This window comes from Amycolatopsis sp. NPDC104587 (genome assembly GCF_055583645.1).
Map to the genome: position 1 here is coordinate 583,309 of NZ_JBVJNO010000003.1, position 113,192 is coordinate 696,500.

Consider the following 113,192-nt stretch of genomic DNA (forward strand, 5'->3'; position numbering starts at 1 on the left):
CATCGCCCGGCCGAAGTGCGACTTCGGGCTGGCCAGGATCCACGGGTGCTCGGCGAGCTCGTCCAGCGACGCCGACCCCGACGGCACCGCGCCCCGCGGCACCGCCGCGTGCAGCCGCTCGACGGCCACGACCGCGCGTTCCAGCCCGGCGTCCCACGCCGTGGGGGCGTCCGAATAGTCGATCACGAACGAGAGGTCGAGGGTGCCGTCCCGGACCGCTTCGGCGGTGTCCTCGGGCGCCAGTTCGCGGGTCCGCACCTCGATGCCGGGGTGTTCACCGGCGAGCGCCGTGAGGGCGGTCGGCAGCAGTCCCGAGGCCACCGACGCCCACACCCCGGCCGTCAACCGGACCGTTCGGGCGTCCTGCGCTTCCTCCAAAGCGAGGGTCGCCCGTTCCACCGAACCGAGGATCTCCTCGGCGTGCTCGGTCAGCAGGGTGCCGAGCTCGGTCAGCTGGACGCGCCGCCCGAGCCGTTCGAACAGCTTGGCGCCCACGTCCCGTTCGAGCTGTGCGAGCTGCTGTGATACCGCCGAGGCGGTGTAGTGCAACGCCGCGGCGGCCGCCGTGACGGTGCCCCGGCGGTGCAGCTCGCGCAGCATCCGCAAGCGGTGCAGCGAAAGCTCCATACACCAAACCTAAACGAGATCGTGCAGCAGCGTTAAATGGACGCGAGGACCACCCGGGGCGCACTCTCGGGGAGGCGGTCGGCGAGACCGCCCCCGACTTCCCTGGAGGTGAGTGGCCCTGATGACCCCGCGCAACGCCGAGCCGCTGATGCGGCTCACGTGGACCGATCCCGTCACCGGCGCGCACGGCTACCTGGTCGTGCACAGCCTGGTCTCCGGCGTCGCCACCGGGGGCACCCGGATGCGGGCGGGCTGCACGATGAGCGAGGTCGAGGACCTCGCCCGGGGCATGGCCAACAAGACCGCCACGTTCAACCTGCCTGTCGGCGGGGCCAAGGGCGGCATCGACTTCGACCCGAAGGACCCGCGCGCCTTCGACGTCCTGAAGCGGTTCTGCGCGTTCCTGCGGCCGTGGCTCGACGCCCACTGGGTGACCGCCGAGGACCTCGGCGTGCCCCAGCACCTGATCGACGAGGTGTTCGCGGAGCTCGGTCTAGAGCAGTCGTACCACGCGGCGATCCGCCGTTCGGCCGATCCCGCGCGCACGCTGCGCCGGGTCCAGGCCGGCCTCAACGCGCCGGTCCCCGGCGGGCTGCTGCTCGGTGACGTCGTCGGCGGCTACGGCGTGGCGCAGGCGTGCCTCGGCGTCGCGGCGGCGTGGGACTGGGACGTGCGGGAGACGACCGTCGCGATCCAGGGCATCGGCACCATGGGCGGCGGCGCGGCCTGGTACCTGCACGAAGCCGGGATGAAGGTGGTCGCGGTCGCCGACGCGGCGGGCACGCTCTACGACCCGGTGGGGCTCGACGTCCCGGCGCTGCTCGAGCTGCGCGACCGCTTCGGCGAGGTCGACCGCTCCCGGCTGCCGGCCGGGGTCCGGGCGCTGCCGCGCGAGACCATCGTCGGGATCGACGCGGACGTCTTCGTGCCGGCGGCGATCTCCTACGCGCTGCGGCCGGACAACGAGAACCTGGTCAAGGCCAAGGTCGTCGTCGAAGCGGCCAACGCGGCGACCACCCCGGAAGCCGAAGCGGCGCTCTCCGCGCGTGGGGTCGCGGTGGTCCCCGACTTCGTCGCCAACGCCGGCGCGGCCGCCTGGGCGTGGTGGCTGTTGCTGGGCGAGGTCGGCGCCGACCCGGCCGACTCGTTCCTGCGGCTGCGCACCGAGATGCAGGCCAAGGTGGCGCTGCTGCTGACCGAGTGGAACATGGACCGGCTGCCGCTGCGCGTCACCGGGCTGCGGCTGGCCGAGACCACCCGGGCCCAGCGCGCCGAAGCGGCGCTGACGCCGGAGGGTGAGCCCGCACTGCTGATTCCCTGACCCGGCTCGGAAGCCCCGCCCGGGGCTTCCGACCCGTCAGCGGGCGAAGCGGTCGGTCGCGCCGACCAGGACGTCCTGCATCGACACGTCCTGCGTGCTGTGGCCGACGTCGCCGAGCAGGACCAGCTCGCTGGCCGGCCAGCCGTGGTGCAGCAGCCAGGGCGTGCCGACGATGTTGCTCGTGTCGAGCACGCCCTGCGCCAGCACCGCCGGGATGTCGGCGAGCTTGCCGAGCTCGCGCAGGATTTCGCCGTCGGGCAGGAAGGCCCGGTTGCTGAAGTAGTGCGTGACCAGCCGGGCGAAGCAGAGCCGGAAGGCCGGGTCCTCGAAGGACTTGTACGGGGGCACGCCCGGGAGCATCGCGTCTTCCCAGGCGGTCCAGTCGTCGGCTGCCTTGTGGTGGACCGCCGGGTCGGGATCCATCAGCAGCCGGTGGTAGGCGGCGGACAGGTCGCCGTCGCGCTCGTTCTCCGGCACTCCTCGGCGGAACTTCTCGAAGGCCTCCGGGAAGTACGCGCCGAGGCCGCGGATGAGCATCTCGACTTCGAGGAAGCGGTCGGTCGCCAGACCCATCAGGACCATTTCGGTGACCCGGCCGGGGTGCCGCAGGGCGTAGGTCAGGCTCAGCACGCACCCCCAGGAACCGCCGAACAGCAGCCACTTTTCGATGCCGAGCCGGGTGCGCAGCAGCTCGAAGTCCGCGACGAGGTGGTCGGTCGTGTTGGCGGAGAGGTCGGCGACCGGGGCGCCGGCGTGCGGGAGGCTGCGGCCGCAGCCGCGCTGGTCGACGAGCACCACCCGGTACTTCGCCGGGTCGAAGTACCGGCGGAGGTTCGTCGAGCAGCCCGAGCCCGGACCGCCGTGCACGACCAGGGCCGGCTTGCCGTCCGGGTTCCCGCAGGTCTCCCAGTACATCTCGTGCCCGTCACCGACGTCGAGCAGGCCGTGGTCGTACGGCTCGATCTCGGGGTACAGCATTAGCGCGTCCTTCCTGCCCGCGGAATACAACAGCACTGTCACATTAGCGGGTCAGACGAGGGCGCCGGCCAGCTCCATGAGCGTGTCGGCCAGTTCACGCGGGCCCGCCGGCCCGATGTGGATGACCGCGTCCTCGCCCGTGCCGGAGGTGTAGCTGAGGTAGCGGCCCCAGTCCGTGTCGGCGTAGTGCAGGGGCTGCTGCAGGCAGGTGTGCCGCCCGACGTCGTCACGACGGCCGACGTAGAGTTCCCCGCTGCCCTGCACCGGCCGCTGGACGAGGCTGATGACGTCGGCGATCGCCGGGGCCAGCGGGTAGGCGTCCTGCCCGAGGCGGGCGGCCTCGGTCAGGTCCGCCACGCGGACCGAGCGCGGGTGACCGCCACCCGGGCCGACCGGCGGCAGCTGCTCGACGAGGGACTCGGCGAGCCTGTTCCGGTCGATCTCCTGCACGCCGACGTGCGTGCCGTCGGAGACCGCCAGGATCGCCTGCAGCCCTTTCGCCGCCGCCAGCACGCCGTAGGTCTGCCCGTCCGCGCCGACCCAGCCGTAGCACTCCCGCGCCGGGTTCACCAGCAGCGGCAGCCAGTCGAGGAAGTCGACGGTGGCGCGGCCGCGCGCGTCGACCAGGCCCGCCTCCGCCAACGCGGCCTCGACCCGCTTGTCCGCTTCGTCGCGCTCCGCGTCCGAAAGCCACAACGGCTCCGGACGCAGGGTGATGTGCAGCTGCCCGACCTGTTCGCGCTCGGCCAGTGCGGCCAGCGCCTCGACCGGAACGTCCACCCGGCCTGTGACCACGTCCACCCGCTTACTCGCTCTACTCGCTCTACTCGCCGATGACCGGCGGGCTGGTCCGCTGGTCGGTGCCGAAGATCGCGTCCGGGTCCGCCTCGATCAGGAAGTCCGGCCGCTGGTGCTCATCATCTTCCTCACCCTCGCCCCGGCGGCCGCCGGCACCCATGGGTCCCATCTGCCCGGAGCGCCCACCGGCCGACCGCGCGGCGGCGGCCTCCGCGGCGGCGGCGTTGCCGAGGCTGCCCATGCCGGACCCGCGCCCGCTGCCCAGCCCGCGCTCCCCCGCGGCGCCGGCGCCGCTGCCGGTCCCGCCGCTGCCGCCGCCCCCGATCGGGCGACCGTTGGAGTCGAGGAGCCGTCCGCCCGCCGAGCCACTGCTCGGCCCGCGGCCGCCGGTGCTCGAGTACGGGTCGTTGCCGAAGGTGTTCGAGTAGTTGTTGCCGCCGCCCCCACCGCCGGTGTTGGTCGGGTAGAAGTCGATCCCGTCGGTGCCGACGGGCGTCTTCCCCGGCCGGTCGGTGCTCGGCGGAAACGGCCGCGTCGTGGTCGGCCGGGTGGTGCTGGTCGGGCGCGTCTCGTCCTCGGACCGCGGCACGACGACCGGCCGGGTCGGGTCGGTGGGCCGGTTCGGATCCGTGGGCCGGGTCGGGTCCGTGGGCCGGTCGGTGCTGCCGGGCTTGTCGGGGTTCCCGGTGTGGGTGGTGTCGACGCTCGTGGTCGACGTGTGGTCGTCGTCGCCCCCGGGCGGGTTCGGCTTGAGCTCGTGTTCGTTGATGATGAGCGGCCGGATCGGCGGCGGCTTGATCGGCGGCGGTCCACCACCCTGGTTGACGGCGATTTCGGCGCTGTCGGCCTCCAGCACGCCGTAGTTGGCGGGAAGCGTCGCGCTCGTGCCGTTGGTGACGACGTTGTACTGGTCCATCACCCGGACGTTCGTCTCGTTCGCCGCGTTGTACTTCGCGATCCCGGTCTGGTAGTCGTCGATGTCGTCCTTGGCCATGAACGGCCCGGCGATCGGGATCGCGGCCTTGAGCCCGGTTGTCCACGGGTTGGGCTTCTCGGGCTTGGGCGGCACCTGGACGACGGTGTTGCTGGAGTGGTCGAAGACCTCGGTCTGGGTGTCGACGGAAGCCTTGGTCTCGTCGAGTGGCAGCGCGGTCTCGGCGAAGGCCAGCTCGAGCGGAGCCGCGCCGGCGTCGGCCGCGTTGGCGGCGGGCCCCGTCCAGGCCTGCATCATCCGGCTCTGGAGCGCCTTGATGCCCTCCGCACGAGCCTGGTAAGCCTGCGAAAGCTTGTTCACCGACTCGGACATCCGCCGGAGCCCGTCGGTGTCCCCCTGTTTGAAGTTGTCGTAAATCTGCTTGCCGTCCACTCGTCAAGCCCCCTTGAGTGTTTTGACCAGCGCGGCCGCGGCCCCTTGCGCGGCGTCGCAGGAATCCTGTTGCCCCTCATAGCCTTCCGAAAACACCGACACCGCCAAGTCGTCGGCGAGCCCGACAGCCAGGCTGCAGTTCCCGGCCGGGCGACGGTCGCTGATGTCGAAGTACACCGCGGGATATCCCTCGATGTCGGGCGCGCGCTCGAGAAACTTGAAGAGGCCGTTCGGACGTTCATAGGCGGCCTGGACACCGGCCAGCCCGCCCGCACCGGCGTCGCGGTTGCCGGTGCCGAGGATGACCAGCAGGCTAATCCCCTCGCCATGGATCTTCCAGCCGCAGCTGGGGCCCGACTGGCCCTCAGGCGTGCTGTCCCGCGGGCGCGGCTCGCCAGGATCGGTGAACTTCAGCCTGGTCAGCTCGTCGTTGGGGACGAGCCCGCATGTGTCGCTTTCGTACTTCGCCACGTCCAGCGGAGCGGTTACTTTCGGAACGTCTCCGGCCGGCCCCGCCGACGACGATGTTCCCGACGAGGACTCGGAATTCACCGGCGTGGCCGTGCCACCGGTCTGCGAGGTGCAGCCGGCCACGAACGCGCAGGCCACGACAACGGCCCCGCTGAGAGCACTCGCGCGGGTGCTTTTGCCCAGACTCACGTCGCCTGCCTGAAGGTTTCGGACATGTTCTGATCGGTAACGACGGTCTTCGCCTGCGCTTCCTTGAGCTTCTTGATGTAGCCCTGCACGTACTTGCGCATCGAGTCGTTTTGCGCCTGCAAAGAGGCGATCGAAGTGTTCGCCGCCGACGCGTAGTTCCCGCTGGCCGAGTCCTGCCCGGGCGCCAACGCGGCGTTCGCGAGCGTTCGGATCGTGTCGCCGTCGTCGACGATCTTGTCCAGCTCGTCTTCCCAAAGTCCGATCACCGAGGCGAGCTCTTCAGGGTCCATCGCGAACTTGCCGCCGCCCCCGCCACCGCCGCCGTAGACGTGCCCGCTGTGGCCCAGGATGTCGCCACCCCAGACGGCTTGGACCGCCTGCCCGGCTTCGCCGATGATCACGTCCCGCACCTGCCCCTCAGTTCACCCACCGTGATGATGCAAAGACTAGCCAACTGTCTCAAGCCGTGTCAGCGAATCGCCGCAACGTTCCGACGATGGGGGCGGGGGTCCGGTTCCCGGCACTCCGGGTCACAGTACGTACGTACGGATTGCGAGAAGGCGGTCCGCGGTGCCAGGATTTCAGGATGCCACGCGTAAGCCAGGATCACCTCGACGCACGACGGCGCCAGATCCTCGACGGCTCGCGCGTGTGCTTCGCCCGCTACGGCTACGAAGGTGCCACAGTCCGGCGCCTGGAGGAAGCCACCGGTCTGTCCCGCGGGGCCATCTTCCACCACTTCCGCGACAAGGAGTCGCTCTTCCTCGCCCTCGCGGAGGACGACGCCGTCCGGATGGCCGACGTCGTCGCCGAGCAGGGCCTCGTGCAGGTGATGCGGGACCTGCTGGCCGGCGGCGACCACCCAGCCGACTGGCTGGGCACCCGCCTCGAGGTCTCCCGGCGGCTGCGCACCGACCCCGAGTTCCGCGGCCGCTGGGCCGAGCGGTCCGAGCAGCTGACCACGGCGACCCGGCTGCGCCTGCTGCGGCAGCGGGAGGCCGGGAAGCTGCGCGACGACGTCGACGTCGACGTGCTCACCGCCTTCCTCGAGCTCGTCCTCGAAGGACTCGTCTCACACCTGGCCATGGGGTTGCCCGCCGCCGGGCTCGGGCCGGTGCTCGACCTCGTCGAGGAAACCGTGCGGCGGCACCGGCCCGGCACGGCCTGATCCGGCGTGGTCCAATGGCCGCGTGGATCTTCTCGAGGCGCACGGCCAGGCGTTGCGCGCCTTCGGCGACGCCGTGCACAGCGCCGCGGCCACCGACTGGGACCGCCGGACGCCGTGTACCGAGTGGACCGTCCGCGCCTTGGTGAACCACGTCGTCGCCGAGCAGCTGTGGGCGCCTTCGGTGCTCGCCGGCGCCACCCTCGACGACGTCGGTGACCGCTTCGACGGTGACGTCCTCGGCGAAGACCCGGTCGCCGCCTGGGACGCGGCCGCCGAGGCCGCCCGGGAGGCCTTCCTCGACGACGGGGTGCTCGAACGCGCCGTGCACCTCTCGCACGGGCTGGTCCCGGCCCGCGAGTACGGCTGGCAGATGACGGTCGACGCCGCGGTGCACGCCTGGGACCTCACCACCGCGCTCGGCCGGCCCGGACCGGTCGCCGAGCCGCTGGCCGAACGGCTGCTCGACGTCGTCCGGCCGTGGGTGGACGACTGGCAGGGCCTCGGCCTGTTCGACCCGCCGGTCGCGGTGCGCCGCGGGGCGGGGGCGGCCGCCCGGCTCGTCGCCCTGCTCGGACGCGAACCGCGCTGAGCCACCGGGTCAGGTGAGCGCGCCGACACACCGGAACTGCCGCGACAAGCGCCAAGAACACGTTAAGATTGCGACATCTTCGCAGTACACGCCCATTCACTACTAGGAGTGAACGTTTCGTGCGCGCAGCGCCGTCACCTGGTGACAGTACCGAGCCGGGTGACCGACCCGGCTGTCCGATAGGTTCATCCCCCGCCGCCAGGGCGGGTGCGGAATGACCCAGATCCTCTTCGCCGTGCTCGGCGTCCTCCTCTTCGTGCTGCTGACGGTCGGCACCGGGCTCGCCGTCGCGGCCGAGTTCTCCCTGACCGCGCTCGAGCGCAGCACGGTGGACGCCAACGTCCGCCAGGTCGGCGACCGTCGGGCGCTGACCGTCCAGAAGGCCCACCGGACGCTCTCGTTCCAGCTCTCCGGCGCCCAGGTCGCGATCACGCTGACGACGTTGATCACCGGTTACCTGGCCGAGCCGCTGATCGGCGAGCTCGTCCGGCCGCTGCTGACCGGGGTCGGCCTGCCGACCGGGTTCGCCGAGGGCGCTTCGATCGTGCTCGCCCTGGTCATCGCCACCTCGCTGTCGATGATCCTCGGCGAGATGGTGCCGAAGAACCTCGCGATCGCCCGGCCGCTGCCGACCGCGCGCGCGGTCGCCGGCTACCACTCGCGGTTCTCCGCGCTGTTCCGCTGGCTCATCACGATCATGAACAACAGCGCGAACTTCCTCGTCCGCAAGTTCGGCGTCGAACCGCAGGAAGAACTGCGGTCCGCGCGCTCGCCGCAGGAGCTGGGCTCGATCGTGCGCTCCAGCGCCGAGAGCGGCACGCTCGACACGTCCACCGCGGAGCTGCTCGACCGCTCGCTGCGGTTCGGCGAGCGCACCGCGGAGGAGCTGATGACCCCGCGGGTGCAGCTCGAGTCGCTCGCCGTGGGCGACACGATCGAGGACCTCATCGACATCTCGCGCCGCACCGGGTTCTCGCGGTTCCCGGTGCACGCCGAGGACCTCGACGACGTCCGGGGCGCCGTGCACGTCAAGCAGGCCTTCGCCGTGCCCGCCGCCGACCGCGCCGCCGTGCCGATCGGCTCGGTGATGCGGCCGGTGCCGACCGTGCCCGAGTCGCTGCCCGGCGACGACCTGCTCGACCGCCTGCGCGACTCGCGCTTCCAGCTCGCGATCGTCGTCGACGAGTACGGCGGCACGGCCGGGCTCGTGACGCTGGAGGACGTCGTCGAGGAGATCATCGGCGACGTCCGCGACGAGCACGACGACCGCGAAGCGCCCGCTTCGCAGCAGGTCGGCACCGACAGCTGGCTGGTCTCCGGCCAGCTGCGCGCCGACGAGATCACCGACGTCACCGGGTTCCGGATGCCCGACGGCGACTACGAGACCATCGCCGGGCTGATCCTCGAGCGGCTGGGCAAGATCCCCGCCGAAGGGGACGCCACCGAGGTCGACGGCTGGCGGCTCACGGTGACCACGATGGACAAACACAGGATCGCCGAGGTCGAGGTGGCCCCGGTCCGGGCGCCGGTGGAAGCCGAGGTGGCCTCGTGAGCGACTGGCTGAACATCGCCCTCGTCGTGGTCCTGCTGCTCGCCAACGCCTTCTTCGTCGGCGCGGAGTTCACCCTGATCTCCTCGCGGCGGGACAGGCTCGAAGCGTTGCTGGAGCAGGGCAAGACCCGAGCGAAGATCGTGATCAACGCGAGCAAGCACGTGTCGCTGATGCTGGCCGGCGCGCAGCTGGGCATCACCATCTGCTCGCTGCTGCTCGGCCGCCTCGGCGAGCCCGCGATCGCGCACCGGCTGTCGGCGTTCTTCGACCTGCTGGGCCTGCCCGAGACGCTGCTGCACGCGGTCTCGTTCGCCATCGCGCTGGCGTTCATCACCGTGCTGCACGTCCTGATCGGCGAGATGGTGCCGAAGAACCTCGCCATCGCCGAGCCGGAGAAGCTCGCGCTGTGGCTGGTGCCGGTGCACGTCGGCTGGGTCAAGCTCGCCAACCCGTTCATCTGGCTGCTCAACTTCGTCGCCAACTCACTGCTGCGCGCGGTGAAGGTCGAGCCGAAGGACGAGCTGGAGACGGCCTACACCTCCGACGAGCTGGCCGAGCTGCTCAGCGAGTCGCGCCGGGAGGGCCTGATCGACCAGTCCGAGCACCGGCGGCTCACGCAGACGCTGTCGTCGGTGCAGAAGACGGTGGCCGACGTGCTGGTGCCGACGGCCGAGCTGACCACGTTGCCGTGCGGACCGACCGTCGGCGACGTCGAGCGGGCGGTGTCGTCCACCGGCTTCTCGCGCTTCCCGGTGTGCACCGACGACGGCCGGCTGACCGGCTACATCCACGTGAAGGACGTCCTCGACCTGGCCGGCCACGACCCCGCGACGATCGTGCCCGCGGCGAAGACCCGCGCGCTCACCGAGCTGCGGGCCGACGCGCGGCTCGACGTCGCGCTTTCGGCCATGCGCAAGGAAGGCAGCCACCTGGCGCGGGCGCTCGACACGGGCGGGAACGCCGTCGGGGTCGTCGCCCTCGAGGACCTCGTCGAGGAGTACGTGGGCACGGTGCGCGACGGAACCCACGTCGGCGCATGACCGCCGTCGAAGTGCTCGCCGAACCGGACTGGCTGGCCCGGGAGGCGGCGCACGCCGAGCGGATGCGGAAGTGGACGGTCCCGCACCAGGAGCGCCGGTCGCGCGGCGAGAAGCACCCGGTGCTGGACTTCCTGTTCACCTACTACTCGTACCGGCCGTCGCACCTGCAGCGGTGGCAGCCCGGGCCCGGCGTCGCGCTCGCCGGGCCCGCGGCGCGGCGCTTCCTGGACCGCAAGGGCTACGTGTCGACGCCCGACGGCGTCCGGCTGGATCCGTCGGGAGTTCCGGACGGCAAGAAGCGGACGGCGGAGTTCGTCCTCGGCCTGCTGACGGCGACGGCGTCACGCTCCCCGCGGCTGAACTGCTTCGGCCTGCACGAGTGGGCCATGGTCTACCGCGAGCCGGCGGATTCGGTGCGCCACGACCAGGTCCCGCTCCGGCTCGGCTCGGCGGGCACCGACGCGGTGGTGGAGTCGCTCGACATCCGGTGCGGGCACTTCGACGCGTTCCGCTTCTTCACCGGACCGGCGCGGCCCCGCAACGAGCTGACGCCCACGAGGGAGACGCAGGTCGCACTCGAGCAGCCGGGGTGCCTGCACGCGAACATGGACCTGTTCAAATGGGCGTACAAGCTCGACCCGTTCGTGCCCGCGGAGCTCGTGGCGGACTGTTTCGAGCTGGCGGTCGAGATCCGGACGCTCGACATGCGAGCCGGCCCGTACGACCTGGCCGGGCTCGGATATCCGCCGGTGCGGATCGAAACCGCCGCGGGAAGAGCCGAATACGCCCGTGCCCAGGGCGGTTTCGCCCGCCGGGCCGCGCCGGTGCGTCATCGCCTGATTGCGCTTTGCCATCGCCTGGTCAGCGCAGCACCCTGAGCGCGGGCAACTGTGAGTCAGATTATTCTCTCTCCGATACTCACCTGTTAGGGTGATAACGGTTTGATTGCATCGCAGCGCGTGCTTGGCATGCGCTCACCCCCGAAAGGATGACGATGGGGCGACACGCACGGGACGAGGAGCCGGTGCCGCACCCTCAGGACCGCACGCCGCGTGAGGGCCGGCCGGCCGCCCCGGGCCCCGGCGAAGCTTCGGGTTCGTACCCGGCCGCTCGTCGTGGCGAGGCCTCCGGCGCCTCTCGGACTCCCAAGCGCAGCTCCATCTCCGAAGCGTTCGGCATCGCGGGCCGCGCCTCCCGGGCTCCCGGCCGAGGCGAAGCTTCCGGTTCTTATCCCGTCACCCGTTCTGGTGAAGCTTCCGGTTCGTACCCGGTGGCCCGTCCTGGTGAAGCCTCCGGTTCCTACCCTGCGGCAGGTCGCGGTACGGCCGCCGACGCTCAGCCCACCGGCCGCGGCGAAACCTCCGGCAGCCACCCCGCCGCGGGCACCGGATCCCACCCCACCCCCCGCGGGGAAGCCTCTGGCGCGTACCCGGCCGTCCGCCGGGGCGAAAGCTCCGGCTCGTACCCGGTCGCGGGTCGCGGCGAGGCCACCGGCCGGGGCAAGGCCTCCGGGAGCTACCCGGCCGCCCGTCGCGGTGAAAGCTCCGGCTCCTACCCCGTCACGGCTCGCCGCGATGGCGCCTACGCGGCCCGTCGCGGTGAAGGTCCCCGCGGCGCGGTGCAGAAAGAAACCGCGGCCGAGCGGACCGAGGTCATCACCCGGCACGGTGAGGCCTCCGGCAACTACCCGATCACCGCGCGCAGCGACCAGTCCGGCTCCTTCCGCACCGTCACCCGCGGCGAAGACCCGAGCCGCGAAGACACCGCTTCCCGCGGCGAGGGCACCCGGTCCCGCGCCGGCGACGACACCCCCCAGTCCACCGGCCGCCGCGAAAACGCGCGCTCCGCCCGCAGGGCCGCGAACGGCGAAGACGGCACCGCCTCCCGCCGGAGCCGGAGCCGCAGCGAGACCACCGGTCCGCACCGGACCGCCGGCGCGAGCGAGTCGACCGGCTCCCACCGCACTGCCGGCGCCGGCGAATCCACCGGATCCCGGCGCGTCGCCGCCGCGAGCGAGTCCACTGGATCCCACCGCACTGCCGGCGCCGGCGAATCCACCGGCTCCCACCGCACCCTCGGCAAGGGCGAGGCAACCGGCTCACACCGCATCGTCGGCAAGAAGGCCCCGCGCCGCCGGATCGCCGGGTGGCCGATCGCCTGTCTGGTGCTCGCCGCCCTGATCGGGCTCGGCGTGGTCGGGTGGAACTGGGCCGACAGCGAGCTCAACAGCCGCGCCGAGGCGCAGGCCGCCAGCTGCTCCACCGGCACCTCGCACATGCGGATCATCGTCACCCCGAGCGCGCAGAAGCCGCTCACCGCCGCGGCCGACCGGTGGAACGCCGCCGCCACGGTGGTGCACGGCCAGTGCGTGCACGTGATGATCGAAGCCAAGCCCTCGTCGCAGGTGCTCGACGCGCTGGTCGGCCGGTCCAACCTGGACGCCATCGGCGGTCTCCCGGCGGCCTGGCTGCCCGAGTCGTCGTACTGGGTCAGCGAGCTGACCACCAAGAAGCCCGAAATGATCGGCTCGCCCGCCCAGTCGGTGGCGAACGCCCGGTCGGCGGACTACCCGTTCATCGGGCTGTCGGGCACCGGCATCGACGACACCGTGCTGCGCGCCGCCCAGACGTTCCGCGAGTTCCTCGAGCAGCCCGCCCAGCAGGCGGACTTCGCCGCCGCGGGCATCAAGCCGGCCTAGACGCGGGTGCCGTTGTCGAGCTCGGCCACCACGGCGAGGTCGTCGTCGGCCAGCTCGAAGTCGAAGATCCCGAAGTTCTCGCGGATGCGGGTGGTGGTGGCCGACGCCGCCACCGCGACGGTGCCGTCCTGCAGGTGCCAGCGGAGCACGATCTGGGCCGGGGTCTTGCCGTACTTCGCCGCGAGCGCGGTCACCGTCTCGTCCGCCAGCAACGCGCCGTTCGCGGCCGGGCTCGACGCGGCCGTCACGATGCCGCGCTCGGCGTGGAACTCGCGCAGCGGCAGCTGCTGCAGCCACGGGTGCAGCTCGACGACGTTGACCGCGGGGGCAGCGCCGGTGGCGTCGGCCAGCCGGCGCAGCTCGGAGACGCCGAAGCCGGCCACGCCCACCGCGCGGACGCGGCCGTCGGCGCGCAGCCGGCTCAGCGCGCGCCACGTGTCGGTGAACGAGCCCTGCGTGCCGTCCAGCAGGCACAGGTCGGCCTGCTCGACCTGGAGCGCGGCCAGCGCCTCGTCCGCGGCGCGGCGCGCGGTGTCGTAACCCCGGGCGGGCACCTTGACGCTGAGGAAGAGCTCCTCGCGGGGCACGTCGGCCGCAGCGAGCGCCGTGCCCACCGCCGGCGCGGTTTCGGGTGAGGTGTCGATGCCGCGGTAGCCGGTGTCGAGGGCGATGCGGACGGCCCGGCCGGTTTCGGCCGGCATCAGCCCCGCGACGCCGAACAGCAGCTGCGGGATGCGGACTCCGTCGGACAGGGCGAGCGAAGGAACGGCCATCTACCGCTGAACCTCACTTAGGGTGCTGCTGCGCGGGGCTTCCGGAACCCCATCATCCCACCCGGGCGGCTCGCTCGCGCAGATAACCGGCCGTCGCCGGGTCGGCCGGGAAGAACGACTCGATCACCAGTTCCGCGACGGTGATGTCCAACGGAGTGCCGAAGGTGGACACCGTGCTGAAGAACGTCAGGTCGACGCCCTCGTGGCGGAACTTCAGCGGCACGAAGATGTCACCCGGTCCGGGGACCTCCACCTCGGGCACCGGCTGGTCGCACGGGTAGCCGCGCAGCTCCTCCAGGAGGTCGGCGAGCCCGGGGTCGGCGGTCTGGCCCACCTGCCGCCGCAGCCGGCCGAGGAGGTGGGCCCGCCACTCCCCCAGGTTCAGCACGTGCGGGGCCATCCCGTCCGGGTGCAGCGTCGCGCGCAGCACGTTGGTGGTCAGCTCGGGCGGGATCCCGGCGACGAACAGGCCGATGGCGGCGTTCGCGTCGACCAGGTTCCAGTTCCGGTCGACGACGGCGGCCGGGTACGGCTCGTGGCCGGCGAGCAGCAGCCGCACGGCCTGCCGGACGGAGCTCATCTCGGGGTCCCCCAAGGCGTTCTCGGTGTAGGCCGGCGCGTACCCGGCGGCCAGCAGCAGCCGGTTGCGCTCGCGCAGCGGCACGTCGAGGTGCTCGCCGAGCCGCAGCACCATGTCCCGGCTCGGCTGGGAGCGGCCGGTTTCCACGAAGCTGAGGTGGCGGGTGGAGATGTCCGCCGAGATCGAGAGGTCGAGCTGGCTGATCCGCCGCCGGTCGCGCCATTCCCGCAGCAGCTCCCCGACCGGCCGCTGCCGCGCGGCCGCCTGCACCGTAGTCGTCACCCGGGCGACGCTACGGCGATCACCGGGCCGCTGCCATTACTTCCGGGGTAATGCCCGCGGTGGCCGGCCCGCATTACCTCCCGCGTAATCGACGGGCGGCCGCGGCCGCGCCAGAGTCGTGCTCAGCACCGGGACGACAGAAGCCGTTGTCCCCCAACCGAAGGAGCACCCCATGACCGACGTCCGCACCGTCGTGGAGCAGTACATCGCCATCTGGAACGAGGCCGACGACGCCAAGCGCCGGGAGCTCATCGCCGGCGTCTTCACCGAGGGCGCCGGGTACACCGACCCGCTCGGGGCCGTCACCGGGCACGACGGCATCGACCAGTTCGTCGCCGGGGCGCAGCAGCAGTTCGCCGGGCTCACCTTCAGCCTGCCCGCCGACCCCGACGCCCACCACGACCTCGCGCGGTTCCACTGGCACCTCGGCACGCCGGGCGCCGAGCCGGTCGCCATCGGGTTCGACGTCGTCGAGCTCGAAGACGGGAAGATCACGAAGGTGCACGGCTTCCTCGACAAGCTGCCGGGCTGAAAGAACGGCGTGCGGGCTCCCGGGCAGGGGAACCCGCACGCCTCCCCGCGGTGTCAGCTCTTGAGCGCGCCCCGCCAGCGCACGGTCGGGCGCAGCTTGTCCGGGTTCACCCGGTGCTTGTTGGCGCCCACGATGTCGAACATCGACTCGATCAGCGTGTCCGACAGCAGGTGCGGCTCCAGCCCCAGCCCGACCAGCCCGGTGTGCTTCACGTTGTAGTAGTGCTCCGGCGCCTCGGTGCGCGGGTTCTCCAGCTGCTCGATCTGCACCGGGCCGGGGAACCGTTCGGCGACGAGGTCCGCGATCGCGGCCACCGACATGCTCTCGGTCATCTGGTTGAAGACGCGGAACTCCCCGGCCTCGGCCGGGTGCTCCACGGCGAGCCGGATGCACTCCACGGTGTCGCGGATGTCGATCAGGCCGCGGGTCTGGGCGCCCTTGCCGTACACGGTCAGCGGCTGGCCCAGCACCGCCTGGATGACGAAGCGGTTCAGCACCGTGCCGAACACCGCGTCGTAGTCGAAGCGGGTCGCCAGGCGCGGGTCGAGCGCCGTCTGCGGGGTCTGCTGGCCGTACACGACACCCTGGTTGAGGTCCGTCGCCCGCAGCCCCCAGGCGCGGCAGGTGAATTCGATGTTGTGCGAATCGTGGACCTTGGTCAGGTGGTAGAACGACCCGGGCCGCTTCGGGAACAGCACCCGGTCCGCGCGCCCGTTGTGCTCGAGGTCCAGCCAGCCTTCTTCGATGTCGACGTTCGGCGTGCCGTATTCGCCCATCGTGCCCAGCTTGACCAGGTGGATCGCCGGATTGATCTCCGCGATCGCGTACAGCAGGTTCAGGTTCCCGATCACATTGTTGTGCTGGGTGTACACCGCGTGCTCGCGGTCGATCATGGAGTACGGCGCCGACCGCTGCTCCGCGTAGTGGACGACGGTGTCGGGCGCGAAGTCGCGCACCGCGCCGAACAGGAACTCCGCGTCCAGCAGGTCACCCTCGTAGCTGGTGATCTCCCGGCCGGAAACCTCTTGCCAGGCCGCGATCCGGTCGGTCAGGGACTCGATCGGGACGAGGCTTTCGACGCCCAGTTCGACGTCGTACCCACGGCGGGCGAAATTGTCGAGAACGGCTACCTCGTGGCCTTTGTCCGATAAGTGCAGCGCGGTCGGCCAGCCCAGATATCCGTCACCGCCGAGAACCAGCACACGCATTGTGCCGCCTTTCCTGCTCGTTTACGCCCCCCGACGCTATCGATCACCTGCTGATGAAGACCTGGCAATAGGCTGTGAATCTCCTATGCGTAGGGGACCCGGACGGCGGCGCGCCGGGCCCGCGGGGAGGATGGGGGCATGACGACCGTAACCAACGGCGTGCGGCCTCGCACAACGGAGAAGACCCGCCGCCGTGGCTGGGCCCGGCTGGCGCGCGCCGCGGCGACGTCGGTCGCGGCGACGGTCCTCAGCCAGGTCGTGCTGCTCGCGGTCCTCGCCACCGGTGGCGCGGCGGCCCTGGCGAGCACGCTGGCCTGGGCGGCCGGCGCGGTGCTGAACTTCGTGGTCACCCGCCGCTGGGTGTGGGGCCGCACCGGACGCCCGCGCGTCCGCCGCGAACTGCTGCCCTACCTGGTCGTGATCGGGCTCGGCGGCCTGGCGTCCATCGGCCTGACGACGCTGGCGGGCTCGCTGCTGACGCCGCTGAACCTGCCGCACCTCTGGTGGGTCGTGCTCGTCGACGGCGCGTACGTGGCGAGCTACGCGCTGGTGTTCGTCGTCAAGTTCACCCTGCTCGACCGGCTCGTGTTCGGCCGCGGCGCAGCACGTACCCCCGCCACCACGTCCCCGTCATGACCCGGGCGTAGTTCGCGCCGTAGACGAGGCTGCCGCCCTTCTTGCTCTTGCCCGCCTTGCGCAGGCGCATGCTCATCGGCAGCTCGACGACGCGGGAGCCGCGCGCGGTCACCCCGAGCATGAGCTCCGACGACTGGTACTGCGGCTCGTTGAGCGGCACCGAGCAGGCCAGCTCGGCCCGCATCGCGCGGAAGCCGAACGACGTGTCGGTGATCCGCCGTGCCGTCAGCACCGACGCCAGGACCGCGAACACCCGCACGCCGAGCCACCGGACGCGGCTGTCGGCCTCTTCGTGCCCCAGCCTCCGCGACCCGGTGACGAAGTCCGCGGTGCCATCCACGACCGGGCTGACCAGGGCTTCGAGCTCGCTGTTGTCGTACTGGCCGTCGGCGTCGGTCGTCACGACGTACTCGGCGCCGGCCTCGGCCGCGAGGTGGTAGCCGAGCCGCAGTGCCGCGCCCTGGCCGCGGTTGCGGGGCGCGACGCAGACGTGCGCACCGTGTTCCTCCGCGATCCCGGCGGTGGTGTCGGTGCCGCCGTCGACCACCACGAGCACGTCCACGCGCATGCCGAGGCACTGGTCCGGCATCTTCTCCAGGACCTCGCCGATCCCGCCGGCCTCGTTGTAGGCCGCGATGACGACGGTCAGCGGGGCCAGCTTCAGGTCCGGGTGCCGGCCGCGGAAGTCGTCGAGCGCGCCGGTGTCGACGTCGTCGGGGAACGCGGCGAGGCGTTTCCGGCTGGCCGAGGTCAGCGTGGTGAAGCCGAGCGCGCCGGCCAGCGGGAGCAGGACCAGCGCGGGGATCTGGTAGCGCCAGGAGAACTGGAAGACCGCCGAGGCGAAGAGCAGGACCAGCCCGCTCGACGCCGCGAGCAGCGCACCCGCTCGTGCCTTGTCCAGCGGCTTCTTGCGGCGAACCACCGTGAGCAGCCCCAGCAGCGCGCCGATGCCGAGCACCGCGCCCGGGACGTACCCGCCGCCGAGCTGGTAGTCGCGAAGGACTTTGGCCAGCGGCTGGTCGACGCTCGCGGTGACCCCGTCGTTCTGCTGCGTGACGAGGTCGATCAGCGACTGGTCGGCCCACTGCGGGTAGCTCAGCTGGAACTGCCACCGGTCGAGCGGGACGTCGGTCGGGTCCTGCTCGCGCGTCCAGGCGAAGCTCTTGGCGAAGTCGTTCAGGATCGCCGCGGCGACGTCGCCGGGCTGTTCCTTGAGCACGTCGATCGCGAACTCGTGCGCCAGCGCGGCCTTGTCCGCGCCGGGCGGCAGCGGGCCCGGCCAGTTGGGATCGAGGTCGGCGTGGGTGTAGTTGTCCACCAGCCGCGTCTCGCGCGGTTCGGCTGGGCAGAACACCCGCAGCGTCGGGTCGAGGTGGAGGTTCGGGCAGTCGGCGACGGCGGCGGTGCGGCCGTATAGCATGTTCCCCGACGGGCCGGTCAGGCCCCACTTGCCGGTCTCCGAGTGCACGCGCGCCGCGTAGGGCACCAGCACGACCAAGAGCCCGAGCGCACCCACGCCGGCCCGGCGCCAGCCCGCCCAGTGCCGCCACGCTCCCCCGGCGACGACCAGGTAGACCAGCAGCGGCAGGGCCAGTGAGATGCCGATCAGCCGCGTTAGCACGGCGAACCCGACGAGCAGACCCGCGAGCCCGGCTCGCTTCCACCCCGGGGCGCCCTTGCCGAGCAGCAGCCACAGCAGCCCGAGCAGAACCGCCTCGAAGACGACTTCGGACATGATGTTCTGCTCGATCTGCAGCTGGTAGGCGTCCAGCAGCACCGGCGCCGCGGCGAGCGCGCCGACCCAGGGGCGGCCGCCGAGGCGCAGCACCAGCGCGTAGACGCCGATCGCGATCAGCACTCCGCCGGCGTGCTGCACCGCCGCGACCCACGCGAGCCCGCCCACCGCCAGCAGCGGGCGCAGCACGAGGTCGTAGCCGATCGGGTCGAGCTGGTCGGCGCGCAGCGCGTGCAGGTTGTCGATGTAGCGGAACGAGTCGATGAACAGCAGCGCCGGCCGGTAGGCGAGCCAGGTCAGCACCCGGAGCGCGATCGCCGGGACGAGGAGCAGGAGCAGCGGCCAGTGCCGTCGCAGGAACGGCTTCACGGTGTCCCGTGGGGACGGTCGAGGTTCGAGAAGTACTTCCACGCCGTGGCCAGGCCGTCGGCGAGCGAGACCGACGGCTCGTAGCCGATCGTCTCCTCGCTGGCCGAGACGTCCACGACCACGGCGGGCATCTCCCCCGCCGGGGCCTCGACGTGCTCGACCGCCAGCTCGGCGCCGGTCACCTCGCGCACGGCCTCGACCATCTCCAGCACCGACACCGACCGCCCGGCGCCGACGATCGCGCGGCCCGAGTGGCCGCTGTCGAGGGCCAGCAGGATCGCGCGGACGACGTCGTCGACGTGCACGAGGTCGCGGCGCTGGCGGCCGTCACCGTAGATCTTGACCCCGGCGCCGGTCAGCGCGGCCCGCATCATCCGCGGCACGAAACTGTCCTTGTGGGACATTCCCGGGCCGTAGACGTTGGTGAACCGCAACGTACACGTGGTCATCCCGTACGCGCCGGCGTAGCCCGAGAGCAGCATTTCGCACGCCGCCTTGGTCGCGCCGTAGGGCGTCAGCGGCCGCAGCGGCAGGTCCGGCGTGATGGTCGCGGCGCCGACGTTCCCGATCACCGCGTTGGTCGAGGCGAGCAGGAACTTCGGCACCTCCCGGCGCCGGGCGAGCTCCAGCAGCTCCTGGGTGACCAGGACGTTGTCGGCGAAGGTGTCTTCGGGCAGCTCGATCGACTTCAGCACCGACGTCAGCGCGGCGAGGTGCACGATGCCGGCGGTCTCCCGCGTCACGGCTTCCTCGCGGACGGCCGCGTCGCGCAGGTCGCCGGTCACGACGCGGACGCCGTCGAGGTCTTCGGGGAACGGGACCCGGTCGACGACGGTGACCGGGACGCTCCGGTCGCGGAGGGCGCGCACGACGGCCCGGCCGATGAAGCCGCTGCCGCCGGTCACGACCACGGACGTCCGATCAGGACCGTGCGCACTCGACATGGCGTCAACCTACCCGCCGTCCCTGTGCGGAGCCGGGTTGGTGTCCTTGAGCGGTCAGACCGTCCAAGGGGAGGAAACCACACGATGAAACGACTCTTCACCGTTCCGGCGCTGCTGCTCGCATCGCTCGCCGGCGCGCTCACGCTGACCGCCGCGCCGGCCCAGGCGGCCACGACCGACGTCGGGGTCATCCCGGCGGGCCGGTCCTGCCCGGTCGGGACCGAGGCGATCGTCATCCGGATGGACGACGAGGACTCGGGCAACGCCAGCTCGCGCGGCGGGTTCATCGGGGCCGTCAGCAGCACCAGCAACACGGAGATGTTCTTCTGCCGGGTCAACGGCACCGCGTTCCGCGGGGTCACGCAGTCCGGCTCGTTCCGGCCCTACGCGGTGCTGAAGCTGGGCGCGAACTGCCCGAACGGCTCCCAGGAGCTCTCGCGCCGGTTCGACACGCTGCTGCGGTTCTGCCTCTTCGCGCCCGGGGTGACGAGGACGACAGCAACAACAACTCCTCCAGCGCACCGGCCGGGATCAGCAGCATCGCGCAGTCGATGGTGAGCGCCGGCGCGAACACCACCCTGAACGTCCGGATCGCCCGGTAACGTCGGAGTTCGTATCTCCCTCGGCCCGCCCGGGTCTTTCTTCACCGGGCGAGCCGAGGGGGGATCGGGAGTGAGCGGTGAACTGACGGCGCGGCACCTGCACCGCGCCCTCGATGTGGCACGGGAGTTCCGGGCCGAGGGGCCGGCGGCCGGGCTGGCCGGCTCGTCGGCTGCGACTTCGCGTCGTGCGCCAGCGCGGAGCACACGACCCGGCGGTTGACCGGCGCCGTGACCGACCGGCCGGAGCACAACCTGCTGCGCCACGCCGGGTTCCGGGCCCAGGTGCACCAGCACCCGGCGTTCGCGGCCCACCGCGACGGGCGGCTGCCGCTGGGGACGTCGGCCGCGTTGAGCGACCTGGCGGACCTGCGGACGCTGCGCGCGTTGCCGCTGTACACCGACTACTACCGCCCGCGGGGCACGGTCGACCAGCTGCTGTGCATCGTCCAGGTCGACGACCGGCACGGCCGCATCCTGACCTTGAGCCGTTCCCGGCCGGGGTTCTCGGCGCGGGACCGGGCCTGGGTCGACCTCCTGGCGCCGCACCTCGGCCAAGCGCCGGCCCGCGAGGAGCGGCCGCCGGTCCGGCCCCTCGCCGGGCCGGAGCTCACGCTGCCGACCACCCGCGAACGGCAGGTGGCGCGCCTCGTCGCGGACGCCGCGGGTGACCGGGACGTCGCACGCCACCTCGGCATCAGCCCGAGGACGGTGCAGAAGCACCTCCAGCAGATCCACCGCAAGCTGGGGCTGACCAGCCGGACGGAGCTGATGGTGCGCCTGGCGGCTTCGGCGTGACCGCGCTCAGGCGAAGGCTTCCGGGGGCGGGCAGGAGCAGGCCAGGTTCCGGTCCCCCGCCGCGCCGTCGATGCGGCGGACCGGCGGCCAGATCTTCGCCGCCGCGGCGCCTGCTGGGAACACCGCCGTCTCCCGGCTGTACGGCCGTTCCCACTCGCCCGCCACGCAGCGCGCGGTGTGCGGCGCGTGCCGCAGCGGCGAGCCGGCCAGCGGCCACTCCCCCGAGGCGACGCGGTCGATCTCGCCGCGGATGGCGATCATCGCCATGCAGAACCGGTCCAGCTCGGCGAGGTCCTCGCTCTCCGTCGGCTCCACCATCAGCGTGCCGGCGACCGGGAACGACATCGTCGGCGCGTGCAGCCCGTAGTCCGCCAGGCGCTTCGCGACGTCGTCCACCGTCACGCCGGTGGCCTTCGTCAGCGGCCGCAGGTCGAGGATGCATTCGTGCGCGACCAGGCCCGAGTGGCCCGCGTACAGCACCGGGTAGTGCTCGCCGAGGCGCTTCGCGACGTAGTTGGCGTTCGCCACCGCGACCAGCGTCGCCCGGCGCAGGCCTTCCGCGCCCATCATCCGGACGTAGGCCCACGAGATCGGCAGGATCGACGCGCTGCCCCAGGGCGCCGCGCTGACCGGGCCGACCCCGGTCGCCGGGCCGGCGGCCGGCTGCAGCGGGTGGTTCGGCAGGAACGGCGCCAGGTGCGCGCGGACCCCGATCGGGCCGACCCCGGGGCCGCCACCGCCGTGCGGGACGCAGAAAGTCTTGTGCAGGTTGAGGTGCGAGACGTCGGCGCCGAACCGGCCGTACTGGGCGACGCCGATCAGGGCGTTGAGGTTGGCGCCGTCGACGTACACCTGCCCGCCCGCGTCGTGCACCGCCGCGCAGACCTCGCCGACGGTGTCCTCGTAGACCCCGTGCGTCGACGGGTAGGTGAGCATGATCGCGGCCAGGTCGCCGCGGTGGGCGTCCACAGTGGACTTCAGGTGCGCGAGGTCGATGTTGCCCTCGTCGTCGCAGCGGACGACGACCACCCGCATGCCCGCCATCACGGCGCTCGCCGCGTTCGTGCCGTGCGCGCTGGCCGGGATCAGGCAGACGTCGCGTGTGTGCTCGCCGCGGGAGCGGTGGTACGCCCGGATCGCCAGCAGGCCCGCGAACTCGCCCTGGCTGCCGGCGTTGGGCTGCAGGGAAACCGTGTCGTAGCCGGTGATCCGCGCGAGCCAGGCGCCGAGGTCGGCGACGACGGTCAGCAGCCCGGCCGCGTCCTCGGCCGGCGCGAACGGGTGCAGCCCGGCGAACTCGGGCCAGGTGACCGGCTCCATCTCCGCGGTCGCGTTGAGCTTCATGGTGCACGAGCCGAGCGGGATCATGCTCCGGTCGAGCGCGACGTCCTTGTCGGACAGCTCCCGCAGGTAGCGCAGCAGCGCGGTTTCCGAGCGGTGCGCGTGGAACACCGGGTGGGTCAGGAACTTGCCGGTGCGCCGCAGCGGCGCCGGAAGCGCGTCCGCGGTGTCCGCGTCGAGGCCGTCCACATCGGACACCGAAACACCGAAAGCCTTCCACACGCAGGAAAGCCGCTCACGCGTCGTGGTCTCGTCGCATGCTACGCCGACGTGGTCGTCGTCGGCCCGCCGCAGGTTCACCCCGAGGTCACGGGCCGCCGCGACGACCACGTCCGCCCGGCCGGGCACCGCCGCGAGGACCGTGTCGAAGAACTCGCCGTGCACCACTTCGACGCCGCCCTCGCACAGCCCGGCCGCGAGCACGGTGGCCATCCGGTGTGCCCGCAGCGCGATCCCGCGCAGCCCGTCGGGGCCGTGGTGCACCGCGTACATCGACGCCATGACCGCGAGCAGGACCTGCGCGGTGCAGATGTTCGACGTCGCCTTCTCCCGGCGGATGTGCTGCTCGCGCGTCTGGAGGGCGAGCCGGTACGCGGGTGCGCCGTCCGCGTCCTTCGAGACGCCGACCAGCCGTCCGGGCAGCTGCCGCTCGAGGCCTTGGCGCACCGCCAGGTACGCGGCGTGCGGGCCGCCGAAGCCCATCGGGACGCCGAAGCGTTGCGTCGAACCGACCGCGACGTCGGCGCCGAGCTCACCCGGCGGGCGCAGCAGGGTCAGCGCGAGCGGATCCGCGGCGACGACCACCGCGGCGCCGTGCTTCTTCGCGTCGGCGATCGTCAGGTCGAGCTCGCGCACCGCGCCGGACGCACCGGGGTAGGACAGCAGCACCCCGAAGAAGTCGCCGCCGAGCCCCAGGCCGGTGAGCCCCTGCGAGAGGTCTTCGACGACCAGCTCGATGCCCAGCGGCTCCGCGCGCGTCCGGAGCACAGCGAGCGTCTGCGGCAGGGTGTCCTCGTCGACGACGAAGCGGTTCGACGCGGACTTGCCCGCCCGGCGCACGAGCGTCATCGCCTCGGCGGCCGCGGTGGCTTCGTCGAGCAGGGACGCGTTCGCGACCGGCAGGCCGGTCAGGTCGGCGACCATGGTCTGGAAGTTGAGCAGTGCTTCGAGCCGTCCTTGCGAGATTTCCGGCTGGTAGGGCGTGTAGGCGGTGTACCAGGCGGGGTTCTCGAGCACGGTGCGCCGGATGACGGGCGGGGTGACGGTGTCGTGGTAACCGAGGCCGATCATCTGGGCCATCGGCCGGTTCCGCGAGGCCAGCTCCCGGAGCTCGGCGAGCGCCTGGGCTTCGGTGGCCGCCGGCGGAAGAGCGAGCGGCTCGGCGGACTCCCGCAGCGACGACGGCACGGCCCGCTCGGCAAGCTCGTCGAGCGAGGTGACGCCGATGACGTCGAGGATGTGGCGCAGCTCGTCCGGCCCGGGCCCGATGTGCCGGTCGGCGAAGGGAACCCCTTGTTCCAGGGAGGCGAGCGACAAGTCCACGATGGCCTCCTCCGAACGGCAGCGTCCACCCAACTCGACTGTAAACGCGAAGGTGACCACGGCGGGGGTCCGGGGGCGGAGCCCGCCGGGCGGGGTGTGGGGGTTGCACCCCCACAAGACACCGCGGAGGGTTCAAGCGAGCGCCCTCCGCGAGCACGGTTCACCCGAACCCGGAGCGCGGTCCACCCGAACCCGGAGGGAACCCTCCCCACTCTGTCCGTACCCGTGTCGGGCGCCTGAGAGTTTCGCCCGCAGGTTGAGCCGGGCTTGCACCGTCGGCGGGGCCATCAGGCTGTGTCCTGACGACCCGCTTTCCAGAGGCGTCTCGTCCGCGCGGTCCAGGGTGCCTGAGAGGTTCCGGGGAGGACTTGCTCCTTCGGCGCCGAGCTCAAGGTGTGGCTCGGACTCTCCCGCGCGGATTCGTCGACCGCGGGCAGAACCTTACTCGCCTCCCCGCGGCGATGATCACCCGGTCTTGCGTGCGTTGCGGCGCTGGGTGAGCTCGTCCGGTTCGTGCGTCTCGACCACACCGCCGTCGGCGCGCTCGGCCGGGAACTCGTGGATCGTGCCGCTGATCTCCTGCATCGCCCCGCTGACCGCGATGCCGAACACACCCTGGCCGCCCTGGAGCAGATCGACGATCTCCTCCGGCGAGGTGCACTCGTAGACCGTGGTGCCGTCGGAGAACAGCGTCACCTTGGCGAGGTCGCGGACCCCGCGGACCCGCAGGTGGTCGACGGCCACCCGGATGTTCTGCAGGGAGACCCCGGTGTCCAGCAGCCGCTTGACGACCTTGAGGACCAGGATGTCCTTGAACGAGTACAGCCGCTGCGAGCCGGAGCCGTGCGCTGTGCGGATGCTCGGCGCCACCAGCTTCGTGCGCGCCCAGTAGTCCAGCTGGCGGTAGGTGATGCCGGCGATCTGGCACGCCGCCGGACCCCGGTAGCCCACCAGCTCGTCGGGCAGCGAGTCGTCGGGGAACAGCTCACCCTGCTCACCAGTCGCGACCTCGACAGGCTGCTTCTCGGAACCAGCCTCGACCACGCAAGCCTCCCCTCGCCCGACCGGACGGCCGGCGAATGACAGCCGGGGAGTCCCAGGAGCGGGACCCACCGGAGATCAACCGCCACGGTCCGGCCCCAGACCGTGAATCACACCGTGGCGATTTACCTCCTCCGACGGTAAGCGCCAGGAGAACACCGGTCAACGCGACGCGCGGCAAGCCTCAACGACCGGATGAGCCTTTGCGCCGTTCGCCGTACCCCCGGCGCGGTGGTTCAAACCTCTTGCGTCGATTTACTCAGCCGAGTACATTTTTACTCATGCAAGTAAACACCGACCTCATGGCCGAAATGGGCCTCAGCGTGACGGAGGCGGCGCGCCGCGCGCAGATCATCGGCGCGACCATCGGCGTCATCGCCGACCTCGGGTACCGGAAGGCGACGTTCGCCAAGATCAAGGAGCGCGCCGGGCTCAGCAGCACCCGGATGATCTCCTACCACTTCACGAACAAGGCCGGCCTGATGCAGGCCGTGCTGAGCACGGTCGTCGAGACGAAGAACGAGTTCCTCAAGGAGCGCACCGGCGGCGGGGTCGACCCGGCCGACCGGCCCGGCTACCTGCGGGCGCACATCGAGACGTCGATCGCGTTCCTGCGCGCGTACCCGGAGTGCGTCCGGGTGCTGGCGGAGATGTCCGCCAACGCCGACGACGCCGAGGGCTGGGTGATGACGAAGGTCCTGGTCGACGACATGCGGGTGCACGGCCTGGCCCGCCAGCTCAAGCAGGGCCAGGCGGAAGACGCTTTCGGCGTGTTCACGCCCAAGGTGATGGCGATGTCGGTCGCGCAGGCCGTCGACGGGGTCGCCGCGGCCTACGCGGCGGACCTGTCGCTGGACCTGGAGCAGTACGGCCGCGAGGTGGCGGACACCTTCGTCAAAGCGACGGCGCCTTGAGCGCCCGGTCGAGCCGCTCTTCGATGCGGGCCTTCGGGAACGCGCCGACGATCGTCTCGACCGGCTCGCCGCCCGAGAACAGGATCATCGTCGGCAGCGACATGACCTGGTAGGACCGGGTCGTTTCCGGGTTCTCGTCGGCGTTGATCTTGCGGACCGCCAGCTCCCCGGCCCGCTCGGTGGCCAGCTGCGCCAGCACCGGGCCGACCATCCGGCACGGGCCGCACCAGGTGGCCCAGAACTCGACGAGCACGGGGACGTCGCTGCCGAGGACCTCGGGGAACGTGGTGTCGGTGACTTCGGCGACTTCGGACATGACGGGCTCCTTCACGGACGCGGGGATTCGGGCACGACGCACGGATCGGGCGCCTGCCGGGCCAAAGCGCCGGCGAGCTTCGTGGCCAGTTCGGCGCGGATCCCGCCGAGCCGGGCCAGCAGGGCGTCGGCTTCTTCGAGCTTGCGGCGGTAGACCTCGATCGAGCTCGCGCAGGCGTCGCCGGTCTCGTGGCCGCTGCGCAGGCAGTCGACGAACGGGCGGGTCTCGTCGAGGGTCAGGCCGACCGTCTGCAGCGTCTGGATCTCCCGGACCAGCTGCAGGTCGTCCTCGGTGTACTCGCGATAGCCGTTCGCCGAGCGCCGGGCCGCGATGAGGCCCTGGTCCTCGTAAAAACGCAGCGCACGGGTGGTGACACCCGTGCGCTGCGCAAGCTCTCCGATCCGCATGCCTCAGACGCTAGACGTTGACGTCCGCGTCAAGGCAAGGTTCAGGTATCGGCTCCCCGGAAGTCCTCAGGGGACACCGAGTCGAGGAACTCACGGAACTTCTCGACCTCGTCCTCCTGCTCGTCCGGGATGATCAGGCCGGCCTCCTCCAGCACCGCGTCCACGGCGTGGATGGGGACGCCGATCCGCAGGGCCAGCGCGACCGAGTCGCTCGGCCGGGCCGACACCCGGATGTCACCGTCGAAGACGAGCTCGGCGAAGAACGTGCCTTCCTTGAGGTCGGTGATGACGACCTGCTCCAGCTCCCGGCCGAGCGCTCCGATGACCTCTTTCAACAGGTCATGCGTGAGCGGGCGGGCGGGGCGGACGCCCTGCTGCTCCAAGGCGATGGCGGTGGCTTCGACCGAGCCGATCCAGATCGGCAGGTACCGTTCACCCTCGGTCTCCCGCAGCAACAAGATCGGCTGATTCGCGGGCAGCTCGACCCGCACACCGACGACGCGCATCTCGCTCATCGGGCTTCGCCTCCCTCTCGTGCACACGGGCTTCAGCGTGGGAACGGCTTGCGCCGCCACTGCCGACGCTACCCGTCATCCGTGCGCTGTGCTCGCTGTCCGGACTCTCTCGGTTCGCCTGCCGCAAACCCTGGGTCTCACGGTACGGCATGAAGGTCCGAACATTCAGTCATTGACATGGGACCGCAAAGAGGATCTCACCGCCCCGTTACGGATCAACACCCGGAGACGCCACGGATTCCGGCCTTGACGAGGAGCGTGTGCAGGGTCACGGACAGTGCCGCGAGCTCCCGGACGACTTCGTCGGCCCGTTGTTTGGCCTCCGGGTCACGGTGCCGATACACCGGTGTCACGATCTGCTCCAACAACCCGACCTCACGGTCGGCCGCGGCGCGGAAGGCACGCAGGTGTCTCGGCTCGATACCGAATTCGGTCATCGCCTTCACCGTCCGCGCGACCAGGACCGCGTCGGGGTCGAAGAACCCCGCGGGACCGGGCCGGACCAGGCCGTACTGCCGCAGCTCCGCCAGCGCGGCCGCGTCGATGCCGGCCTGCTCCAGGAGGTCCTCCTCGGTGAGGCGGAGCTCCCGGCCCGCGGCGAAGTCGGCCGCCTCGGGCAGGCCGACGTTCTCCGCCGGCGCGTCGATCGGGACCAGCCGGCGCGGCGGGCGGGGCAGGGCCGCGACGGGCCCGGCTCCCGAGTCCGCCGCGTCCAGCTGCTCCTTGATGACCTTCAACGGGAGGTAGTGGTCCCGCTGGGCGGCCAGGACGAACCGGAGGCGCTCCACGTCCGCCGCGGCGAACTGCCGGTACCCCGAAGGCGTCCGGCCCGGCTGGACCAGGCCTTCCGCTTCGAGGAACCGGATCTTGGAGATGGTGACATCGGGGAAGTCACCGCGCAGCTGCGCCAGTACGGCCCCGATGCTCAGCCCGGAGCTCTGTGGCCGCCCGGCCGCCGTCACTGCGCCCCCTGGCCCCCGTGCCCCGGGCCGGTCAGGAAGACCAGGCGGAACTTCCCGATCTGGACCTCGTCGCCGCCCGCGAGGACGGCCTGGTCGACCGGCTCCCGGTTGACGTAGGTGCCGTTGAGGCTGCCGACGTCGATGACGACGAACTCGCCGCCCTCACGCCGGAACTCGGCGTGCCGGCGGGAGACCGTGACGTCGTCCAGGAAGATGTCGCTGTCCGGGTGCCGTCCGGCGCTGGTGGTGTCGCGGTCGAGCAGGAACCGCGAACCCGCGTTGGGCCCGCGCTTCACGACCAGCAGCGCCGAACCCGCCGGCAGGGCGTCGACACCCTGGACGGGCGCCTCCGCGGCGGGGGCGGACTCGTGGCCTTCGGCTTCGGCCAGGAAGTCGGCCCGGAAGACAGAGGTCCGCTCCGGAGACTGCTCCGGGGGAACGCCGCCGGGCCCGTCGTTCGTGCTCACCTGAGCTCTCCTCCACACATGCTGTGTTGCCTAGTACTCAAGAACGTGTAGCTGCCAACGTACCGTGCCTGATCGATTCTCCGAGCCCCGGCTCCCCGAACCGGCGCAGTGCCGGTCCGGCGGCTCGCCGACGGGGTTCAGCCCTTGGTCAGGGCGTCGTACGCTTCGGCTTCGAGCAGGGCTTCGAGCCCCGCCGGGTCGTCGAGCCGGATCTCGATCAGCCAGCCCTCGCCGTAGGGGTCGCTGTTGATCAGCTCGGGCGAGTCGGCGACACCGTCGTTGACCGCGACGACCTCGCCGTCGACCGGCGCGAACAGCTCGGAAACGCTCTTGGTCGACTCGACCTCGCCGAAGACGTCCCCGGCGCTCACCTGACGCCCGACCTCGGGCAGGTCGACGAAGACGACGTCGCCGAGCTGGTCCTGCGCGTACTCGGTGATGCCGATCCGGACGAGGGTGTCCTCGCCGCGGGTGGCGACCCACTCGTGTTCCTCGGTGTAACGAAGCTCTTCAGGAGCGGACACCGCCGGTCCCCTTTCATGCCCTCGCTGGCGAAACGTGCTGGGCGAAGTCTTACACCCACACGGCCCAGCCGCCGGGCACGACCCGGGAAAGCGGCGCGCTCAGTCCTCGCCCGCGCCGCGCAGCGCGTTGCGCGCCTGCACGACGTAGAGCACGCCGGACCAGACGTAGAGGACGCCGCCCCAGATGGTGAAGGCGTAGCCGATCGGCCGGGCGACCGCGGCGACGTCCGAGCCACCCTGCGCGAGCAGCAGGAACGGGAAGGCGTACATCAGCACGAAGGTCGCGCCCTTGCCGATGTAGGTGACCTCCGGCGGGGCGAAGCCGCGGCGGCGCAGCGTCAGGACGCAGAGGCCGAGCACGGCTTCGCGGACCACCAGCGGGACCACGACCCACCAGGGGATGATGTCGCGGACCAGGAACGCGATGAGCGTCGCGAGGATGTAGAGCCGGTCGGCCGCCGGGTCGAGCAGCTGGCCCAGCCGCGACATCTGGTTGAGCCAGCGGGCCAGCTTGCCGTCGAGCCAGTCGGTGAGGGCGCTGAACACCAGCAGCGCCAGCGCCCAGCCGTCCTCCTCCGGGCCGAGCAGCAGCCAGAGGAACACCGGGACGCCGGCCAGCCGCAGGAGCGACAGCATGTTGGGGACGTTGAACGCCTGCCTCAGCAGGGACGGCTCGGTGACGTCCGCCGGAGCGGCTGGTTCGGGGGCGGCTGTGCTCACCTGGTCAGCCTAGAGCTTGCTTCAGCACGCGCGGCGGTGGCTCCAGCCGCGCCGGCGCAGTTCGGCGCTGCTCAGCGCCTCGGGGCGGCCGCGGTAGTCGGTGCCCATCCAGCGGGCGCGGCCGGGGCGCGCCTCGAGGACGTACGGGCGGCCGCAGCACCAGACGACGGTGCTGGGGACGGTCGGCGGGTTGGCGGGGTCGTCGGTGCTGGTTTCGGGGCTGGTCACAGCGTCGGCGTTCATCGCTCTCACGGGCCCGGGACGGGGTCGGGGACGGGGAAGCTCTTCGGCCTCCACCAAGACCTTCGGCACGCGAAGCCGGATCGTTAACGGGAACGGCCGGAATTACACCGATCGATTCCGGATGGCAGTCTGAGGTTTCGGAGCGTGAACGGCATGTTAACTGTCCATTGTGGACATCAATTCGGCGGCCACCGGACCGGGCCGCCACCCGGCTGGAGTAATCTCCGGCACACCCGTGGGCGAGTCGGTCCACGGCGCTGGAGCCCGGAGGGGCCGGAATGTCCGGACCAGCACAGGCGCGGGGAGGAACGATCGCGGTGCCCCACCCGACCACCACGAGGACGTGGCGGCCGTTGCTCGCGGCGTGCCTCGCCGTCCCGGCCCTCGCGGCGTGTTCGGCCGAGCAGGCCGCCCAGGCGCCGGCGTCGTCCACGCCCCCGGTGACCTCGGCTTCCAAGCCGACGTCCACCGGCACGCCTCCCCCACCGCCCGCCGAGGGCAGCTCGTCCGCGCCCGCGCCGGTGACGAAGCCGTCCGGCGCGCCGCCGTCGGTGCCCGGGTCGTGCGGCACCGTGACCGCGGCCAGCGGGCTGACGCTTTACGTGTTCGACAGCGGCTCCGCCGGCGTCAGCTGCGTCGCGGCGACGAAGCTGGTCGGCGACTTCCACCGCAAGATCGCCGGGCGCCAGGGCGCCGGTTCGAACGACGCGGTGAACGAGACCGTCGACGGCTGGCTGTGCACCTCCGGGCCGCCCGCCGCACAGGGCGGCACCACCTGCACCAAGGGCGAGCAGACGGTGTTCGCCGCCGTCGTGCCGTCCGAGTGAACCTGTCCCGTTTTAGTTCCTGAAGGGCCCATGAAGACTCTCGCGTACCCCTTGCTGCTCGTCGCCGCGTCCGCCGCACTGGCCGCCTGCGCCGGCGCGGACCCGGCACCCACGGCGCCCCAGTCCGCCGTACCCGCCGCAGCCGCGGCGGCCGGGTCCACGGCCCCGGGCGTCCCGTGCGGCGACGTCCCGGGCGCGGGCGGCGCGAAGACGACGGTGACCGCCCACGGCCAGGTCGACTGCGCCGCGGCGACGAAGCTGCTGAAGGACTACTTCGCGAAGTTGACTCCGGCGGAGGCGAGCTCACCGGACGGGCCGGGGCCGGTGGTCCTGGACGAGTGGACGTGCGGCAGCGGCGCGAACGACCCGGTGACAGCGTGCTCGACCGAGGACGGCCGTCAGGTCGAGGGAACTCGCGCCTGACGAGCGCCACTCGACCAAGGCCGCCCCGGGACACTCACCGCGAGCCTTCGTACCGAGCCGCGATCGCAGCGGCGCGGTCGCGCAAAGCGGCTCGTAGCGAGGCCGGAGTCAGAGCTTCCGCGTCCGCGCCGAGCTGCCACAGTGCCCACTCGGCGTGGCGCAGATCCTGAAACGTCGCCTCGAGCCGCACCCACCCCTCCGCGTCCGGTTCCGCCGCGCGGACAGCCACCGCCATACCCAGCAGCTCCTCCTGCCGCCCCGGCCGCACTCGCACGAGCACCGGGAGATGGTCGGTGGACAGGAACCGCGCGCACCGATCGCGCCAGATCCGGTCCAGATCGACCCGGTCCGCGCGCTCGGCCGGCTCCGACAGCTCCGAGGCCGCCGACACGCGCGACAGCCGGTAAGTGCGGTCGGCACCCGATCTCGTGGCGAGCAGGTAGCCGCGGTCGCGGACCGTGACCAGGCCGATCGGGTCCACCGTGCGCCACCCCGGCTCCTGGTTCGCCGCCGCGTACCGGATGCGCAGCTTGTGTCCGGCGAGCACCGCGCGCCGGATCTCGGTGACCACCCCGCCGGGCAGTTCCTCGGTGGCCGGACGGCGGGAAAGCAGGTCGGTCTCCGGCTCGACGAGGATGCGCCGGGCCGCGTCGCTCGCCGTCGTGCGGGGGCCGTCCGGGAGTGCGTCGACCACCTTGCGCATCGCCGACGCGAGCGCCGAGCCGAGGCCGAACGCCTGCTCGCCGCGCCCCGATCCGGCGGTCAGCAGCGCCAGGGCCTCCTCGTGGTTCAGCCCGGTGAGCTCGGTCCGGAACCCGGGCAGCAGCGCGAACCCGCCGTGCCGCCCGCGCTCGGCGTAGACCGGGACACCCGCCGCGGACAGCGCTTCGATGTCGCGGAGCACGGTCCGGGTGGACACCTCCAGCTCGCGGGCGAGCGTCTCCGCGCTCAGCCGGCCGCGCTGCCGCAGCAGCAGCACCAGCGAGACCAGCCGGTCGGCGCGCATACCGGAACCTTAGCGAATACACGACAGAGGATGTCGTGATTCACCGCGAAGCTCGGGCTCTCGACAACAAGAAGGAGCCGAAGTGGCAGTGGAACGAACGGCGGTCAACCCGTGGCCGTGGTCGGTGGAGCTGGGGTTCAACCAGGGCGAGGTCGTCTCCGGACACACCCGGACCCTCTACTGCTCCGGGCAGACGGCGATGAACGCCGAAGGGAAACCGGAGCACGAAGGTGACATCGCCGCGCAGCTGGCGCTGAGCCTGGACAACCTGGAGGCCGTCCTCGCCGAAGCGGGCATGGCACTGGCGAACCTCGTCCGGTTGACCGTCTACACCACCGACGTCGACCTGCTGTTCCCGCACTACGGCTTGCTGGCAGCACGGCTGGGCGCCGCCGGGGTCGCCCCGCCGACCACCATGCTCGGCGTGACGCGGCTGGCGATCCCCGGCCGGCTCGTCGAGCTGGAGGGGACCGCCGGCGCCTGAGCGGAGCGCCGCGAGGTCAGGACTTCAGGTCCGGGAAGTCCTCCTCGCGGAACTCCGTGCCCTCCCCGCGCGCCGGGTCGTTCTCGCGGCCGCGCAGCTCGACGCGGCGGATCTTGCCCGAGATCGTCTTCGGCAGGTCCGCGAACTCGAGCCGCCGGATCCGCTTGTACGGCGCCAAGTGCTCGCGGCAGTACGCGAGGATCGCCTTCGCCGTCTCGGGCGTCGGTTCGTGGCCGGCCGCCAGCACGACGTACGCCTTGGGCACCGCGAGCCGGATCGGGTCCGGCGCCGGGACGACCGCCGCCTCCGCGACCGCCTCGTGCTCGATCAGCACGCTCTCCAGCTCGAACGGCGAGATCCGGTAGTCCGACGCCTTGAAGACGTCGTCCGTGCGCCCGACGTAGGTGATGTAGCCGCGTTCGTCGATCGAACCGACGTCCCCGGTGTGGTAGAAGCCGTTGGCGAACGCCGCCGACGTCCGCTCGTCGTCGTCCGCGTAGCCGGTCATCAGGCCGACCGGGCGGTGGTCGAGGTCGAGGCAGATCTCGCCCTCCGTCGCGCGCTCGCCGCTGACCGGGTCGACCAGCGCCACCACGAACCCGGGCAGTGGCCGGCCCATCGAGCCGGGCACGACGTCCTGGCCGGGCGTGTTGGCGATCTGGACGCTGCTTTCGGTCTGGCCGAAGCCGTCGCGGATGGTGACGCCCCACGACTGCCGGACCTGCTCGATCACCTCGGGGTTGAGCGGCTCCCCCGCGCCGACGACCTTCTTCGGCGGGGTCTTCAACGCCGTCAGGTCGGCCTGGATCAGCATCCGCCACACCGTCGGCGGCGCGCAGAAGCTGGTGATCCCGCACCGGTCCATCTGGGCCATCAGCGCGTTCGCGTCGAAGCGGTTGTAGTTGAAGAGGAACACCGTCGCTTCGGCGTTCCACGGCGCGAAGACGTTGCTCCACGCGTGTTTCGCCCAGCCGGGCGAGGAGATGTTCAGGTGGACGTCGCCCGGTTCCAGGCCGATCCAGTACATCGTGGACAGATGGCCCACCGGGTAGGAGACCTGCGTGTGCTGCACCAGTTTCGGCTTCGCCGTCGTGCCGGAGGTGAAGTACAGCAGCATCGGGTCGGCCGCCCGGGTCGGGCCGTCCGGAGCGAACTCCGGCGACTGCGCGAACGCGGCGGAGTACTGCTGCCAGCCCTCGACCGGCTCCCCGACCGCGATCCGCGTGTAGTCACCCTCGACGCCGTCGAACTTCGGCGCGTCCACCGACCGGACGACGACGTGCTTCGCCGCGCCGCGCTCGACGCGGTCGGTGAGGTCGGCCGGGCCGAGCAGGGTGGACGCCGGGATGATCACGGCGCCGAGCTTGATCGCGGCGAGGATCGTCTCCCACAGCTCACCCTGGTTACCCAGCATGAGGATCAGCCGGTCGCCGCGGCGGACACCGAGGCCGCGCAGCCAGTTCGCCACCTGGTTGGACCGGCCGGACATCTCCGGGTAGGTCCAGCGGTTCTCGGTGCCGTCCTCCTCGACGATCCACAGCGCGTACCGCTCGGCGTTGTCCGGGTCGTGCGCGACGACGTCGAACCAGTCGATCGCCCAGTTGAACTCGTCGAACTCCGGCCAGGCGAAGTCCCGGTACGCCGTGTCGTAGTCCTCGCGGTGGGTCTGCAGGTAGTCCCGCGCCACGCGGAACGCGTGATGGACTTCCGAAGCGGTCACGCTGCCTCCTTCTTGCTACTCGCCCTTGAACTCCGGCGCGCGCCGCTCCATGAAAGCCTGGACCGCCTCGCCGAGGTCCTTGCTGGGCAGGAACGCCGAGTTCCACGCCGCGACGTACCGGAGGCCGTCGGCGACCTGGCGCTCGGTGTTCGTCGCCAGTACCTGCTTCGTACCCTGCACCACGAGCGGCGGGTTCGCAGCGATCTCGCCGGCGAGTTCCCGCGCGGCGGCCAGCAGCGCGTCCTGGTCGGCGTAGACGTCGTTGACGAGCCCGATCTTCTCCGCGCGGGCCGCGGTGATGTCCTTGCCGGTCAGCGCCAGCTCGCGCAGGTGCCCTTCGCCGACGATGCTCGCGAGCCGCTGGAGGCTACCCAGGTCGGCCACGATGGCGACGCGCACCTCGCGGACGCTGAACTTGGCATCGGCGCTGGCCAGGCGGACGTCCGCGGCGGCGACCACGTCGACCCCGCCGCCGATGCACCAGCCGGAAACGGCCGCGACGACCGGTTTGCGGCATTCCGCGATCGAGCTGACGGCCGCCTGCAGCGTCTTGACCTGGTCGAGGAAGGCCGTCCGCGGCCCGGCGAGGCTGTCACCGCCGAGCATCGGGGCCCAGTCGCCCATCATCGCCGGCAGGTCGAGGCCGTAGGAGAAGTGCGACCCACTGCCGGTGAGCACGACGGCCCTGACCTGCGGGTCGGCGTCGAGCGCGCGGAACACCAGCGGCAGCTCGCGCCAGAAGTCCGGGCCCATCGCGTTGCCCTTGGACGGGCCGAGCAGGGTCACTTCGGCCACGTGGCCGTCGACGTCGACCTTGAGGGAGACGAGGTCGGGCAGACTGTCAGCAGTAGCGGTCATGGGGTCATCTTGACCCATGGTCGCGGCGAGCCGCCATTGGCACGTTGTCAACTGACGCGCGAGTCACTGTGCCAACGTGGTCACGGGATGTTTTCCTGGACGTAAGGTGACCACGACGCGGGGAGGACGGTGGGACATGAGCCCGGCCAGCAGCGCGACCCTGATCGAACCGGAGCCCCCGGCCGCCCGGCGCGAGTCCCGCCCGATCGAGCTGACCGGGTCGTTCGACCACGACGGCCACCGGCTCTGGTACACCGAGTTCGGCAGCGGCGAGAAGGTCGTCGTGCTCACCCACGGCATCATGCTGACCCGCCGGATGCACGCGCCGCTCGCGCGCCGGCTGGCCCGCGCGGGGTTCCGGGTGGTCACGCTCGACCTGCTCGGCCACGGCGACTCGGACCGCCCGACCGAGTCGTGGCTGTACTCGATGCCGTCCTTCGCCGAGCAGACCCTGGCGTTGCTCGACCACCTCGAGGTGGAGTCGGCGGTGATCGGCGGGACGTCGCTCGGGGCGAACGTCTCGCTGGAAGTGGCGGTGTCGGCGCCTTCGCGCGCTCGCGGCCTGATCGTCGAGATGCCGGTGCTGGACAACGCGATCGTCGCGGGGCTGTTCACGTTCGCCCCGCTGCTGATGGCGGCCCGCTTCCTGCCGGTGACGGTGCAGGCGGTGGCGCTGGCGGCTTCCCTGGTGCCGCACGGGAACCAGTGGGTCGACGTCGTCACGGACACGCTCTCCCAGCGCCCGGCCCCGATGGCGGCGTTGCTGCACGGGGTGCTGTTCGGCCGCATCGCGCCGCCGAAGTCGGTGCGCCGCAAGATCTCGACGCGCGCGCTGGTGATCGGCCACCAGGGTGACCCGATCCACCCGTTCGGTGACGCGGACACCCTGGCGGTGGACATGCCGGCGGCGGAGTTCGTCCAGGCCCGCAGCCCGGTGGAGCTCAGGCTGGACCCGACCCGGCTGTCCGACGCGATCCGGGACTTCGCCGCGAGCTGCTACGAAGACTGAACCGCGTGCGCCGGGCCGGAACTCGCGTGATCAGACCCGGAACTCGCGTGATCAGGCGCGTATTCCTACGCTCGGTCGATCGGGACCAAGCCGGCCACCGGGCCGATCACGATGATCGCCGGGGGGCGGACGCCGGAAGCCGCCGCGTCGGTGACCACCGTGTCCAAAGTGGACCGGAGGACCCGCTGGGTGCGCATCGTGCCGTCCTCGACGATCGCGACCGGGGTGTCGGACGGGCGGCCGCCGTCCAGGAGGGCCTTCGCGAACTGCGGGAGCCGCTCGACGCCCATCATCAGCACGATCGTGCCGCGCATGCGTGCCAGGAGCTCCCAGTCGACCAGTGAGCGGCGGTCGCCGGGCGCGACGTGGCCGGAGACCACCACCACCTCGTGCGCGACGCCGCGGTGGGTCACCGGGACGTCCGCCACCGCCGGGACCGCGAACGCGCTCGTGATGCCCGGGACCATCGTCACCGGGACCCCCGCCTCCGCGCAGGCGAGCACCTCTTCGAAGCCGCGGCCGAACAGGTACGGGTCGCCGCCCTTGAGGCGGACGACGAACTTGCCCTCCTTGGCGCGCTCGATCAGCGTCTGGTTGATGACGTCCTGGCTGGCCGCGCGGCCGTACGGGATCTTGGCCGCGTCGACGACCTCGACCTCCGGCGCGAGCTCGTCCAGCAGCTCGCGCGGCGCCAGCCGGTCGACGACCACGACGTCCGCGCGCGAGAGCAGCCGGCGGCCGCGGACCGTGATCAGCTCCGGGTCGCCCGGGCCGCCGCCGACCAGCGCGACGCCGGGCAGGCTGCCCTCGGGGTGCGGCCGGCGGCCGTCCTCGATCGTGCCGTTGTGCAGGCCGTCGAGCATCGAGTCGCGCACCGCCGCCGAGCGCAGCGGCTCGCCGCCGGAGAGCACGCCGAACAGCAGGCCGCCGTGGCGGCCGGAGGCCGGGGTCACCGCGGACCCCGACTCGCCCTCGTCGGCGCGGACGCAGAACACCCGCTCGCGCTCGGCCTCGGCGCAGATTTCCGCGTTCACCGCGGGATCGTCGGTGCAGGCCAGCGCGTACCAAGCGTCGCGAAGGTCACCGGCGGTGTAGCGACGCTCGTGCCAGACCAGCTCCCCCGCGTCCACCATCCCCTGCACCGACGGCGTCGTGTGCGGCGACACCAGCTCGACGCGGGCGCCGGCGCTGATCAGCCGCGGCAGCCGTCGTTGGGCGACCGAGCCGCCGCCGAACATCACGACGCGGCGGCCGGACAGCTGGAGGCCGGAAAGGTAGTGCGGGTCGTCCATGGCCGGGAGTTTATTGACGGTTCACCCGTGCGCCAGCCCAGCGTGCGTTACGCCACCCGGAACACCGGTCCGCGCGCCACGAATGGCAGCCGCGCGCCGGTCGAGGCGCTCCGGGCGCACTCGGCCCGGGCGCGGGATGTCCGGCGTCGCCGACTGGCGGCGTGACGCGGTGCAGGAGGTCCGAGAGCCTGTGCCAGGACCGCGGCGTCGAGAACGGCTCTTCGATCCTCGACGGCGGTGTTCAGCAGGACCTCGGGCAGCTGGGCGGGCGTGAGCTGGGCGGGCAAGCGTGGACCTCCTGAGTCAGGACATCCCGGTGCGACGCCCCGTTCGTACGCCCATGATCGCGCGCCCGCCCAGCGTGCGCACCCGATTCAGCCGGCGCGCCCCGAGGCCGGGTACGGCAGGAGCGCCATCTCACGCGCGTTCTTGATCGCCGTGGCGACCTGTTTCTGTTGCTGCGGCGTCAATCCCGTCACCCGCCGGGCGCGGATCTTGCCCCGGTCGGAGATGAACTTCCGCAGCAGGTCGACGTCCTTCCAGTCGACGTGCGTGATCTTGCTGGCGCGCAGCAGGTTCACCCGGCGCTTGCCGGGCCGGTCGCGGTTCGGCTTCGGCATCCGGCTCACCAGCTCGACTTCGTGACGCCGGGCAGCTCGCCGTGGTGCGCGGCCTGGCGCATCTTCACCCGGGACAGCCCGAACTTCCGCAGGTACCCGCGCGGGCGTCCGTCGGAAGCGTCCCGGTTGCGGATCCGCGTCGGGCTCGCGTCACGCGGCAGCTTCTGCAGCGCGACGACCGCCTCGCCCTTCTCGGCCGGCGAAGCCGAGGGCGAGGCGATGACGGCCTTGAGCGCGCGACGGCGTTCGACGTAGCGCGCGGCGACCACCTTCCGCTGCTCGTTCTTCGCGATCTTGGACTTCTTCGCCATCAGCGCTCTTCCTTGAACTCGACGTGCTTGCGCGCGACCGGGTCGTACTTGCGCAGGACCATCCGGTCGGGGTCGTTCCGCCGGTTCTTCTTCGTGACGTACGTGTAGCCCGTGCCGGCGGTCGACCGCAGCTTGATGATCGGGCGGACGTCGGTGCTCTTCGCCATTACAGCTTCACTCCCCTTGCCTTCAGTTCGGCGACCACGGACTCGATCCCGCGTTTGTCGATCGTTTTCATGCCCTTGGCGGAGACGCGCAGCCGCACCCAGCGGCCCTCGCTCGGCACGAAGTAACGGCGGTTCTGCAAGTTCGGCTCCCAGCGCCGCGACGTGCGGCGGTGCGAGTGCGAGACCTGCTTGCCGTAGCCCGGCTTGCGGCCGGTGACCTGGCAGACAGCGGACACGAACCCTCCCGAGTTGATATCGGTTTTCGTTTTCATCTACTCTACGCACCGTACCCCGCCCGTATTCCTGGAGCACCCGTGACCCCTGAACCCCGCGTCCCGCTCGTCCTCGTGAGCGGGCTCTCCCCCGGCGCGAACGCCGAGCTCGCCGAGCTGCTGCGGGTCGCCGAGCCCGGCACCGCCGTCGTCCACCACGACCTGCGCGACATCCACTCCGGCGTCGTCCGCCGCCGGCTGCGGCTCGACCAGCGTGACCAGCTGACCGTCCTCGAGCTGGCGCACGGCTGCGTGTCCTGCACGCTGCGCGAGGACCTCCTCCCGCTGCTGCGCCACCTCGCCCGGATGCCGCAGGTGCGCCGGATCGTCGTGCGGCTCGACGAGGCCATGGAGCCGGAGCCGGTCAGCTGGGCGATCCGGAACGTCCTGGTCGGCGACCACCCGGTGCACGACGACGTCGACCTGCGGGCCGTGCTCACCGTCGTCGACTGCGCGAGCTTCCTCGCCGACGCGACCGGCGACGACGTTCTGGCCGAGCGGAACCTGCAGGCCAGCCCGGAGGACGAGCGCACGGTCGCCCAGGTGGCGCTCTCGCAGGCCGAGTTCGCCGACGTCCTGGTCCTGGCCGGCGCGGCCGTCGACGCGTGGAGCGCCGCGAAGGCGTCCGCGGTCCTCGACCGGGTCGCGCCGTCCGTCCCGCGGGTCGAGCTGGGCCGGATCGACGGGCACAGCGTGCTCGACGCCGTCCCGTCCGGCGCTCGCCGCGGTGAGGTCACCGACATGCACGGCGCGCTGCTGCGCGGCCAGCCGCCGCTGCACGTCGACTGCGGCATCGGTCTCGTCACCTTCACCGCCGAGCGGCCGTTCCACCCTGAACGGCTGCACGACGCCCTCGACGTGCTGCTCGACGGCGTCGTCCGCACCCGCGGGCGCGCGTGGGTCGCCAGCCAGCCCGACGTCGCGTTCTGGATCGAGTCGGCCGGCGGCGGGCTCGGCATCGGGCACGCCGGGCCGTGGCTCGCCGCCCCGGACGGCCCGGCGTGGGCGGACGTCTCCCCCGAGCGCCGCACCCTGGCGTCCCTGCGCTGGCACCCGGTGCACGGCGACCGCGCGCAGGAGCTCGTCGTGGTGACGGACCAGACAACGCCCGACGAGATCGACGCGGCCCTGCGCGGCGCTCTACTGACTGACGACGAACTGGCCGCCGGCCCGGCGGAGTGGCACCGCTACCCCGACCCGTTCGGCGACTGGCACGAAGAGCCGTGCGAGGACACCGAACCCGACCCGGCGCGGCACGACGCGACCGCGGCGAACCGAAAGGAAGACCGATGAAGAACGGCATCCACCCCGACTACCACCCCGTCGTGTTCAAGGACTCGTCCACCGGCGACGCGTTCCTGACGCGCTCCACCATCACGTCCGAGAAGACCGTCGAGTGGTCCGACGGGCAGACCTACCCGCTGGTCATGGTCGACATCAGTGCGTGGTCGCATCCGTTCTGGACCGGCACCCAGCGCATCATGGACAGCGCCGGCCAGGTCGAGAAGTTCCACCGCCGCTACGGGAAGCGGGGGACGCGCTGATGGCCGTCCCGAAGCGCAAGAAGTCGCGCAGCAACACCCGGTCCCGGCGTTCGCAGTGGAAGGCCGCGGTGCCGGACCTGGTCCCGATCAAGGTCGACGGCGAGGTCCGGCTGGTGCCCCGCCGGCTGATGCGCCACTTCCACTCGTGACGGTTCCGGTCACCGTCCTGTCCGGCTTCCTCGGCGCGGGCAAGACGACGCTGCTCAACCACATCCTCGCGAACCGCGACGGGACGCGGGTGGCGGTGATCGTCAACGACATGAGCGAGGTCAACATCGACGCGGGCCTCGTCCGCTCCCAGGAGCGCCTGGTCGAGCTGACCAACGGGTGCATCTGCTGCACCCTGCGGGAGGACCTGCTGGAGGAGGTGTCGCGGCTGTGCGCCGAGGGGCGGTTCGACCACGTGCTCATCGAGTCGAGCGGCATCTCCGAGCCGATGCCGGTGGCGGCGACGTTCTCCTTCCTGGAGTCCGTCGCCCGCCTCGACACGATGGTGACGGTGGTCGACGCGGCGAGCTTCTCGCGTGAGCTGGCGACCGGCGACTCCCTCGTGGAGCGCCGGCTCGACCAGTACGCCGGCGACGAGCGGACCGTCAGCGACCTGCTCGTGGACCAGGTCGAGTTCGCGGACGTCCTGCTGCTGAACAAGACGGACCTGGTCCCGGACACCGACCGCCTGGTGGCGACGCTGCGGCGGCTCAACCCGGCCGCGGATGTCGTCACCGGCAGCTTCGGGAAGGTCCCGCTGGAGCGGGTGTTCGGCACCGGCCGCTACGACCCGGTTCGGGCGCAGGAGGCGCCGGGCTGGGTGGCCGAGCTGAACGGCGACCACGTGCCGGAGACCGAGGAGTACGGCATCTCCAGCGTCGTCTTCCGCGCCTCGAGCGCGTTCGACCCGGTGGCGCTGTGGGACTTCGTCGCACGGCGCCTGGATTCGGGCGAGTTCGGGACCGTGCTGCGGTCCAAGGGGTTCTTCGCGCTGGCGTCCCGCCCGGGTGTGACCGGGCTGTGGTCGCAGGCGGGCGCCGTGGCGCGCTTCGAGCCCCAGGGGGTGGCGGACGAGCCGCGGCAGGAGCTGGTGTTCATCGGCGTCGAGCTGGCGGGCGACGCCCTGCTCGGCGCACTGCGGGAGTGCCTCGGCGAGGCCACCGGACCAGACCCCTTCCCGGAGTGGGGTCCGGTCCACATCCACTAGTGGTCGTCGTAGTGGTCCTCGTGGGCCGCGTGGCGGTGGCCGTCGTGCAGGTAGTCGACGTGCTCGCCGTGGGGCACCGCCACGTGGCCGCACCCGTCGCCGTGGGTGTGGTCGTGCCCGGTGTGCGGCACGTGGCCGGTCATCTCGCACTCGTCGAAGTGGTCGTCGTGCGCCCGGTGCAGGTGCCCGTCGTGGGCGTAGTCGACGTGGTCGCCGTGCGGGACCGCGGCGTGGCCGCAGCCTTCGCGGTGGACGTGGTCGTGGCCGGCGTGCACGGCGTGCGGCATGGTCATCGGATCGCCTCCCGGAGTCTGTCCACTTCGGACGCTAACACCGGGTGTCCGGGACCGGCCGGGCGAAAGCTCCCGCCTCACCCGTTAGCGGCCGTTCCGTCCGAGTTGATCAACCCAGGTTTATCAGTCTAGGTTGACGATCGTGACGGATGAGGAGCTGCTCCAGGTGAGCACCGACCTGCGCGTCGCCCTCGGCCGGCTGGTCCGGCGGCTGCGCCAGGGGTACGTCGTCGGCGAGCTGACCCTGCCCGAGCGCTCGGTGCTGTCCCGGCTCGACCGGGAGGGACCGGCCACGCCGGGCTGCCTGGCCGACCTCGAACGGGTGAAACCGCAGGCCATGGGCGTCACCCTGGCCGGGCTGGTCGACCGCGGCCTGGTCGAACGGCACAAGGACGACTCCGACGGGCGCAAGGTGCTGATGTCGGTCACCGCCGCGGGCGTCCAGCTGCTGACCGACCGGCGCTCGCGGACCACCGAGAAGATGGCGACCGCGCTGGCGGAGAAGTTCACCCCGGCCGAACAGCGCAGGCTGGCCGCGGCCGTCCCGCTGATCGAGCGGCTGGCGGACGAGCTGTGACCGTCACCGAAACCCCCAGCCGGTACAAGTGGGTCGCGCTGTCGAACACCACGCTCGGTGTCCTGATGTCGGCGCTCGACGGCTCCATCGTCATCATCTCGCTGCCGGCGATCTTCCGCGGCATCGGGCTCGACCCCCTGGCCCCGGGCAACATCGGCTACCTGCTCTGGATGATCCTCGGTTACCTGCTGGTGCAGGCCGTGCTGGTGGTGACGCTCGGGCGGCTCGGCGACATGTTCGGCCGGGTCGAGATGTACAACCTCGGCTTCGTCGTCTTCAGCGTCGCTTCGGTGGCCTTGTCGTTCGACCCGTTCCACGCCGGCGGCGGCGCGTTGTGGCTGATCGGCTGGCGGGTCGTGCAGGCCGTCGGCGGGTCGATGCTCACGGCGAACTCGGCCGCGATCCTGACCGATGCCTTCCCCACGGAACAACGCGGGATGGCGCTGGGGGTCAACCAGATCACCGCGCTGGCCGGGCAGTTCCTCGGCCTGGTCGTCGGCGGGCTGCTCGCCGAGATCGACTGGCGCGCGGTGTTCTGGGTCAGCGTCCCGTTCGGGCTGCTCGGCACGATCTGGTCGATCCGCAGCCTGCGCGAGGTCGGCACGCCGAAGCGGGCGAAGGTCGACTGGGGCGGCAACATCACCTTCGCGGCCGGGACCGCCGTGCTGCTCGCCGCGATCACGTACGGCATCCAGCCCTACGGCGGCGCCGCGACCGGCTGGGGCAGCCCGTGGGTGCTCGGCGGCATCGGCGCCGGGGTGCTGCTGCTCCTGCTGTTCGGTGTCATCGAAACCCGCGTCGCCGCGCCGATGTTCCAGCTTTCCCTGTTCAAGATCCGCGCGTTCGCCGCGGGCAACATCGCCGCGTTGCTGACCTCCGTCGCGCGTGGTGGCATGCAGTTCATGCTCATCATCTGGCTGCAGGGGATCTGGCTGCCCCTGCACGGCTACGACTACGAGCGGACGCCGCTGTGGGCGGGCGTCTACATGCTGCCGCTGACGGTCGGCTTCCTCATCGCCGGGCCGATCTCCGGGTACCTCTCCGACCGCTTCGGCGCCCGGCTGTTCTCCACCGGCGGGCTGCTGCTGGTCGCGGCGGCGTTCCTCGGCCTGCTCGCGCTGCCGGTGGACTTCCCGTACCCGCTGTTCGCCGCCCTGCTCGTGGTCAGCGGGATCGGCCAGGGCATGTTCTCCGCACCCAACACCTCGGCCATCATGAGCAGCGTGCCGACCGAACAGCGCGGGGTCGCCTCCGGCATGCGCGCGACGTTCCAGAACTCCGGGACGTCGTTGTCGATCGGCGTGTTCTTCTCGCTGATGATCGCCGGGCTGGCGTCTTCACTGCCGCAGACGCTCACCAGCGGCCTGCAGGCCCACGGCGTCCCGGCCGGGGTCGCCGACGGCGTCGCCCAGCTGCCGCCGGTGAGCACGCTGTTCGCGGCGTTCCTCGGCAGCAACCCGGTCGGGCACCTGCTCGGCCCGGGTGTCCTTTCCGGACTCTCCCCCGCCGACCGGGCCACGCTGACCGGGGGCGAGTTCTTCCCGCAGCTGGTGTCCGGACCGTTCCACCACGGCCTGGTGGTCGTGTTCACCGCGGCCGCGGTGATGGCCGTGGTCGCCGCGGTGGCATCCGCCTCCCGCGGCGCGCGTTACTTCCACACTCCCGAGGGATCGAAGGAGTCTCGATGATCGTGTCCAGCAGCAGCTGTGACCATGACCGGTGGTGAGGGATGAAACTCACGGCCATCACGCAGGAGCGCCTACAGGGCGTCCAGAACATCCCGTCCTGAACACCACCGACCTCATGGAGAACCGATGACCGACGAGATCGTCGCCGGGACCGTCACCATCACCGGCCACGGCGGTGACGAGCTCGAGGCCTACCGGGCCAAGCCGACCGGCCCGGGCCCGCGCGGCAGCGTGGTCGTGATCCACCACATGCCCGGCTACGACGCCGCGACCAAGGAGATGGTGCGCCGCTTCGCCGTCGAGGGGTACAACGCGCTCTGCCCGAACCTCTACACCCGCGAAGCCCCGGGCGCGGACCCGGACGACGCGGCCGCGACGGTCCGCGCGGCCGGCGGTGTCCCGGACGACCGGCTCGTCGGCGACGTCAAGGGCGCGGTCGAGTACCTTCGCGGGCTCGAAGACGCGAACGGCCGGGTCGGTGTCATCGGACACTGCTCGGGCGGGCGTCAGGCGTTCCTCTCCGGCTGTTCGCTCGACATCGACGCGGCGGTGGACTGCTACGGCGCGTTCGTCGTCGCCGACCCGCCCGAGGCCATGAAGCAGATGAAGCCGCTGCTGGGCCTGGCGCCGCAGCTGTCGTGCCCGCTGCTGGGCATCTTCGGCGCGGACGACCAGTTCCCCGACCCGGACGAGGTCGCGGTGCTCGCGGCGGAGCTGGAGAAGCTGGGCAAGGAGCACGAGTTCCACACCTACGCCGGTGCGGGCCACGCGTTCTTCGCCGTCGACCGCCCGAGCTACCGCCCCGAAGCCGCGAAGGACGGCTGGGAACGCATCCTCGACTTCTACTCCCGCACGCTCAGCGCCTGAGAGGACTCGCCATGTGCACCTACCTGACCGAGAAGTTCGAGCTCGAAGGCAGCGGCAAGGGCGCCCGCGGCTGGTTCCGCCTCAACGAGGGCACCGTGTACGTCGACCACCCGGTCCACGCGCCGTACGCGCACACGGTGAACATCGACTTCCGCAACCCGGGAATGGGCGCTTCGGCGCGCGTCGCGCTGGAGCTGACGGAGGAGGACGCGCTCGCGCTGGCGGACGCGATCCACGCCGCCGTCAAGTCGGCGCCGGAGGGGCTGGCTTCGCGGAACCAGTAGACGCTCGTGGGCGGTGATCCGGGGTCCGGCCCGGATCACCGCTGAGGCCGGGTCAGCGGAACCGGCGGCCGGCGGCCTGGACGAACTCGGTGAGGATCTCCTGGCTGTGATCCTCGTGGGCCTTCAGCTCGGCCTGGTCCGCGGCTTCGCCCATCAGCCCGATCGGCTCGAAGGCGTCGTCGGCGAGCCGGAGGAGTTCGGCGTCCTCGGTCAGCATCCGCACGACGAACCGGGCGTGGTCGGCCGCCGCACCGCGCCGGTCCGCTTCCGTGTGCGCGGTTTTCGTGGCGGCGCCGTGCGGATTCCGGCGGCGCAGGAACCACCCTTCGATCACCTTCTGGCGCAGTTCGGTCATCGCCCCGGCGAACGCCGCGCACGCCTCGATCCGCTCGCGGCGAAGCCGTTCCTCACGCGCCGCGGTCTCCGCCCGCCGGGCGGTGAGCCGGGCGAAGAGGTACGTCAGGCTCGCCCCGGCCAGCGTGCCGCAGACGGCGATGAGACTGGTCAGCACCCCGTTCATGGCGTGTAGAGCGCGCCCAGGAACTCCAGCAACAGCCGCTCCCGCAACGGCCCCGGCGCCGTTGCGAGGAGCGCGTTGATCGGCGCCATCCGCTCCGGCAAGCCCGCGGCGCCACCCAGACCCGCCGCCGCCAGCAGGCCTGCGAACTGCTCCGACGTCAGGGTCGCGGGGTCCAGCGCCGCGACGAACTCCGCCACCGCCGGGTCGACCACCACCGGGCCCGCCGAGCGGGCCGCGTCGACCGAGGCGGCCAAGTCGGCGAGGAACTCCTTCTCGGTGCCGTGGTTGGCCGCGGTCACCGTGAGGTGCAGGTTCACGGGCGAAGACTCGAATGCGAACTGCGGCTGGACGTACCAGCCACGCGCCTTCATCTCGTCCGCCACCGTGAACAGGTCGAAACCGTCGTCGCCGGTGAACGCGATCAGCGTCGACACCGGGTCGCCGAGGATCCGCAGGCCCGGCAGCTCCGTGATGCCCGCGCGGATCCGGGAAACCGCTTCCCGCGTCGATGCGGCCAGCGCCAGGTACCCCTCCGGGCCGAGGTGCCGCACCACCGCCCACGCGGCCGCCGGCGGACCACCGGAGCGCGTGCTCTGGATCGTCGTGTTCAGCATCGTGTAGCCCGGCCACGCCGCGCTCGCGAAGTGGTGCGAGCGCCGCAGCTCCGCCGACGCGTGCAGCAGCACCGACGTCCCCTTCGGGCAGTACGCGTACTTGTGCAGGTCCACGGAAATGCTCGTGACCCCGGGCACCCGGAAGTCGAACGGCGCGACCTCGGCCCCGAGCCGCGCGAAGTACGGCAGCACCCAGCCGCCGATGCACGCGTCGACGTGCATCCGGACGCCGCGGTCGAGAGCCGCCGCCGCGATCTCGGGGATCGGGTCGAGGACGCCGTGCGCGTACGACGGCGCGCTCGCCACCACCAGGACCGTCGAGTCGTCGATCGCCGCGGCCATCGCCGCCGGGTCCGCGCGGAACGTCACCGGGTCGACCGGGACGTCGATCCGCCGCAGCCCGAACAGGTGCGCCGCCTTGTGGAACGCCGCGTGCGCGGTGGTCGGCAGCACGATGGACGGCGCCGCGACCGAAGGGTTCGCGTCCCGCGCGGCCAAGACCGCCAGCAGGCACGACTCGGTGCCGCCCGAGGTCACCGAGCCGACCACGCCCGGCACGTCACCGAGCAACGCGGCGGCTTCGGCGACGAGGTCGTTCTCCAGCTTCAGCAGGCTCGGGAACGCCGTCGGGTCGAGGCCGTTCGCCGACGACGCCAGCGCGTGCGCGGCGGCGCCGAGGGAGTCCACTTCGGACAGTCCGCTGTCGTAGACGTACGCCAAGGTCCGGCCGCCGTGCGTCGGCAGGTCACCGGCGCGCAGCTCCCGCAGCGCCGCGAGGACTTCGTCAGGCGGGTTCATGGCGCGGCTCCAGGACCTTCCGCCGCAGCAGCGGCAGGGCCAGCGCGATGAGCACCCCCGGGACGATCGACGCCCCGACGAGGATCGCCACGATCGCGCTGTGCGGCTGGTCGGCCGTGGCGTCCGTGCTGGACACGTACCCGCCGAACGCGAGGATGAGCGCCCACAGCCCGCCGCCGAAGGCCAGACCGAGCGTCTCCCCCGCGGTCCACACGCCGGCCGCGATCCCGGCGCGCGTCTCGCCGGTGCGCTCCTCCTCGGCCGTGATCAGGTCCGGCAGGATCGCCAGCGGGAACACCGAGATCCCCGCGTACCCGACGCCGCACAGCGCCACGAAGAGGAACGTGAGGGCCAGCGGGATCTCCCGGGCGAACACCAGCCCGAGCAGGCCGACCGCGAACGCCGCGGTCGCCAGGCGGAAGCCGTTCAGCTTGCCGACCCGGTCGCCCAGCCGCGGCCACAGCGGCATGGTGACCAGCGCCGGGCCGACGAAGATGACGAACAGGATGGTGCCGTACTTGTCGTCGCCGAGGATGCGCTGGGCGAAGAACGGGATGGCGGCGAGCACCGTGCCGATGCCCAGCGCCTGGATGAAGTAGGTGCCGAGCAGCCAGCGGAACGGCCGCCAGCCGGCGAGCGTGCGGACGAGCTCCTTGAGGTTCACGGTGTTCGGCCGCAGCGAGCCGACCGGCGCGCCCTTGAGCCCGAAGTACACCAGCAGCGTCGCGGCGAGCACGATCAGCCCGATCACCACGGCCATCACGCGGTAGCCGGCGACGCCCTCGATCGCGGAGGTGATCGCCGGGGCGCCCCCGCCGCAGATCAGGATCGTCACGGCCAGCACGCCGATGCGGACGCTGGTGAGCTTCGTGCGTTCGGTCGCGGACTCGGTCAGCTCGGCGGGCAGCGCGTTGAACGGCACCTGGAACAGCGCGTACGCCGTGGCGCAGAGCGCGAACGTGATCGCCACGTACAGCGCGTCCGGCAGCGGGCTCCCGAAACCGGGGTGCGCGAACATCGCCGCGAACAGGATCGCGACGCCGATGCCGCCGACGAGCAGGAAGCGCCGCCGGCTGCCGGTCTTGATCAGGTCGGCGTCGGACAGCCGGCCCGCGATCGGGTTGAACAGCACGTCCCAGGCCTTGGGCACGAACACGATCGCCGCGGCCCAGCCCGCGGGCACGGCCATCGTGTCGGTCAGGTACTTGACCAGGACGAGGCCGGGAACCGTCCCGAAGGACCCGGTGACGAACGAGCCGAGCGAATAGCGGAACCTCGTCCGGCCGGACAGCGTCGCCATGGTCCTCCTCGCAGAACGAATCCGATGAGGGGATCAGTAGTGGATCTCGGCCCGCACCGGGTAGTGGTCGGAGGGAATCGTGCCACCGTCGTAATGCACCAGCCGTACCGGGCCGACCTCGGCGCGTCGCACCGAGCCGACGTAGTCCAGGGTGTCGCGGTAGTCCGCGGGAACGGACTTCGCCGCGGCCGGGTTGGTCACCGCGTCGAAGGTGTACTCCCCGGACCCGGTCGTGCGCAGGGTGCCGCCGAGCGCCGCCGCGCCCTGCTCGGCCTGGGTGCGGCCCGCGGCGTCACGGCGGTTCCGCCCGGCCCAGTACTCGATGTTGAGGTCACCGGCGACGGCCACCGCGTCGCCCGCCGGGACGCGGGCGGCGGTGAGGGCGCGCAGCTCGCCGAGCTGGGCCATGCGGGTCTCGTGCGCCTTCGGGAGCGTCTCGGGTCCTTCGTCGGCCTGCAGGTGCGTGCCGGCCAGCCAGAGCGCCTTGCCGTGGGCGAAGATCCGCACCAGCGCCGCGCCCTTGTTGGACAGGTAGTCGGCCGTGCCGGAGTAGGAGGCGCGATAGACGAGCTGGTGTTTCTCCGTGATCGGGTACTTGCTCAGCACGGTCACGCCGCCGTTGACGACGATCGGCGAGTTCGAGCAGGTGCCGCTCACCGACGTCCAGCCCGGCGACGTCGAGCAGGACTGCCCGACCAGCGGGGTCTGGAACGGGTAGGCGTCCACGAGCCGGTCGCGCAGGTCCTCGGCCTGGGCGCTGAAGGCCTCTTCGAGGACGACGACGTCGGTGTCCTGGGCTCGGATCACGCTCTCCGCCGTGCGGGCCCGGGCTTCCTTGTCCGAGGTGTTCGGGTTGGCGATCCACGGCAGCTGCCAGAGGTTGAAGCTGAGCACGCTCACCGAGGCGTCCGCGGCCTGAGCCGGAGCCGCAAAGATGGTCAGGGCGGTGACGAGAGCGGCGAGAATGGCGGTCCTGCGCACGCGGAGTCCTTTCAGGAGACGACGAAGGCGCGGGAGGTCCCGCTGAGCTGGGCGATGGCGCCGGTGAGGCCGTGTTTCCACGCTCCGAAGTGGACAACGCGGTACTTCCCGACCGGGGTGTTGTCCGGGATGTCCCAGGTGACCTCGGCGCGGGACTCGCTCACGAACGTCCGGGTCCAGCGGAACCTGGTGGCCCAGTCACCGTCGTCGGCGTACCGCACCCAACGGCCGTCGACGTACCGCTGGACCTCCAGGAAAGTGCCGTCGCGGCGCAGGTCGTTCTTCGGGTGGCCGGTCACGAACGCGACCGACACCTGCTCACCCCGCCGGTAGCTGCTCTTCGCGTCGGTCACGACGTCGCCGAAGCTCTTCAGCAGCGGCGCGCTGTCGAAGACGACACCGGGCTGGAAGTTGACGAGCTTGCCGCGGAGGTCACGCGGGACCGGCCCGTGCGGGACCGAGGTCCCCGCCTTCATCGCCGCGGCGAGCTTCCCGAACTCCTGCTGGTACGCGGGCAGCGTGTAGCGGCCGAAGAGCGTCGACGCGCCTTCGTACTGCTGCGAGTCGTACTCCTCCGGCGTCGTGACGTACTGGCTGTAGGCGTTGGCGTAGCCCTGCATGAGGACGTTCTCCAGAGGCACGCCCAGCGCCTCGGCGACGGTCTTCCGGATCCGCAGCCCGGCGACGATCGTGTACTCCGCGGGCCCGGCGACCAGGTGCAGCTGCCCGATCCGGACGATCTGCAGCGGCAGCACTTCCGGCGCCCACGGGTACGGCTTCATCGCGCCGAACGGCACCGCGACGACCTTCGGCGCCTGCGCGTCGGCCAGGGCCTGCGGGATCGGCGCGTCGATGCCGCCGAGCCAGTCGATGAACGGGTTCTTGACGCCTTCGGGCAGCGGCAGGCCCGGGCCGTCCTCGGTGCTGCCCGCGAGCATCGAGACGCCGATCGCGGCGGTGCACGTCCGATGGGCACGGCCGTCCGGGGTGTACTTCGGGTCGACGTCGACGCCCGCCATGTCCACGTACGTCAGCCGGTGGTCGACCCCGCCGGTGATCGTTTCGGTCGCCGCGTCGAACGCGCGTTTTGCCGCCTGGAACTGCAGTTCGCCGATGCGCTGGGTGTTCTGGAACTCCGTCTCGGGGGTGCCGGGCTTCAGGTTCAGGTTCGGCGTCATGTCGCCGGAGTTGGTCTGGGCGAAGGCGGCGACGAACCCGGGCGGCCCGTCGAGGTAGCGGACGCCGGCGTGGTCGTGCTCCCACGCGTAGGCGGCGTAACCCTTGTTGTCGCTGCTGATCAGGTGGTTGCCGTTGCTCATGGACGTGCCGTGGGTGGCGAACCAGGTGATCGCGCCGACGTCCCGCCCGCCTTGGCGGAACCGCAGCACGGTGACCGCGGGGTCGATCGAGAGCGGGAAGTGGTCCTTGTCGGGGTTCAGCTCGAAGGCGACCCGCGACCGGTTGGCACTGGCCTCGGTCAGCTCCGTGCGGCCGAGGGCGAGCTCGCCGGGCTTGAGGTCGTCGTGGGCCCGGCTGATGGCGTCGACGATCCCGGCGACCACGGCGTCGTAGGTCTGCTGCTGGAAGCCGAGGATCGAGAGGTCGTAGGCGGCGTAGTGCGAGTCGCCGCCGCAGGCCGAGTGCGTGTGGGTGGCGTTGAGCAGGACGTTCTGCTCGGTGTAGCGGTCGCCGTACCTCCGGACCAGCTCGCGCAGCACACCCTGGTGCACGGACTGGAACAGCGCGCCCAGCTCGGCGGTCACGAAGACGATCCGCTTCGCGCCGTCGTCGACGATGTAGGCGCGGGCCCGGGTGCGCAGGTGGATGCCGGCGGTCTGCTGCTGCGGCATGGAGTAGCCCATCATGCCGTTCTCGGCGGCGGGCCCGGTGACGTCGCCGATCCCGACGCCCACCCGGAGCGGCGCGGCCGCTTCGGCGGTTCTCCCGCCGAGCGCGGCGGCGAACGGAAGCGCGGTGGCTCCGGCCAGGACGGTACGACGACTCACCCGCATACGGTCTCCCGACTAACGTGAACGACTTTCGCGTTAGTCGGGGACCGTACGGGAGCTCCGCCACCCAGGCAACCCGGCAAAAATGCCGGGTCAGCCGAGCGCGTCGGCGATCTTCGTGAGCGACGCCGCGTCTCCGCGCAGGAGCAGCTGCGTGACGACGGTTTCCTCCCAGGCCTGCAGCTCGTCGCGGATCTTCGCCGCCGGGCCGATCAGCGACGTGTCCTCCACCAGCGACGTCGGGATCGCCGCGGTCGCCTCGTCCTTGCGGCCCGCCAGGTACAGCTCCTGCACCTTGTCCGCCACGTCCTCGTACCCGAGCCGGGCGAAGACGTCGTGGTGGAAGTTCACGCTCTTCGCGCCCATCCCGCCGATGTAGAGCGCCAGCGACGGCTTGATCCACGACGCCGCCTCCTCGACGTCGTCGTGGACGAGCACCGGGACCGAGCACGGCACCTCGAACGTCTCCAGGGTGTGTCGCGCGCCGGAGCGCGCGAAGCCCTCTTCCAGCGCCGCCTTGTAGAAGGCGTTGCTCTTGGGCGAGAAGAACAGTGGCAGCCAGCCGTCGCCGATCTCGGCGGCGAGCGCGACGTTCTTCGGGCCCTCCGCGGCCAGGTGGATCGGGATGTCCTTGCGCAGCGGGTGGACCGTCGGCTTCAACGGCTTCCCGAGGCCCGCGCCGCCCTTGAACGGCAGCTGGAAGTGCTGGCCATCGAGGGTCACCGGCGCTTCGCGGGCGATCACCTGCCGGACGATGTCCACGTACTCCCGGGTCCGCGCCAGGGGCTTCGGGTACGGCTGGCCGTACCAGCCTTCGACGACCTGCGGGCCGGACGCGCCGAGCCCGAGCACCATCCGGCCGCCGGAGAGGTGGTCGAGGGTCATCGCGCTCATCGCCGTCGCGGTCGGGGTGCGCGCGGCCATCTGGACGATGTTGGTGCCGAGCCGGATCCGGCTGGTCGACGCGCCGTACCAGGCCAGGGGGGTGAACGCGTCCGAGCCGTACGCCTCCGCCGTCCACACCGAGTCGAAGCCGAGCTCCTCGGCCCTGACCACGGCCTCCAGCGCGCCCGGGGTCGGGCCGCTGCCCCAGTACCCGACGTGGAATCCCAGCTTCACGAATGCCTCCTGTGTCTGCTTCTACTCGACGTTCGGCGCGTAGTGCTCGGGCTTGCCGCGCTCGGACAGCGGCGGCAGGTTCCTGCGTGGAGTCTCGACCAAGGCGGCGTCCGGAGCCACCTCGCCGCGCCCGCGCCGCCAGCCGGCGCGGGCCCGCGGGTGGTAGCGGCGGTCGTGCGGGACGAGCTTGAAGACGGCGTTGACCAGCCTGCCGACGCGCCGGTGGTGCCGCGCGTCGCGGTCGGACCAGCGCAGGCCGAGCAGGTCGCGGACCTCGCGGTCGTAGAGCCCGGTGGTCAGCCAGACGAAGTTGCGGGCGATCAGCGCGCTCACCGGCCGCCAGAGCGGGTCCGGCAGCCACGGCAGGAACGGCGGTTTGGCGATCCCGCGCAGGTCCAGGACGTCCCGGGTGGCCTTGTTGTCCTCGAGGACCTCGGCGCACATGTGCTTCCAGTAGCGCTGGAAGTCCTCCCAGCTCTCCGGCACCGGCCGCATGGTCAGGTCGTACATCCGCCACCAGGTGACGTGCTCGTCGAACAGCCGTCGCTTTTCGGCCTCGCCGATGCCGCCCATGAAGTGGTCGGCGATGAGGATCGTGCTGACGAAGAACGTCGAATGTGCCCAGTAGTAGGTGTCGGGGTCCAGCGCGTGATACCGCCGTCCCTTCGCGTCGACACCCTTGATGCGGTCGTGGTAGCCGCGGACTTCGAGGGCCGTCTCGTGCGCCCGCGGGCCGTCGTAGACGACTCCCCCGATCGGGTAGAGCGACCGGAACAGCCGCTGCCAGCGTTCCTCGAAGAACCGCGAGTGCTGCTCGACGCCGGCGCCGAGGCCGGGGTGCATGTTCTGCATCGACCCGGCCCACAGCGCGATCAGCAGGCCGCGCCAGTCGCCGAAGTACTTCCAGGTCAGCGAGTCGGGCCCGAGCGGTTCGGGGGCTTCCCTGCCCATACGTGGCTCTCCTCGTCGAGTCGGAACTGACTACGGCTGTTGTCAGGCTAGGATCTGACAACACATGTAGTCAACCGAGGAGCCGCCATGCCGGGCCGCACGTGGGCGGGCACGACGCTGGACGACCGCAAGGCGCTGCGCCGCGAGCAGCTCGTCGCCGCCGGCCTCGAGCTGCTGGGCACCGAGGGCTCGGCCGGGACCAGCGTCCGCGCGGTCTGCCGGCACGCGAAGCTCACCGAGCGCTACTTCTACGAGAGCTTCACCGACCGCGAGGAGCTCGTCGCGGCGGTCTACGAACACGTCGCCGAGCAGGCCCGGCAGGCGCTCGTCGACGCCGTGCGCGACGCGCCGAACCCCACGCTGCGGGCCGGGCACGCGGTGCGCGCGTTTGTCGAGCTGATCGTCGACGACCCGCGCCGGGGCCGGATCCTGCTGCTCGCGCCGCTGACCGACCCCGCGCTGACCCGGCGCGGCCTGCACCTGATGCCGGTGTTCGCCGCGCTCGTCGGCGAGCAGCTGTCCCACGGTGACGAGACCGAACGCCGGATGGTCGCCATCGGGCTGGTGGGCGCGCTGAGCAACGTCTTCATCGCCTACCTCGACGGCTCGCTGAAGGTCTCGCGTGAGCGGCTCGTGGCGCACTGCGTCAAGCTCGTGCTCGGCGCCGACGACCACTGACCTCACCTCCACCTGCTGACAGTCGCGTGGCGGATCGGGCACACTCAACCCATGCGTACCGCTGGCCGGAACGACGGCGCGAGCGGCGACGGCCTCGTCGCCGCCCGGCTCACCGCGTTGCTCGAAGCGTTCCGGCCGGGTGACGAGGTGCTCGGCGTCTCCGAGCTGGCGCGCCGGACCGGGCTGGCGAAGACGACCGTGCACCGGCTGACGGGACACCTCATCGAGACCGGCTTGTTCGAGCGCGAGGACAGCGCGGTGCGGCTCGGGCTGCGCCTGTTCGAAATCGGCCAACTGGCCTCCCCCCGCCGTGGCCTGGTCGAGGCCGCCCGGCCGTACCTCGCCGACCTTCGCGAAGCGACGCGCAACACCGTGCACCTCGCGATCCTCGAAGGCACCGAAGTCGTCTACCTCGACGTGCTGCGCGGGCCGGACGCGCCGACACTGCCGTCGCGCATCGGCGGCCGGTTCCCCGCGCACGCCACCGGCGTCGGCAAGGCGATCCTCGCGTTTTCCGCGGAATCCGTGGTGAACCAGGTGATCGACGCCGGATTACCCCGGATGAGCCCGAAGACGATCACCGCGCCCGGGCTCCTTCGCCGTCAGCTGACCCGGATTCGCGAGGACGGGATCGCGTTGGAACGCGAGGAATCCGGCGTCGGCGTCGTGTGCGCGGCCAGCCCGCTGCTCGACGCGCGAGGCGTCGCGGTCGCCGCCGTCTCGATTTCGGGCTGGGCCAACCGGATGCGCACCGAACGGGTCGCCCCCGCCGTCCGGACGGTCGCACTCGCGTTGACCCGGACACTCTCCGGATCCACTCCGGACAGTCGGAAATAATCATGCGGGACAAGGGTTTTGGATCACCGGGGAGGATCTCTAGGCCGTCCGGATGACGTAACCGTCCCGAGCTGGACGGGTGATCGGGAGCGGCTACGATCCGTCCAATGGCCCAGCACAGCTGGGGGATGTCGTTCTCGGGCCGCTCCCCCGCGACGCTTCCCGAACCGGCCGGCGCGCGTCCTTCGGCCGCGCACCGCCTGCTGTCGCTCGACATCGTGCTCGCGCTGCTGGCGCTGGCGGGTGGGCTGCGAGTCCTCTACCTCGCCGCCGCGTCCCCGGCCCTGCCCGCGGAAGCCGCGAACGTCGCCCACGCCTACGCCCTCGGCCACCTGACGCCGTTCACCGACGCCGGCGGCGCCGGGGTGAGCCGGTTCGGCTGGTGGCAGCTCTCGGCGTACACGATGGTCACGGACGCGTTCGGCCGCTCGGCCACCGCGCTCGACGCGGTCCGCGAAACGATGCTCGTCGCGGCGGTGACCGGCACCGTGCTGCTGTGGTTCCTGGCGCGCCGGCTGGGCCTGACGCGCTGGGCGTCGTCGGCCGCGGTGCTGCTCGTCGCGGCGTCACCGCTGGCGCTCGGCCTGCAGCGGCTCGTCGTCGTCGAGCACCTCGCGGTGGTGTGGGCACTGGGGGCGCTGGTGCTGATCACCACGCCCGGCGCCCGGATCCGGCACGACGTCCTGGCCGCGGTCTGCCTGCTCGCCGCCGTCCTCACCTCGCCCCTGGCGCTGCTCTTCCTGCCCGCCGCCGGCTGGCTGCTGGTGCGGCGCGCGCCGGTCCGCGCGGCGCTGGTGGCGGTGCTGCTGAACCTCGGCCTCGGCATCGCGTTCGGCCCGGCGGCCGCCGCGCTCCGGCCGCACCTCGCGGCCGCGGGCCGTCCGTCGGTCGCCGACTGGGTCGCGCTCGACCCGGCGTGGGCCGTGCTGTCGGTCGTCGCGCTCGTGGCCGCGCTCGCTGTCACGGTGTTGCGGCCGTTCGCGGTGTCCGGCCTGCTGCTCGCCGCGACCCTGGCGGTGCCCGGGGTGCCCGACACCGCCGTGCTCGCCCTGCTGCTGCCGGTGACCCCGCTGCTGCTGGCCGGGGTCGCGCAGGCCCTGACACGGCAGCGCGGCGCCGCGCACCGGTCGGAGAACGGCCGGGCGCGCGGGATCGTGCCCGGCGCGGTGGTCGTCGTGCTGGTCGTCGTGGCCGGGTGGGCCTACGGTTATCCGTCGCTGCGCCCCGCCGCCGACCGGGGCGGCGCGCTCGGCGCAGCACAGGACTGGTTGCGGGCCAACGCATCCGGGTCGCGGCTGCTGGTCGACGACGGCGCCTGGGCCGAGCTCGCCAAGGCCGGCTGGCCGACCGGCATGCTCGCCGCGCCCGCCGCGTGCGCGGCCACCTGCCCGCCCGCCGAGTGGGCCGTCTTCACCGGTGACGGCGCCGACCTGCGACAGCGTTTCCCCGCCCTCGACGACACCCTCCGCACCGCGGACGCGACCGCGGTCTTCGGCGCCGGCGCGCGCCGGGTCACCGTCTCGCGCCTGGGCCTGTCCCCAGCCGACCCCGGCGCGTCGTCGGAAGCGTCGGCCCGCGCCCACGCGGGTGAGGCGCTGGCGGCGTCGGCCCGGATCACCCTCGCCCCCGACGCCGCCGCGGTGCTGCGCGCCGGGCGCGTCGACCCCCGGCTCATCGCGACGATCGCCGCGCTCGCGGCGCTGCAGCCGGTGCGCGTCACGGCCTTCCCCGAGGTGCCCGGCGAAGACCCCGCCGGGCAGCCCCGCCGCCGGCTGCTGCTGACCGGCGGTGAAGACGGCGCGACGGAGTTCTACTCCGGCCAGCGCGACCTGTTCCGCCCGTCCTCGGTCGTCCGGACCGCCGGCGGCGTGCTCGTCACCTATCCGCTGTTCGCCCCCACGGGGCTGCTCGTCCCGTTCTCCTCCCCCTGACCGGTGAAAGGCCGTCCGATGCGCACACTCCCGAAGCTCCTGCTCAGACCCGCCGGCCTGGCCGCCGCCGTGCTCCTGCTCGGTGCGCTCACGCCGGTGACGGCCGAAGCGGCGACCGCGCCCGGCCCCGGGGTCGGCTGGATCCGGGTCGGGCACCTCTCGCCGAAGGTGCCGCCGGTGGACATCTACTTCGCGCCGTTCGGACAGGCCGAAAAGGTCGTCATCCGCAAGGCCGGGTACGGCGCGGTCACCCCGTACTCCTCGCTCGGCCCCGGCAAGTACACGCTGTCGATGCGGCCCGCCGACGCCGCGTCCAGCACCCCGCCCGCGCTGTCGGCGACGATCGACGTCGCCGAGCGCAGTGCCTACTCGCTGCTGGTCTTCGCGAACGGGCCCGACGGAACGCTCAAGGGCGACCTGATCACCGACGACCTCACCCCGCCCGCCGCGGGCAAGGGCCGGGTCCGGGTCGTCGAAGGGTCGGCGGCGATCACCCCGGTCACCGTGGACGCGCCGCAGGGCGTCTCGCTCGCCAAGGAAGCCCCGTACGGCCAGACGTCGGACTACGTCGACGTTCCCGAGGGCCGCTGGCCGCTGCAGCTGAGCGGCGGCGCGGTGAAGTCCACCGCCGACGTCGACGTCAAGGCGGGCACCTCGACGACGCTGCTGGTCACCGAGAACTCCGGGGCGCTGAAGGCGAACCCGATCTCCGACGGCGCGTCGCTGCCCGAACCGCCGCGGCTCGGCGTCGAGACCGGAGGCGGCGGCACCGCGCCGTCGTCCGGGCTGCCGCTGTGGCCGGCGTTCGCCGCGGTCGCGCTGCTGGCCGCGCTCGCGGTGGGACGCCGGGCGGCTCGTGCGCGCTGACCTCGGCGCCCTGCTCGTCGTCGCCGCGCTCGCCGCGGGCTGCTCGGCGGCCCCGGCCGCGACGCCACCGCCGGTCACGCCGACGTCGTCCACGGCGTCGGCCCCGACGGCGACCGGGCCCCAGCCGTTGCCCGCCGCGGCCGACGTCCGGCCGGTGCGGCTGCGGATCCCCGCGATCGGCATCGACGCCGCCGCGCTCGTCCCGCTCGGGCTGGGCGCCGACCACGAGCTCGAAGCGCCGGCGAAGTTCGAAGACGTCGGCTGGTACGCCGCCGGCCCGGTGCCGGGTGACCCGGGCCCGGCGGTGATCGCCGCACACGTGGACTCCCGGGCCGGGCCGGCGCCCTTCTTCCGGCTGCGCGAGCTGCGCGACGGTGACCAAGTGTTCGTCGCGCGCTCGGACGGCCAGGAAACCCGCTTCGTCGTGGACGGTGTCCAGCGTTACCCGAAGGACGCGTTCCCGACCGACGCGGTGTACGGGCCCGCGCCGGGCAGCGCGCTGCGGCTCATCACCTGCGGCGGCAGCTTCGACGCGGCCAAACGGTCCTATCGGGACAACGTCGTCGTCTACGCCTCGACCCGGTGGGGTTAGTACTCCTTGAGCAGCCCGCGCCGCGCCAGCTCCGGCCGGACGCCGTCGCCGAACCAGTACGCCTCCTCCAGGTGCGGGTAGCCGGACAGCACGAACTCGCTGACACCGACGCTGTGGTACTCCTCGATCAGGTCGGCGACCTCGCCGTGGCTGCCGACGAGCGCCGTGCCCGCGCCGCCGCGGACGAGACCGACGCCGGCCCACAGGTTCGGGTGGATCTCCAGCCCGCGGACCCCGCCGTCGGTGCGGCCGCCGTGCAGCGCGACCATCCGCTGCTGCCCCACCGACTCGCTCGCGGCCAGCTGCGCCTGCGCCTTGGCGACCTGCTCCGGGCTCAGTGCGTCCAGGAGCTTCTGGGCCTCAGCCCACGCTTCGGCCGAGGTGTCGCGCGAGATCGTGTGCAGCCGGACGCCGAACCGGATCGGCCGGTCGCCGGCCAGCGCACGCACCTTGCCGATCTTCTCCGCCACCTGCGCGGGCGGCTCACCCCAAGTCAGGTAGACGTCGGCGTGGCGGGCCGCGACCGGCAGCGCGACCGGGGACGATCCGCCGAAGTAGATCGGCGGCACCGGGTCCGGCGCGGCCAGCGTCGTCGCGCCCTCGACCTTCAGGTGCTCGCCCTCGAAGCTGAACGGCTGCCCGGACCAGACCCCGCGCACGATGGTCAGGAACTCGTCGGTGCGCGCGTAGCGGGCGTCGTGGTCGTGCCAGTCGCCGAACCGCCGCTGCTCCACCGCGTCGCCGCCGGTGACGATGTTGAGCAGCACCCGGCCCTGCGACAGCCGTTGGAAGGTGCCGGCCATCTGCGCGGCGAGCGTCGGGGAGATGACGCCCGGCCGGAACGCGACCAGGAACTTCAGCCGGGTCGTCTCGCGGATCAGCGCGGCCGTGGTCAGCCACGCGTCCTCGCACCACGTCCCGGTCGGCGTCAGCACGCCTTCGAAGCCCTGCCGCTCGGCCGCGCGGGCCACCTGCGCGAGGTAGTCGAGGTCGGGTTCACGCTGGGCAGACGGCCCCTGGGACCGGTTGGCGTGGAAGCGTTCCACGATCGTGCGGCCGTCGCCGCTGGTGGGCAGGAACCAGTGCAGTCCGATGGTCATCCGTTGCTCCTCGCCTGATCCAGCTCGGGGGCGAACCGCCGGTCGACGTACGCCGCGAAGTCCACCTTGCCCGGCAAAGTCTTCTCGGTGGTGAAGGCGTCCGCGAGCTGCTGCTCGGACTGCACGACCGAGTCGTCCAGCGCGATCGGCTGGTCGCGGCCCGCGTCGACGGCCTTCTGGGCCACCTCGGGCTTCAGACCGGTCTCCTTGGCCCACGCCGCCGCCCACTCCGGCCGATGGGTGTCGGCCCACTTCTGGGCCTTCACCACCCGCACCACGAAGTCGCGGATCGCCGAGTTCTTGCCCGCGTCGGCCAGTGCCGTGGTGCTCGCGGTCTCGAAGGCGAGGCCGTTCGACGCGCCCCGCCCGTCGGCGAGCACCCGCGCCTTGGCTTCGATCTGGGCCTGCGCGGTGTAGGGGTCCCAGATCGCCCACGCGTCGATCGTGTGCTGGGTGAACGCGGCGTAGGCCTCGGCCGGCTGCAGGAAGCTCACCTTGACGTCCTTGGTGGACAACCCGTTGTTGTGCAACGTGTTCAGCAGCTGGCCGTGCGCGGAGCTGCCCTTCGCGACCCCGACTGTCTTGCCCTTGAGCGAAGCGACGTCGTTCAGCGGCGAACCGGGCGGGACGAGGATGGCTTCGCGCTCGACGTTGCTGCGCGCAACGCTGACCACCGCCACCTTCGCCTTCGCGGCGGCGGCGAAGATCGGCGGGGTGTTGCCGACCCGGCCGAGGTCGATCGCGCCGGCCGAAGCCGCTTCGAGCAGGGGCGGGCCCGAGGTGAACGTGGACCATTCGATCTTGTACGGCGTGCCGTCCAGCAGGCCGGCGGCGGTGAGCAGCGACTTCACGCCGCCCTTCTGGTCACCGACCTTCAGCGTCACCTTCGCCAGGTCCGCCGCGGCGACCGGTGACGGCACGGCGGCCGGGCCGGAGGACGACGCCGCCGAGCCGCAGCCCGCCAGCAGGAACACCGCGGCGATCGCGGGCAAAACCTTACGCATGCGCATCTTCGGTCACTCCCAGGTCCGCCAGCACGCGGCGACGGAGGTCGTCGTGGCCGGCGGTTTCGCGCGGCCGGTGTTCGGCGACGATCCGGCCGCCGTCGAGGACGAGGACCCGGCCGGCGAGCAGCAGGGCCTCGTCGACGTCGTGGGTCACCAGCAGGACACCGGGCCCGTGGCGCCGCCACAGGTCCTGGACCAGCCCGTGCATCGCGATCCGGGTGAGCGCGTCGAGGGCGCCGAACGGCTCGTCGAGCAGGAGCAGGCCGGGTTCCCGCACCAGCGCGCGGGCCAGTGACACCCGCTGGGCCTCCCCGCCGGAGAGGGTCAGCGGCCAGTCGTCGGCGTGCTCGGCCAGCCGGACCTCGGCCAGCGCCTTCTCCGCCAGCGCCCGGTTCCGCGCCTTCGAGACGCCGTCCTGGCGCAGGCCGAGGACGACGTTGCGCCAGACCTTCCGCCAGGGCAGCAACCGCGGCTGCTGGAAGGCGACCGAGACGGTGCCGGGCACGTCCACCCGGCCGTGCACCTGGTCGTCGAGCCCGGCGAGCACCCGTAGGAGGGTCGACTTGCCGGAGCCGCTGCGGCCCAGCAGCGCGACGAACTCGCCGCGCCCCACCGTCAGGTCGAGTCCGTCGAGGACGGTCCGGTCGCCGAACCGCTTGGTCAGGTCCCGGACCCGGGCTACCGCGTCCGCCATCGGAGCACCTTCCGTTCGAGCAGCCGGACCAGCGCGTCGGTGACCAGGCCGAGCAGGGCGTACAGGACGAGGCCGACCACCACGACGTCGGTGCGCAGGAACTCGCGCGCGTTGTTGATGAGGTACCCGACCCCGGCGTCGGCGTTCACCGTCTCCCCCACGATCAGCGCGAGCCAGGCGAGGCCGAGCGACTGCCGCAGCCCGACGAGCGACTGCGGCAGCGCGCCGGGGAGCACGACGTGCCAAAGCCGTTCCGCGCGGCTGAACCCGAGCGCCCGCGACGCTTCGACGAGGTCCGGGTCGGCGCCGCGGATTCCCGAGTGGACGTTCAGGTACAGCGGGAAGGCCACACCGAGCGCGACCAGCACGATCTTGGTCTCCTCGCCGATGCCGAACCACAGGATGAACAGCGGGATCAGGCCGAGGAAGGGCAGCGTGCGCAGCATCTGCACGGGCGGGTCGACGAGCGCCTCGCCCCACCGCGAGAGCCCCGAGACGATGCCCAGCAGGACGCCGGCCACGGCGCCGATCGCGAAGCCCGCGCCGACCCGGCCGAGCGACACCGCGAACGCGTCACCGAGCTCGCCGCTGCGCGCGACTTCGACACCGGCCTGCACGACCGTCCACGGTGAACTGAGCTTGTCCGACGGCAGCACGCCGGTGGTGCCGGCGACCTGCCAGGCGGCGACGAGCACCACCGGGCTGATCCAGCGCCGCAGGTCGAGCCGCCGGGCCGGTTTCGCCGGTGGCTCGTCGGCGCGTTTCCGGGCGCGCGTCAGCACACCCGTGGTGGAAATCGACACGGATTTCTCCCGGGGACGGGGATGTTCGGGCTTGCGTGGTCCCGAGCTTCGAGCCCCGCGGAGGGGAAGTCAATCCGTGGACGGTCACTCCCAGTCCGTGAACAACCGGTGTTTCAGCCCGTGGAACGGCGGACCACGGCGTCCGCGGCCCGGATACCCTGCCGCAGCACGAGCAGCGGGTTGACGTCCAGTTCGACCAGCCACTCCGCCGCCGAAAGGGCGTATGCGGCAACGGCTTCCACGGCGTCGAGCACGGCTTCGAAGTCACCCGGCGAGCCGCCGCGGTGCCCCGCGATCAGCCGGAACGCTCTCAGCCCGCGGACGGCGGCCGCGAAGTCGTCCCGCGTCGCGGGCAGCAGCACCGTCGTGGTGTCGGCGACCAGCTCGACGAGCGTGCCGCCGCTGCCGACGGTGAGCGCCGGCCCGAACCGCGGGTCGGCTCGCACCCCGACGAGCAGCTCGGCGACCACGCCGGTGACCATCCGCTCCACGAGCAGCCGGGGCGAGATCGTCGTCAGCTCCTTTGCCGCGAGCCGAACGGCTTCGGTATCACGCAGGTCCAGGCGGACCGCACCGGCTTCGGTCTTGTGCGCCAGTGCGGGCGAAACCGCCTTGAGCACCACCGGGAACCCCACCGCTTCGGCCGCGTCGACGGCTCCGTTCGCGTCGGTGAGCACGGCCTCCGGCACCGGCAGACCCCAAGCCTGTAAGTCCTTTTTGGACTGCCACTCGTCGAGCTGGACCACCGGCCCTCGTGCGCTCGAAACGGCCAGGGGGACGGGCTCCGGCCGGGCGCGGGCCCGCCCGATCCCGGCCGCCGCCGCGACCGCGTCGAGGCAGTCTCCGAGGCCCTGCATCGGGGTGATCCCGGCGGCGAGCAACCGTTGCGCCAGGGGTTCGGGCAAGTTTTCCGGCAGGGTGCTGACGATGCTCGCCGCGGCGCCCGTCGTCCGGTGCGCGGCGACGAACGCGTCCACTGTGGACGTGAACTCGGCCGTGCGGCAGCGGTCTTCGCGCGGGATGTCGAGCACCAGCAGGTGATGGTCCGCACCGGCGGTCAGGAGCGCGGTGAAACAGGCTTCCTGCGCGGGCGCGTCACCCCAGATGTAGGTGTGGTAGTCGAGCGGGTTGGCCACGGCCACCCGGTCACCGAGCACTCCGGCCAGGCGCTCACGGGTGGCGGCCGGGAAGTCCGGCAGGGTGAGCCCGCGCCCGGCCGCGGCGTCGGCGACCAGCGCCGCTTCCCCGCCCGAACAGCTCGCCGACACGATCGACGTGCCTTCGAGCGGCCCGTGGACGTGGAGGAACTTGAGCGTCTCGACGAGGGACGGCAGGCTGTGCGCACGAGCGATCCCGGCGCGCGCGAACAACGCGGAGTCGAGGACGTCGGACGTCGCGAGCGCGCTGGTGTGGCTCGCCGTCGCGCGGGCGCCGAGCTCCGACGTCCCCGCCTTGAGGGCGACCACCGGCACTCCCCGCGTGAGGGCTCGTCCAGCGGCCGCGCACAGCGCCGCCGGGTCGTCGATCCCTTCCAGGTACAGGCCGATCGCGGTCACGCGGGGATCGGCGGCGAGGGTGTCGAGTAGCTCCGGAACCCCGGTCACCGCGGCGTTCCCGACGGTCACCAGGCAGGCCAGCGGGAGCGAGCGCCGGTGCATGGACAGGTTGTGCGCGACGTTGCCGCTCTGGCTCAGCACGGCGACACCACGCCCGACCCGCGTCCCGCCGTGCTGCTCCGGCCACAGCGCGACGCCGTCCAGGTAGTTCACGTAACCGAGGCAGTTGGGCCCCAGCACCGGCAGGCCCCCGGCCGCTTCGCGCAGTTCGGCCTGGAGGCCGGCGTCCCCGGCTTCGGCGAACCCGGACGCGTGGCAGACGGCGCCCCCGGCCCCGCGCGCGGCCAGCGCCGCGACGAGGTCCACTGTGGACCGGGCGGGCACGGAGAGGAACGCGGCGTCGGGCGCCGCGGGCAGGTCCGCGACCGAGCGGAAGCACGGCAGGCCGGCGAGCTCGGCGCGGCGCGGGTGCACCGGCCAGATCTCGCCGGCGTAGCCCAGCGCCCGCGAGCGCGTCACGACCTCGGCCGCCGCCGCGCCCCCGGCGACCACCACGTGCCGCGGCGCGAGCAGGCGGCGCAGCCCGGCGCTCACGCGCCCAGCGGGCGCAGCAGCGACCGCGCGATGATGTGCCGCTGGATCTCGCTGGTGCCGTCCCAGATCCGCTCGAGCCGAGCGTCGCGCCAGAACCGCTCGACGCGTGTCTCGGCCATCAGGCCCAGCCCGCCGAAGACCTGGACGGCCTGGTCGGTGATCCGGCCGAGTGTCTCGGAGGCGAACAGCTTCGCCATCGCGACGTCGCGGTCGCTCAGCCGCCCCTGGTCGAAGTTCCAGGCCGCGCGCAGGGTGAGCAGCTCCGCCGCTTCCAGCTCGGTGGTGAGGTCGGCCACCGGGAAGGCGATGCCCTGGAAGCGCCCGATCGGCTGCCCGAACTGCTCGCGCCGGGCGGCCCACCCGGTGGTCATGTCCAGCACGCGCCGGCCCCGTCCGACGCAGGTGGCGGCGACGGACAGGCGGGTCGAGCCGAGCCACTCGTTCATCAGGTCGAAGCCGCGGCCCTCCTCGCCCAGCCGGTTCCCGGCGGGCACGCGGACGTCGTCGAAGAGCAGCTCGCAGGTGTGGTACCCGCGGTTGGACACGCAGCCCGCGGCCTTCCGGACGGTCACGCCGGGCGTGTCGAGGTCGACGAGGAACCCGGTGATCCGTTTCTTCCCGCTGTCTTCGACGCCGGTGGCCGCGAAGAGGATGACGAAGTCGGCGACGTCGGCGTGGCTGATGAAGTGCTTGCCGCCGGTGATGACGTAGTCGCCCCCGGCGGCAACGGCGCGGGTGGTCATCGACCGGACGTCGGAGCCGGCGCCGGGCTCGGTCATCGCGAGGCAGTCGGTGCGGTCGCCGCGCACGGTCGGCAGCAGGTACTCCTCGCGCTGCGCGCCTTCGCAGGCGAGCAGGATGTTGCTCGGCCGCGCGACCAGCGAGTGCAGGGCGTACGACGCCTTCCCGAGCTCGCGTTCGGCGAGCGCGACCCCGACCCCGTCGAGGCCGCCCCCGCCGACGTCGGCGGGCATGTTCGGCGCGTACAGCCCGGCTTCGAGCGCGCGTTTCCGGATCTGCGCGGCGAGCTCCGCGGGGACCTCGTCGAGCCGTTCGACCTCGTCTTCGTGCGGGTAGAGCTCGGTCCGCACGAAGGCGGCGACCGTGTCGGCGATCATCCGCTGCTCGTCGGTGAGAGCGAAGTGCATGCCAAGACCCCCGTCGCATAATGTGCGATGCTCGTTCGTAATGCGCGACGGTACGGTCGGGCGCGGTGAGGACCCGCATGGAGGACAAGGGAACCGGGCGCGTCCAGTCGGTGGACCGGGCGGTCGCGCTGGTGGACGCGGTCGCCGACGCCGGCCCGCTGGGCGAGACCGCGGCGACGCTCGCCGAGCAGTGCGGCCTCAACCGCGCGACGGCGTGGCGGCTGCTGGCCACCCTCGAACACCACGGCGTCCTCGAACGCGACCCGGCGAGCAACCGCTACACGATCGGCCTGACCGCCGACCGCTGGGCCGCGGGCGCCGGCGTCGACGGTCTCGTGCGGCGCGCGCACGACACCGTCGTCTCGCTGTCCGAGCAGACGGGCGAGACGGCGAACCTGGCCGTGCCGCGGCAGTTCGGACTGACCTATGTGGACGAAGCCGTGCCGTCGGCGGTGCTTTCGGCGCGCTGGCTGGGCTGGCAGGCGCCGCTGCACGCGACGTCGACCGGCAAGGCGTTCCTCGCCGCGCTGCCGTGGTCGGAGGTCGCCAGCCTGCTGCCGGAGGAGCTGACGCGCTACACGGACTCGACGATCGTCGACCGCGACCGGCTGCGCGCCGAGCTGGGTGGCGTGCGCGAGCGGGGGTACGCGCTGAGCGTCGGCGAGATGGAGACGAACCTGTACGGGGTCTCGGCCGCCGTGCTCGACCGGCGGCGCCGGCCGCTGGCGGTGGTCAGCGTGTGGGGCGCGCTGACGGCCGCGGTGTCGTTGGCCGCGCTGGGCGAGCTGACGACGAAGGCGGCGGCCTCGATCGAGACCGCCGTCAGCCGCCGAACATGACCTTCCACTCGTCCAGCGACCGCGGCCGGTAGACGAAGTTGGTGCGCTTGACCTCCGACAGCGCGGCCGACGGCTCGGCCGAGTACTGGTGCCCGGGGTAGACGACGGGATCCCCGGCCAGGCCGGCGAGGGCCTGGAGGCTGCGGTAGATCTCCTCGGCGTCACCGCCGGGGAAGTCGGTGCGGCCGCAGCCTTCGAGGAACAGCGTGTCCCCCGAGACGAGCTTATCCTCCACGAGGAAGCACTGGCTGCCCGGCGTGTGCCCGGGCGTGTGCAGCAGCCGGATGGGGATGCCGCCGACCTCGAGCACGTCGTCGTGGTCGTGCGCGCGCAGGTCGGTGTCGGACACCCCGGTGACCCGGCGGACCCACTCGCTCTCGGCCCCGTTGACGTGGATCGGCACCGGCTGGAGGGCGAGCAGCTCGGCGATGCCGGGCAGCGAGAAGCCCATCATGTCGCCGCCGACGTGGTCGGGGTGGTGGTGCGTGGCGAGCACCCCGGTCAGCCGCATCCCATCGGCCTCAAGGACCCCCAGCAGATCCTGGACGGCGTAGGCCGGGTCGACGAGCACGGCGTCCCGCGTCTCCCGGTCGCCGATGAGGTAGGCGAAGTTCACCATCTGCGTCGCCACGGGATCCCCGACAGCGAAGTCCCGCCCGGCGAGCAGCTGCCGGAAGTAGAGCCGATCTGCCATGGCCACACCCTACGGGGCAGGGGTCCGAGCGCCGGGCGGTGCCCGGTGGGCAACAGTGCGATAACGGGGCATCGGGTTGGTGAAACACCGAGACGGCGAGCACGACCTGATCACCGTGACCGGTCCCGTCCCCTCCGTCGGCTTGACCGCCTTCATCGCCGACTCACTCGAGCCCATCTCCTGGATCGCCGCCCTGGTCAGTCTCTTCTTCGCTGGGGGGTCGGCCTACCTGGCCCGGCGGGAACAGGGATCCGCTTCCGCTGCGGCCGCGGTCCCGGAGGAAAGCCTCGCCGATCGCATCGAAGCACTGCGCTCGAACCTCAAGCAGTCGACCGTCCTGATGGAAGAGATCAATGCCGAACTCGGCCTCCGGACCGCGGCGCTCGACCGCATTCGACGGGAGGCCGAAGAGAACCGGCGGCTGGCCGCGCTGCACGCCGACGAGGCCGAAGCTGTGAAGAACCTCGTCGCCAGCACGATCGAAGGTGCCCGGGCCCAGGCCGAGAAGCCCGCGAAGCGGCAGCAGTGGCTGTTCTTCCTGGCCGGGCTCTTCTTCTCGATCCCCCTCGGTGTCGGCGTCAACTTCCTCTACGACCTGATCGCGCACTGATGTCACTCCGCCGCCCGCTGGTGGGCGCTCCCCTGGTGCAGGGCCGCGTAGACGCGGTCGCGCAGGACGTTCGCCTCGTGGTCCGACAGCGTTGTGCCCAGTGGGCGGAGGACCAGCCTGACCAGCAGGTTCTTCTGATCCGGGCGGGCGCCGAGGCGGGCCAGCGCCGGCGGTGGCAGCTGTGCGCACGGTGTCTCCTGGCGGATCTCGACCGACTCGACCACGGCCGCGTCTTCGCCGAGCGCGTCGCGGACGCGGTCGCCGAGGTCCTCGGCGACCGCGTCCGCCGCGACCACGATGGACAGGTCGCGGCGGACCGGGGGCAGCGCCGACACCGGCCGGTAGGGCGCGAGGTCGGTGAGCTGCGCGGCGACCGCCGGGTCGGGTGAGCGCAGGAGGCGGATGTCCGGGATGCCCTTGAGCAGCATCAGCATCCGGTCGAGGCCCAGGCCGAGCGCGAGACCCGACCAGCCGTCGCGCAGACCGGCGCGCTCGAGGACCGCGGGGTGGACGAGGCCGCACTCGGCGACCTCGACCCACTCGCCGTCGTGGTCGACGTCGAGCAGGGCGCCGTCCACTGTGTACGGGTGGCGGCGGTCTTCGAGCCGCCGGTTCCGGTTCGGCAGCAGGGCTTTCAGCAGCGACGACACCATGTCTTCCAGGACCGCGCGGCTCAGCGGCCGGCGAGTGAGGCGCCACAGGTCGAGCTGGTGCGGGGTGCCACTGTGGAGCCGGTCGATGCAGTCGCGCCGGTAGACGACGCCCGGGCAGACGAGCAGGACGTCGTCGGCCGGGCTCGCGGCCAGTGCTCTGAGCGCCGCCGGGACCATCGCGCTGGAGTGGCTGCGCAGCATGTGGCCGCCGTCGACGTAGCGGGTGTAGCGCGCGTCCCGGGTGACGGCGGCCGGGTCGTAGCCGAGGTTGTCGTAGTTGTCGGCGACTGTGACAACGCGGTCGCCGGGCCACCGCCGGACGGCGCAGTCCCACCGGCCGGCCACCGCGGCGACGGCGCGATCGACGACAAGCTGGACGGCGTGCGGCCCGGCGGCCGGATCGGTGAGATCACGGACGGCGAGATCGCGGATGAGCTGGGCGCGGGTGAGGGTTGCGGGCATGACAGACCTCTGGAGCGTGCGGGTCGGGTGAGGGAGATGCGCTCCCCCTGGCCCGGACACCCGGCAGGTCGGTGCAACGGCGATCGTGGCGGATCGGCCGGGCGCCGTTCAGGCAGCGCCGGCCACGCGCGTGGCACCCAAACCCCGCTGGCACCCGGAAAGGGCCAGGGGGCCGGTAAATCGGCGGTATCCCGCAACGACGGCCACGAAGTCAGGTTAGCGAGCCGGTCACGCGATTTTCCGCGTGAACCGAGACAGCCTCGAACCGCGCGGAAACCGCACCGCGGCAGACCGCCCGCGCCGCCCCCACCAGACAGCCGCCCCCACCTCACCCCTCCCTCACTCACCCACCTCCCCATCCGCCAACTCCCGCAGCACATCCAAATGCCCCACATGCCGCGCAGTCTCCTGAACGACGTGCGCCACCACCCACCGCACCGTGAACTCCGACCGCCGCCGGGTCTTGTCGTCCGGGCCCAACCTCCGCAGCGACTTCTCCGCCCGGGCCCACTCCGCGCGATACGCCGCCACCACCGACGCCGGGGTGTCCTCCGGAGCCAAATCCCAGCTCGGGTCCGGCGTCCCCACCCACAGCGACGGCAGGTCCACTCCCCCCGCCTCGATCGACAGCCACCACCGCTCGACCGCCGTCAGGTGCTTCACCACCCCCAGCGCGCTCAGCCGGGGTGACGTCGGCAACGGGGTCGCCGCCGCCTGGTCGCGGGTCAGGCCCGCCACCTTGTTCACCGCCGTCGCTCGGAGGAACTGGAGGAAGTCCAGCTGGAGGCGCAGCTCGTCGGTGGCCAGCGGGGCGGGCCACGACCGGTGCATCTTCGAACTCGTGTTCGACATGACCGGAACCTACCCCACGGGTCCGACAAAATAGAGTGATCGGCATGTGGTGGGGTCTGCTCTGCGCCTTGGGCGCGGCATGCGCGTACGGCGTCGCGTCCGTGATGCAGTCCGTCGCCGCGCAGGCGACCGAGACGGGCGGCGACGGCGTCGACCCGAAACTGCTGGTGCGCGTGCTCGGCCAGTGGAAGTTCGTGCTCGGGCTGTCGCTCGACGTGGTCGGTTTCGTCGCGCAGATCGTCGCCCTGCACGTGCTGCCGTTGTTCGTCGTGCAGGCCGCGCTCGCCGCGAGCCTCGCCGTGACCGCAGTCGCCGCGCGGTTCCTCGGCGTCCGGCTCGGACGGCGGGAGTGGGCCGCCATCGCGGTGGTGTGCGCTGGGCTCTCACTGCTCGGCGCCGCCGCGGAAAGTGAGGGCTCGGACCCCGTCGGGCTCGGGTTCCGGCTGGTCCTGATCGGCGCCGTGCTCGTGCTGGCCGGCGCCGGGGTCGTCGCCGGGAAGGCGCCACGCCGGGTGCGGACACCCGCGCTCGGGCTCGTCGCCGGGCTCTGCTTCGGTGTCGTCGCGATCTCCGGGCGAATCATCCCCAGCCTCGCGCCGCTGGACCTGCTCACCGACCCCGCGACCTACACCGTCGCGGTCGCGGGCGGGCTCGCGATGCTGTTCTACGCGACGGCGCTGCAACGCGGGAGCGTCACCACCTCGACCGCGATGATGGTGCTCGGCGAGACGGTGTTCCCCTCGCTGGTCGGCGTGCTCGCGCTCGGCGACCGGACCCGGCCCGGGTTCGTCGTGGTCGCGATCGCCGGGTTTGCGCTCGCCGTGCTGGCCGCGCTGGCGCTCGCCCGCTTCGGGGAGCCGGCGACCGAATCGCGAACTGAGACGAAGCCGACCGTTTCCCCGTGAGTTCCTTACTTAGACTAGCCTTACCTATCCATAGAGCTGGACAGGGAGGCGCGGGTGAGCACGACCGGACGGGAAGTCCTCCGCCGTTCGATCGCCGGGCAACGGAGGTCGGTGGCGCTCGCGTCGCTGCTGACCGCGGGCCATCAAGGCGGTGAGGCGCTGGTCCCGGTGGTGATCGGCGTCGTGATCGACCAGGCGGTCGCCGGGGGGTCGGTGGGCACGCTGCTGCTCTGGCTGGCGGTCCTGGCGGTGCTCTTCGCCGGCCTCTCGACCAGCTACCGCCTCGGCGCCCGCTTCGGCGAACGCGCCGCCGAACGCGCCGCCCACGACCTGCGGCTCGACGTCGGCCGCCGGGTGCTGCACCCCGGTGGCGGCGCGGAGTCCGGCAACCTCGCCGGTGAGCTGGTGAGCATCGGGACGTCGGACGCGAAGCGCGTCGGCCAGCTCAACAGCGTGCTCCCGTTCGCCGTCGCCGGGCTCGCCGGGCTGCTCGTCAGCGCCGTCGTGCTGCTCACGATGTCGGTCCCGCTCGGCCTGCTGGTGCTGCTCGGCACGCCGCCGATGCTCTACCTCGCGCACCTCGTCGGAAAACCCCTCGAACGCCGCAGCGAGGCGGAGCAGGAACGCTCCGCCTTCGCCTCCGGCATCGCCACGGACCTCGTCGCGGGCCTGCGGGTGCTCAAGGGCGTCGGCGCGGAACGCGCGGCCGTCGACCGCTACCGGCGGACCAGCCAGGACTCACTCAGGGCGACGCTGAGAGCCGCCCGCGCGCAGGCCTGGCACAACGGCGCGCTGCTCGGGCTCACCGGCATCTTCATCGCCCTGGTCGCGCTGGTCGGCGGAAACCTCGCCGCGGCGGGCGACATCAGTGTCGGCGACCTGGTCGCCGCGGTCGGGCTCGCCCAGTACCTGATCACGCCGTTCTCGATCTTCGCCTGGGTCAACGGCGAGCTCGCGCAGGGCCGGGCCTCGGCCGGGCGCATCGCCGACGTGCTCACCGCGCCGCCCGCGGTCGGCGAAGGTTCCGCGACGCTGCCCGAGCCATCGAGCGGCCACGTGCGGCTCTCCGCGCTGAGCCGCGGCGCCCTGCGTGAGGTCGACTTCGAAGCGCGGCCCGGCGAGCTGCTCGGTGTGGTCGCCACCGACCCCGCCGCCGCGACCGACCTGCTCGACTGCCTCGGCCGCGCCGCCGATCCCGCGGCCGGCTCGGTGTCGGTCGACTCGGTCGACCTGTCCACTGTGGACCCGAGCCGGGTCCGGGAGGTGGTGCTGGTCGCCGCGCACGACGCCGACCTGTTCGCCGGGACGCTCGCCGAGAACGTCGAAACCGGGCCCCGCAGCAGCGAAGCGATGGCCGCGGCCGCCGTCGACGAGGTGGCGAGTGCGCTGCCCGACGGCGTCGCGACCGCTGTCACCGAACGCGGGCGGTCGCTGTCGGGCGGGCAGCGCCAGCGGGTCGCGCTGGCGCGGGCGCTGGCCGTGGACGCGCCGGTGCTCGTGCTGCACGACCCGACGACCGCGGTCGACACCGTCACCGAAGCCCGCATCGCCGCGGGCTTGGCCGAGCTGCGGCGTGGCCGCACGACGATCCTCGTGACCACCAGCCCGGCGCTGCTGGCCGCCACCGACCGCGTCGTCCTGCTCGACGACGGGCGGATCGCGGGCGAAGGCAGCCACCGCGAGCTGGCCGGTCGCGCCGACTACCGGGCGGTGGTGCTGTCATGACCCGCGAACTCCTCCCCGTCGCCGACGGCCGCCGGATCCGCGCCGTCGTCGGCGAGCTGCTCGGCCGGTCGAAGGGCCGGGCGACCGCCGCGGCCACGATGCTCGTCGCCGCCACCGCGATCGGCCTGCTCACCGCTCCCCTGCTCGGCCGCGTGGTCGACCTCGTCGCGACACGCCACCCCGCGGGCGACCTGGTCACGCCCATCGCCGGTCTGGTGCTGGTCGCGCTCGCCCAGGCGGTCGCGACCGCGATCGGCGTCTCGATGGTGGCGCGCCTCGGCGAGACGATCCTGGCCGAGCTGCGCGAACGGTTTGTCGAGCGCGCCCTCGGCCTGCCGCTGGAACAGCTCGAGCGCGCCGGCTCCGGCGACCTCACCGCCCGCGTGACGAACGACGTCTCGGTGGTCGCGGAAGGTGTCCGGCAGGCGCTGCCCGAGCTGGGCCGCTCGGTGCTGACGGTGCTGCTCACGCTGGGCGCGCTGGCCGTGCTCGACTGGCGGTTCCTGCTGGCCGCGCTGGTGGCCGTGCCGATCCAGCTGTGGACCGTCCGCTGGTACGTGCCGCGCGCGAAGCCGTTGTACGCCCGCCAGCGCGAGGCCGTCGGGGCCCAGCAACAGCAGCTGCTGGACACCATCGGCGGCGCGAAGACCGTCCGCGCGTTCCGGCTGGCCGACACCCACCTCGAGCGGGTGCGCAAGCGGTCCGACACGGCCGTCGACCTGGCGCTGCGCGGCATCCGGCTGGTGACGCGGTTCTACGCGCGGCTCAACCTGGCGGAGTTCGTCGGGCTGTCGGCGGTGCTGGCGATGGGGTTCCTGCTCGTCCGGGCCGACGCGGTGACAGTCGGGGTCGCGACGGCGGCGGCCCTGTACTTCCACAGCCTCTTCGGGCCGATCACGACGGCGCTGGCGCTGGTCGACGACGCCCAGGCGGCCGCGGCCAGCCTCGCCCGGCTGATCGGCGTGGCCGACCTGCCCGCGGAAGTGCAGCCCGCGCACCCGGCGCGTCCGGCCGACGCGTCGGTGAAGACGGCGGCGGTCGGTTATTCCTATGTGGACGGTCATCCGGTGCTGCGGGACATCGACCTCGGCGTCGCACCCGGTGAACGCGTCGCGCTGGTCGGGGCGAGCGGGGCCGGGAAGACCACGCTGGCCAAGCTGGTCGCCGGCATCCACCGCACGGACACGGGTTCGGTCACGCTCGGCGGGGTCGGGCTGGACGAGCTGGGCCCGGAAGCCACCCGCCGGACGGTGGCGCTGATCAGCCAGGAGGTGCACGTCTTCGCGGGCCCGCTCGCCGACGACCTGCGCCTCGCGCGCCCGGCGGCGACCGACGCCGAGCTGCGGGCCGCGCTGGCGAAGGTGGGCGCACTGACCTGGGTCGACAGCCTGCCGGACGGCCTCGCGACGGTGGTCGGCGAAGGCGGTCACCAGCTGACCGTGACGCAGTCCCAGCAGCTGGCCCTGGTCCGCCTGGTGCTGGCCGACCCGCCGATCGCGATCCTCGACGAGGCCACGGCCGAGGCGGGCAGCGCGGGGTCGCGGGTGCTGGAGGCCGCGGCCGCCGCGGCCCTGGAAGGCCGGACCGCGCTGGTGGTCGCCCACCGCCTCACCCAGGCGGCGGCGTCGGACCGGATCGTGGTCCTCGACGCGGGCGCCGTGGTGGAGTCCGGGACGCACGACGAGCTGGTCGCCGCCGGCGGTCAGTACGCGACGCTCTGGGCGGCCTGGTCAGGACAGCGTGCCGGTCACCCGGTCGCTTCGGCGAGCGCGTCCAGCACCGCCGCGACGGCGGGCGGATCGGGCGGGTCGCCGTAGGTCGCGGCGTGGATCCGGCGGTTGACGCCGGTCTCCGTCGTGTGGATGCCGGGACGGCGGTGGGCTTCGAGCGCGAGCCCGGGCAGGATGGCGACACCCGCGCCGGCGGCGACCAGTGACTGCACCACGACCATGTCGTCGCTGAGCGAGGCGATGCGCGGGGTGAAGCCGGCCCGCTCGCACACCGTGTCCAGCTCTTCCCGGCACCGGGCGCAGCCGCCGATCCACCCGGAGTCGCGGTGGTTCTCCAGGCGGTCGCCGGGTTCCCGGGTGACGAGGTGGATCGGGTCGTCACCGAGGTGACGCAGCCGGAAGCCCTCCTCGCCCGGGCCTGCGACGTGGTTGAACACGACGGCGATGTCGATTTCGCCGTGGCGCAGCATGCGGAGCGCTTCGACCGGGTGCTCGTCGACGAGGCTCAGCTGGAGTCCCGGATGCACCAGCGCCAGCTTCTCGGCGGCTTTCGGCACGATCGTGGCCAGCGTGGAAGCGTTGGCGGCGAGCCGCACCACCCCCGCCCGCAGGCCGACCTGCGCCGCCAGCTCGGTGGCGGCCGCGTCGACCCGGCCGACGATCTCCGCGGCCCGGTGGGCCAGCAGCCTGCCCTCCGGGGTCAACCGGATGCCACGGCCGACCCGCTGGACGAGCCGGGCGCCGGTGGCGGCCTCCAGCCGGGACAGGTGGTGGCTCACCGACGGCTGCGAATAGTGCAGCTCACGCGCCGCCTCGGTCACCGAGCCGTGCCGCGCCACCGCGGCCAGCACCTCGAGCTGGACCAGGTTCAGCATTCATCAACGTTATCAATGTGTCGGCGCCCGGTTTGGCATTGGACGCCATGGGTCCGGCCCGCCAAGCTGGTGCCCATGACGACGGTGACCTGCGACCTCACGATCTCCCTCGACGGCTACGCCGCCGGGGCGAACCAGACCGAACAACGCCCGTTCGGCGACGACGGTGGCGACGGCTGGGGCGACAAGCTGCACGCCTGGTTCGGCGAAGGCGCCGAGACGCACCCGGACGAGTTCGCGAGGATGATGACCGCGAAGGCGTTCATCATGGGCCGCAACATGTTCGGCCCGGTCAGAGGTGACTGGGACCGGCCCTGGACCGGCTGGTGGGGCGACAACCCGCCGTACCACGGCCCGGTCTTCGTGCTCACCCACCACCCGCGCGACCCGCAGCCGATGGCGGGCGGCACCACGTTCCACTTCGTCACCGACGGGATCGAGGCCGCCTTCGCCCGCGCCCGTGAGGCGGCCGGCGACGGGGGCATCTCCATCCACGGGGGCGCCCACACCGTGAACCAGTACCTCGCCGCCGGGCTGATCGACGAGATGCGGCTGCACGTGGCCCCGCTCATGCTCGGCGCCGGGTCCCGGCTCTTCGACGGCGTCCCGCCGCTCGACCTCGAGCAGATCGACGCGCGGGCCGCGAAGTCGGTCACGCACCTGCGCTACCACGTCCGGCACTGACAGCGCCGGGAACCCGGGCGGGCTCCCGGCGCCGGCGGTGCTCAGTCGTCCATGGCGTCGGCCAGGGACTTCGGCCGCATGTCCGTCCAGTTCGCTTCGACGTGGTCCAGGCAGGCCTGCCGGCCCGCGGGACCGAACGCGACCGTCCAGCCCGCCGGGACGTCGACGAACTCCGGCCACAGGCTGTGCTGGTTCTCGGCGTTGACCAGCACCAGGTAGGTGCCGTCGGGGTCTTCGAACGGGTTGGTCACGGGAGCCTCCTCAGGCGGTGATGTCGGTGCGGGCGCCCTTCACGACGTCGGCCAGCTTCTGGACGACCGGGGCCGCGAGCACCGGGTTGAACCGCGGTTCGGTCGACCAGTCGGCGACCTGGTTCGCCTTCACCGGGGCCAGCTGCGCCCACGTCGGGATCGCCGCCAGCTGCTGGCGCGACAGGGCGAAGGTACGGCTGTCGGAGAGGATCAGGTCGGCCGGGTACTTGCCGGCCTGCTCCCAGCTGAGCGTCTCGAAGTACTCGTCCGGGCCGGCGCCGTCGACGATGTCCATGCCCAGCTCGCGGTAGTAGGCGAGGTCCGAGAAGAACTCCGGCTTGCAGACGTAGAGGTTGTCCTTGTCACTGGAGACGACGAGGACCTTGAGCCCGGGCTTGGCCTTGAGCGCGGCCTTGAGGTCGTCGGACGCCTTCTGGAAGTCGTCCTTGCCCTTCTTGATCGCCGCGGAGCTCGCGTCGCCGCCCAGCGCCACGGCGAGCTGCTCGTAGCGCTCGATCACCTTGGGCAGCGTGACCTTGTACTCCGACATCGCGACGATCGGCGCGATCGCCTGCACCTTGGGGCCGAGGTCGTCCTTGAGCACCCACAGGTCGGTCGGCTTGGCGCCGGTCAGGCCGGTGACGACCAGGTCCGGCTTGAGCGCGGCGAACTTCTCCATGCTGAAGTCGTCCCAGGCGTTGCCGATCGAGGTGACGGCGTTGAGGTCGATGTTGCCGGCCTGGATCTCCTTGCCGCCGTCGGCCGTCTTCTGCGGGCCGAACACGCCGAGCGGGTGGACGCCGTAGTCCCAGAGGGCGGCGGCCGAGCTGGCGTAGGCGACGACGCGGGACGGCCGCTGGTCGCGGGCGGCCTTCTGGCCGCGGTCGTCGGTGAACTCCCACGGCCCCGAGGCGGCGGCCGCCGGCTTGTCGCCGCCGCTGCCGCACGCGGTGAGGACCGCGGTCGCCGCCAGGCCCCCCGCCCCGATCAGGAAACCTCGTCGGCCGAACCCGCTTTGAAACACGGACATGAGAACCTTTCAACGATTTGGGGGCCCCGGGTGGCGAAGCCCCCGGCCGGGCCGAAGGCCCGGATGATGCAGCCGAACTTTAGGGTAGGCACACCTTATTTAGGTGAGCCTGCCAAAAGCAACCACCGCGACCGACCTGTGTCCACGCCCACCTGCGTCAATTCCGACCGGACAGCTGGGCTTCCGCGCCAGGAACCGGCTCCGCCGGGTCGTGTCCCAGGTGGACCTGCCGGTTGTCGGCGTCGACGTGCACCACGCGCGGCCGGTGCCGGGCGCGCTCGGCCTCGTCGACCTGGGCGTAGGTGATGATGATGACCAGGTCGCCGGGGTGCACGAGGTGCGCGGCCGCGCCGTTGACACCGATCACGCCGGTGCCCGGCTCGCCGGTGATGGCGTAGGTCTCCAGCCGGGCGCCGTTGGTGATGTCGACGACCTGGACCTGCTCGCCCTCGACGATGTCCGCGGCGGCCATCAGGTCGGCGTCGATGGTCAGCGACCCGACGTAGTGCAGGTCGGCCTGGGTCACCGTGGCCCGGTGGATCTTGGCGTTCATCAGGGTGCGCTGCATCGGTTTCCTTGGTTGTCGGTCAGCAGGGCGGCGAGCCCGGCCGCGGTGGGGGTGCGGAAGAACTCGGCGATCGGGAGCTCGGACCCGAGCCGTTCGGTGATCCGGTTGCGCAGGACCACCAGCAGCATCGAATGGCCGCCGAGGGTGAACAGGTCGTCGTCGGCGCCGACGGCGTCGACGTCCAGCACCTCCGCGAAGACTTCGCAGAGGGTCTTCTCCAGGGGTGTTTCGGGCGCCCGGCCGCGCCGCTCGAACTCAGGGGCGGGCAAGGCGGCCTTGTCGAGCTTCCCGTTGGGGGTCACCGGAAACGCGTCCAGCGGGACGATCGCCGCGGGCACCATGTACGCCGGCAGCGAGCGGGCCACGAACTCCCGCAGCCGCGCGGGATCGGCGTGCCCCGGGGTGGTGTAGGCGACCAGCTGCTTCTCCCGGTCCTCGCGGACGACGACCAGGGCCTGCGCGACGTCGTCGTGCCGGGTCAGGGCCGTCTCGATCTCGCCCGGCTCGATCCGGAAGCCGCGGACCTTCACCTGGTCGTCGGTGCGGCCGAGGTACTCGAGCTGCCCGTCCGGCCGCCAGCGCACCAGGTCGCCGGTGCGGTACATCCGCTCCCCCGCCGGCCCGAACGGGTCCGCGACGAACCGGTCCGCGGTGAGCGCGGGCCGGTCGTGGTACCCGCGGGCCAGCCCGGCGCCGGCCAGGTACAGCTCACCCGGGACCCCGGCCGGGACCGGGGTCAGGCCGCCGTCGAGGACGTACGCCCGCGCGTTGTGCACCGGACGCCCGACCACCGGACGTTCGCTGTCGCCGATCCGCGCGACCAGAGCGTCCACAGTGGCCTCGGTCGGCCCGTACAGGTTGTACGCCTCGGTGCCGGGGAACGCGCGCAGTTCCTCCCACAGCGATTGAGAAACAGCTTCGCCGCCGACACCGACCACACCCAGTGCGCACTTCCCGTCGTCGACCATGCCGGACGCGGCCAGCTGCGCGAAGTGCGACGGCGTGAGCTCGAGGAAGTCGAGCCCGCGGTCGCGCACCACGGCGGCCAGCCGGTCGGGATCGCGGCGGGTTTCGTCGTTGACGACGTGCACCTCGTGCCCGTCGAGCAGCCACAGCTGCGGCTGCCAGGAGGCGTCGAAGAAGAACGCCCACGCGTGCCCGACCCGCAGCCGCCGTCCGCCCGCGGCCGCCACCGCTGGGCGGTAGAGCGTCTCGCGGTGGCTGTGGAACAGGTTCACCAGCCCGGAATGCGGGACGACCACCCCCTTGGGCTTGCCCGTGGAGCCGGACGTGTAAAGCACGTACGCCGGGTTCGCGGGTGACGGCGGAGTCAGCGTCGCGTGACTGTCCACAATGTCCTCGACGAACAGCGCACCGGGAACCGGCGAGGCCAAGGCGCGGCTCGTCACCACCAGCGCGGCACCGGCGTCGGCGAGGATCGCCGAGATCCGCTCCGCCGGCTGGTCCGGATCCACCGGCAGGTACGCCGCGCCCGTCTTGAACACGCCGAAGATCGCCTCGACGACCGCCGCCGACCGCGTCAGCACCAGCGCGACGACCTGCTCGGGACCCGCGCCGTGCGAGGCCAGCCACCGCGCGAGGCGGTCGGTCCGCGCCGCGAACTCCGCGAAGGTGACGCTGCCGGAAGCGTCGCTCACCGCGGTCGCTCCCGGGGTCGCCGCCACCTGCGCGGCCAGCCGGTCGACCACCGTCGGCGCCGCGGTGGTCAGCGGCTCGCCGGCGCCCCAGTCGTGCAGGATCCGCCGCCGCTCCCCGGGCTCGAGGACGTCGATCCGGCTCAGCGGCCGGTCGGGATCCGCGACGACGGCCGCCATCAGCCGCACCAGCCGCTCGGTGAGCGTCCGCGCGGTCGGCTCGTCGAAGAGGTCGAGGCTGAACTCGAGGTCACCCTCGATGCCCTCGGGGGTTTCGACCAGGTCGAAGGACAGGTCGAACTTCGCCTGCCGGAGCCCGGTGTCCCGGTAGGCCGCATCCAGGCCGAGCAGCCGCTCCTGCTCGGCACCCGAGTGGTAGACGGCGAGCATGACCTGGAACAGCGGGTGCCGGGCCAGGGACCGGGCCGGGTTGAGCAGCTCGACGAGGTGCTCGAACGGCAGGTCCTGGTGGGCGTACGCGGCGAGGTCGGCCTCGCGGACGCGCTCCAGCAGCTCCCGGAACGTCGGGTCGCCGCCGGTGTCGGTGCGCAGCACCAGCGTGTTGACGAAGAACCCGGCGAGGTCCTCCAGCGCGTGGTCGGTGCGGCCGGCCACCGGCGTGCCGAGCGGGATGTCGGTGCCCGCGCCGAGCCGGGTCAGCAGGGCCGCCAGCGTCGCCTGCAGCACCATGAACGTGCTGGTGTTGCTGCCGAGAGCCAGGTCCCGCAGGCGCCGGTGGATCTCGGCGGGCACCGTGAACGGCACCGCGCCGCCCCGGTTGGTCGAGCGTGCCGGGCGCGGCCGGTCCGCCGGCAGCGCGAGCTCGTCCGGGAGCCCGGCCAGGGTGTCGCGCCAGAACGCGGCCTGGCGGCCGAGGAGGCTGTCCGGGTCGTCGGCGCGGCCGAACATCTCCCGCTGCCACAGCGTGTAGTCGGCGTACTGCACGGGCAACGGCGTCCGCTGTGGACGCTCACCGCGCAGCCGCGCGGCGTACGCGGTGTCGAGGTCGCGCTTCAGCGGCGGCAGCGACCAGCCGTCACCCGCGATGTGGTGCACCAGCAGCACGAACACGTGCCGCTCGGGACCGGCCGAGACGAGCGTGGCCCGCACCGGGATCTCGGCGTCGAGGGTGAAGCAGTACGACGCCGCGGCGGTGACGCTCTCGTCCAGGTCGGCCGCCGGTTCCGTGACCAGCAGCGGCCGCGCGCGTTCGTCGCCCGGGTCCAGCACCACCTGACGGGGTGCGCCATGGTCTTCGGCGAGGATCGTCCGGAGGATCTCGTGCCGGGCCACGACGTCGACGAGGGCCGCCCGCAGCGCGTCGGTGTCGACCGGTCCGGTCAGCTCCCACGCCCACGGGATGTTGTAGGTCGCGCTCAGCCCGTCGAGGCGGTCGAGGAACCACAGGCGCTGCTGGGCGAACGACAGCGGCAGCACCTCGGGCCGATCGGCCGGGACCAGCGCGGGGCGGCTCTCACGGCCCCGGTCGAGCAGCTCGGCCAGGCGGGCCGGGGTGGGCGCGTCGAACACCGCGCGGATCGGGACCTCGACGTCCAGCAGCGCGCGGATCCGGCTGACCAGCCGTGTCGCCAGCAGGGAGTGCCCGCCGAGGGTGAAGAACCCGTCGTCCGGGCCGACCCGCGGCACCCCCAGGACGTCGGCGAACAGCTCGCACAGCGCCTGCTCGGCCGGGGTCCGCGCGACCCGGTCCGAAGTCCGGACCTCAGGGTCGGGCAGGGCGGCGCGGTCGAGCTTGCCGTTGGCGTTCAACGGCAGTTCCGGCAGCACCACGATCGCCGACGGCACCAGGTGCTCCGGCAGCCGCGCGGTCAGCGACGCCCGCAGCGCGGCCGGGTCGCCCGACGGTGCAACATAGGCGATCAGGCGGTCGTCGCGGGCGATCACCGCCGCGCGGGCCACCGAGGCGGTCAGCACGGCTTCGACCTCCCCCGGCTCGACGCGGAACCCGCGGATCTTGATCTGCTGGTCCGCGCGGCCGAGGAACTCCAAGGCGCCGTCGGGGCGACGGCGGACCAGGTCGCCGGTGCGGTACATCCGCTCCCCCGGCTGATGAGGCGAGGCGACGAACCGTTCCGCCGTCAGCGCCGGCCGGCCGAGATAACCCCGCGCGAGCCCGGCGCCGGCCAGGTACAGCTCCCCGCGGACGCCCGGCGGCACCGGCCGCAGCGCGGCGTCGAGCACGTGCGCGCGGGTGTTCGCGACCGGCCGTCCGATCGCGACCGGGCCGCAGACCTGCGCCAGGCTGTCCCCCGCGACCTCCGAACAGCCGTAGAGGTTGACCAGCTTCGCCGACGGCCACTTCAGCCCGACCTTCTCGGCGAGAGCCGCGGAAAGCGGCTCACCACTGGTGATCCACGTCGTCACCGAGTCGAACGCACCGTCGGCCGTGTCCTCGGCGAAGCTGTCGAGGAGGCTCGGCACCACGGTCAGCACCTGCGCACCGGAGGCCCGCACCAGCTCGGCGAGCGCGTGCGGGTCGGTGGCCGTCGTGTCGTCGGCGAGAACCACCGGGTCGCCCGCGACGAGCCCGCCGAGCAGCTCGGTCGAGCCGTCGATGAACGTCAGCGCGCTCTTCGCGACGCGCACGCCTTCGGCGACCGCACGACCCCAGTGCAGCCGGTTGGCCAGCGCGCGCTGGGTGCCCGCGACGGCCTTCGGGCGGCCGGTGGAACCGGACGTGAAGATCACGTACGCCGGGTTGTCCGGGCTGATCGACGGCCAGGAAGCCGGTTCTTCACCACGGGATCCGGGCCGGACCAGCCGGTCGCCGAAGCCGTCTTCGGCGATGACCAGGTGCGGATCGGCGTCGGCCAGCATCAGCTCGACCCGCTCGGCCGGGTGGTTCAGGTCCAGCGGCAGGTACGCCGCGCCGGTCTTGAGCACTGCCAGGAGCGCGGTGACCAGCTGCGCCGACCGCGGCAACGCGACCGCCACCACCCGCTCCGGCCCGGCACCGCGCGCGAGCAGCGCCCGGGCCAGTTCCGTCGCGCGCGCGTCCAGCTCGGCGTAGGTCAGGCGTTCGCCGCCGAAGACCAGTGCCGTGGCCTCCGGCGTGCGGGCCACCTGTGCGGCGAACAGCTCGGCGGGCGTCTGCGCGGGCAGGGGCGTCGCGGGGTCGGCGGCGAGCTGCTCGTGCTCGGCGCCGGTGAGCAGGTCGATCGCGCCGATCCGGGTGTCCGGGTCGGCGACGGCGGCCCGCAGCAGCGCCCGGAGCCGGCCGAGGATCGCCTCGACGCTCGCGCGGTCGAAGACGTCGCTGTTGTACTCGGCGGTGCCGTGGATCCCCGCCTGGTGGCCGGGCCGCTCGCCGACGAAGAACACCAGGTCGGCCCGGGCGGTGCCGGTGCGGACCGGCTCCTCCGCGACGGTCAGGCCGGGCAGCGCAAGGTCGGCGACGGCGTTGTTCTGCCAGGCCAGCATCGTCTGGAACAGCGGGTGGTACGCCAGTGACCGCGCCGGGTTCAGCGCCTCCACCAGCCGCTCGAACGGGACGTCCTGGTGGGCGTAGGCGTCGAGGCTGCGGTTCCGCACCCGCGCGACGAGGTCGCGGAACGACGGGTCGCCGCCGGTGTCCACGCGCAGGACCAGGGTGTTGACAAAGAACCCGACGAGGTCGTCGAGCGCCTGGTCGGTGCGGCCCGCGATGGACGTGCCGATCGGGACGTCGGTGCCCGCGCCGAGGCGGGTGAGCACCGCGGTGAGCCCGGCGTGCACGACCATGAACACACTGGCCCCGCAGGCACGGGCCAGCTCGACCAGTCCACTGTGGAGCTCGGCGTCCCAGCCGAAGGCGAACTGCTCACCCTCGTACGACGCCTCGGCCGGGTGTGGCCGGTCGGTCGGCAGCTCGATCCGCTCCGGCAGGTCAGCGAGCGCCTCGCGCCAGTAGGCCAGCTGCGGTTCGATCACCGGCTCGCCGAGGACGTCACGCTGCCACAGCGTGTAGTCCGCGTACTGCACCGGCAGCGGAGTCCACTCGGGAGCGTCGCCGGCCTGCCGGGCGGTGTAGGCCGTCGCGAGGTCCCGCCACAGCGGCGCGGTCGACCAGCCGTCGGAGGCGATGTGGTGGAACACCAGCACCAGGACGTGCTCCCGGCGGCCCAGGCGGAGCAGCTCCGCGCGCAGCGGGACTTCCGACTCCAGCTCGAACGCCGTGCCGGCCACTTCGGACACCGCGTCCGCGAGCGTCCCTTCGGTGACCTCACGGATGTTCAGCGGAATCTCGACGTCGTCGAGGACCCGCTGCCGGGCTTCGCCGTCGATTTCCGGGAAGACGGTCCGCAACGCCTCGTGGCGTTCGACCACATCGGACAGCGCGACGCGCAGGGCCTTGGTGTCTAGGTCTCCGGTCAGCCGGACCGCGGTCGGCATGTTGTACGTCGCCGACGGGCCTTCGAGCCGGTGCAGGAACCACAGCCGCTGCTGCGCGAACGACAGCGGCAGCACGTCCGGCCGCGGCTCGGCGCGGACCAGGGCGGGCCGGGCGGCCGTCGAGTCCGAAGTGGCCAGGAGCGCGGCGAGCCCGGCGACCGTCGGGGTCTCGAACACCGACCGCACCTGCAGCTCGACGCCGAACACCGCGCGCACCCGAGCGACCAGCCGCGTCGCCATGAGGGAATGCCCGCCCAGGGCGAAGAAGTCGTCGTCGACACCGATCGACGACGCGTCGAGGACTTCGGCGAACAGTCCGCACAGGACTTCTTCGACCGGGGTCCGCGGCGCCCGGCCGGCGGTGACCGCCTGCTGGTCCGGGCTGGGCAGCGCCCGCCGGTCGAGCTTTCCCGAGGCGAGCAGCGGCAGCCGGTCCAGCACGACGAACGCCGAGGGCACCATGTACTGCGGAAGCCGGTCCCGCACGTGCGCCCGCAGGGCGGACACCAGCGCGCTCGTGTCCCGCTGCCCGGCCGGGTGGTTGCCCAAGGTCGCCAACGCGGCCCGCACCGGACGCGCGCGATGGATCCGCGTCGGCTCGCCGGTGGTGAACACGACCTCGAGCGCACCTTCGTGCGTGGGTGCCGCGTAGACGCGGTACCCGCAATCCTGCAGCCGCTCGAAGTCCACTCCGGACGGCTCGGCGTCCAAAGCGGACAGCGCCGCGTCGGCATCGCCGGCGGCCAGCGCGGCGACCGCGGCCAGCTCGCCGGACAGCCGCGCGTCCGGCACCCCGGTGACGCGCAAACGGGCCGGACGCTCGGCCAGCAGCTGCTCGAGCTCGTCGACCGAGGTGAACGCGACGACGGTCTCCTCGACTGGCGCGGGCTTCGGGGCCTTCCGCAGGACGACGTCGTAGCGGTGCCGGGTCAGCTCGTTGTGGGCGCTGCCGCGCTTGACCCACAGGTCGACGTCGCCGAACCCGTCCAGGTCGCGGGCCAAAGCCGGGAAGAAGTCCGGATCGAGCACGAGCTCGCCCTCGCGCGCGATGGCCTGGTCGACCGCGGCCGCGTCGCGGCGGCCGTGGCGCAGCTCGGTCGCCGTGCGGAACGCCCGCAACGAACGCAGGTTCCGGATGTCGCCGAGGAAGATCACTCCGCCCGGCCGGACGTGGGCAGTCACTGTGCGGACGACCTCGGCGAGGTAGTCGACACTCGGGAAGTACTGCGCGACGGAGTTGATGATCACCGTGTCGAACGGCTCGTCGGGCAGGTCCCCGAGGTCGTGCGCCGGGCGGGCCGCGACGTGGACCTTGTCCGCGAAGGGCGTTGTCGCGAGCTCCCGCCGGAGGTTGGCGATCGCCTTCTCGGACAGGTCGACACCCCAGTACGCCTCGGCGTCCGGCGCGATCCGGGACAGGATCAGGCCCGAGCCGACACCGATCTCCAGGACGCGCTTCGGCTTGAGCGCGCGGATGCGGTCGATCGTCGCCGCGTGCCACTCCCGCATCTCCTCGAGCGGGATCTCCGAGCCGTCGTAGCTGGAGTTCCAACCGGTGAAGTTCTCCTCCAGCCCGCGGGCCGCCGCGTCGGTGAAGACGTTCTCGTGCAGCTCGCGCCATTCACCGACGTGGTCGAGCTCGGCTTCCTCGTCGCGGCCGGCCGCCGGGACGGCGTAGGCGATGAGCCGCCCGTCCTGCGCCAGCACCACCGACTGCCCGACGGCCGGGTGCTCGGTCAGCACGGCCTCGATCTCACCCGGTTCGATCCGGTACCCGCGGATCTTGACCTGGTCGTCGGCCCGGCCCAGGAAGACCAGCCGGCCGTCCGGCAGCCATTTCACCAGGTCACCGGTCCGGTAGAGCCGCCCGCCGGAGCCGAACGGGTCCGCGACGAACCGCTCCGCCGTCAGCCCGGGACGGCCGAGGTAACCGCGGGCCAGCCCGGACCCGGCGAGGTACAGCTCCGCCACCACTCCGGGCGGCACCGGCCGCAGCCCGGCGTCGAGCACGTACGCCCGGGTGCCGGGGTCGGGGATGCCGATCGGGACGACCGTCGCGTCCGCGAGCTCGACCGGGTCGCTCTCGCCGAGGGTCGAGTTGGTCGTGGCCTCGGTCGGGCCGTAGGCGTTGAACATCCGGCGGCCCGGCGCCCACCGGCGGACCAGGTCCGGTGACACGCGCTCGGTCCCGGCCAGCAGGACGCTGTCGCGCGGAAGGTCGCAGTCCGCGGGCATGGCGTCGAGCAGCGCGGGCGGCAGGATCATGAAGTCCACCGCGTGCCGGTGCGCGTACTCGGTCAGCGCGGGCCCGGCGACCCGGCGCTCGGCCGGGACGACGACCAGCCGGCCGCCCGAGAGCAAACCGAGGCACAGGTCCCAGAACGCCACGTCGAAGCTCGGCGACGCGAACTGCAGCACCCGGCTGTGCGGACCGATCCCGAACCGCTCGCTCTGCGTGGCCACCAGCTTCGCGACCCCCGAGTGCTGGAGGACAACACCCTTCGGCCGGCCGGAAGAACCGGACGTATAAATCACGTACGCCGCGTTCTCGGGCTTCACGGCCACTACGGGGTCCTCAGTGGACATTCCCGCGAGCGCCGGGTCGTCCAGCAGCACCCGGGGCACTCCCGCGGGCAGCTTCGCGTCGATCTCGCGCGTCGTCACGACGCAGACCGGTCCGGCGTCCTCGACCATGAAGGTGATCCGGTCGCCGGGGTAGTCGACGTCGATCGGGAGGTACGCGGCGCCGGCCTTGAGCACGGCCAGCTCCGCGACGACCATCTCGACCGACCGCGGCACGGCGAGCGCGACCACGCGCTCGGGTCCGGCGCCCCGCTCGAGCAGCAGGTTCGCCAGCTGGTTCGCCCGCGCGTCGAGCTCGGCGTAGGTGAGTTCGACGTCCTCGAAGACCAGGGCAACCGCGTCCGGGGCCTCGGCCACCCGGCGCGCGAACAGGCCGGGGAACGTCTCGGCGCCCGCCGGCTCGAGCGACCCGGCCCACCGGGTCAGGACCTGTTCCCGCTCGTCCCCGGCCAGCAGGTCCAAGGCCGCGACCGGGCGGTCCGGCGCGGCCAGCGCCGCGCGCAGCAGGACTTCGAGGCGGCGCAGGATCGCGTCGGCGCTCACGTCGTCGAAGACGTCGGTGTTGAACTCCAGCACCCCCGCGATCCCGGCTTCGCGTTCGGTCAGCGAGATCGACAGGTCGAACTTCGACGTCCCGGTGGTCACTTGGATCTCGGTGACGGTCAGCCCGGGCAGCGTCACCTCCGCGCGGGTGTTGTTCTGCCCGGCGATCATCACCTGGAACAGCGGGTGGTACGAGAGCGACCGCGCGGGGTTGAGCAGCTCGACGAGCCGCTCGAACGGCACGTCCTGGTGGGCGTAGGCGTCGAGGTTGCGCTCGCGGACCCGCGCCACCAGGTCCCGGAAGGACGGCTCGCCCGCGGTGTCGACGCGCAGCACGAGGGTGTTGACGAAGAACCCGACGAGGTCGTCGAGCGCCTGGTCGGTGCGGCCCGCGATGGGCGAGCCGATCGGGACGTCGGTGCCCGCGCCGAGGCGGGTGAGCAGCGCGGCGAGGGCCGCGTGCACCACCATGAACACACTCGCGCCGGACTCCCGCGCCAGCTCGGTGAGCCGGGCGTGCAGCTCGGCGTCCCAGGTGAAGGTGTGCAGCTCACCGCGGAAGGTCGCGGTCGCCGGGTGCGGCCGGTCCAGCGGCAGCTCGATCCGGTCGGGCAGGCCGTCCAGCGTGTCGCGCCAGTAGTCGAGCTGGGCGCTCAGCACGCTGTCCGGGTCGTCCTCGCTGCCGAGCAGGTCCCGTTGCCACAGCGTGTAGTCCGCGTACTGCACCGGCAACGGCGTCCACTGTGGATGCTCGCCGCGTTGTCGGGCGGCGTAGGCCGTGGCGATGTCGCGCCAGAGCGGGGCCATCGACCAGCCGTCGGAGGCGATGTGGTGGAACACCAGGGCCAGCACGTGCTCGCGCTCGCCCAGGCGCAGCAGCTCCACGCGCATCGGCGCCTGCTGTTCGAGGTCGAACGAGCCGCGGACCAGTCCGGTCAGCGCCGTGTCGAGACCGGTGACTTCCCGTACCGGCAGGTCGACCTCTCCGGCCGGGAGGATGTCCTGGTACGGAACGCCTTCGTGCTGCGGGAACCGCGTCCGCAGCGCTTCGTGGCGGGCGACCACATCGGACAGTGCGGTGCGCAGCGCCTCGACGTCGACTTCACCTTCGAGGCGCATGATCAGCGGGACGTTGTAGGTGGCGGACGGGCCTTCCAGGTGGTGCAGGAACCACAGCCGCTGCTGCGCGCCGGACAGCGGCACCAGCGCCGGCCGGGCCACCGGGACCAGCGGCGGACGTGCGGTCCCGCTCCCGGTGGCCAGCAGCCCCGCGAGGCCGGCGGCGGTCGGCGTCTCGAACACCGACCGGACCTCGAGCTCGGCGTCCAGCGTCGTGCGGATCCGGGCGATCAGCCGGGTGGCCAGCAGGGAGTGCCCGCCGAGGGCGAAGAAGCTGTCGTCCGGGCCGACCCGCGGCAGGCCGAGGACCTCGGCGAACAGCTCGCACAACTGCCGTTCGACCGGGGTGCGCGGTTCGCGGTCGGACGTCGGCGCGACCGGGTCCGGCGAGGGCAGGGCGCGGCGGTCGAGCTTGCCGTTGGCGGTCACCGGGAGCGCGTCGAGCACGACGATCGCCGAGGGGACCATGTGCTCCGGCAGCCGCTCGGCGGCCCGGGCCCGCAGGTCCGCGGTCAGCGTGCTGATCCGGCGGAAGCGGCCGGGGTTGCCGGTGTAGGACAGCAGTGGGCCGATCCCCGGCCGGAACGCGCCCGCGGTGTCGCCGGTTGTGAGGAGCACGTCCACCGAGCCGTCGCCGGTCGCGGACCAGGTGACGACCGTGCGGTAGCCGTGCGCGTCACCGAACGCGTACCAGTCTTCGGGGTTCACGCCGCCCGGCGTGGTGCGGCCGTTCGGAACGCGTTCGATCCGGCTCGGACCGGCCACTTCTTCCACTGAGGACAGATCGGTGCCCCACACGAGCACGGGGACCTCGGGCGCCGCGGCCGAGCCGGGGCGCAGGACCACGTCGTAGCGATACTGGGTCAGCTCGTTCACCGCCCGGCCGCGCTTGACCCGGATGTCCGCGGTGACCCCGTCGAGCCCGGCGAAGAACTCGGGCGCGACGAGGAGTTCCTTCTCCCGCAGGAGGTTCTGTTGGACGTCGCCCCCGCGCGCTTCGGCCACCGCCGTGTGGAAGGCGCGGACCTGGCGCAGGTCGCGGACGTCGCCGACGAACAGCGACCCACCCGGCGCGAGCAGGTCGAGGGCCTTGCGCAGCACCTCCAGCAAGTACGTCCCACTCGGGAAGTACTGGACGACGGAGTTGAGCACGATCGTGTCGAAGAACCCGGTCGGCAAGCCGCTGACGTCGGCGGCGTCGCCGGTCCGCAGTTCGACACGATCGGCGAGTGCGGGGTCGGCCTCGACCCGGCGGCCCAGCGACGCGATGACCTCGGCGGAGAAGTCGGTGCCCCAGTAGGACTCGCAGTCCGGGGCCAGCTCGGTCAGCAGCAGGCCGGTGCCGACGCCGAGCTCCAGCACCCGCTTCGGCTGCAGCGACCGGATCCGCGTGACGATGGCGTCCCGCCATTCCCGCATCTCTTCCCACGGGATCGGTTCGCCGGTGTAGCTGGAGTTCCAGCCTTCGAACTCGTCGGCGGCGCCCGCGTACATCGAGTCGTAGAGTTCGCGCCACTCACCGACCTGCTCGGTCTCGTCCACCGAGGACAGTTCGGCGGGCACGACGTACCCGACGAGGCGGACGTCGCCGGGCCGGTCCTCGCGAGCCACGACGACAGCGTGGGCGACGTCGTCGTGCGCGGCGAGGGTCGCGGCGATCTCGCCGGGCTCGACGCGGAAGCCGCGGATCTTGATCTGCTCGTCGCCGCGGCCGAGGAACTCGAGGACACCGTCGGCGCGGAACCGGGCGAGGTCGCCGGTGCGGTACATCCGCTCCCCCGGTTCGAACGGCGAAGCGACGAACCGTTCGGCGCTCAGCCCGGGGCGGCCGAGGTAACCCCGGGCCAGCTGGACACCGCCGAGGTACAGCTCACCGGCGGTGCCGGGCGGGACCGGGCGCAGGGCAGCGTCGAGGACGTAGGTCCGGGTGTTCCACACCGGACGTCCGATCGGGACGGTCGTGTCCTCGGTGGACGTCCGCCAGGAGGTGACGTCGACCGAGGCTTCCGTGGGGCCGTAGAGGTTGTGCAGCTCGGCGTCCAGGACCTGCCCGAACTGGACGACCGCGTCGGCGGGCAGGGCTTCGCCGCTGCACAAGACCCGGCGCAGGCTCGTGCATTCCTCCGCGGCCGGCTCCTGCAGGAACACCTGCAGCATCGACGGGACGAAGTGGACGGTCGTGACCCCCCGGTCGCGGATCAGCCGGGCGAGGTAGGCGGGATCCTTGTGGCCGTCCGGCCGGGCGACGACCTCGGTGGCGCCGGTGATCAGCGGCCAGAGGAACTCCCAGACGGAGACGTCGAAGCTGGACGGCGTCTTCTGCAGTACGCGGTCGCCGGCGGTCAGGCCGTACTCGGCCTGCATCCAGAGCAGGCGGTTGACGATGCCCGCGTGCGGCACGACAACACCCTTGGGGCGGCCCGTCGACCCCGACGTGTAGATGACGTACGCGGGGTTTTCCGGCCGGAGGACGACGTCGAGGGGCGCGTCCGAAACTCCGTCGAGCAGGGGCAGGTCGTCGGCCAGGACCAGCGCCGGGGCGGCGTCTTCGAGCATGAACGCGATGCGGTCGGCCGGGTAGCCGGGATCGACCGGCAGGTAGGCCGCACCGGTCTTGAGCACCGCGAGGATGGCCGTGACCAGGTGTGTCGAGCGCGGCAGTGCCAGGGCGACGACGCGCTCGGGCCCGGCGCCCCGCTCCGCGAGGACGCGGGCGAGGCGGTTCGAGACGGCGTCCAGCTCGGCGTAGGTCAGCTCTTCGTCTTCGAAGATGAGCGCCGTGGCGTCCGGGGTGCGCGCGACCTGGGCGGCGAACAGCTCGGGCACGGTGACCGCGGGGACGTCCTCGACGGTCCCCGACCAGATCGCGGGCAGGGCGTCGCGTTCGGCCGGGGTGAGGACGTCGAGGCCACCGAGGCGGCGGTCCGGCGCGGAGACGACTTGGCGCAGCAGGACTTCGAGGCGGTCGAGCAGGCCGGTCACCGTCGCGCTGTCGAACACCTCGGCGTTGAACTCGGCCTGGCCGTGGATGCCGTCGGCGCGCTCGGTGAAGGAGAACCAGAGGTCGAACTTGGCCGTGCCGGTGCCGACGGGCCACTCGGTGACGGTCAGCCCGGGCAGCTCGACACCCGCGCCGGGGGTGTTCTGCCACGCGAGCATGGTCTGGAACAGCGGGTGGTGCGCCAGCGACCGCGCCGGGTTCAGCGCTTCGACGAGCCGCTCGAACGGGACGTCCTGGTGGGCATACGCATCGAGGCTGCGGTCCCGCACCCGCGCCACGAGGTCGCGGAACGACGGGTCGCCCCCGGCGTCGACGCGCAGCACGAGGGTGTTGACGAAGAACCCGACGAGGTCGTCCAGGGCCGGGTCGGTCCGGCCCGCGATCGGCGTGCCGATCGGGATGTCGGTGCCGCCGCCGAGCCGGGACAGCAGCGCGGTCAAGCCCGCGTGCACGACCATGAACGGGCTCGCGCCGCACGCCCGCGCGAGGTCCGTCAGCCCGGCCTGCAGGCCGGCGTCCCAGGCGAAAGTGAAGAACTCGCCGCGGTAGGCCGACACCGCCGGGTGCGGCCGGTCGAGCGGGAGCGGGATGCGTTCGGGCAGGCCGTCGAGGGCCGTGCGCCAGTAGTCGAGCTGCGTGGCCTCTTCGGCGTCGAGCAGTTCCCGTTGCCACAGCGTGTAATCCGCGTACTGGACGGGCAGCGGTGTCCACTCGGGAGCTCCCCCGCGCAGCCGGGCGCGGTAGGCCGTGGCGATGTCGTGCCAGAGCGGAGCGAGGGACCAGCCGTCCGCGGCGATGTGGTGCACGACGAGGACCAGAACGTGCCGTCGCGCGTCGACGGTCAGCAACGCGGCCCGCACCGGGACGCCGGCGCCGAGGTCGAACACGCCACGAACCAGGCTGTCCACTTCGGAGTCCACATCGGACACCGGGCGGACGCTCAGCTCCACTTCGGCTTCGGGGAGTATCTCCTGGTAGGGCACGCCGTCAAAGGTCGGGAACACCGTCCGCAGGGCCTCGTGCCGCCCGAGGACGTCGTTCAACGCGGACCGCAGCGCCTCGACATCCAGCTCACCGGCCAGCCGCATGACGAGCGGGACGTTGTAGGTCGCCGACCCGCCTTCCAGCCCGTGCAGGAACCACAGCCGCCGCTGCGCGAACGACAGCGGCAGCCGCTCGGGCCGTTCGGTGACGCGGGTGAGCGGGTGCCGCTCGGTCCCGGTGACGGCGCCGGCCAGCAGGTCGGCGAGCGCGGCCGGGGTCGGGGCGTCGAACACCGCGCGCACCGGCACCTCGGCGCCGACCGCCGCGCGGATGCGCTGGATCAGCCGGGTCGCGAGCAGCGAGTGCCCGCCGAGGGCGAAGAAGTCGTCGTCCGGCCCGGCCTGCGGCACCCCGAGGACGTCGGCGAACATCTCGCACAGCAGCTGTTCGACGGGGTTGCGGGGCGCGCGGCCCGGGCCGGCGCCGAACCGTTCCGGGCTGGGCAGGGCCTTGCGGTCGAGCTTGCCCGAGGCGAGCACGGGCAGCTTGTCCAGCACCACGAACGCCGAGGGCACCATGTACAGCGGCAGCCGGTCGCGCACGTGGGCGCGCAGGGCCGCCACGAGCGCGCCGGTCTCCCGGCGGGCGGCCGGGTTGTTGGCGTACGACGCGGGGTTGGCCCCCTGGCCGCGCGTCGGCCGGTAGGCGGCGGGCCCCTCGTCGCCTCGGGTGTAGACGGCTTCCAGCTCACCGGCCGCGGCCGCCCAGGTCACCGCGACCCGGTACCCGGCCCGGTCGCCGAGCCGGTGCAGGTCCTCCGGGTCGACGCCGTCCCGGCGGTCCAAGGCCTCGAGCGCCGCGGACAGGTCGCTGGTGTCGAGGGCGCGCACGGCGGCCAGCTCCCCGGCCAGCCGCGCGTCCGGCACCCCGGTGACCCGCAGCCGCTCCGGCGCCTCGGCGGCCAGGAACCGTTCCACCGCCCCGAGATCACCGAACGCGACCACCTGCTCCTCGGCCGCGGGGCGCTTCGGCGCCTTGCGCAGCACGACGTCGTAGCGGTGGCGGGTCAGCTCGTTGTGCGCCTCGCCGCGCTTCACCCACAGGTCGACGTCGTCGAAGCCGGCCAGGCCGCGGGCCAGTGCCGGGAAGAAGTCCGGGTCGAGCACCAGCTCGCCCTCGCGGGCGATCGCCTGGTCGACGGCGGCGACGTCACCCCGCCCGTGCCGCAGCTCGACGGCCGTGCGGAACGCGCGCAGCGAGCGGAGGTTGCGGATGTCCCCGAGGAAGATCGTCCCGCCCGGGGCGAGCAGCCCGGCGGCGGTCCGGACGACCTCGGCGAGGTAGTCCGCGCTCGGGAAGTACTGCGCGACGGAGTTGACGATCACCGTGTCGAACGGCTCGGCCGGCAGCTCGCCCAGGTCGTGGGCCGGGCGGGCGGCGAGGTGCACCTTGCCGGCCAGCTCCGGGATCGCGGCGACCTCACGCCGGACGTTCTCGACCGCGCTCTCGGAAAAATCGACACCCCAGTACGTTTCGGCGTCCGGCGCGATCCGCGAGAGGATCAGGCCACTGCCGACGCCGATCTCGAGGACGCGCTTCGGCCGCAGCGACCGGATGCGCTCGATCGTCGCCGTGTGCCACTCCCGCATCTCCTCGAGGGGGATGTCCGAGCCGTCGTAGCTGGAGTTCCAGCCGGCGAAGTTCTCCTCGATCCCGGTCGACCCGGCGAGCATCTCCTCGTGGACGGCGTGCCATTCCTCGACGTGGCCCTGCTCGGCGGCCGGGTCGCGGTCGGGCACCGGCACGGCGTAGGCGACGAGCTGCCCGTCCCGCGCGACGACGACCGACTGGCCGACCCGCGGGTGTTCGGCCAGCACCGACTCGACCTCGCCCAGCTCGATCCGGTACCCGCGGATCTTGACCTGGTCGTCGGCCCGGCCGAGGAACACGAGCCGGCCGTCCGGCAGCCACTTCACCAGGTCGCCCGTGCGGTAGAGCCGGCCGCCGGAGCCGAACGGGTCGGCCACGAACCGCTCCGACGTCAGCGCGGCGCGGCCGAGATATCCCCGGGCCAGCCCGGATCCGGCGAGGTACAGCTCCCCCACCACGCCGACGGGCACCGGCGCGAGGAAGGCGTCGAGGACGTACGCGCGGGTGCCGGGGTCCGGAACGCCGATCGGCACCGCCGAGCCCGGCGTCACGTCGGGGTCGCAGAGGCCGAGCGTCGAGTTGGTCGTGGCCTCGGTCGGGCCGTAGGCGTTGAACATCCGCCGCCCCGGCGCCCAGCGCCGCACCAGCTCCGGCGAGACGCGTTCGGTCCCGGCCAGCAGGACACTGTCCCGCGGCAGGTCGCAGTCCTCGGGGAACTCGGCGAGCAGCGCCGGCGGAAGGATCATGAAGTCGACACCCTGGGCGTGGGCGTACTCGGCCAGCTCGGGGCCGGGCACCCGCCGCTCGGCGGGGACGACGACCAAGCGGCCGCCCGAGAGCAAACCGAGGCAAAGGTCCCAGAAGGCGACGTCGAAGCTCGGCGACGCGAACTGCAGCACCCGGCTGTGCGGGCCGATGCCGAAGCGCTCAGTCTGGGTGGCGACCAGCTTCGCGACCCCCGCGTGGGACACCACCACACCCTTGGGCCGCCCGGTCGAGCCGGACGTGTAGATCACGTAGGCCGCGTTGGCGGGCACGATCTCCGCTTCGGGATCCGTCGACGGCGCGTCGTCGAGACCGATCTCGTCCAGGAGCAGGACGTCGCCGTCGAAGCGGTCGGCCAGCTCGCTCGTGGTCACCACGCACACCGGGCGGGCGTCGGACACCATGAAGGCGATCCGCTCGGCCGGGTAGTCCTGGTCCAGCGGCAGGTACGCGGCGCCGGCCTTGAGCACCGCCAGCTCGGCCACGATCATCTCGACCGAGCGCGGCACGGCGAGCGCGACCACCCGCTCCGGCCCGGCACCGCGGGCGATCAGGACGTGGGCGAGCCGGTTCGCGCGCGCGTCGAGTTCGGCGTAGGTCAGCTCTTCGTCTTCGAAGACGAGCGCCACGGCGTCCGGCGTCTCGCGGACCCGGGCCGCGAACAGCTCCGGCAGCGTCGACAGCGGCGTGTCGAGGTCCGTGTCGTTCCACTCCTCGAGGATCCGGCGCAGCTCCGGCTCCGGCACCAGGTCCAGCCGCGCTACCGGCCACTGTGGACGTTCCAGTGCGGCGGCCAGGATGTGCTCGAGATGGCCGAGCATGCGATCCACAGTGGACTCGTCGAGGACGTCGGCGCGGTAGTGCACCCCGCCGGCGGTCAGGTTCAGGTCGAGGGGCCGGTCCGTCTCGGCGCCGAAGCCGACGTTGACGAGCATCGATCCGCCACGACCGGGCTCGGGCCGCAGCTCGGTGACGAGGTCGTCGAACGGAACCCGGTGCGCCCACGCTTCTTCACGCGCCGCGCGCACGCGCTCGACCACTTCGGCGAACCCGGGCGCACCCCCCAGGTCGACCCGCAACGGCACCAGCGCGCCGATACCGACGACCACGTCCGAGGTCCCCGCGTACCGGGACAGCAGCACCGTGAACGCCGCGAGCAACGTCAGCTCGTCGACCGCCGGGGGCGACCAGGTCAGCCGGGCCGGCACGGGCTCGGCCGGGTACAGGCGGTCGACCGGCAGCGGCAGCTCCTTCGGCGCCGACGCGAGGCGATCACGCCAGAAACCGAGGTCCACGACCTGCTGCACAGCGTCACCGTTGCTCACCGGTAGACCAGCCTCCTGCTGCTAGCGACGCCCCGAACGGGGCGTGAACTTAGGTGAACCTAACAAACAGATGGTGAGGATGCACTCCTGTACCATCGGTTAGCCTTACCTAAAATGAGTACCAGTCGGAGGTGCGGTGCGAACAGACCCCGGAGGGATCGCTCTCACGCGACGCCCGCCACACACGGGCCGCGCGCTCGGTCTGCTGGCCGCCTTCGGCGTGCTCGTCTTCCTGTGCCTGCTGAGTGTCTGGCTGGGGTCGAAGGAGATCTCGTTCGACGCGGTCTGGCAGGTGCTGTGGCACAACGACGGCTCCGCGGACGCCGTGATCATCCACAGTGTCCGCCTGCCGCGCACGCTGCTCGCGGTGCTCGTGGGCGCCGGGCTCGGGCTCGCCGGCTGCGTGATGCAGGCGCTGACCCGCAACCCGCTGGCCGACCCCGGGCTGCTCGGCGTCAGCGCCGGGGCCGCGTTCGCCATCGTGTTCTCGATCACCGTGCTCGGCATCAGCTCCGCCTACGGCTACATCTGGTTCGCCTTCGCCGGCGCGCTGGCCGCGACCACCGTCGTCTACTTCCTGGGCACCCGCGGACGAGCCGGGTCGAGCCCGGTCAAGCTGGCGCTGGCCGGGGCCGCCGTCACGGCGTTGCTCGCCTCTTTCACCAGCGCGATGGTGCTGTCGGACCCGGTGGCGCTCAACCGCTACCGCTTCTGGTCGGCCGGCTCGCTCGCCGGGGTGGACGGCGGCGCGCTGCTGCAGGTCCTGCCGTTCCTCGTCGTCGGTGTGGTGCTGGCGATCGCGAGCGGCCCGGCGCTGAACAGCCTCGCGCTCGGGGACGACGTCGCCGTCGCGCTCGGCCGGAAGCTCGGCCCGCTGCGGCTGCGCGGCGCGCTGGCGATCACGCTGCTGACCGGCGCGGCCGTCGCCGTCGCCGGGCCGATCGTGTTCCTCGGGCTGATCGTCCCGCACGCGGTGCGGTTCGTCATCGGGCCGGACCACCGCTGGCTGCTGCCCTACACCGCGGTGCTCGCGCCGTGCCTGCTGCTGGCCGCCGACATCCTCGGCCGGATCCTGGCGCGCCCCAGCGAGATCCGGGCCGGGGTGATCGTCGCGTTCCTCGGCGCGCCGTTCTTCATCTACCTGGTCCGCCGGCGCAAGCTCGCGGAGGCGTGAGATGACCCAGCTCCACGTGCGGCGCGACCGGGTCACCTTCCGCCTCGCGAAACCGCCGGTGTCGGCCCGCGTCCGGCCGCGGCTGCTGATCGTCTGCCTCGTCCTCGCGGTGCTGACGTTCGTCCTGTTCTGCGTCGGCATGACGATCGGCGACGTCCCGATGAGCGTGTCCGACGTCCTTTCGGGCCTCTTCGGCGGCAGCGACAGCGGGAACGGCTACATCGTCCAGGAGCTGCGGCTGCCCCGGGCGCTCACCGGGCTGCTGGCCGGGATCGCGTTCGGCGCGTCCGGCGCGGTGTTCCAGACGATCACCCGCAACCCGCTGGCCAGCCCGGACATGATCGGCATCAACGCGGGTGCGGCCACCGCCGTGGTCGCCGGGATCTCGTTCGGCTTCGGCGGCGGCCTCGGCACGACGACGCTCGGTCTCCTCGGCGGCCTGGTCACCGCGCTGCTGGTGTACGCGCTCGCATGGCGGCGCGGGACCACCGGCTACCGGATCCTGCTGGTGGGCATCGGCATCTTCGCGATGTGCACCAGCCTGACCGACTACCTGCTCAGCAAGGCCCAGATCACCGAGGCGCAGGCGTCGATCGGGTGGATGGTCGGCAACCTCGCCAACCGCGGCTGGGAACACGTCGTGCCGCTGTTCGCCGCGCTGTGCGTGCTGCTTCCGCTGGTGCTGGCGCTCTCGCGGTGGATGAGCACGCTGTCGCTCGGCGACGAGGTAGCGGCCGGGCTCGGCACGCCGGTGCAGCCGGTGCGGCTCGGCCTGCTGCTGGCGGGCGCCGGGCTGGTCGCGTTCGCGACCGCGTCGGCGGGCCCGATCTCGTTCGTCGCGCTGACCGCGCCCCAGATCGCGCAACGGCTCGCGCGCCTGGCCGCCCCGCCGATCACGGCGTCCGCGCTCACCGGCGCGGTCGTGGTGCTGGGCAGCGACATCCTCGCGCGCGAGATCACGGCGTCCGCGCTGCCGGTCGGCATCGTCACCGGCGTGCTGGGCGCCCCGCTCCTGCTCTGGCTGCTGGCCAGGGCCAACCGATCCGGTTCCGGAGGCTGAGAAGATGACATCGGACGCACCCTCGCTGCGCGTCGAGGGGCTACGGGTCGCCTACGACGACCGGGTGGTCATCGACGGCCTCGACCTCGACCTCCCGCCGGGGGAGATCACCGCGATCATCGGCGCCAACGCGTGCGGGAAGTCGACGCTGCTGCGCACGATCGCCCGGCTGCTCACGCCGAAGTCGGGCGGGGTGTACCTGGACGGCCGCTCGATCCACGACCTGCCGACGCGCCAGGTCGCCCAGCGGCTCGGGATCCTCCCGCAGTCCCCGGTGGCGCCGGAAGGCATGACGGTCGCCGACCTGGTCGGCCGCGGCCGCGCCCCGCACCAGAGCTGGTGGCGGCAGTGGTCGACGTCCGACGAAGGCGCGGTGCAGGCGGCGCTGGAGGCGACGGAGATGACCGACCTCGCCGACCGCCCGGTCGACGAGCTTTCCGGCGGCCAGCGCCAGCGCGCGTGGATCGCGATGGCGGTCGCGCAGGGCACCCCCGTGCTCCTGCTGGACGAGCCCACGACCTACCTCGACCTGGCGCACCAGATCGACGTCCTCGACCTGGTCGTCGACCTCAACCGCGCCGAGGGCCGCACGGTCGTGATGGTGCTGCACGACCTCCCGCAGGCCTGCCGCTACGCCGACCACGTGATCGCGATGAAGGCCGGCCGTGTCGTGGCTTCGGGCAAGCCGGTCGAGGTAATCACCGAGGAGCTGGTGGAAGAGGTCTTCGACATCCGCTGCCAGGTGACCCCGGACCCGATCAGCGGGACGCCGATGGTTATCCCGGTCAGCCGTCACCACCCGGCGCCGGCCCAGACCTGAAGCGCCCCAATGTGGCCTTCGGTGCGTTCAACGCACCCAAGGCGGCCTTCGGTGCGTTGAACGCAACCAAGGCCGCCTTGGGGCGCTTCGACGTCAGCGGGCGCTGACCGCGTACTCCCCTTCGGGCGCGCGCACCACCCGGCGGTCCACAATGGACTGCAGGATCTCCCCCACCCGCACCGCGGTGTTCGACAGCAGTGACGACGTGATGCCGTGCGTGTGCTCCGTGCCGCCCTGCAGGTAGATCCCGCCGGCCAGAGCCGGTTCCGTCGTCAGCCGGTAGTCCCGCTCGACGCGCAGGCGGCCCGACTCGTCGCGCGCGCAGCGGGGGCCGAGCTCGCCGAGCAGCGGCGTCGGGTCCGCGGGGCGGTAGCCGGTCGCGTAGACGACCGCGTCGGCCTCCAGCGCCGTGCGCTCGCCCGTCGTCAGGGACTCGACCGTCGCCGTCACCGCGGTCCCGGTGTCGGTCACCTCGACCGGGCGGGAGACGTTGAACAGCCGCAGCCGCTCCACCCCCAGCACCTTCTCGCGGTACACGCGGCGGTAGAGCTCGTCGATCAGGTCGACGTCGACGGCCGAGTAGTTGGTCGCGCCGTGGTAGCGCATCAAGCGGTCCTTCACCGGCTCGTCCGCGGCGTAGAACTGGTCGACGGCCTCCGGGTCGAAGATCCGGTTGGCGAACGAGCTGTCGTCGGCCGGGCTGTAGCCGTAGCGCGCGAAGACCGCGCACACCTCGGCGTGCGGGAACTCGTCGTGCAGCAGCGCCGCGACCTCCGCCGCGCTCTGGCCGGCGCCGACCACGACGAACCGGCGCGGGTCGGTGCCGCGCATCCCCTCGACGCGGAACAGCAGCTCGCTGTTGTGCCAGACCCGCGCGCCCGCGGTGACGCCCTCGGGCAGCTGCGGCCGCAGGCCGGTGCCCATCACGAGGTTCCGGGCCCGCAGCGACGAGCCGTCGGAGGCCTCGACGTCGAAGTACACGACCTCCCCGCCGTCGTACACCGGCGTCACGGAGACGACCTCGGTGCCGTAGGAGACGACGTCGTCGACCTTCGCCGCGGCCCACTCGAAGTAGTCGTGGAACTCGACCCGCAGCGGGAAGAGGTTCTTGTGGTTGATGAAGTCGACCAGCCGCCCGACCGAGTGCAGGTAGTTGAGGAAGCTGAACTCGCTGGTCGGGTTGCGCATGGTGACGAGGTCCTTGAGGAACGACACCTGCATCGTCGCAGTGGTGATCAACATCCCGCGGTGCCAGCCGAACCGGGGTTGCCGCTCCAGGAAGTGCGCGGTCACCGGCCGGTCCGAACCGGCGTTGTGCTCGGCGAGCGCGATCGCGAGTGCGAGGTTCGACGGCCCGAACCCCACCCCGACGACGTCGTAGATCGGGACCTGTTCGCCGGCCTCTGCAGTCATGTTGCTCCCTAGCGCGTTCCGGTACCGTTCAGGGAACCCTAACCTAACTTAGGCGAGCCTCGCCTAGTACGTTCGTGGTGATGTTCGTCCCCGATCACGAAAGGGCACTCTCGCATGCGCGTGGCGATGTTCGGCTACCAGACCTGGGGGCACCGGACCCTGCAGGCGCTCATCGACGCCGGTCACGAGGTCGCCCTCGTGATCACGCACCCGAAGAGCGACCACGCCTACGAGCGGATCTGGGCCGACTCGGTCGCCGACCTCGCCGAGGCCCACGGCATCCGCGTCCTGCTGCGCACCCGCCCGGACGACGCCGAGCTGCTGGCCGAGCTGAAGGCGGCCGAGCTCGACCTGATCGTGGCGAACAACTGGCGCACCTGGCTGCCGCCGGAGATCTTCGAGCTGCCGCGCCACGGCACCCTCAACATCCACGACTCGCTGCTGCCGTCCTACGCGGGGTTCTCCCCGCTGATCTGGGCGATGATCAACGGCGAGCCCGAGGTCGGCGTCACCGCCCACATGATGGACGGCGAGCTCGACGCCGGCGACATCGTGCTGCAGCGTGCGATCCCGGTCGGGCCGGCCGACACCACGACCGACCTCTTCCACCGCACGGTCGACCTGATCGCGCCGATCACGGCCGAGGCCATCCAGCTCATCGAGACCGGCTACACGCCCGTGCCGCAGGACCGGACCAAGGCGAGCTTCTTCCACAAGCGCGCCAAACGCGACAGCCTCATCGACTGGACGGCGCCGCCCGCCGAGATCGAACGGTTCGTGCGCGCGCTGTCCGACCCGTACCCGAACGCGTTCGCCTACCACCGCGGCGAGGAGCTGCGCATCCTCGAGGCGTCGGTGTCCGAAGGCCACTACGGCGGCACACCGGGCCGCATCTTCATCAAGGAGGGTGACGGCGTCGTGATCGTCGCCGGCCCGGACGCCCGCCGCGGCCGGTCCCCCGGCCTGCGCGTCGAGCGGGTCCGGACCGCGGACGGCGCCGAGCTGGCCGCGCACGACTACTTCAAGACCATGGGCGGGTACCTCACCGACCGTCCCTGACCGGTCAGCGGGACATCTCTTGGCGGTCCGGCGCCGCCGCAGCAGGATGTCCCGCATGGCCGGGATCCGCTACCTCGAGGACCACCGCACCTGGGTGCTCACCGGGGAGTCGAGCACGTATGCGTTGCAGCTCGACGAAGACGACGTCCCGACCCACGTGTACTGGGGTCCGCTGCTGCCCGACGGCGACGTGCCCGAGGTCGCCGGGAAAACGCTTCCCCGGTGGGACGGCTTCAACGACCCGAACGAGGGACTCGACGAGCTCGCCGCCGACGGGGGCACCCGGTACTGGACACCGGCACTGCAGGTTCGGTTCGCCGACGGCGCCCGGGCCTTCGAATGGCGGTACGAGGGCCACGAGATCGCGCGCGGCCACCTGAGCGTCCGGTTCACCGACCGGCACTACCCGCTGCGGGTCACCCTCCACTACCGGCTGCGCGGCGACGTCGTCGAACGCTGGACCGAGCTGACGGCGGACACCGAGGTCGAGGTCGTCCGGGCCGACTCGGCGACCTGGGCGCTGCCGCTGTCCGACGACTACCGTCTCAGCCACGTCACCGGCCGCTGGGCCGCGGAGACCCAGCTGCACCGGGAAACCGTGCCGCACGGCGAAACCGTCTTCGCCAGCCGGCGCGGCATCACCGGCCACCACGCGAATCCCTGGGTCATGGTCGACGACGGCACCGCGACCGAGCGCCACGGCGAGGTCCACGGCGTCGCGCTGGCGTGGAGCGGGTCGTGGCGGCTGACCACCACCCGCTCGTCGACCGGGCGGCTGACAGTCAGCGGCGGGTTCGGGCAGGACGGCGTAGTCCACCGGGTCGGACCGGGGCGGCCGCTGACCACCCCGGTCGCCGCGGGCCTGTACACGCGCGGCGGTTTCGGCGCCGCGAGCCGCGCGTGGCACGCCTACGTCCTGCACCACGTCCTGCCCCACCCGGACGAACTGCGTCCGGTGCTCTACAACTCCTGGGAGGCCACGGGGTTCGACGTCAGCGAGGCCGGCCAGCGCGCGCTCGCCGAGCGAGCCGCCGCCCTCGGCGTCGAGCTGTTCGTCATGGACGACGGCTGGTTCGGGGCGCGCACCGGCGACCACGCGGGGCTCGGCGACTGGCACGTCAACCGCGAGCGCTTCCCCGACGGGCTGAAACCGCTGGTCGACGCCGTGCACGGGCTCGGCATGCAGTTCGGCATCTGGGTCGAGCCCGAAATGGTCAACCCCGACAGCGACCTCTACCGCGCGCACCCGGACTGGGTGCTGCACCACCCGCACCGGCGCCGCTCGCCGCTGCGCAACCAGCTCGTGCTCAACTTCGCGCGCGCCGACGTCGCGGCGTGGGCGCACGACTGGCTCGACCGGCTCGTCGGCGAGCACGGGGCCGACTTCCTCAAGTGGGACATGAACCGCCCGTTCAGCGAGGCGGGCTGGCCGGCCGACGCGGACCCCGATCGCCTGTGGACCGAGCACACCGAAGCGGTGTACACGCTCATGGACCGGCTGCGCGCGGACCACCCCGGGCTGCGGATCGAGGCGTGCGCGGGCGGTGGCGGCCGGATCGACCTCGGGGTGCTCGCCCGCGTCGACCAGGTCTGGACGTCGGACAACACCGACGCACTCGACCGGCTGCGGATCCAGCACGGGTACGGCCAGCTCTACCCGACGCGGGCGATGTCGGCCTGGGTGACCGACAACCCCAACTTCGTCACGGGCCGGTCGGCGCCACTGCGGTTCCGCTTCCACGTCGCGATGGCCGGGGTGCTCGGCCTCGGCGGTGACGTCGTCGGCTGGCCCGAGGCGGACCTCGCACTCGCCCGCGAGATGATCGCGCTGTACCGGGACATCCGGCCGGTGGTGCAGCACGGCTCGCTGTTCCGGCTGCGGCCGCCGTCCGGCGACGGAGTGGCCGCGCTCCAGTACGTCCTCGGTGACCGCGCGGTCGTCTTCGCCTATCGGCAGGCCGCGCACTTCAACGCGCCGGAGCGGCCGTTGCGGCTCGAGGGCCTCGATCCCGCTCACCGGTACCTCGATCCGGACTCGGGGACCACGCACAGCGGCGCGGTGCTGCTCGCCCACGGGCTGCCCCTCGGCTTGCCGACCGGCGATTTCTCCAGCGTTCTCCGCCGGTTGCAGCGAAAGATCTGATCTCTCGACGCCTCTCGCCGGAGTTCGACGGGATTCGACGCTTGACACCCGATCAGACGTCCGATCAAATGCGTCATACATCACATATGGTGGGTGGAGTTCGGGAGGAACGATGAGAAGGTCCCTGGCGCTGGGAGCGGTCGTGCTCCTGGCGGTGAGCGGGTGCTCGGTGGGCGCCGGCGCCGGCAGCGGCGACGGCGCGGAGATCACCTTCCTGACGTTCGAAACCCCGAACCTCACCCCGGCCTACTGGGACGCCGCCATCAAGCGCGTCACCGACAAGAACCCGGGCACCAAGGTCAAGAAGCTCGTCGCCCCGACCGCCGACGGCCGGACGTCGTACGCGAAGCAGCTGCTGCAGTCCGGCCAGTTCCCGGACGTGATGATCGCCGTCGACTCGGCGGGCTTCGCCGAAGCCGGCAACCTCTACGCCTGGACGCCGGACGAGCTCAAGGACTTCCAGTTCCCCGAGGCCAACCCCGTCAACGGCAAGTACTACCAGCTGCCGGCCAACACCCAGACCATCCCGCCGGTCTACTACAACAAGAAGATGTTCGCCGACGCGGGCATCCCCGCGACCCCGAAGACGTGGGACGAGCTCGTCACCGACGCCGGCAAGCTGAAGGACAAGGGGTACGCGCCGTTCACCATCGGCGGCGGCAAGGACGGCTTCCCGTCGTCGATGATCCTTTCCGGACTGGTCGGCACCGAGGTCTACAACACGACGCCGGACTGGCTCACCCAGCGCCGCCAGGACAAGGTGAAGTTCACCGACCCGGCGTTCCGGAAAGCGTTCGCCAAGCTGGCCGACCTCGCCGGCAAGGGGTACGTCGACAAGACCAGCGTTTCGCGCGACTACGCGGCGACCGAGCAGGCCTTCCTCGACGGCAAGAGCGCGATGTACCCGATGGGCAACTGGTTCGCCGCCAACGCCGACTCGAAGAAACACGACTTCGACATCGGCGTGTTCGACTTCCCCACCGAGGACGGGAAGCTCGTCGTCCCCGCCTACACCGGCGGCGGGATGATCGTGAACGCCAAGGCCGCGAACCTCGACGCCGCCAAGAAGTTCGCCCTCGGCTTCCAGCTCGACAAGGACCAGCTCGACGCGTCGGTCAAGGCCGACGGCCTGTTCCCGGCGATCAAGGGTTACACCCCGCCGGCCGGCGTCGGCCCGGTCTTCACGGCCGGCTACGACCTCTACACCCAGGCCGTGCGGCAGAACGCCGTCGTGCACGCCTTCCGCTGGGAGACCGCGGACGACGGCCTGTTGCCGGGGATGAAGGACAAGGTCGACCAGGCCGCCCAGGACGTCATCACCGGCCGCAAGTCCGTGGCCGACGCGTGTGCGTTCCTGGACACCGAATGGGCGAAGGCGGGCTGACGACCTTGACCGCCGTGGTCTCCCCGCCCGCCCCACCGAAGCCCCGCCGGGCGCCCGCCCGCGGCAGGCGGCGCAAGCCCGTCCTGCCGCGGGTGTGGCACTTCGCCTCGTTCGGCGCGCCCGGCGTGCTCGTGTACCTCTGTTTTGTGCTCGCGCCGATCCTGATCAGCTTCGGGTACAGCCTCACCAACTACAACCCGTTCAAGCCGCCGGTGAAGTTCGTCGGGCTGGAGAACTACCGGCTGCTGTTCACCGACGAGCAGTTCCTCACCGCGTTGAAGGTGACCACGATCCTGACGGTCGTCGTGGTGGTCGTGCCGAACGTCCTCGGTCTCGGCGTCGCGCTGCTGCTGGACCGGAAGGGCCGGCTCTACAACGCCTTGCGCAGCGTGTTCTTCACGCCGGTGATCCTCAGCTCGGTGGTCGTCTCGATCGTGTGGTCCCGGCTGCTCGACGACCAGGGCCCGCTCAACAACCTCCTGCGAGCGCTGGGGATCGAGCACCCGCCGGGCTGGCTGTCCGATCCGGACGTCGCGCTGTATTCGGTCGCCTCGATCGTGTGCTGGCAGATGCTCGGGTTCTGCGTCGTGGTCTACCTCGCCGGGCTGCAGGGCGTTCCGGCGGAGCTGCTGGAGGCCGCGGAGATCGACGGCGCCGGGCCGGTGCGCCGGTTCCGCGCGGTGACCTGGCCGCTGCTCGCGCCGTCGCTGACGATCACCACCGTCGTGCTGCTGATCTCGGCGTTCAAGACCTACGACTACGTCAAGGTGATCACCAACGGCGGCCCGGGCTCCGGGGCGACCGCGACGATCGCGTTCGACGTGCTGCAGACCGGGTTCGACGCCAACCACGTCGGGTACGCGTCGGCGATGGCCGTGCTGATGCTGGTGATCGTCGCGGTCGTGACCACCGTCGTGCTGAGCTTCCTGCGCCGCCGCGAGGTGGACCTGTGACGCGTTCCTGGCTGCGGCCCACGACCGCGCTCGTCGTCAGCGCCGTGTTCTTCGTGCCGCTGTACCTGGTGCTGGCCAACGTCTTCAAGCAGGGTGACCGGATCGCCGCGGAACCGGCGGCACTCCCCCTGCCGCCGACCCTGGCGAACATCCACGCCGTGCTGACCCGGCCGGACGGGCTGTTCTGGGTCAGCCTGACCAACAGCATCGTCGTCACGGTGCTGTCGATCCTCGTGCTCACCGTGCTTTCGGCGCTGCTCGGGCACTACCTCGCGCGGTCGGGCAAGCGGTGGACCCAGGCGCTGACGGTGGTGCTGCTGGCCGGGCTGATGATCCCGCCGCAGGTCATCCTCATCCCGATCACCGACGTCCTGCGCGTCACCCACCTGATGGCGACGCTGCAGGGGCTGGTCCTGTTCAACGTCGGGTACTACGTGCCGTTCGGCGTGTTCGTGTTCACCGGTTTCATCCGCGGCGTGCCGGTGGAGCTGGAGGAGGCGGCCCGGCTCGACGGCGCGAACCGCATGCAGGTGTTCTGGCGGGTGGTGTTCCCGCTGCTGCGCCCGGCGACGGCGTCGGTGCTGATCTTCCTCGGCGTGTGGATCTGGAACGACTTCATCGACCCGCTGATCATCCTCGGCCCGAGCCAGGGAACGACGATCACCACCGGCATCTACCGCTCGATCGGCCAGTACCAGGCCGACCTCGGGAGTGTGTTCGCGCTGATGTTCCTGGCGACGCTGCCGGTGCTGATCTTCTACCTGGCGTTGCAGAAGCAGTTCGTCAAGGGCCTGACGGGCGGTGCGACGAAGGGCTAGCGGAGGGGGACCGCCTCGGTGGTCAGGCTCTCGGCGATCCGGCGGTAGGTGGGGTGGTCCCGCGGCGCGGCCACGCCGTACACCGCTGACAGCACCTCGGCGAGGTCGGTCAGCAGGTCGGGCGCGGACAACCGGGGCGCGTCGTAGATCCGGCCGGAGGGCTTGAAGAACAGGCGGCAGGGCACGTCATCGCCCGCGCCGAGCCCGGGCTGCCGGTAGTCGACGGCCAGTTCGCGGCAGCCGACGCGGAGGAACGGGGTGCAGTCGGTACCCGGGCCTTCAGCGCGCCGATCCCCTTGGCTCGCAGCTCCGGCATGATGCCACTGCGGATGGCCCGGCCCTTCTCGCCGACCGCGGCCACGAGGATCGAGTTCGCCTCGTCGCCCCGGCCGAGCTGGCCCAGGAAGAACCGGGGCCGAGCCGCCCCTGGCCCGCTCCCGCCAGCCAGCGTTGAGCGGCATGGCGGGTGAAAACACGCCGGTGACGCGCACCGGCTCCGGGTTGCGAGGCGGGCGGTTCGACGGACCGAGCCGGGCCCGGAGCGATCAGCCCGGGCCGGTAAGGGTTGTCCACGCCGCCCATCCGCTCGACCGCCGAACGGGTGGTAGGTCGGCGGTGTGCCGGACGTCGTTACAGCGTCAGCCGATGCGGGCTCAGGTGAGGATCTTGACCATGGTGTCGGAGTCCGCAGAACCCGCGCCGACGATCTCGTAGCCTTCGGCAAGATACAGCCGCTGGGCGAAGTTCTTCCGTTCGACGCTGAGCCCGATCCGCCCGACTCCCGCTTCGACGGCGCGGGCTTCGATCGCCCGCAGCAATGCCCGCCCGACCCCGCGGCCACGCCACGCCGAGGCGACGCCGATCGTCAGCTCCGGGACGCCGGCCGCGACGAACCCGTATCCCGGTTCCTCGGCCGGAAAGAAGCGCAGCCAGGCCGCGCCGACGCGTTCGCCGTCCACCTCGGCGACCACGCCCAGGTCGTCTTCGCGCGGCCAGCCCGCGATGTAGTGCGCGGTGTTCGGCGCCGCCAGCACCCGCCGCCGGCTCTTCTTCTTCCACTCCGGCGACCAGTTCACCGCCGCCACGAGCATGTCGGCGAGGAAGTCGCCGTCTTCGCGAGCCGCTTCGCGGATCTTCACAGCTCGCGGACCTTGCCGCCGTCCACCTCGAGCCGGCGGGTGACGTGCACCGCGTCGAGCATCCGGCGGTCGTGCGTCACCAGCAGGAGCGTGCCCGGGTACTTGTCCAGCGCCGCCTCGAGCTGCTCGATCGCCGGCAGGTCGAGGTGGTTGGTCGGCTCGTCCAGCACCAGCAGGTTGACCCCGCGTGCCTGCAGCAGCGCGAGCGCCGCGCGGGTGCGCTCCCCCGGCGAAAGCGTCGCCGCGGACCGCAGCACGTGCGCGGCCTTGAGCCCGAACTTCGCCAGCAGCGTCCGGACGTCGGCGTCGGGCAGCTCCGGCACCTCGCGGGCGAACGCGTCCGCGAGCGGGACGTCGCCGAGGAACAGCTTCCGGGCCTGGTCGACCTCGCCGACCACCACGCCGGGCCCGAGCGCGGCATCACCTTCGTCGAGGGCGATCCGGCCGAGCATCGCGGCCAGGAGCGTCGACTTGCCGGAGCCGTTCGCGCCGGTGATGGCGACCTTGTCCGCCCAGTCGACCTGCAGGTCGACCGGCCCGAGCGTGAACCCGCCACGGCGGACGACCGCGCCGCGCAGGGTCGCGACCACCGCGCCCGCCCGCGGGGCCGCGGCGATCTCCATCCGCAGCTCCCACTCCTTGCGCGGCTCCTCGACGACGTCCAGGCGCTCGATCATGCGCTCGGTCTGACGCGCCTTCGAAGCCTGCTTCTCGGTGGCCTCGGTGCGGAACTTGCGGCCCACCTTGTCGTTGTCGGGCTGCTTCCGGCGGGCGTTCTTGACACCCTTCTCCATCCACGACCGCTGCATCCGCCCGCGCGCCTCGAGCGCGGACTTCGTCCCGGCGTACTCCTCGTACTCCTCGCGTGCGTGCCGCCGCGCGACCTCGCGTTCCTCGAGGTAGGCCTCGTAACCACCGCCGTAGACGTTCACCTGCTGCTGCGCGAGGTCCAGCTCGACGACGCGGTCGACGGTCCGGGCGAGGAACTCACGGTCGTGGCTGACCAGGACGGTCGCCGAGCGCAGCCCGGACACGAACCGCTCCAGCCGGGCCAGGCCGTCCAGGTCGAGGTCGTTGGTCGGCTCGTCGAGCAGGAAGACGTCGTAGCGGCTCAGCAGCAGCGATGCGAGCCCGGCGCGCGCGGCCTGGCCGCCCGAGAGCGACGTCATCGGCTGGTCGAGATCGACGGCGAGCCCGAGGTCGGCGGCCACCTCCGCGGCCCGGTCGTCGAGGTCGGCGCCGCCGAGGGCGAGCCACCGGTCGAGCGCGGCGGCGTACCGGTCGTCCGCGCCGGCTTCGCCCGCGGTGAGGGCTTCGGTCTCGTGGTCGAGCTCCGCCTGGGCCGTCGCCACGCCGGTGCGGCGCGCCAGGAACCCTCGCACCGACTCGCCTTCGCGCCGCTCGGGCTCCTGCGGCAGGTGCCCGACGGTGGCGGTCGGCGGGTTCAGCCGGATCTCGCCGCCGTCGGGATTCGCGAGCCCGGCCAGCGTCCGCAGCAGCGTCGACTTGCCGGCGCCGTTGACCCCGACCAGGCCGACGACGTCGCCCGGCGCGACCACGAGATCGAGGCCGGAGAAGAGGATGCGGTCACCGTGGCCCGCGGCCAGGTCCTTCGCGACGAGAGTTGCGCTCATGAGGTAGCCGAGTCTACGGGCACGTGGTGAACTGTCAGATCAAGGTCAAAGCCACCGACGGTGTGTGTCCGGTGGCGCTTTGATCACTGAGTGTGGGTAACCTGTTCGGTTGTCGATACCCCCCGTGCAGTGAGGTTGGTGAACACAGATGGGCGAATCCGCTCCCCCGGTCACCCTCGGCCGCAGGCCGAAACCGAGGGAAGGCCGCCCGTCCGTGCCCCGGCCGCAGGTCAGCCGCCGGCGCGAGGTCAGCCACGCCAGCGCCCGGTCGCTGCTGATGACCGTGCTCGGCGAGTACGCCCTGCCGCGCGACACCCCGGTCTGGACGTCGATGCTGGTCGAGGTGCTCGGCATGCTCGACATCGAGGAGAAGTCGGCGCGGCAGGCCCTGGCCCGGTCCGCGGCCGAGGGCTGGGTGGTCTCCGAGCGCGTCGGCCGCCGGGTGCGCTGGTCGCTCACCCCGCCGGGCCGCCGGCTGCTGACCGAGGGCGCCGACCGGATCTACGCGTTCGGCCGGGAGGAACGCCGCTGGGACGGCCACTGGCTGATGCTCATCGTCTCGGTGCCCGAGGCCAAGCGTGACCTGCGTCACCGGCTGCGCACCCGGCTGACCTGGGCGGGCTTCGGCTCGCCGGTGGCCGGGGTGTGGGTCAGCCCGGACCGCAGCCGCCAGCGGGAGGCCCAGCAGATCGTCAACGAGCTCGGCCTCGACGCCCAGGCGATGTCGTTCACCGCGGCGTACGGCGAGATCGGCGAGCAGGAGTCCATGGTCGCCCGGTCGTGGGACCTGACCGAGCTGAAGGACCGCTACGAGGACTTCATCGACCGGTTCACCGGCCTGCACCCGACCGGCGGCCGCGCGGTGCTGCGGGCGCAGACCGAGCTGGTGCACGAGTGGCGGCGGTTCCCGTTCCTCGACCCGCAGCTGCCCGCCGAGCTCCTGCCGGCGAAGTGGAGCGGGACGAAAGCGGCGGAGCTGTTCCATCACAAACACGTCGACTGGCGCCCCGAGGCCCAGCAGTATTGGGACGACATCGTCGAAGCCGAAGAAGCAGGGTGAACATGACTCAGCAGGTCCGCCTCGATCGTGACGGCGGGCTCGCCGTCCTGACCGTCGACGCCCCGCCGTTGAACCTGTACACGGCTTCGCTGCAGACCTCGCTGGCGTCGGCGATCGGCTCCCTCGAAGAATCCCCCGCGCGGGCGCTGCTGATCCGCGCCGAGGGCAAGATCGTCAGCGGCGGCGTCGACGTCTCGCTGTTCGACGCCCAGGGCTCGCCCGCCGAGGCGAAGGTGCTGTTCGACGAGATGCTGGCGGTGCCCGACCGGATCGCCGCGCTGCCCTTCCCGACCGTGTTCGCCGCGCACGGCCTGTGCCTGACCTGGGCTTTCGAGGTCGCCGTGGCCTGTGACCTCATCCTCGCCGCTTCGCGCGCGAAGTTCGGGCTGGTCGAGAAGGTCGTCGGCCTGACCCCGACCATGGGCGGCACCCAGCGGCTCGCCGCGCGGGCGGGTGTCGGCCGCGCGAAGGAGTTCGTCATGACCGGCGACACCTACGACGCCGCGACGCTCGAGCGCTGGAACGTCGTCAACCGCGTCCTGCCGGACGAGGGTTTCGACGACGCCGCCCGGGCGTTCGCCGCGCGGCTGGCGTCCGGTCCGACCCAGGCCCACGCGGCGACCAAGCGCGTCCTCGACCACTTCTCCGCCGGCGGGGTGCCCGAAGCCAACGCGCACATCACTTCGATCGCCGCGTCGCTGTTCGAGACCGAGGACCTTCGCAACGCCGTGAAGTCGTTCCTCGCCGACGGACCGGGGAAAGCGACCTTCACCGGACGGTGAAACCTCCGTTCGGACAACGGCTTCGGCCGTTCGGGCGCGCACCCGTTTCGTCTTGATCGATGTGGTCTAGACCGGTTATCCGGTGCGGGTTACATTCGGACATGGTCTAGACCACAGTCCGTCAGCTTCGTGCCGCTTGGAGAACCGCCATGAGACGCACTCCCGCACGACTACGCTCCGCGCTCGCCGCCGTACTGATCGCGGTCGGCGGCGTCGCCGCGTTCGCGCCACCCGCCGCCGCAGCCGGTTCGCTGACCGCCACCCTGGCGATGAGCGGCACCACCGGCACCTACACCGTCGCCAACACCGGAACCGCGTCGGTGAGCAACTGGGCGATCACCTTCACCCTGCCCGCCGGTGTCACCGCCGGCACCGGCGAAAACGGCACGGTGACCCAGGACGGCACCCAGGTCACGCTCACCCCGGCGTACTACATCGCGACCCTCGCGCCGGGCCGCACCACCTACCCGTACAGCCCGACCTTCCGCCTCAGCGCCGCGGCGACGCCGGCGCAGTGCCGCGTCGACAACGCCAACTGCGACGGTTCACCGGACACACCCCCGAGCGCGCCGGCGAACCTGCGCCTGGTCGCGAAGACGACCAAGGCCGTCTCGCTGGCCTGGAACACCTCGGCTGCCGGCTCGCTGCCGGTCACCGGCTACGACGTCTACCAGGGGACTTCCCTGGCCGCGTCGGTGACCGGGACCAGCGCGACGATCAGCGGGCTGGCACCGGGCACCGCGTACTCGTTCACGGTGAGGGCCAAGGACTCGAAGGGGACGAGGTCCCCGGCGAGCGCGGCACTGGCCGTGACGACGAACAACCCGGCCGACGACACTTCGCCGCCGTCCGCGCCCGGTTCGCTGCGCTCGACCGCCGCCGACGCGACCTCGGTGTCGCTCACGTGGGCCGCGTCGACCGACAACACCGGCGTCGTCAGCTACGACGTCTACCGCGGTTCCACTTTGGCCACGACGGTGACCACGACGTCCGCGGTCGTGACCGGGCTGGCACCGTCCACTTCGTACACTTTCACGGTGCGAGCCCGGGACGGTTACGACAACGTGTCCGCGCCGAGCAACGCCGTCACCGCGAAGACCGGCGACATCGTCGCGGGGTACGCGAAGGTCGGGTACTTCGTGCAGTGGGGCATCTACGGGCGCCAGTACTTCGTGAAGAACCTCGAAACGACCGGCGCGGCGGCGAAGCTGACGCACCTGCTGTACGCGTTCGAGAACATCGACCCGGTGAACCTGACGTGCCTCTCCGGCGTCACGAAGGGCACCACGGCGAACCCGCAGGACCCGAGCCAGGGTGACGGCGCGGGTGACGCCGAAGCGGACTACTCGCGGCCGTTCGCGGCGGCGCAGTCCGTCGACGGCGTGGCCGACACGGGCTGGGAGTCGTTGCGCGGCAACTTCAACCAGCTGAAGAAGCTCAAGGTGAAGCACCCCAACCTGAAGGTGCTGGTCTCGCTCGGCGGCTGGACGTACTCGAAGTACTTCTCCGACGTCGCGGCCACGGACGCCTCGCGCAAGAAGTTCGTCTCGTCGTGCATCGACACGTGGATCAAGGGCAACATCGCGTCCTACGGCGGCGCGGGCGGCCCGGGCACCGCGGCCGGGATCTTCGACGGCATCGACATCGACTGGGAGTGGCCCGGCAGCGCCGACGGTCATCCCGGCAACCACTGGAGCCCGAACGACAAGAACAACCTGACGGCGCTGATGGCCGAGTTCCGCACGCAGCTCGACGCGTACGGCGCGACCACCGGCAAGCGCTACCAGCTGCAGGCGTTCACGCCGGCGGACCCGGCCAAGGTGACCGCCGGGTGGGACCTGTCGAAGATCTTCTCCTACCTGGACGTCGCGAACGTGCAGGGGTACGACTTCCACGGCTCGGGCAGCGACAACTCGTGGGAGCCGAACCGCACGGGCCACCAGGGCAACCTGTACGCCGACGCGGACGACCCGTACAACTTCCACTTCAGCGCGGAAGCCGCGATCAACGCGTACACGAACGCAGGCGTCGATCCACGGCGACTGACGCTCGGGCTGGCGTTCTACGGCCGGGGCTG

102 protein-coding genes and 1 riboswitch (2 of these 103 only partly in view) are annotated in these 113,192 nt (G+C 72.0%); of the genes, 47 read left to right on the forward strand and 55 right to left on the reverse strand.

Annotated features, from left to right (window positions below):
• A protein-coding gene (locus ACZ61C_RS10835) for a LysR family transcriptional regulator (protein WP_465305232.1) crosses the window boundary here: on the reverse strand, positions 1-627 show its 5' portion. Its footprint begins 300 nt before the window's first position; only the first 627 of its 927 coding nucleotides appear in the window; its start codon is at positions 625-627; its stop codon lies off the left edge, out of view.
• Between the two features lie 121 nt (positions 628-748).
• Here ACZ61C_RS10835 and ACZ61C_RS10840 point away from each other — a divergent pair, with 121 nt between their 5' ends.
• Positions 749-1,948, forward strand: coding sequence for a Glu/Leu/Phe/Val dehydrogenase dimerization domain-containing protein (locus ACZ61C_RS10840; RefSeq protein WP_465305234.1), 1,200 nt, complete (start codon positions 749-751; stop codon positions 1,946-1,948).
• 36 nt (positions 1,949-1,984) lie between these two features.
• Here the strand turns inward: ACZ61C_RS10840 and pip are convergent, their stop codons facing one another.
• From pip to ACZ61C_RS10865, 5 genes are read right to left on the reverse strand one after another with little or no spacing between them, the layout of a single operon-like run.
• A complete protein-coding gene (gene pip, locus ACZ61C_RS10845) occupies positions 1,985-2,926 on the reverse strand; it encodes a prolyl aminopeptidase (protein ID WP_465305236.1) in 942 nt (313 codons plus the stop codon).
• A 51-nt stretch (positions 2,927-2,977) separates the two neighbouring features.
• On the reverse strand, positions 2,978-3,706 hold the full coding sequence (locus ACZ61C_RS10850) for an ESX secretion-associated protein EspG (RefSeq protein WP_465305643.1): 729 nt from the start codon (positions 3,704-3,706) through the stop codon (positions 2,978-2,980).
• 43 nt (positions 3,707-3,749) lie between these two features.
• Complete coding sequence (locus tag ACZ61C_RS10855) at positions 3,750-5,090, reverse strand: hypothetical protein (protein WP_465305238.1); 1,341 nt, start codon at positions 5,088-5,090, stop codon at positions 3,750-3,752.
• 3 nt (positions 5,091-5,093) lie between these two features.
• Entirely contained in the window at positions 5,094-5,750 is a 657-nt protein-coding gene (locus ACZ61C_RS10860; RefSeq protein ID WP_465305240.1) for a DUF3558 domain-containing protein, read from the reverse strand.
• On the reverse strand, positions 5,747-6,151 hold the full coding sequence (locus ACZ61C_RS10865) for a hypothetical protein (RefSeq protein WP_465305242.1): 405 nt from the start codon (positions 6,149-6,151) through the stop codon (positions 5,747-5,749). Before ACZ61C_RS10865 ends, ACZ61C_RS10860 begins: the two co-directional genes overlap by 4 nt.
• A 185-nt stretch (positions 6,152-6,336) precedes the next feature.
• On the opposite strand from ACZ61C_RS10865, the gene ACZ61C_RS10870 reads away from it, so the two are divergent.
• The 6 genes from ACZ61C_RS10870 (at position 6,337) to ACZ61C_RS10895 (ending at position 12,797) form a co-directional block, all read left to right on the forward strand.
• The gene (locus tag ACZ61C_RS10870; protein ID WP_465305244.1) at positions 6,337-6,918 is read left to right on the forward strand and encodes a TetR/AcrR family transcriptional regulator; all 582 of its coding nucleotides are present in this window, start codon (positions 6,337-6,339) and stop codon (positions 6,916-6,918) included.
• A gap of 22 nt (positions 6,919-6,940) precedes the next feature.
• Positions 6,941-7,507 (forward strand): TIGR03086 family metal-binding protein, encoded by a 567-nt coding sequence (locus ACZ61C_RS10875; RefSeq protein ID WP_465305246.1) that lies wholly within the window; start codon positions 6,941-6,943, stop codon positions 7,505-7,507.
• A gap of 214 nt (positions 7,508-7,721) precedes the next feature.
• Entirely contained in the window at positions 7,722-9,059 is a 1,338-nt protein-coding gene (locus tag ACZ61C_RS10880) for a hemolysin family protein (RefSeq protein ID WP_465305248.1), read from the forward strand.
• On the forward strand, positions 9,056-10,099 hold the full coding sequence (locus ACZ61C_RS10885) for a hemolysin family protein (RefSeq protein WP_465305250.1): 1,044 nt from the start codon (positions 9,056-9,058) through the stop codon (positions 10,097-10,099). The genes ACZ61C_RS10880 and ACZ61C_RS10885 overlap by 4 nt, the downstream gene beginning before the upstream one ends.
• Positions 10,096-10,977 carry a 3-methyladenine DNA glycosylase gene (locus ACZ61C_RS10890; protein WP_465305252.1) on the forward strand — a complete coding sequence of 294 codons (882 nt, stop codon included), beginning with the start codon at positions 10,096-10,098 and terminating at the stop codon, positions 10,975-10,977. The genes ACZ61C_RS10885 and ACZ61C_RS10890 overlap by 4 nt, the downstream gene beginning before the upstream one ends.
• A gap of 740 nt (positions 10,978-11,717) precedes the next feature.
• The gene (locus tag ACZ61C_RS10895; RefSeq protein ID WP_465305254.1) at positions 11,718-12,797 is read left to right on the forward strand and encodes a hypothetical protein; all 1,080 of its coding nucleotides are present in this window, start codon (positions 11,718-11,720) and stop codon (positions 12,795-12,797) included.
• Here ACZ61C_RS10895 and ACZ61C_RS10900 read toward each other — a convergent pair.
• Positions 12,794-13,570 carry an aldo/keto reductase gene (locus ACZ61C_RS10900; RefSeq protein WP_465305256.1) on the reverse strand — a complete coding sequence of 259 codons (777 nt, stop codon included), beginning with the start codon at positions 13,568-13,570 and terminating at the stop codon, positions 12,794-12,796. The genes ACZ61C_RS10895 and ACZ61C_RS10900 overlap by 4 nt on opposite strands.
• Before the next feature lie 52 nt (positions 13,571-13,622).
• Entirely contained in the window at positions 13,623-14,432 is an 810-nt protein-coding gene (locus ACZ61C_RS10905) for a helix-turn-helix domain-containing protein (protein WP_465305258.1), read from the reverse strand.
• A 172-nt stretch (positions 14,433-14,604) separates the two neighbouring features.
• On the opposite strand from ACZ61C_RS10905, the gene ACZ61C_RS10910 reads away from it, so the two are divergent.
• Positions 14,605-14,964, forward strand: a complete 360-nt coding sequence (locus tag ACZ61C_RS10910; RefSeq protein ID WP_465305260.1) for a nuclear transport factor 2 family protein — start codon at positions 14,605-14,607, stop codon at positions 14,962-14,964.
• A gap of 53 nt (positions 14,965-15,017) precedes the next feature.
• Here the strand turns inward: ACZ61C_RS10910 and ACZ61C_RS10915 are convergent, their stop codons facing one another.
• A complete protein-coding gene (locus tag ACZ61C_RS10915; RefSeq protein ID WP_465305262.1) occupies positions 15,018-16,172 on the reverse strand; it encodes an NAD-dependent epimerase/dehydratase family protein in 1,155 nt (384 codons plus the stop codon).
• Positions 16,173-16,310: 138 nt separating this feature from the next.
• On the opposite strand from ACZ61C_RS10915, the gene ACZ61C_RS10920 reads away from it, so the two are divergent.
• A complete protein-coding gene (locus ACZ61C_RS10920; protein ID WP_465305264.1) occupies positions 16,311-16,808 on the forward strand; it encodes a GtrA family protein in 498 nt (165 codons plus the stop codon).
• On the opposite strand, the gene ACZ61C_RS10925 is transcribed toward ACZ61C_RS10920, so the two are convergent.
• Both ACZ61C_RS10925 and ACZ61C_RS10930 read right to left on the reverse strand, forming a co-directional pair.
• Positions 16,738-18,912: a glycosyltransferase gene (locus tag ACZ61C_RS10925; RefSeq protein WP_465305266.1), complete on the reverse strand. Its 2,175-nt coding sequence runs from the start codon at positions 18,910-18,912 to the stop codon at positions 16,738-16,740. The two genes, ACZ61C_RS10920 and ACZ61C_RS10925, sit on opposite strands and share 71 nt — an antisense overlap.
• On the reverse strand, positions 18,909-19,856 hold the full coding sequence (locus tag ACZ61C_RS10930) for an NAD-dependent epimerase/dehydratase family protein (RefSeq protein WP_465305268.1): 948 nt from the start codon (positions 19,854-19,856) through the stop codon (positions 18,909-18,911). Before ACZ61C_RS10930 ends, ACZ61C_RS10925 begins: the two co-directional genes overlap by 4 nt.
• An 84-nt stretch (positions 19,857-19,940) precedes the next feature.
• Here ACZ61C_RS10930 and ACZ61C_RS10935 point away from each other — a divergent pair, with 84 nt between their 5' ends.
• Together ACZ61C_RS10935 and ACZ61C_RS10940 are read left to right on the forward strand one after the other, a co-directional pair.
• On the forward strand, positions 19,941-20,414 hold the full coding sequence (locus ACZ61C_RS10935) for a hypothetical protein (RefSeq protein WP_465305270.1): 474 nt from the start codon (positions 19,941-19,943) through the stop codon (positions 20,412-20,414).
• Positions 20,415-20,674: 260 nt separating this feature from the next.
• On the forward strand, positions 20,675-21,253 hold the full coding sequence (locus ACZ61C_RS10940; protein ID WP_465305272.1) for a helix-turn-helix transcriptional regulator: 579 nt from the start codon (positions 20,675-20,677) through the stop codon (positions 21,251-21,253).
• Positions 21,254-21,259: 6 nt separating this feature from the next.
• Here ACZ61C_RS10940 and gcvP read toward each other — a convergent pair whose 3' ends face one another.
• Together gcvP and ACZ61C_RS10950 are read right to left on the reverse strand one after the other, a co-directional pair.
• Positions 21,260-24,139 (reverse strand): aminomethyl-transferring glycine dehydrogenase, encoded by a 2,880-nt coding sequence (gcvP, locus tag ACZ61C_RS10945; RefSeq protein WP_465305645.1) that lies wholly within the window; start codon positions 24,137-24,139, stop codon positions 21,260-21,262.
• A 321-nt stretch (positions 24,140-24,460) separates the two neighbouring features.
• Positions 24,461-24,559: riboswitch (glycine riboswitch) on the reverse strand.
• A 42-nt stretch (positions 24,560-24,601) separates the two neighbouring features.
• Positions 24,602-25,180: a MerR family transcriptional regulator gene (locus ACZ61C_RS10950; RefSeq protein ID WP_465305274.1), complete on the reverse strand. Its 579-nt coding sequence runs from the start codon at positions 25,178-25,180 to the stop codon at positions 24,602-24,604.
• Between the two features lie 278 nt (positions 25,181-25,458).
• Here ACZ61C_RS10950 and ACZ61C_RS10955 point away from each other — a divergent pair, with 278 nt between their 5' ends.
• A complete protein-coding gene (locus ACZ61C_RS10955) occupies positions 25,459-26,091 on the forward strand; it encodes a TetR/AcrR family transcriptional regulator (protein ID WP_465305276.1) in 633 nt (210 codons plus the stop codon).
• Here the strand turns inward: ACZ61C_RS10955 and trxA are convergent.
• The 8 genes from trxA to ACZ61C_RS10995 form a co-directional block, all read right to left on the reverse strand.
• On the reverse strand, positions 26,072-26,407 hold the full coding sequence (gene trxA, locus ACZ61C_RS10960; RefSeq protein ID WP_465305278.1) for a thioredoxin: 336 nt from the start codon (positions 26,405-26,407) through the stop codon (positions 26,072-26,074). The genes ACZ61C_RS10955 and trxA overlap by 20 nt on opposite strands.
• Before the next feature lie 11 nt (positions 26,408-26,418).
• Positions 26,419-26,814: a MerR family transcriptional regulator gene (locus ACZ61C_RS10965; RefSeq protein ID WP_465305280.1), complete on the reverse strand. Its 396-nt coding sequence runs from the start codon at positions 26,812-26,814 to the stop codon at positions 26,419-26,421.
• Between the two features lie 41 nt (positions 26,815-26,855).
• Positions 26,856-27,329 (reverse strand): bifunctional nuclease family protein, encoded by a 474-nt coding sequence (locus ACZ61C_RS10970; RefSeq protein WP_009078856.1) that lies wholly within the window; start codon positions 27,327-27,329, stop codon positions 26,856-26,858.
• Positions 27,330-27,544: 215 nt separating this feature from the next.
• Positions 27,545-28,291 carry a transcriptional regulator FtsR gene (ftsR, locus tag ACZ61C_RS10975; RefSeq protein WP_465305282.1) on the reverse strand — a complete coding sequence of 249 codons (747 nt, stop codon included), beginning with the start codon at positions 28,289-28,291 and terminating at the stop codon, positions 27,545-27,547.
• The gene (garA, locus tag ACZ61C_RS10980) at positions 28,288-28,758 is read right to left on the reverse strand and encodes a glycogen accumulation regulator GarA (RefSeq protein WP_284750621.1); all 471 of its coding nucleotides are present in this window, start codon (positions 28,756-28,758) and stop codon (positions 28,288-28,290) included. The genes ftsR and garA overlap by 4 nt, the downstream gene beginning before the upstream one ends.
• Before the next feature lie 137 nt (positions 28,759-28,895).
• Positions 28,896-29,282 carry a glycine cleavage system protein GcvH gene (gene gcvH / locus ACZ61C_RS10985; RefSeq protein WP_465305284.1) on the reverse strand — a complete coding sequence of 129 codons (387 nt, stop codon included), beginning with the start codon at positions 29,280-29,282 and terminating at the stop codon, positions 28,896-28,898.
• 99 nt (positions 29,283-29,381) lie between these two features.
• Complete coding sequence (locus ACZ61C_RS10990) at positions 29,382-30,002, reverse strand: CDP-alcohol phosphatidyltransferase family protein (RefSeq protein ID WP_465305286.1); 621 nt, start codon at positions 30,000-30,002, stop codon at positions 29,382-29,384.
• A gap of 21 nt (positions 30,003-30,023) precedes the next feature.
• Complete coding sequence (locus ACZ61C_RS10995; RefSeq protein ID WP_465305288.1) at positions 30,024-30,245, reverse strand: hypothetical protein; 222 nt, start codon at positions 30,243-30,245, stop codon at positions 30,024-30,026.
• Between the two features lie 278 nt (positions 30,246-30,523).
• Between ACZ61C_RS10995 and ACZ61C_RS11000 the strand changes: the two genes are divergently transcribed.
• A complete protein-coding gene (locus ACZ61C_RS11000) occupies positions 30,524-31,072 on the forward strand; it encodes a hypothetical protein (protein ID WP_465305290.1) in 549 nt (182 codons plus the stop codon).
• Between the two features lie 30 nt (positions 31,073-31,102).
• Entirely contained in the window at positions 31,103-31,495 is a 393-nt protein-coding gene (locus tag ACZ61C_RS11005) for a hypothetical protein (protein ID WP_465305292.1), read from the forward strand.
• 34 nt (positions 31,496-31,529) lie between these two features.
• Here ACZ61C_RS11005 and ACZ61C_RS11010 read toward each other — a convergent pair whose 3' ends face one another.
• A complete protein-coding gene (locus ACZ61C_RS11010) occupies positions 31,530-32,501 on the reverse strand; it encodes a helix-turn-helix transcriptional regulator (protein WP_465305294.1) in 972 nt (323 codons plus the stop codon).
• 88 nt (positions 32,502-32,589) lie between these two features.
• On the opposite strand from ACZ61C_RS11010, the gene ACZ61C_RS11015 reads away from it, so the two are divergent.
• Positions 32,590-32,985, forward strand: a complete 396-nt coding sequence (locus ACZ61C_RS11015; RefSeq protein ID WP_465305647.1) for a RidA family protein — start codon at positions 32,590-32,592, stop codon at positions 32,983-32,985.
• Positions 32,986-33,001: 16 nt separating this feature from the next.
• On the opposite strand, the gene ACZ61C_RS11020 is transcribed toward ACZ61C_RS11015, so the two are convergent.
• Together ACZ61C_RS11020 and ACZ61C_RS11025 are read right to left on the reverse strand one after the other, a co-directional pair.
• The gene (locus ACZ61C_RS11020) at positions 33,002-34,705 is read right to left on the reverse strand and encodes an AMP-binding protein (RefSeq protein ID WP_465305296.1); all 1,704 of its coding nucleotides are present in this window, start codon (positions 34,703-34,705) and stop codon (positions 33,002-33,004) included.
• A 15-nt stretch (positions 34,706-34,720) separates the two neighbouring features.
• Positions 34,721-35,563, reverse strand: coding sequence for a crotonase/enoyl-CoA hydratase family protein (locus ACZ61C_RS11025; RefSeq protein WP_465305298.1), 843 nt, complete (start codon positions 35,561-35,563; stop codon positions 34,721-34,723).
• A 136-nt stretch (positions 35,564-35,699) separates the two neighbouring features.
• Here ACZ61C_RS11025 and ACZ61C_RS11030 point away from each other — a divergent pair, with 136 nt between their 5' ends.
• A complete protein-coding gene (locus ACZ61C_RS11030) occupies positions 35,700-36,572 on the forward strand; it encodes an alpha/beta fold hydrolase (RefSeq protein WP_465305300.1) in 873 nt (290 codons plus the stop codon).
• 65 nt (positions 36,573-36,637) lie between these two features.
• Here ACZ61C_RS11030 and cobA read toward each other — a convergent pair whose 3' ends face one another.
• Entirely contained in the window at positions 36,638-37,864 is a 1,227-nt protein-coding gene (gene cobA, locus ACZ61C_RS11035; RefSeq protein WP_465305302.1) for a uroporphyrinogen-III C-methyltransferase, read from the reverse strand.
• A 161-nt stretch (positions 37,865-38,025) separates the two neighbouring features.
• Between cobA and ACZ61C_RS11040 the strand changes: the two genes are divergently transcribed.
• Positions 38,026-38,166, forward strand: coding sequence for a hypothetical protein (locus ACZ61C_RS11040; protein ID WP_465305303.1), 141 nt, complete (start codon positions 38,026-38,028; stop codon positions 38,164-38,166).
• A gap of 72 nt (positions 38,167-38,238) precedes the next feature.
• On the opposite strand, the gene rpsR is transcribed toward ACZ61C_RS11040, so the two are convergent.
• The 4 genes from rpsR to rpmB are packed head-to-tail and all read right to left on the reverse strand — an operon-like array spanning position 38,239 to position 39,198.
• Positions 38,239-38,493, reverse strand: a complete 255-nt coding sequence (gene rpsR / locus ACZ61C_RS11045) for a 30S ribosomal protein S18 (protein WP_465305305.1) — start codon at positions 38,491-38,493, stop codon at positions 38,239-38,241.
• On the reverse strand, positions 38,490-38,795 hold the full coding sequence (gene rpsN / locus ACZ61C_RS11050; RefSeq protein WP_465305307.1) for a 30S ribosomal protein S14: 306 nt from the start codon (positions 38,793-38,795) through the stop codon (positions 38,490-38,492). The genes rpsR and rpsN overlap by 4 nt, the downstream gene beginning before the upstream one ends.
• Positions 38,795-38,962, reverse strand: a complete 168-nt coding sequence (rpmG, locus tag ACZ61C_RS11055) for a 50S ribosomal protein L33 (protein ID WP_003091682.1) — start codon at positions 38,960-38,962, stop codon at positions 38,795-38,797. Before rpmG ends, rpsN begins: the two co-directional genes overlap by 1 nt.
• On the reverse strand, positions 38,962-39,198 hold the full coding sequence (gene rpmB / locus ACZ61C_RS11060) for a 50S ribosomal protein L28 (protein WP_465305309.1): 237 nt from the start codon (positions 39,196-39,198) through the stop codon (positions 38,962-38,964). Before rpmB ends, rpmG begins: the two co-directional genes overlap by 1 nt.
• A 78-nt stretch (positions 39,199-39,276) precedes the next feature.
• Between rpmB and mrf the strand changes: the two genes are divergently transcribed.
• From mrf to ACZ61C_RS11080, 4 genes are read left to right on the forward strand one after another with little or no spacing between them, the layout of a single operon-like run.
• Positions 39,277-40,527, forward strand: a complete 1,251-nt coding sequence (gene mrf / locus ACZ61C_RS11065) for a ribosome hibernation factor-recruiting GTPase MRF (protein WP_465305311.1) — start codon at positions 39,277-39,279, stop codon at positions 40,525-40,527.
• Complete coding sequence (locus ACZ61C_RS11070) at positions 40,524-40,778, forward strand: type B 50S ribosomal protein L31 (protein WP_465305313.1); 255 nt, start codon at positions 40,524-40,526, stop codon at positions 40,776-40,778. The genes mrf and ACZ61C_RS11070 overlap by 4 nt, the downstream gene beginning before the upstream one ends.
• Complete coding sequence (gene rpmF / locus ACZ61C_RS11075; RefSeq protein ID WP_125316285.1) at positions 40,778-40,927, forward strand: 50S ribosomal protein L32; 150 nt, start codon at positions 40,778-40,780, stop codon at positions 40,925-40,927. Before ACZ61C_RS11070 ends, rpmF begins: the two co-directional genes overlap by 1 nt.
• Positions 40,924-41,973 (forward strand): GTP-binding protein, encoded by a 1,050-nt coding sequence (locus ACZ61C_RS11080; protein ID WP_465305316.1) that lies wholly within the window; start codon positions 40,924-40,926, stop codon positions 41,971-41,973. Before rpmF ends, ACZ61C_RS11080 begins: the two co-directional genes overlap by 4 nt.
• On the opposite strand, the gene ACZ61C_RS11085 is transcribed toward ACZ61C_RS11080, so the two are convergent.
• Positions 41,970-42,266 (reverse strand): hypothetical protein, encoded by a 297-nt coding sequence (locus ACZ61C_RS11085; protein WP_465305318.1) that lies wholly within the window; start codon positions 42,264-42,266, stop codon positions 41,970-41,972. The two genes, ACZ61C_RS11080 and ACZ61C_RS11085, sit on opposite strands and share 4 nt — an antisense overlap.
• Before the next feature lie 142 nt (positions 42,267-42,408).
• Here ACZ61C_RS11085 and ACZ61C_RS11090 point away from each other — a divergent pair, with 142 nt between their 5' ends.
• The 4 genes from ACZ61C_RS11090 (at position 42,409) to ACZ61C_RS11105 (ending at position 45,682) form a co-directional block, all read left to right on the forward strand.
• Entirely contained in the window at positions 42,409-42,843 is a 435-nt protein-coding gene (locus ACZ61C_RS11090) for a MarR family winged helix-turn-helix transcriptional regulator (RefSeq protein WP_465305320.1), read from the forward strand.
• Positions 42,840-44,531, forward strand: a complete 1,692-nt coding sequence (locus ACZ61C_RS11095; protein ID WP_465305322.1) for an MFS transporter — start codon at positions 42,840-42,842, stop codon at positions 44,529-44,531. The genes ACZ61C_RS11090 and ACZ61C_RS11095 overlap by 4 nt, the downstream gene beginning before the upstream one ends.
• A 126-nt stretch (positions 44,532-44,657) precedes the next feature.
• The gene (locus ACZ61C_RS11100) at positions 44,658-45,398 is read left to right on the forward strand and encodes a dienelactone hydrolase family protein (RefSeq protein WP_465305324.1); all 741 of its coding nucleotides are present in this window, start codon (positions 44,658-44,660) and stop codon (positions 45,396-45,398) included.
• An 11-nt stretch (positions 45,399-45,409) separates the two neighbouring features.
• Positions 45,410-45,682 (forward strand): DUF6295 family protein, encoded by a 273-nt coding sequence (locus tag ACZ61C_RS11105; protein WP_465305326.1) that lies wholly within the window; start codon positions 45,410-45,412, stop codon positions 45,680-45,682.
• A gap of 52 nt (positions 45,683-45,734) precedes the next feature.
• On the opposite strand, the gene ACZ61C_RS11110 is transcribed toward ACZ61C_RS11105, so the two are convergent.
• From ACZ61C_RS11110 to ACZ61C_RS11140, 7 genes are all read right to left on the reverse strand, one after another.
• Positions 45,735-46,202 (reverse strand): hypothetical protein, encoded by a 468-nt coding sequence (locus tag ACZ61C_RS11110; RefSeq protein WP_465305328.1) that lies wholly within the window; start codon positions 46,200-46,202, stop codon positions 45,735-45,737.
• Complete coding sequence (locus ACZ61C_RS11115; protein ID WP_465305330.1) at positions 46,199-47,614, reverse strand: pyridoxal phosphate-dependent decarboxylase family protein; 1,416 nt, start codon at positions 47,612-47,614, stop codon at positions 46,199-46,201. Before ACZ61C_RS11115 ends, ACZ61C_RS11110 begins: the two co-directional genes overlap by 4 nt.
• Complete coding sequence (locus tag ACZ61C_RS11120) at positions 47,601-48,914, reverse strand: MFS transporter (RefSeq protein ID WP_465305332.1); 1,314 nt, start codon at positions 48,912-48,914, stop codon at positions 47,601-47,603. Before ACZ61C_RS11120 ends, ACZ61C_RS11115 begins: the two co-directional genes overlap by 14 nt.
• Positions 48,915-48,947: 33 nt before the next feature.
• Positions 48,948-49,895: a sphingomyelin phosphodiesterase gene (locus ACZ61C_RS11125; protein ID WP_465305334.1), complete on the reverse strand. Its 948-nt coding sequence runs from the start codon at positions 49,893-49,895 to the stop codon at positions 48,948-48,950.
• 11 nt (positions 49,896-49,906) lie between these two features.
• Positions 49,907-51,907 (reverse strand): neutral/alkaline ceramidase, encoded by a 2,001-nt coding sequence (locus ACZ61C_RS11130; protein ID WP_465305336.1) that lies wholly within the window; start codon positions 51,905-51,907, stop codon positions 49,907-49,909.
• A gap of 90 nt (positions 51,908-51,997) precedes the next feature.
• The gene (locus ACZ61C_RS11135; RefSeq protein WP_465305338.1) at positions 51,998-53,023 is read right to left on the reverse strand and encodes an LLM class F420-dependent oxidoreductase; all 1,026 of its coding nucleotides are present in this window, start codon (positions 53,021-53,023) and stop codon (positions 51,998-52,000) included.
• Between the two features lie 21 nt (positions 53,024-53,044).
• Positions 53,045-53,974: an oxygenase MpaB family protein gene (locus ACZ61C_RS11140; protein ID WP_465305340.1), complete on the reverse strand. Its 930-nt coding sequence runs from the start codon at positions 53,972-53,974 to the stop codon at positions 53,045-53,047.
• 87 nt (positions 53,975-54,061) lie between these two features.
• Here ACZ61C_RS11140 and ACZ61C_RS11145 point away from each other — a divergent pair, with 87 nt between their 5' ends.
• From ACZ61C_RS11145 to ACZ61C_RS11165, 5 genes are all read left to right on the forward strand, one after another.
• Positions 54,062-54,652 (forward strand): TetR/AcrR family transcriptional regulator, encoded by a 591-nt coding sequence (locus ACZ61C_RS11145; RefSeq protein ID WP_465305342.1) that lies wholly within the window; start codon positions 54,062-54,064, stop codon positions 54,650-54,652.
• Positions 54,653-54,703: 51 nt separating this feature from the next.
• A complete protein-coding gene (locus tag ACZ61C_RS11150) occupies positions 54,704-55,489 on the forward strand; it encodes an IclR family transcriptional regulator (protein WP_465305344.1) in 786 nt (261 codons plus the stop codon).
• 107 nt (positions 55,490-55,596) lie between these two features.
• A complete protein-coding gene (locus ACZ61C_RS11155; RefSeq protein ID WP_465305346.1) occupies positions 55,597-57,420 on the forward strand; it encodes a glycosyl transferase in 1,824 nt (607 codons plus the stop codon).
• Between the two features lie 18 nt (positions 57,421-57,438).
• Positions 57,439-58,287, forward strand: a complete 849-nt coding sequence (locus tag ACZ61C_RS11160) for a DUF4397 domain-containing protein (protein ID WP_465305348.1) — start codon at positions 57,439-57,441, stop codon at positions 58,285-58,287.
• The gene (locus tag ACZ61C_RS11165; RefSeq protein ID WP_465305350.1) at positions 58,277-58,879 is read left to right on the forward strand and encodes a class F sortase; all 603 of its coding nucleotides are present in this window, start codon (positions 58,277-58,279) and stop codon (positions 58,877-58,879) included. Before ACZ61C_RS11160 ends, ACZ61C_RS11165 begins: the two co-directional genes overlap by 11 nt.
• On the opposite strand, the gene ACZ61C_RS11170 is transcribed toward ACZ61C_RS11165, so the two are convergent.
• The 6 genes from ACZ61C_RS11170 to ACZ61C_RS11195 form a co-directional block, all read right to left on the reverse strand.
• The gene (locus ACZ61C_RS11170) at positions 58,876-59,979 is read right to left on the reverse strand and encodes an LLM class flavin-dependent oxidoreductase (protein WP_465305352.1); all 1,104 of its coding nucleotides are present in this window, start codon (positions 59,977-59,979) and stop codon (positions 58,876-58,878) included. The two genes, ACZ61C_RS11165 and ACZ61C_RS11170, sit on opposite strands and share 4 nt — an antisense overlap.
• Complete coding sequence (locus ACZ61C_RS11175) at positions 59,976-60,983, reverse strand: ABC transporter substrate-binding protein (RefSeq protein ID WP_465305354.1); 1,008 nt, start codon at positions 60,981-60,983, stop codon at positions 59,976-59,978. The genes ACZ61C_RS11170 and ACZ61C_RS11175 overlap by 4 nt, the downstream gene beginning before the upstream one ends.
• A complete protein-coding gene (locus ACZ61C_RS11180) occupies positions 60,976-61,680 on the reverse strand; it encodes an ABC transporter ATP-binding protein (protein ID WP_465305356.1) in 705 nt (234 codons plus the stop codon). Before ACZ61C_RS11180 ends, ACZ61C_RS11175 begins: the two co-directional genes overlap by 8 nt.
• Positions 61,665-62,483, reverse strand: a complete 819-nt coding sequence (locus ACZ61C_RS11185; RefSeq protein WP_465305358.1) for an ABC transporter permease — start codon at positions 62,481-62,483, stop codon at positions 61,665-61,667. Before ACZ61C_RS11185 ends, ACZ61C_RS11180 begins: the two co-directional genes overlap by 16 nt.
• A 113-nt stretch (positions 62,484-62,596) precedes the next feature.
• The gene (locus ACZ61C_RS11190; protein ID WP_465305360.1) at positions 62,597-64,633 is read right to left on the reverse strand and encodes an acetate--CoA ligase family protein; all 2,037 of its coding nucleotides are present in this window, start codon (positions 64,631-64,633) and stop codon (positions 62,597-62,599) included.
• Positions 64,630-65,781: an acyl-CoA dehydrogenase family protein gene (locus ACZ61C_RS11195; RefSeq protein WP_465305362.1), complete on the reverse strand. Its 1,152-nt coding sequence runs from the start codon at positions 65,779-65,781 to the stop codon at positions 64,630-64,632. The genes ACZ61C_RS11190 and ACZ61C_RS11195 overlap by 4 nt, the downstream gene beginning before the upstream one ends.
• 65 nt (positions 65,782-65,846) lie before the next feature.
• On the opposite strand from ACZ61C_RS11195, the gene ACZ61C_RS11200 reads away from it, so the two are divergent.
• Complete coding sequence (locus tag ACZ61C_RS11200; protein ID WP_465305364.1) at positions 65,847-66,620, forward strand: IclR family transcriptional regulator; 774 nt, start codon at positions 65,847-65,849, stop codon at positions 66,618-66,620.
• Here ACZ61C_RS11200 and ACZ61C_RS11205 read toward each other — a convergent pair.
• Positions 66,604-67,314, reverse strand: coding sequence for an MBL fold metallo-hydrolase (locus tag ACZ61C_RS11205; RefSeq protein ID WP_465305366.1), 711 nt, complete (start codon positions 67,312-67,314; stop codon positions 66,604-66,606). The genes ACZ61C_RS11200 and ACZ61C_RS11205 overlap by 17 nt on opposite strands.
• 79 nt (positions 67,315-67,393) lie before the next feature.
• On the opposite strand from ACZ61C_RS11205, the gene ACZ61C_RS11210 reads away from it, so the two are divergent.
• The gene (locus ACZ61C_RS11210; protein WP_465305368.1) at positions 67,394-67,924 is read left to right on the forward strand and encodes a hypothetical protein; all 531 of its coding nucleotides are present in this window, start codon (positions 67,394-67,396) and stop codon (positions 67,922-67,924) included.
• A 2-nt stretch (positions 67,925-67,926) separates the two neighbouring features.
• Here ACZ61C_RS11210 and srmL read toward each other — a convergent pair whose 3' ends face one another.
• A complete protein-coding gene (gene srmL / locus ACZ61C_RS11215; protein ID WP_465305370.1) occupies positions 67,927-69,039 on the reverse strand; it encodes a PheS-related mystery ligase SrmL in 1,113 nt (370 codons plus the stop codon).
• A 339-nt stretch (positions 69,040-69,378) separates the two neighbouring features.
• Positions 69,379-69,891, reverse strand: a complete 513-nt coding sequence (locus ACZ61C_RS11220; RefSeq protein WP_465305372.1) for a DinB family protein — start codon at positions 69,889-69,891, stop codon at positions 69,379-69,381.
• A gap of 44 nt (positions 69,892-69,935) precedes the next feature.
• Between ACZ61C_RS11220 and ACZ61C_RS11225 the strand changes: the two genes are divergently transcribed.
• The 3 genes from ACZ61C_RS11225 to ACZ61C_RS11235 are packed head-to-tail and all read left to right on the forward strand — an operon-like array spanning position 69,936 to position 74,338.
• On the forward strand, positions 69,936-70,796 hold the full coding sequence (locus ACZ61C_RS11225) for a DMT family protein (protein ID WP_465305374.1): 861 nt from the start codon (positions 69,936-69,938) through the stop codon (positions 70,794-70,796).
• Positions 70,797-70,850: 54 nt separating this feature from the next.
• The gene (locus ACZ61C_RS11230) at positions 70,851-72,521 is read left to right on the forward strand and encodes an ABC transporter ATP-binding protein (protein ID WP_465305376.1); all 1,671 of its coding nucleotides are present in this window, start codon (positions 70,851-70,853) and stop codon (positions 72,519-72,521) included.
• On the forward strand, positions 72,518-74,338 hold the full coding sequence (locus tag ACZ61C_RS11235) for an ABC transporter ATP-binding protein (RefSeq protein ID WP_465305378.1): 1,821 nt from the start codon (positions 72,518-72,520) through the stop codon (positions 74,336-74,338). Before ACZ61C_RS11230 ends, ACZ61C_RS11235 begins: the two co-directional genes overlap by 4 nt.
• Here ACZ61C_RS11235 and ACZ61C_RS11240 read toward each other — a convergent pair.
• Positions 74,269-75,126, reverse strand: coding sequence for a LysR family transcriptional regulator (locus ACZ61C_RS11240; protein WP_465305380.1), 858 nt, complete (start codon positions 75,124-75,126; stop codon positions 74,269-74,271). The genes ACZ61C_RS11235 and ACZ61C_RS11240 overlap by 70 nt on opposite strands.
• A gap of 75 nt (positions 75,127-75,201) precedes the next feature.
• Here ACZ61C_RS11240 and ACZ61C_RS11245 point away from each other — a divergent pair, with 75 nt between their 5' ends.
• The gene (locus ACZ61C_RS11245; RefSeq protein ID WP_465305382.1) at positions 75,202-75,810 is read left to right on the forward strand and encodes a dihydrofolate reductase family protein; all 609 of its coding nucleotides are present in this window, start codon (positions 75,202-75,204) and stop codon (positions 75,808-75,810) included.
• Positions 75,811-75,851: 41 nt separating this feature from the next.
• Here the strand turns inward: ACZ61C_RS11245 and ACZ61C_RS11250 are convergent, their stop codons facing one another.
• The 4 genes from ACZ61C_RS11250 to ACZ61C_RS11265 form a co-directional block, all read right to left on the reverse strand.
• Positions 75,852-76,061, reverse strand: coding sequence for an MbtH family protein (locus ACZ61C_RS11250; protein WP_465305384.1), 210 nt, complete (start codon positions 76,059-76,061; stop codon positions 75,852-75,854).
• A gap of 10 nt (positions 76,062-76,071) precedes the next feature.
• Positions 76,072-77,091 carry an ABC transporter substrate-binding protein gene (locus ACZ61C_RS11255; RefSeq protein WP_465305386.1) on the reverse strand — a complete coding sequence of 340 codons (1,020 nt, stop codon included), beginning with the start codon at positions 77,089-77,091 and terminating at the stop codon, positions 76,072-76,074.
• A 157-nt stretch (positions 77,092-77,248) separates the two neighbouring features.
• Positions 77,249-77,659 (reverse strand): aspartate 1-decarboxylase, encoded by a 411-nt coding sequence (panD, locus tag ACZ61C_RS11260; protein WP_465305388.1) that lies wholly within the window; start codon positions 77,657-77,659, stop codon positions 77,249-77,251.
• A complete protein-coding gene (locus ACZ61C_RS11265) occupies positions 77,644-95,676 on the reverse strand; it encodes an amino acid adenylation domain-containing protein (RefSeq protein WP_465305390.1) in 18,033 nt (6,010 codons plus the stop codon). Before ACZ61C_RS11265 ends, panD begins: the two co-directional genes overlap by 16 nt.
• A 136-nt stretch (positions 95,677-95,812) precedes the next feature.
• Here ACZ61C_RS11265 and ACZ61C_RS11270 point away from each other — a divergent pair, with 136 nt between their 5' ends.
• The 3 genes from ACZ61C_RS11270 to ACZ61C_RS11280 are packed head-to-tail and all read left to right on the forward strand — an operon-like array spanning position 95,813 to position 98,730.
• A complete protein-coding gene (locus ACZ61C_RS11270; protein WP_465305392.1) occupies positions 95,813-96,850 on the forward strand; it encodes a FecCD family ABC transporter permease in 1,038 nt (345 codons plus the stop codon).
• 1 nt (position 96,851) lies between these two features.
• Positions 96,852-97,910: a FecCD family ABC transporter permease gene (locus ACZ61C_RS11275; protein WP_465305394.1), complete on the forward strand. Its 1,059-nt coding sequence runs from the start codon at positions 96,852-96,854 to the stop codon at positions 97,908-97,910.
• A 4-nt stretch (positions 97,911-97,914) separates the two neighbouring features.
• Complete coding sequence (locus ACZ61C_RS11280; RefSeq protein WP_465305396.1) at positions 97,915-98,730, forward strand: ABC transporter ATP-binding protein; 816 nt, start codon at positions 97,915-97,917, stop codon at positions 98,728-98,730.
• 93 nt (positions 98,731-98,823) lie between these two features.
• Here ACZ61C_RS11280 and ACZ61C_RS11285 read toward each other — a convergent pair whose 3' ends face one another.
• The gene (locus ACZ61C_RS11285; RefSeq protein WP_465305398.1) at positions 98,824-100,143 is read right to left on the reverse strand and encodes a lysine N(6)-hydroxylase/L-ornithine N(5)-oxygenase family protein; all 1,320 of its coding nucleotides are present in this window, start codon (positions 100,141-100,143) and stop codon (positions 98,824-98,826) included.
• A gap of 114 nt (positions 100,144-100,257) precedes the next feature.
• Here ACZ61C_RS11285 and ACZ61C_RS11290 point away from each other — a divergent pair, with 114 nt between their 5' ends.
• The 5 genes from ACZ61C_RS11290 (at position 100,258) to ACZ61C_RS11310 (ending at position 106,500) form a co-directional block, all read left to right on the forward strand.
• Positions 100,258-101,202, forward strand: a complete 945-nt coding sequence (locus ACZ61C_RS11290) for a methionyl-tRNA formyltransferase (RefSeq protein WP_465305400.1) — start codon at positions 100,258-100,260, stop codon at positions 101,200-101,202.
• 55 nt (positions 101,203-101,257) lie between these two features.
• Entirely contained in the window at positions 101,258-103,345 is a 2,088-nt protein-coding gene (locus ACZ61C_RS11295) for an alpha-galactosidase (protein WP_465305402.1), read from the forward strand.
• 112 nt (positions 103,346-103,457) lie between these two features.
• Entirely contained in the window at positions 103,458-104,729 is a 1,272-nt protein-coding gene (locus tag ACZ61C_RS11300; protein WP_465305404.1) for an ABC transporter substrate-binding protein, read from the forward strand.
• Positions 104,711-105,682, forward strand: coding sequence for a carbohydrate ABC transporter permease (locus ACZ61C_RS11305; protein WP_465305406.1), 972 nt, complete (start codon positions 104,711-104,713; stop codon positions 105,680-105,682). The genes ACZ61C_RS11300 and ACZ61C_RS11305 overlap by 19 nt, the downstream gene beginning before the upstream one ends.
• On the forward strand, positions 105,679-106,500 hold the full coding sequence (locus ACZ61C_RS11310; RefSeq protein WP_465305408.1) for a carbohydrate ABC transporter permease: 822 nt from the start codon (positions 105,679-105,681) through the stop codon (positions 106,498-106,500). Before ACZ61C_RS11305 ends, ACZ61C_RS11310 begins: the two co-directional genes overlap by 4 nt.
• On the opposite strand, the gene ACZ61C_RS11315 is transcribed toward ACZ61C_RS11310, so the two are convergent.
• From ACZ61C_RS11315 to ACZ61C_RS11325, 3 genes are all read right to left on the reverse strand, one after another.
• Positions 106,497-106,685 carry a hypothetical protein gene (locus ACZ61C_RS11315; protein ID WP_465305410.1) on the reverse strand — a complete coding sequence of 63 codons (189 nt, stop codon included), beginning with the start codon at positions 106,683-106,685 and terminating at the stop codon, positions 106,497-106,499. The genes ACZ61C_RS11310 and ACZ61C_RS11315 overlap by 4 nt on opposite strands.
• Before the next feature lie 468 nt (positions 106,686-107,153).
• Positions 107,154-107,639: a GNAT family N-acetyltransferase gene (locus tag ACZ61C_RS11320; protein ID WP_465305412.1), complete on the reverse strand. Its 486-nt coding sequence runs from the start codon at positions 107,637-107,639 to the stop codon at positions 107,154-107,156.
• Complete coding sequence (locus ACZ61C_RS11325) at positions 107,636-109,273, reverse strand: ABC-F family ATP-binding cassette domain-containing protein (protein WP_465305414.1); 1,638 nt, start codon at positions 109,271-109,273, stop codon at positions 107,636-107,638. Before ACZ61C_RS11325 ends, ACZ61C_RS11320 begins: the two co-directional genes overlap by 4 nt.
• A 148-nt stretch (positions 109,274-109,421) precedes the next feature.
• Between ACZ61C_RS11325 and ACZ61C_RS11330 the strand changes: the two genes are divergently transcribed.
• The 3 genes from ACZ61C_RS11330 to ACZ61C_RS11340 all read left to right on the forward strand — a co-directional run.
• A complete protein-coding gene (locus tag ACZ61C_RS11330; RefSeq protein WP_465305416.1) occupies positions 109,422-110,333 on the forward strand; it encodes a PaaX family transcriptional regulator in 912 nt (303 codons plus the stop codon).
• A 2-nt stretch (positions 110,334-110,335) separates the two neighbouring features.
• Positions 110,336-111,115 (forward strand): enoyl-CoA hydratase/isomerase family protein, encoded by a 780-nt coding sequence (locus tag ACZ61C_RS11335; RefSeq protein WP_465305418.1) that lies wholly within the window; start codon positions 110,336-110,338, stop codon positions 111,113-111,115.
• Positions 111,116-111,264: 149 nt separating this feature from the next.
• Positions 111,265-113,192: the 5' portion of a glycosyl hydrolase family 18 protein gene (locus ACZ61C_RS11340; RefSeq protein ID WP_465305420.1), read on the forward strand. It continues 328 nt past the right edge of the window; only the first 1,928 of its 2,256 coding nucleotides appear in the window; its start codon is at positions 111,265-111,267; its stop codon lies off the right edge, out of view.

What these genes read in the sequence shown, in the direction of transcription:
- srmL (WP_465305370.1), bottom strand. Translation starts at nt 69,039, where the DNA reads ATGCCCGCAACCCTCACCCGCGCCCAGCTCATCCGCGATCTCGCCGTC.
- ACZ61C_RS11115 (WP_465305330.1), bottom strand. Translation starts at nt 47,614, where the DNA reads ATGAACCCGCCTGACGAAGTCCTCGCGGCGCTGCGGGAGCTGCGCGCC.
- ACZ61C_RS11240 (WP_465305380.1), bottom strand. Translation starts at nt 75,126, where the DNA reads ATGCTGAACCTGGTCCAGCTCGAGGTGCTGGCCGCGGTGGCGCGGCAC.
- ACZ61C_RS11130 (WP_465305336.1), bottom strand. Translation starts at nt 51,907, where the DNA reads ATGCGGGTGAGTCGTCGTACCGTCCTGGCCGGAGCCACCGCGCTTCCG.
- ACZ61C_RS11005 (WP_465305292.1), top strand. Translation starts at nt 31,103, where the DNA reads ATGAAGACTCTCGCGTACCCCTTGCTGCTCGTCGCCGCGTCCGCCGCA.
- ACZ61C_RS11010 (WP_465305294.1), bottom strand. Translation starts at nt 32,501, where the DNA reads ATGCGCGCCGACCGGCTGGTCTCGCTGGTGCTGCTGCTGCGGCAGCGC.
- ACZ61C_RS11295 (WP_465305402.1), top strand. Translation starts at nt 101,258, where the DNA reads ATGGCCGGGATCCGCTACCTCGAGGACCACCGCACCTGGGTGCTCACC.
- ACZ61C_RS11255 (WP_465305386.1), bottom strand. Translation starts at nt 77,091, where the DNA reads ATGTCCGTGTTTCAAAGCGGGTTCGGCCGACGAGGTTTCCTGATCGGG.
- ACZ61C_RS11235 (WP_465305378.1), top strand. Translation starts at nt 72,518, where the DNA reads ATGACCCGCGAACTCCTCCCCGTCGCCGACGGCCGCCGGATCCGCGCC.
- ACZ61C_RS11150 (WP_465305344.1), top strand. Translation starts at nt 54,704, where the DNA reads ATGCGTACCGCTGGCCGGAACGACGGCGCGAGCGGCGACGGCCTCGTC.
- rpmG (WP_003091682.1), bottom strand. Translation starts at nt 38,962, where the DNA reads ATGGCGAAGAGCACCGACGTCCGCCCGATCATCAAGCTGCGGTCGACC.
- panD (WP_465305388.1), bottom strand. Translation starts at nt 77,659, where the DNA reads ATGCAGCGCACCCTGATGAACGCCAAGATCCACCGGGCCACGGTGACC.
- ACZ61C_RS11140 (WP_465305340.1), bottom strand. Translation starts at nt 53,974, where the DNA reads ATGGGCAGGGAAGCCCCCGAACCGCTCGGGCCCGACTCGCTGACCTGG.
- ACZ61C_RS10935 (WP_465305270.1), top strand. Translation starts at nt 19,941, where the DNA reads ATGAAACGACTCTTCACCGTTCCGGCGCTGCTGCTCGCATCGCTCGCC.
- ACZ61C_RS10915 (WP_465305262.1), bottom strand. Translation starts at nt 16,172, where the DNA reads ATGCGTGTGCTGGTTCTCGGCGGTGACGGATATCTGGGCTGGCCGACC.
- ACZ61C_RS10970 (WP_009078856.1), bottom strand. Translation starts at nt 27,329, where the DNA reads ATGAGCGAGATGCGCGTCGTCGGTGTGCGGGTCGAGCTGCCCGCGAAT.
- ACZ61C_RS10930 (WP_465305268.1), bottom strand. Translation starts at nt 19,856, where the DNA reads ATGTCGAGTGCGCACGGTCCTGATCGGACGTCCGTGGTCGTGACCGGC.
- trxA (WP_465305278.1), bottom strand. Translation starts at nt 26,407, where the DNA reads ATGTCCGAAGTCGCCGAAGTCACCGACACCACGTTCCCCGAGGTCCTC.
- ACZ61C_RS11280 (WP_465305396.1), top strand. Translation starts at nt 97,915, where the DNA reads ATGACATCGGACGCACCCTCGCTGCGCGTCGAGGGGCTACGGGTCGCC.
- ACZ61C_RS10995 (WP_465305288.1), bottom strand. Translation starts at nt 30,245, where the DNA reads ATGAACGCCGACGCTGTGACCAGCCCCGAAACCAGCACCGACGACCCC.
- ACZ61C_RS11205 (WP_465305366.1), bottom strand. Translation starts at nt 67,314, where the DNA reads ATGGCAGATCGGCTCTACTTCCGGCAGCTGCTCGCCGGGCGGGACTTC.
- ACZ61C_RS11195 (WP_465305362.1), bottom strand. Translation starts at nt 65,781, where the DNA reads ATGCACTTCGCTCTCACCGACGAGCAGCGGATGATCGCCGACACGGTC.
- ACZ61C_RS11225 (WP_465305374.1), top strand. Translation starts at nt 69,936, where the DNA reads ATGTGGTGGGGTCTGCTCTGCGCCTTGGGCGCGGCATGCGCGTACGGC.
- ACZ61C_RS11305 (WP_465305406.1), top strand. Translation starts at nt 104,711, where the DNA reads ATGGGCGAAGGCGGGCTGACGACCTTGACCGCCGTGGTCTCCCCGCCC.
- ACZ61C_RS11110 (WP_465305328.1), bottom strand. Translation starts at nt 46,202, where the DNA reads ATGAACGGGGTGCTGACCAGTCTCATCGCCGTCTGCGGCACGCTGGCC.
- ACZ61C_RS11245 (WP_465305382.1), top strand. Translation starts at nt 75,202, where the DNA reads ATGACGACGGTGACCTGCGACCTCACGATCTCCCTCGACGGCTACGCC.
- ACZ61C_RS11085 (WP_465305318.1), bottom strand. Translation starts at nt 42,266, where the DNA reads ATGACCATGCCGCACGCCGTGCACGCCGGCCACGACCACGTCCACCGC.
- ACZ61C_RS11070 (WP_465305313.1), top strand. Translation starts at nt 40,524, where the DNA reads ATGAAGAACGGCATCCACCCCGACTACCACCCCGTCGTGTTCAAGGAC.
- rpsN (WP_465305307.1), bottom strand. Translation starts at nt 38,795, where the DNA reads ATGGCGAAGAAGTCCAAGATCGCGAAGAACGAGCAGCGGAAGGTGGTC.
- ACZ61C_RS11285 (WP_465305398.1), bottom strand. Translation starts at nt 100,143, where the DNA reads ATGACTGCAGAGGCCGGCGAACAGGTCCCGATCTACGACGTCGTCGGG.
- ACZ61C_RS11180 (WP_465305356.1), bottom strand. Translation starts at nt 61,680, where the DNA reads ATGGCGGACGCGGTAGCCCGGGTCCGGGACCTGACCAAGCGGTTCGGC.
- rpmF (WP_125316285.1), top strand. Translation starts at nt 40,778, where the DNA reads ATGGCCGTCCCGAAGCGCAAGAAGTCGCGCAGCAACACCCGGTCCCGG.
- ACZ61C_RS11145 (WP_465305342.1), top strand. Translation starts at nt 54,062, where the DNA reads ATGCCGGGCCGCACGTGGGCGGGCACGACGCTGGACGACCGCAAGGCG.
- ACZ61C_RS10920 (WP_465305264.1), top strand. Translation starts at nt 16,311, where the DNA reads ATGACGACCGTAACCAACGGCGTGCGGCCTCGCACAACGGAGAAGACC.
- ACZ61C_RS10880 (WP_465305248.1), top strand. Translation starts at nt 7,722, where the DNA reads ATGACCCAGATCCTCTTCGCCGTGCTCGGCGTCCTCCTCTTCGTGCTG.
- ACZ61C_RS11335 (WP_465305418.1), top strand. Translation starts at nt 110,336, where the DNA reads ATGACTCAGCAGGTCCGCCTCGATCGTGACGGCGGGCTCGCCGTCCTG.
- ACZ61C_RS11275 (WP_465305394.1), top strand. Translation starts at nt 96,852, where the DNA reads ATGACCCAGCTCCACGTGCGGCGCGACCGGGTCACCTTCCGCCTCGCG.
- cobA (WP_465305302.1), bottom strand. Translation starts at nt 37,864, where the DNA reads ATGGACGACCCGCACTACCTTTCCGGCCTCCAGCTGTCCGGCCGCCGC.
- ACZ61C_RS11030 (WP_465305300.1), top strand. Translation starts at nt 35,700, where the DNA reads ATGAGCCCGGCCAGCAGCGCGACCCTGATCGAACCGGAGCCCCCGGCC.
- ACZ61C_RS11300 (WP_465305404.1), top strand. Translation starts at nt 103,458, where the DNA reads ATGAGAAGGTCCCTGGCGCTGGGAGCGGTCGTGCTCCTGGCGGTGAGC.
- ACZ61C_RS10900 (WP_465305256.1), bottom strand. Translation starts at nt 13,570, where the DNA reads ATGGCCGTTCCTTCGCTCGCCCTGTCCGACGGAGTCCGCATCCCGCAG.
- ACZ61C_RS11100 (WP_465305324.1), top strand. Translation starts at nt 44,658, where the DNA reads ATGACCGACGAGATCGTCGCCGGGACCGTCACCATCACCGGCCACGGC.
- ACZ61C_RS11330 (WP_465305416.1), top strand. Translation starts at nt 109,422, where the DNA reads ATGGGCGAATCCGCTCCCCCGGTCACCCTCGGCCGCAGGCCGAAACCG.
- ACZ61C_RS10910 (WP_465305260.1), top strand. Translation starts at nt 14,605, where the DNA reads ATGACCGACGTCCGCACCGTCGTGGAGCAGTACATCGCCATCTGGAAC.
- ACZ61C_RS10890 (WP_465305252.1), top strand. Translation starts at nt 10,096, where the DNA reads ATGACCGCCGTCGAAGTGCTCGCCGAACCGGACTGGCTGGCCCGGGAG.
- ACZ61C_RS11120 (WP_465305332.1), bottom strand. Translation starts at nt 48,914, where the DNA reads ATGGCGACGCTGTCCGGCCGGACGAGGTTCCGCTATTCGCTCGGCTCG.
- ACZ61C_RS11175 (WP_465305354.1), bottom strand. Translation starts at nt 60,983, where the DNA reads ATGCGTAAGGTTTTGCCCGCGATCGCCGCGGTGTTCCTGCTGGCGGGC.
- ACZ61C_RS11155 (WP_465305346.1), top strand. Translation starts at nt 55,597, where the DNA reads ATGGCCCAGCACAGCTGGGGGATGTCGTTCTCGGGCCGCTCCCCCGCG.
- ACZ61C_RS10965 (WP_465305280.1), bottom strand. Translation starts at nt 26,814, where the DNA reads ATGCGGATCGGAGAGCTTGCGCAGCGCACGGGTGTCACCACCCGTGCG.
- ACZ61C_RS11160 (WP_465305348.1), top strand. Translation starts at nt 57,439, where the DNA reads ATGCGCACACTCCCGAAGCTCCTGCTCAGACCCGCCGGCCTGGCCGCC.
- pip (WP_465305236.1), bottom strand. Translation starts at nt 2,926, where the DNA reads ATGCTGTACCCCGAGATCGAGCCGTACGACCACGGCCTGCTCGACGTC.
- ACZ61C_RS11220 (WP_465305372.1), bottom strand. Translation starts at nt 69,891, where the DNA reads ATGTCGAACACGAGTTCGAAGATGCACCGGTCGTGGCCCGCCCCGCTG.
- ACZ61C_RS10955 (WP_465305276.1), top strand. Translation starts at nt 25,459, where the DNA reads ATGCAAGTAAACACCGACCTCATGGCCGAAATGGGCCTCAGCGTGACG.
- ACZ61C_RS11290 (WP_465305400.1), top strand. Translation starts at nt 100,258, where the DNA reads ATGCGCGTGGCGATGTTCGGCTACCAGACCTGGGGGCACCGGACCCTG.
- ACZ61C_RS10840 (WP_465305234.1), top strand. Translation starts at nt 749, where the DNA reads ATGACCCCGCGCAACGCCGAGCCGCTGATGCGGCTCACGTGGACCGAT.
- ACZ61C_RS10870 (WP_465305244.1), top strand. Translation starts at nt 6,337, where the DNA reads ATGCCACGCGTAAGCCAGGATCACCTCGACGCACGACGGCGCCAGATC.
- ACZ61C_RS11105 (WP_465305326.1), top strand. Translation starts at nt 45,410, where the DNA reads ATGTGCACCTACCTGACCGAGAAGTTCGAGCTCGAAGGCAGCGGCAAG.
- ACZ61C_RS11025 (WP_465305298.1), bottom strand. Translation starts at nt 35,563, where the DNA reads ATGACCGCTACTGCTGACAGTCTGCCCGACCTCGTCTCCCTCAAGGTC.
- ACZ61C_RS11325 (WP_465305414.1), bottom strand. Translation starts at nt 109,273, where the DNA reads ATGAGCGCAACTCTCGTCGCGAAGGACCTGGCCGCGGGCCACGGTGAC.
- ACZ61C_RS11170 (WP_465305352.1), bottom strand. Translation starts at nt 59,979, where the DNA reads ATGACCATCGGACTGCACTGGTTCCTGCCCACCAGCGGCGACGGCCGC.
- ACZ61C_RS11000 (WP_465305290.1), top strand. Translation starts at nt 30,524, where the DNA reads ATGTCCGGACCAGCACAGGCGCGGGGAGGAACGATCGCGGTGCCCCAC.